This window comes from Armatimonadota bacterium (genome assembly GCA_036504095.1).
Taxonomy (GTDB): Bacteria; Armatimonadota; DTGP01; order JAKQQT01; family JAKQQT01; genus DASXUL01.
The window spans coordinates 288,358-372,965 of record DASXVS010000071.1 but is presented as its reverse complement, the minus strand read 5'-3'; the positions used below and the strand labels follow the sequence as shown (position 1 = coordinate 372,965).

The following is an 84,608-nucleotide window of genomic DNA, read 5'->3' as shown; positions in this document are numbered from 1 at the left end:
GTCGAGCGGCTTTTTGCCTGGCTCGGCAACTACCGACGGCTTCTTGTGCGTCACGAATACCACTGGGATAACTTTCTCGGCTTCCTGCATCTTGGCTGTATGCTTATCCTGCTACGGCAGGGTTTTTGAGATGGCTTCTAGCGCTGGTTGAGGTCGGTGCCGCCATTGTGCACCCGACGGGGGATGTCGCTTTAGCACGGTTCGGGGTCTCGGAACTGCGGAGCGTCCCGGTCATCGTCTTTGCGCCTCTGAACGCCGGCCGTGCCCACCGGGCCGCAGAACTGGCAATTTCCCTTCGGCTTCGCGGAGCCGACGCCGTCTACGCGCAGGTGGCGGAGGAATTCGACGGCGTCCTCATCACATGGGACACGGAGATGCTCCAGCGGACGGCCTCCACGGTCCCCGCGATGACGCCCTCGGAGTGGATGGCTTCCCAGACGTAGCCACACAATGCCGGCGGACTGATGACGCTCATTCCACGAATGGACAAGGATTCCACCGATGAACGCTCACGATGTGCATAAGCGGGTCCGGGATTTGGAGCAAGCGCTGAAACGAAATGCTTCGGAACTGGCGACAGCGGCTCCAGGCGGCATGCCGGAGATCTCGGTCGAGGCTTATCGCATCGTGGGTGAGGCTTGCCAACTCTGGTTCGAACATCATCGTGGCACAACAGGTCCCCATCTCCGGGATATTTGGGATCGGGCATTGGGGCAATGGCGTGCCGCTCTCAGCGAATGCTACCCGGACGGCTTTGACGAGGGGCTGAAGGCGCTGCGCAACGGCGATACGGACGGTGCAGAGCCAGTCATTGCACTTCTTGAAGCCGATCCGTGGTTCGCTGGGAGCGGGTACGCCAAGGAGGACGCGATCCGCTGTCTCAAACGCGTCAAACTGAGTCACGAGCAGGCCGAACGACTGAGAAGCGTTGTTCTTCGTGTCGTTCACGATCCCGGTTTCCGCCAGGAATTTGCGAAGTATGGGGTGCTAGCGAAATCGGTTGATACGCCGGACCTGCGGAAGAGCTTGAAAGCCATGACGGAAATGCCGGATGATGCCGTGCGGAGGCGCGCGCAATGGGTGCTCGACGCGCTCGACGGCATTGACCCGCGGCGGCGCCATCGGGCCTGGTACAAGAGCGAGACAGATAGAATGATGGAAGAATGGCGAACAAGGCATCCGTAGCGATTTGATTGCCTAATTCCGCGCCGTCTGCTATCATTGAGGCGTAGCGGGGTGTAGCGCAGTTTGGTAGCGCACTCGGATGGGGGCCGAGAGGCCGCTGGTTCAAATCCAGTCACCCCGACCAGTCAAACGAACCACAAAGGCACAAAGACACTAAGAACGGAGTGATGAGTTTCGATTGATGATTGATGAATGTCCGGAATCCGGCATCCATCACACATCATTCCGCATTCATCGCTCCCTTTGTGTCTTTGTGCCTTTGTGGTTTTTTTGTGCGATGGAGGACACGCCATGAAACCATTCCCAGCAAACCCTGAAGACTTCAACGACGAGATCGTTGAGAAGTATCGCAAATACGTAAATCCCGGCCTCGCCCAATTGATGAAATTCGGCGGGTACGGTTCCGTCGAGTGGACCGGCGACGGTGTCTACATCACGGACACGAAGGGCGAGAAATACCTCGATGCGCTCGCCGGTTACGGCGTGTTCAGCCTCGGCCACCGCCACCCGCGCATTCTGGAAGCCGTGAAGCGGCAGATGGACCAGATGCCGCTCTCCACGCGGCAGTTCTTTACGGCGCCAATGGCGGAACTGGCGGAGGAACTGGCCGCCATCGCTCCGGGCGATCTTCAGTATTCTTTCTTCTGCCATAGCGGGACGGAGGCCGTCGAAGGCGCCCTGAAGTGCGCGCGGATTTCCAGCGGCAAGTCAGACATCATCTTCACCACCAACGCGTTCCACGGCAAGACCATGGGCAGCCTCAGCGCCGGCGGCCGCGACGTGTATCGCACCAGGGTCGAGCCCCTCGTTCCCGGATTCCACAAAGTGCAGTGGGGGGATCTGGAACCGCTTGTCTCGACGATGAACGATCACACCGCCGCGGTCATCATTGAAGCCGTGCAGGGCGAAGGCGGGATCAACCCCGCGCCGGCGGGCTATATGGAGGGTGTGCGGAAGGCTTGCGACGAACACGGCGTTCTTATGATCGTCGATGAGGTCCAGACGGGCTTCGGCCGCACCGGGAAGATGTTCGCGATCGAGCACGCCGGCGTGGCGCCGGACATCATGTGCATGGCCAAAGCGCTGGGCGGTGGGATAACATCAACCGCGGCCTTCATGGGCACCCCAGCCGTGTGGGACGGTTTCTTCAAGGAGAATCCGACCATCCATACCACCAGCATCGTGAATCTCGCCGCCATGGCCGCCGGGTTAGAGACGCTGAAGGTCATCAAGGAAGACGGACTGGTCGCCAACGCGCAGGCGATGGGCAAGCGCTGCCTCGACGGAATGAAGGGCGTCATGGCGGAATTCCCGGACCTGGTGACCGAGGTCCGTGGATTGGGCCTGATGGTCGGCGTGCAGTTCGCGGAGAAGGACTTCGGATTGCTGACCATCGCGGGCCTGGCCAACCGCCACATCATCGCGGGGTACACCCTGGCGAACCCGAACGTGATCCGCGTGGAGCCGCCGCTCATCATCAATGCCGAGCAGATTGACCACCTTGTCGAGTCCTTCCGCGGCGCGCTGGTGGACTGCCGGCAGATGTTTGGCTGACCGGCCGGGCGCTACGTTTGCGAACTCCTGAGCGCGCAGGCGCGTCCCTAACGGTGGGAGGAAAACTATGCGCTTGAGATACACGCACGCCTTGTCGCTGTTCGCAGTGGTTCCGTTTGTGGGTGCCGTGTGGGGCCAGCAGCCTAGCACGGAAGCTCCTGCGCCGCCCGTGATCATCAAGGCTGCACCAAAGCCGGCGGCGGACGACTTCTACCTGCCCTTGCCGCCGCGCTTCGTGGCAGGCCCGATGGTGTCCGATGTGAGTTGGTCCCCCGATGGGCACTATGTGGCGGCCATAGCCGAGGACTTAGAGATATCCTCGCTGCCCATTGGCGGCGCAGAACCGGCACGCACGCTCAGCCTCACAATCTGGAACGCTTCCACGCACAGATCGGCTGTTGTCTGGTCCACCACCGACGTTCGCGCGGCGATACAGAAGGTATCTTGGTTTACGGGTTCACCGGTGGCTTTCGTCTCCGCGAGACTAGCCGCCGCGGTCGGGAGCGATGACGTGGGGCTCTGGCGCGTGGATGCCCGCCGTATGTCCGCGAGACGGATAGAGGGAGTCGGTGAAGGAGAGTTCGCATTCGTCTCGCCGAATCAGCCCTACGCATTTCTCGTCAGCGCCATCGGCAAGACGGCTGCCGTCAGACCCCTCGCCGCCAACGGGCTTATCGGCTCTCCGGTAGCCATGTCGCAGCCGGCCACGTACCCGACAGGCTGGACGCAGGATGGACGCGCGCTCGCCTTTCCTCCGCTCCTCCGCGCCGCGAAAGGAACCGCTACACCGACCTGGCAGGTTGTGGACGGACGCAGCGGCACAGTCTCGTTAACGGACAAGGCCCCGGCGCTGTATGCGGCCCCTGCGCGCGTGTATCCATACCGTGTGAACCTCGAGCCGGTGAAACTCACGGGCGCCTCGGCGATGAAGACACCGTGGGACGAATCCGAGGCCGCGCAGGCGTGGCTTGAGCAGGGGGTGAAACCGGCCGTTGAGCGCATGCTCATAGCCGCCGACGCCCGGCGACTCGAGATATCTCCGAGAGGCGACGCGATCGTCTACGTGAACGGTGAGGGCGCCTTCGTCGTTGGACTCCTGCGGATGCCGAAAGCGGTCATGGAAAACGCGCGAACGGCCGCCCAACGAACACAGATACTCAGTAACGGAAAGCAGATCGCGCTCGGGGTAATCATGTGGTCGCAGGACCACGGTGACAACCTGCCGGCCGCAGGCGGCAGCCTCAAGGAGACGCTAGGCCCGTACCTGAAGAACGACGCCGTGTTCGAACCGGTTGGCGGTGCAGGCAACACCTTCGTGTACACCCTCAACGGCGGCTCACTCAACGACATCAAGGACCCAGCCAACACCATGCTGGGTTACATCCCGGCTCCGGGCGGGTACGGTGTTGACTACGCCGACGGACACGTGCAGTGGCAGACAGAGCTGCCCAAACCTCCACCGCCGCAGTGAATCGTCTAGACTGAACGCAGCCAGAATACAAGGAGAATGCTCGATAATGCCAGTGGTTGAGAACAGCGTCTGGGTGAATGCCCCCGTGGACACGGTGATGACCGTCGCCAAGGACTATGAGAACTATCCCTCGTTCATGAAGGACGTCAAATCGGTCCAGGTCATCGAACGGGAAGGACCGCGCATTGTCTGCAAATGGACTGCACGCGTGGAAGAAGTGAAGATGGACATCAAGTGGGTCGAGGAAGACGTCTGGGATGACGTGGCCCGCACATCGCACTTTCACCAGGTGTCCGGCGACTACGAGAAAATGGTCGGCGACTGGAAGTTCACCGAAGAGAACGGCGGCACGCGGTTCGACAGCGTTGTGGAGATCGAGTTCACCATCCCACTCATCGGTGCCCTCCTGAAAAACCTCATCGCGAAAAAGGTGAAAGAGAACCTGGACAACATGCAGGGCGCCATCAAGGCCAGGGCCGAGGAGATCGCCGCGGGATAGCCACCCTCAAAGGGGTCGGAGCGATGCAGTTTCAATGTCCTCAGTGTAAGCGTGACCTGGAAGCCCCCGACGGTATATTCGCGAAAGAGGGGATTTGCCGGTTCTGCGGCGCGGAGATTGTGTCCCCCTCGGCGAAAGGTGTCAGGGCGGCGTTGAAGCAAAGCACTCCGCCGGACTCATTTGGAGCGCCGTCCTCCACCGGTCGCACCGGGGACACTATCGTTCCGGAGCCTGCCAACAGCCTCGCGAAAACCTCGCTCCTGCTGGGCATACTTGGCGTCCTGTCCTGTGGACTCACTGGCATCGCTGGGCTCGTGTGCGGCATCATCGCGATGCGCCAGACGCGCGGTAGGAAGGACCACAGCACCGCAATCGCGGGCACGGTCATTTCGGCCTTCACGGTGCTGGTTATTGGTCCGCCGCTTCTGGCCCCAGTCTTTCTAGCCGGTCCGAACAGGCCGACGACCCATACAACCGCGGAAGTATGCCTGAGCAACTGCAGCCAACTTGGGCGGGCGATGATCATGTACATGGATGACAACGACGGCCGCTACCCTCCCGCGGCCAAGTGGAATGCTCGCCTCAAACGCTACGCGGCCTCGCCGTTCATTTACTCGTGCCCCAGCATGCCGAGGGGAGCGTGGCCGTACAAGATGAACTCCGCGATGGGTTCGGCGGAATGGAGCCGAATGATGTACCCCATGAGCACCGTTATCCTTTTCGATGCCAGATCTGGAGGCAAGCCGTTCGGCGGTGCGAACGATGTGGTGGCCCGCCATGGCTCAACTGGACACGAGACCGCTACGTTCGCCTTCGCCGACGGGCACGCGAGCGTCCAGGAGCCGTCTCAACTGGCCGAATCCGCCTGGAAGCCGCGACTGCAAAGCCACAGACCGTTGAAGACTCCGAAATAGGCGCTCGGCGTTTGTGTCTTTGCTCGTTTGTGTTGAATAATTGGGGATAGTGGTACTTGCGGTGCTTACTCGGCGGCGCCAGATGCCGGCGAGCGTCATTTTCAGGGAGGTCACGATGCAGTTCAGTTGTCCCCACTGTACGCAGGTCCTGGAGGCACCCGACGGGGTCTTCTCCATGGAAGGCAAATGCAGGTTCTGCGGCACGGAAATCGTGTCGCCCGCGGCCGCCGGCGCAAGCGCAACGTTAAAGCAAGCCGCGGCGTCCGATTCATTCGGGGCGGCAGCGCCGCCACAGCCTCCCTACCAGGGAAGCCGGACCTATGCGACCTATCAACCGGGCCCATCCCGAGGCAGCGGGGTAGCGCTAGCATCGGTAATCCTCGGCGTTCTGGGGATTATCACCTGCGGATTGACCACATTGCCCGGCCTTATCTGCGGAATCATCGCCTTGATGCAGACCGGCCCTAACTCCGATCGCCGGGGCGGTCGCACTATGGCGGTTATTGGCACGGTGATCTCCGCAATCCTCTTCCTGATCATCCCGATTCAGGCTGCCATCCTCTTTCCCGTGTTTGCCCGAGCGAGGGAGCGTGCTAAGGACACGTCCTGCTTTAGCAACGCCAAACAACTGGGTATGGCCCTGACGATGTACGAAAGCGATAACGGCGACCGGTTGCCTCCCGCCGCCACGTGGGACGCCGGACTCGGGAAGTACGTCAAATCGCCGACCGTTTTCGTGTGCCCGTCCGGACCGGACGGGTTGGCGCGCTACAAGATGAACGGCTTCCTGGGGTCCGCGAATGCCCGTTTGATCGCATCGCCCGGTGGGACGGTGGCGTTGTTCGACGCCGCACCAGGCGGCACTCCGTTCGGCGGTCCGGGCGACGTGGTAGCACGACATAACCGCTTCCGGAACAATTTGAGCGCTGCCTTTGCGTTCGCCGACGGCCATGCCAGTTTCGGATCTCCGTCACGGCTGCCCGCAACCGCGTGGAAGCCGGAACTGTCTCAGCGCTGACGCGCAACGGCACTCAGGCGCCAGGGCAAAATGGCGCCTGAGTTTCCGAAGGGGGCCCGCGAGTCAGAATTCGGCCTACCGAATTTTGACCGTTGTTTCGTGATTCCTCTGTGTTCTCTGTGTCTCTACGGTGAAATCTGCGGGTTAGGAGAGTGGTTCGATGCCAAAAGCGCTTGTTACGGGCGGAGCGGGATTCCTTGGGTCCCACCTGTGCGACAAACTGCTGGCGGAGGGGTACGACGTGATCGTGATGGACAACCTCATCACGGGCAACGTAGCCAACATCGCGCACAACCTGGGCAACCCCCATTTCCAGTTCGTGCAGTACGATGTGACGAACTACCTGTTCGTGGACGGGCCGCTGGATATCATCTTCCACGCCGCATCGCCGGCCAGCCCGGTGGACTACCTCGAGAAACCGATACAGACGCTGAAAGTCGGCAGCCTTGGCACGCACAAGGCATTGGGACTGGCGTTTGCCAAGAAATGCCGGTTTCTGATGTTTTCCACTTCCGAGATTTACGGTGACCCCAATATCAGCCCTCAGCCCGAGGAATACTGGGGCAACGTGAACACCATCGGCGCGCGCGGGGTCTATGACGAAGCAAAGCGATTCAGCGAGGCGATGACGTTCGCGTACCGCCGCTACCACCACGTGGACGCGAAAATCGTCCGTATCTTCAACACCTACGGGCCGCGCATGCGCCTCGCAGACGGCCGTGTGGTTCCCAACTTCATCGCCCAGGCGCTGCGCGGCGAACCGCTGACAATCTATGGCTCGGGTGAACAAACACGTTCGTTCTGCTACGTGAGCGACCTCATCGATGGGATCTTCCGCCTGGCGACCAGCGAGGAGTCTGGCCCGATCAACATCGGGAACCCGTCGGAGATGACGATCTGGCAGTTCGCCGAACGCATCAAGGCCATCACCGGATCCCGGAGCGAGATCGTGTATGTTCCGCTGCCTACCGAAGATGATCCCAAGCAACGGTGCCCGGATATTACAAAGGCCCGCGCGCGGCTTGGGTACGAACCGAAGGTTGGTCTGGATGAGGGCCTGAGGCTGACGATTGAGTATTTCAGGGACAAAGTGTAGGTGAGGAGGCAGGAGGCAGGAGACAGTAGGCAGCAGACACTCGTCAGTAGACAGTAGACAGTAGACAGTAGGCAGTAGACAGTGGGCGGTAGACAGTAGTCAGTAGACGGTAGACAATAGACAGTAGACGGTAGACAGTGGGCGGTAGGCGGTCGGCTGTAGGCAGCAGACAGTCGTCAGTAGGCGGTAGGCGGTAGGCAGTAGGTGGTAGGCAGGAGTAGACGGTGGACAGTAGGCGGGCAGGGGCCGGTTCGCTTCGTATAATGCTCACTCAGCCGGACGATACGATGTTTCCAGTGCCGCCCACTGAATTCGATGAGCGGCGCGAGGTTGTTCGCCATCAGCCGGACACGGGCGTAGGCACCGGGCGCCGGACGGTGCTGGTGTGCCCGGATTCGTTCAAGGGCACGCTTACAGCTGTTGAGGCGACCGAGGCTATCGCGCGCGGCGTTCTGGCCGCGTGGCCCGAAGCGGAAGTGCTGAAATGCCCGCTCGCCGACGGTGGCGAAGGCACCCTGGACGCGATGCTCTCGCACGGCGGAGAACGCCGGTCACTGCTGGTTGAGGGACCCGACGGCAGCCGTGTCATGGCGTCATGGGGCGTCCTCCCCGGGAACATCGCTGTGATCGAGTCGGCGCAGGCGTCCGGGCTGACATTGGTGCCTCCGGATAAACGCGATCCCCGGACGGCAACGTCGCACGGGACCGGGCGGTTAATCCGGGAAGCCATCAAGTCCGGTTGCGATCCGATCTTTGTCGGTATCGGCGGCACCGCGACCAATGACGGCGGGATGGGCGCAATGCGGGCGCTGGGAGCGCGGTTTCTCGATGGGGAAGGAAACGAGCTTGAGCGAGGCGGCGCGGCCCTTATCCGTCTGGACCGGATTGACCTGTCGGATTTTGCCGTACCCGACATCGGGATCATCGTCGCTAGTGATGTCACCAACAAGTTGTGTGGTGAGGAGGGCGCCACGCGCGTTTTCGCGCCTCAGAAAGGCGCCACTCCAGAGATGGTGGAGGAGCTTGAGGCGGCAATGCAGAACTATGCCCAAGTCCTGCAGGAGACGTTCGGCGAGGACGTCGCCTCACGGCCCGGGGCCGGCGCGGCGGGCGGCCTCGGGGCTGCCCTTCTCTCGTTCCTGCACGGGACATTTCTGCCGGGTGCGGACGTTGTGATGATGCACGTTCGCTTTCTGGAGCTTGTGGAACGTGCCGACCTGATCATTACCGGCGAGGGCAAACTGGACTCGCAGTCGTTGGGTGGGAAGCTCATCAGCAGGGTGATTTCTCACGCGCAAGGAAAGCCGATCATTTTGCTCTGCGGCGCCCTCGATCTTGGCGACGCCGATTGCCTGCGCCTCGTCGCATCCAATGTGATCGGGATGCACTATGGAAACGAGTCGGGTCTGGACTCCCTGAAGCAACCGGCCGAGGCGCTGGAACGTTTGGCCGTCCTGGCGCTACAAAGGATGTAGAGGCCGCCCAACGTCCGAAGGGGTGACGATATGGTTGAGACAGAAAAGAGTGTCAAGGCCGCGATCACCGAGCGGTTGAACAATATGAACGTCGACGAGCTCAGCCGGGCACAGAAGTTCGTCGAGTCGGACAGCGATTTGCCGCGAGGCATGACCGGCGCCGAGATGATGCAACTCGCGGGTACATTATCGCACGAAGAGGCCGACGAAATGATGCGAATCATCGACGAGGAGTTCGAAACGGTGGACCTGAGTGCCTGGTAGGTTCCTCCTTGATACCAACGCTGTCATCGCCCTTCGCGATAGCGCACCCGGAGTCGTCTCCCTGGTCGCGAGCGCCGATTCCGTGTGGGATTCCGTTGTGAGCATCGGCGAAATGTTCTATGGGACTTGGAAATCTGCCCAACCGGAAAGGAATCGGCAACGCTTCGAGTCCGCGATTGCCGGGTGTGCCATCGCTCACTGCAGCGTTCTGACAGCCACGTCATGCGCCAGCGTCCGGGATGGTATCCGGCGCAAGGGACGCCCCATTCCGGACAACGATATCCGGATCGCGGCAACGGCAATTCAGCACGACCTTGTACTTGTTACCCGAGACGCTCATTTCGACCATATCGATGGTTTGTCCGTGCAAACCTGGTAGACAGCATCCGATTGGACTGACTTCTTTTGGCCAAAACACAGACCCGTTACATCTGCCAATCGTGTGGACACGTGGAACTCCAGTGGAAAGGGCAGTGCCCGGACTGCGGGGAGTGGGGGACCCTTCAGGAGGAGGTTTCCGTTAAGCCGTCGGCCGCCAAGGCCGCCGCGCGCGCCCGTTCGCCACTCGAATCCGCGGAACCGAGACGTATGTCCGAGATCGGCCTCGAGGATTTCGGCCGGTGGTCCACCGGAATCAACGAACTGGACCGCGTTCTGGGCGAAACGGCGTACGAAGGGAAGCGCCAGTCCGGCGTGGTGCCCGGCTCTGTGATCCTGCTGGGCGGCGACCCCGGCATCGGGAAGTCCACGCTGCTCACTCAGGTCGCGCATATCGTGAGCGGCTCCGTGGGACCGGTATTATACGCCAGCGGGGAAGAAAGCGCGCAACAGATCAAGATGCGTTCGCGGCGCCTGGGGCCGGCCGGAGCGGACCTCTTCCTCCTCGCGGAGACCGATCTGGATTCAATCGAGCGCGCGGTCACCCAAACACAGCCCGCGTGTGTTGTGGTAGACTCGATCCAAACGATGCGCCACCCGGAAGTGGAATCGGCGCCCGGCACTGTCTCTCAGGTGCGCGCTTGCACGGAAACACTGATGCGCCTCGCAAAGACGAGGGGCTGCGCGGTCTTTCTGGTGGGACACGTTACCAAGGAAGGCGCCATCGCCGGACCGCGAGTGCTGGAGCACATGGTCGATACGGTGCTATATTTCGAAGGCGAGCGGACGCAGACGTATCGAATATTGCGCGCAGTGAAGAACCGTTTCGGGTCAACGAACGAGATCGGCGTATTCGAGATGGGCGGGGAGGGGCTCCTCCAGGTGGAAAACCCATCCGAAATGCTGCTGAGCGAGCGCGACGCCAACGGTCCCGGCAGCGTGGTCACCGCCGCGATGGAAGGCACGCGCCCGCTGCTGGTGGAGGTCCAGGCTCTCTGCGCACCGAGCCACCTCGCGCAGCCGCGCCGCAGCGCCACGGGCCTCGACTACAACCGCACGACGATGGTTCTGGCCGTGCTGGAGAAGCGCGTCGGGATCCGTTTGGGCAATCAGGACGTCTTTACTAATGTGGCCGGCGGCGTGCGGCTTCTGGAACCGGGGGCGGACCTGGCGCTCGCAATCGCGGTGGCGAGCAGCCTTTCGGACCTTCCCGTGGATGCCGAAACTATCGCCGTGGGCGAAATCGGGTTGGCCGGGGAAGTGCGCGCTGTGCAAAACTTGGAGAAGCGGCTTCAGGAAGCGGCTCGCCTCGGTTTCCGTCGCGCCATTGTGCCGGCGCGTAACGCCCGCAAGTTTTCGGGGAAGATAGGGATAGAACTCGTGCCGGCCCACAACGTTCGACAGGCGGTGGACGCGGCTTTTGGCGGACGCACAGCTTCCGCCGGTTAGGTGATTTTGACGAGTGCGATCGATCGTGCGATATTTGACAGCAGTGTACCTTGCCTCCTCCGTCGCCGCCGCGCTGGCGGTGGAGCCGATCGCGGACGTTCCGTTCCGCTATGAGAAGAACACGGTGCTTGTGGAGCACGTCCGCATCAACGGCAAAGGCGATTATACCTTCCTCGTCGACACCGGTTCTACGGCGTGCACGGTGACGACCGAGGTTGCCGACGAACTGGGCCTTCCACGCGACGGCTGGTCCGATGTTTCCGCGATCGGAGCGACCCGCAAACTGCGTGTTGCGAAAGTGCAGAGCATCGCCATCGGCAACGCCCGCGTCAGCATGCCGCTTACGCTGATTGCCGATGACAACGGCCTCAGCAAGCACGTCGGGACGCCGGTTCACGGTGTCCTCGGCACGCCGTTCTTGTGGCGCTGGCCGGTACAAGTGGACTACCCGGCGAGGCGGCTACGTATCCTTCCGCGGGAATATGATCTGAGGACCGAGCCGATCGAATCCCCCTGGAGCAGCGTGGGCCCGCTTGCGATGAAGAAACGCGCCGCCTACGTGAAGGTCGCCATGAACGGGGCGCTGCCGCACGACATGATGCTGGATACCGGGGCCACGGGAATCGTGTTGAGCGAAGACCACGCCCGGGAAGCCAAAGCCAAGACGGCGCATTTCCAGAGTTCATCGATCGGCGCGTTCGGTCCCCGGCGCGAGAGCCAGTACTGGCGCCTCGATACCGTGCGCGTGGCCGGCCTCACCATCGAGAACGCTCAGGCTTTCACTCCGCAGCAACTCGGCGACTGGCAGAGCGATCAACTCGGCAACGATGCGCTGGACCAATTCCGCCTGACGGTTGATGCTTCACGCCGAATCTTCCGCCTGGAACGGGATCAGATGGCGGAGTATTTCGAGAATTCTCCATGGGGCGCGGGCGTGTCCGTCCGCCGAGATGTCGATGGGATCCGCATCGTCGCCACATGGCCCGGAGGAGAAGCCGCCGCAAAGGGAATCGCCAGCGGGGATGCGGTGGTGATGGTCAACGATCAGGATGCCGGCCACACTGAGATCGAGAGCCTGAAAGACCTGCTCAACCAGCCTCCGGGGTATACGGTATCGCTTTCGGTGAGGACCGGGGACGGCTCGCCGCGCACCGTTCTGCTAAGATCACAGCGCTACACCCGCAAACGGCCCACCGATTCCATCGCCACTTCGGTCAGCGTCGTGCAGCCAAAGTGAGCCGGCCGGAACGGACCCGGGACGCAGGGTTCAGGGGCCGGTTACGTCCCGGCCGCCTGAGCGCTCCAACGATACTCGGACGATCCGTCCAGGGGCAGCGACCAGCGCGCGCCGTGTTTGCTCACCCGGATGACGCCGTGAGAGGACCGGACCGAGGCGGGCGATCCAAACCTCCGACTATCCAGGCTAACCTGGAATTTCCGGTCCCGCGGCCACGTTCGTAGGACCCATTCCGCCCCCTCGCGCCGCAGAAGCACGCTGCCATCCGTGGCCACCGTGCCGAAATTCACCACCTTGCCCCGTGTGTTCACGTGCTTCAGGTAGACTGCGCCACTGCCCGCTTCACCGCGACTTTGCGGCGAAAGCGATATGGCCGATCCATTGTCGCGAACGTGGATCTGCCCCAGAATGATTCGCCCGCGCCCATCGTCCACACCGTCCAGGCTTACCCTGCCGCCCTGGGGTTCGTAAAGACCGATGGACCAGACATAGTCGCCATCCTTTACACCATCGGGGATTCTGACCGTGTACGGTCCGTCCAGGACGTCGGCGCCCGTGAGCCAGGTCGAGGTAGGCCGTTCCAGCGGATGGTCGCCCTGAAATGCTACGGATTCCCGGCTATCTTGGCCGGCATCCATCGCGCTGAAATGGACAAAGCACATAGAGTCCTGTTGGAGACGTTCCCCAACGCGCCAGCGGTACGTTGCGGCGAAAGTCCGCGGCCCGGTCTGCCGGAACGAGCCGACCGTGGGCTGAATACGCTTCACACCGGAGAGCGACCAGTCCTGCGCGTTGCGTGCGTTGGCGAAAACTGACGTTGCCGTTTCGCAGTAATCCACGACGGCGCCGCCACGCTCGGCCGTGTAAGCCTTAACGCCGGCGCCAGACGCGACCCAGCCGTACTGAGGCAGAACGACCCCGTCCACCATAAGCGGCCGCGCAGCGTTGTTCGCGGTGATGGTCAGGCCATTGGCGTATCGCACACGGACGCGGTCCCACACCCCGGCCCTGGCCGCTCCGCTGGAATCGAGCCACTTTCCGCCGATGAGGTAGCGAATATCCACAACCGTCGCCTCCGCATAGCGGCTCGCCACCGGAACGACCAGATTGCTTTCGAGCCAGGCGACAGGGACGTTATTCCACGTCGCGCCGCCCAGGAAGGCGGAGTGCCCGTACGCGAGTTCCTGCATTCGGTACTGGTCCAGGGCCACCATCGGCGGACTTCCGGCCCACGCAGGCTTCGTCCACCAACGTTCGTAATATCCCATTCCGTGGTTCATCTGGAGGGGATGGATGCGGAGGAGATCGAAATCCACGGCCAAAGGGGCCGTCATGCCCTGGCCGCCGTCCCAGCCGGCCCCGAACTGCGCCTCGACGCCGTCGAGGAGGCCGCTCCAGAACCAGTGGTTTGCGCCTTCGCCTGTCACCGGCCCGCCGTAGTTCTTCCGTTCCCAATCCCAGAGGCCGGCGTGAACCTTCCAGACGGAATCGAACTCTCCCGCGCCAGGCTCCCCGGCGCGGTCGTCCACGTGGAACCAGGGCGGCACCGCGGAGTGCACGTCGAGGTAGCAGGCATTGGAGCCGTAGCGTCGGCGGATCTCGGGAGACTGCGTTGCGGCCAGACGCAGGATAGCCGCCGGCTTGACCGCCAGCGACTGGATGCCGGTTCCCTCGTTGAACCAGGCCTTCTGCTTAGCTCCGCCGGAATCCAAGGCGATGTCGTCCACGTTGTACGAATCGTAGTTCGGGTAGTAGTCGACGTAGTTCTCGTGGAGCGCGACGCGATAGCCGAGCCGCTTCCCGGTTTCGACCAGCGTTTTCATATCGGCGTCGCCACCTTTGTCCACGGCGGCCGGCACGTGATTGGGCAGCGCGTTGTCGTATCCGCTGCGCTGCCAGTTGTGGATGATGGCGTAGCAGCTTCGAATGCCGCAGTCGGCCAGGCTCTGGAAACTCCGGGCGATATCGAGGTAACGGCCTCCCCAGATATCGAGCACCATTCTCTCTCCCATTTCCGCACGATAGGGAGACGGGGGATTGGGCACGTTCGGGAACGCCTCCGGGAGGTTCCACGCCGCCGTGTAAACGGCGCGCTCCCGGAGCGGCGCGCGCGTGCCGTCGGTGAGGGAATCATATCTCGCGCGGTTTCCGTCGTGAGCGGACGCGTTGGAATCCGTCCAATCGAGGAACGCGTTCACGAACAGGTCTTCGCGGGGAAGATAGTAGACTCTGCCGGAATAATACGGTGTGGTGACCGAGCGCCGCAACGCAACCGGCCCCCACGCACCGCTATCCATCGCCGCAACACCCGGCTTGTCCGTTGACACCTCCAGCACAAGGCTCTTGCGCACAAGGCGTCCGACAACGGTCAGCGTCACTGTGTACGAGCCCACACCGTATGGCCGCGTCATGACGGCCCTATCCCCGGACACGCGCAGATGCGTCGGCCCCATGGGCTTGGCGTCTCCAGCCCAGACCAACGAGGCCCCTCGCGCGAGGGGTATTGACGACTCAGAGCGGCCTGCCAATCGTGCACGCAGCGAGATGTCGCCAAACGGCGGGGCATCCGCCGTCGCCGGGGGGCGCCACACGTATATGAGGCGTTCCCGACCGGCGACGTATTGCAGCGTGACCGCATCGCCGCTCTTTGCCACGCTGTGGGTTCCCGCGGCACCTGCCAGGGGCGCAACTCCGGCCGAGGGGCGCGCCGACATCGATCGCAGGTTCAACGCCACGGGCGCGGCGCGCGGGGCGGGATGGTTCCGCATGCCGTCGATCTTCAACGTTCGGTCCGCCCACAGAGAGAAGTCAAAACTCGCGTCGTCCCGCGGCCCGGGATCGGTTTCAAAACGCACGTTGACCGTTCGTCCGGCGAAGGCCGTGAGTTCGATTGAGAACGGCTTCCAGACGCTCTCGGTCCGGGGCTCGTCCAGTACTTTGCGGCCATTCAGGTAGATACGGAACACCACTCCATCGGATTTTCCAATGGCGTCGGCCCGCAAAGCCGTCGCTCCCGTCAGACGGATGCGCCGCGCGGCGGGCAGCTTCAACGTGAAATCCTGGAACGCGCATCCCGTGCCGCCGCGCCATGGGCAATGGAGGAGCCACGCGGCACGGCCGTTCTGAATGCCCGCCGGCATGCATGCGACACCCGTCCGCTCTTCAAATGGGCCGGACCAGCCCTCAGGCATGAATTTGTCCCGCTGCCCGCGGTACCTGTATCCTACGTCGTAGTAACCCACTTCGTCGAGGTTCAGGGACGCGGCGTCCGGTACGACCGGATGAGGCGACGACCAACAGGGTACCGGGGGCAAAGCCGCAACACAACAGAGCAGGAGCCACGTGGCAGGCGTCAATCGCATCATTTACCCCCTCGTCACCGCATCTATATCCAGCCCTTGCGGCGGAACAACCCGGCCAGGGCTATGGCCACCCCGAACATCACCAGCATCACACTGACAAAGCCGTGCTGGCCGTGCCGAAACGGGATTCCCTCCACGTTCATGCCGTAAACGCCCGTAATCACGGCGCCGGATCCGATGATGATGCTCCAGGAGGTGAGCGTCTGCATCGTAACGTTCAATTTGTTGGAGTTTTCGGCTAGGAGGTTGCTTGTCACCGAGAGATAGGTCTCCATCGCGTTGCTCAGCAGGTCGCGATACGTGTCCACGCTGTCCGTGATGCGGACGATGTGATCATAAACGTCCTGCAGGAATATGAGATTGTCGCGGCCGAACACCTCGTCGCGGACGACCAGGCTGTTCACCGCGTCGCGGCCCGCGGAAGCAACCCTCCGGAATCGAAGCATGCTCTTCTTGAGCGCAAAGATGGCGGGAAGCGCGGTTGCGGAGTGAGAGGCGATGACCTGATCCTCGACGTCATCCACCTGATCCGCGAGGCGATCGATCACCGGGAAATACCCATCCACCAGTGTATCGAGAACGCAGTACATGGGGGCGCCGGCGTCCGATGGGAGGCGCTCGGCATTGTTCTTCCAGCGACCGTATGCCTCGTCGAGTTCCGGCATCTCCCCTGTAACGAGGCTCACGATGAACCGCCGGCCGGCAAACACGTTCACCGGCTGAAAATCGACATCGGCGTCGGCGCCATCGAGGCCGCGCACCGCGAAAAAGACCAGCGAGAGGATGTTGTCGTACTGGCGCAGCCGGGGCCTGTCTTCGTTGTGGTCCAGATCCTCCATCGTCATCGGATGAAGGTGCAGGACCGTTTCCAGTGCGGTCAGTTCCTCCGGGGTTGCGTCCTGGAGGGCGACCCAGACGACAGAACCCTCCCCCTCGGCATACTCAGCGAGTTTCCCGATGCCGGTTTCCTCGTGGAAACCTTCGCCGGTCTTGTAGATGCGCAGTTGCGTCATAGATGTGATTCCCCTGAACGGCGGCTATTTGCGGGCGAGAGCTTCACCAAGCCCGCGAAGGAACGCATCCGAATCGGTGACCAGGCCAACGGTCTGAAAACTGCCGCGATCGAGCAATTTGGTGACCACTGAGGGGTTGATATCCACGCAGACGGTACGGACCTCGGCGGGAAGCAGATTGCCCACGGCAATGCCGTGCAACATGGTGGCGACGATCAGGCAGACCTCCACTCCGTCAAGGAGGTTGCGCATGGCTTTCTGCGCTTCGACGACGTCCGAGATGACCTCGGGAAGGGGGCCGTCGTCGCGGATCGAGCCGGCCAGGACGTAATCGATCCCTTTCGACACGACGGCATGCATGATGCCGTGTGTGATGATCCCCTGTTCGACCGCCGCTTTGATTCCGCCCGCGAGGCGAATCCGGTTGATCGTGCGAAGGTGATGCTCGTGCCCGCGTTCGGCCGGCAGGCCCTGTTCCAGGTAGATGCCGAGGGAAGTCTTGTAAAGGGCGAATTCCAGGTCGTGAACGGCGAGGGCATTGCCGGCGAAGAGCACATCCACCCAGCCACCGGTTATCAGCCGGGCCAGGGCCGGCGCGCCGCCGGTGTGCACTATGGCCGGACCGCCGACGCAGAGAACCTTGCCTCCACGGGCTTTCACCTCACGGATGTACGCGGCGATTTCCTCAACCGCGAGAGTCTTGGGCTTTTCGGCCGAGACGGAACTCCCCATGAACTCGAAGGCCTGGCGGCGGCGCTCACGCTCCACGGGCTGCACTCTGACGCCGTCCCGGCCGACAACGATCACATCGCCTTTTCGCACCTCGTTCATGGGAATGGTTCGGGCCGCTCCGGCGCTCACCAGTATCCCGCAGTCCATTTCCGGCCCCGCAACGTCCAGCCAGGCGCCACCCAGGCGAATCTGGGTGCGCATGTTCGTGGTGCTGTAAAACCGTTCCGGAAACGCCCCGTCCACGCCTGCCGTCTCGGTGCGCGCATCGACCTCTTCCGGAATCTGCGCGCCAATCTGCTGCAGGGAGTCCAGGAGGTCTTCGAGTGCGGTGACATCGTCGCTGGACAGAAGGATGCGGACGTGGCTTGGCTCGTCGTTGCGCTTTCCAACGTCAAACTGCTCGAACTCGTATTCAACGCCGCGGTCGACGATTTCGTCGAGCACGCGCGGCAGAATCAGGGAGTCGATGACGTGACCGTGCAGTTCAATTCGGCGTTCCGGCATGAGAACCTCCAGGAAATCAGGAGACAGAATACAGGCGGCAGGAGTGTAGAAGCCGGGTGGGCATCTTTCCTCCTGCCTCCTTCATTCTGTTGCCTGCTCCCGGTATTCTCAATGCATCCGGCGAAGCAAGCCGACAACCTTGCCGACAATCTGGCAGTCCTTGACGATGATCGGCTCCATCGTTGAGTTGGCGGGCTGAAGGCGGAAGAAACCGTTTTCCCGATAGAACCGCTTGACCGTCGCCTCGTCCTCAACCATCACGACGACCGTCTCGCCGTTATTCGCGTTCTGTTGAGGGCGAACGACGACGATATCGCCGTCCAGAATGCCGTCGTCGATCATGGACGACCCGCGGACGGTTAGGGCGAAGGACCCTTCGCCGGCCGTGATGTCGCTGGGCAGCGGGAGCACTTCTTCCACGTTCTGCTGCGCGAGGATGGGCGTGCCCGCGGCGACATGACCGACAAGCGGGGTGTTCACCGCCCGGTGGGTGCTCTGATATATCGGCCCCTTGGGGACCATCCGGATCGCGCGGGTGAGCGACCCGTCGCGGCAGATTGCGCCGGCGGCCTCCAGTGCGCGCAGGTGGGCGTGAACGGTGCTGCTGCTGCTGAGGTTCACGGCCTCGCCGATTTCGCGGACGGTTGGGGGATATCCCTTATCTTCCGAATGCTGCAGGATGAAGTCGAGGATGCGGCGCTGTCGCGGACTTAATTCTCTGGGCATGGTGGCTCTCCTGTTGGCGCGAACATACTTTCGCGCTATTGGAGTAATGTTATCACATATTGCCACGCGTGTCAAACACTTGTTTGGTGAGATTGCATCGGGTTGCGGTCCGTCGGGGCTACGACTCAGTGCCTGCCGCGATTGCCTCTCCCGCTAGACCGTCCGGGCGATTTCGAACCACCTGTCCAGGCACTCCCGACTGGCCACCCAGCCGCCGGCGGAAAAGTCATCGCCTGAAGGAAGGCGAGTGAGTTCATGGCTCAGGGGCTCACGCCGGTAATGCGTCTCCAGTGAGACGTAGCCGGTGTACCCGCTCCCCGCAAGCGCCGCGAGCATCTCCCTTGCGTGAATATCGCCGTCGCCGATGGCGAGCGTGGTCACCGTGCCGTCCGCGTTCCGTTTGGGGTCCTTGAGGTGCATGTGGACCATCTTGCCGATCGCCAGGTTGTAGGAATCGGGCCAGGCGACCTCACCCTCTTCGTCGTGTACGTCGTTTCCCGGATCATAGAGGAGTTGGACGCTGTCGCTGCCTACGGCCTCGATGAGCTCCAGCGTCCGGGCGACGTTGCAGTTGTAAGTACTGTACTCGTTCTCCAAAGCCAGGATGGCGCCTTCGCCTTCTACGATTTCGGCGGCCGCCCTCAAGCAGGCGACGATGCGGTCCTTCACCGGGTCCATCGGCCCGCGGCGGAAGAACGCGAAACCGCGTACCAGGTTCGTATCCAACGCGTGCGCCGTCGCACAGGAACGGCGCAGGATTTCCAGGTGATCCGTCGCGGCCTGGGCATCGTCGAGGTCACATTTGAAGAATGGGGGGGCAACGCTGCAGACCGCCAGGCCTCGTGAGCCGGTGATATCCCTGATCTTCGAGATGTCGCCGGCGTCCAACTGGTGCGGGCCTTTGCCCCATGCGCCGCGGATCTCCAGGGCGTCGAGGTCGTATTCGCGCGCGGTATCCGCCGCGATGGTCACATCCTGCGCGATTTCGTCCGAGATGACCGCGGTCTTGTACGGGAGTTTCATATCCTGGTTCCTGTGTTTCGGGTTCTTACGGATGCTGTCGAAGGAGGTTCGACGTTGAGCGGGAGGCCGAACGCCGCGCCGTCACATTCACTGTACAGGGATGCAAGCATCGCGGACAAAGCGAAGTGCGCCGGCAACCTCGGCATCAAAATCGGCCCAGTCGGCTTCGATGGAAACCCTTGCATCGTAGCCGGAGCGGCGCAGTTCCGAAAGGAATTGAACAATGCCGCCCGTACCCGTGCCGGGCGCTCCACGCCCGGAATCAGCCAGATGCGCGTGCCCAAGGTACCTGCCGACATCAGACAGCACGGAAGCCGGTTCCGAAACCTCGTTCATGTGGTAGAGATCGGCGGTGCACTTCACGTACGGCAGGTTCAGGGTCCGAACGAACGCCGCAGCCTCCGCGACCGAATTGATCAAATTGGTCTCCCTGGTCCCGAGCGCTTCCACGGCAAAAACGATGCCGGCGTTCCCGGCGCAGGCCATGCTCAGGGCGCGCGCAAGGTCATCGAGGGCTCTGGAGTGCTCGTAGCCGGCGGGAACTGTCCGCGCGCCGCCGGATCCGAAGACAATGACCTCTGCGCCGGCCTCCCGCACACGGGGGATGGCAATATCGACATAGCGGCGGTAGCGGTCCCAGTCGGCGGCGGGGCCAACGATCTTGAGGTCGCCCGGAAGCCAGCAATTCCACGCTTCGGCCCGAAGGCCTGTATCGCGGATGCGGGCGAGGCACTCGGCCCATACTTTCTCACCGCCTTCCGGCCGGGCATCGCCGGCGACGGACGGTTCCAGATAGTCTGCGCCGGCCGCTCTGATCGCGTCGAACCGGCTGATCCCACCGCAGACTCCAAATCGCATTCCAGATCGCTCCTCTACGCAGATGGGCGCCGGACAAGCGCGCCGTTGATGATCCGCACCCGCGGCGCGGGGCGAGGGCTGATGAACGTTCCTGAGCAAACGGTCTTGACGATTGCCTGGCCGTCTTTTATTTCCACGTTCAGTTGACACCGTGAGAAGTCACCATCAAGATAGCGCCTGGAATGCCCGTCGTCTTCGTAAAGCGTTCCCTCGGCGCCATCACCCAGGTAAACCCGCCACTCGATCGGCACACCGGTACACTCGCCAGTGTGCTGGACGAATGGCTGTGTGGGGATGGCTGCGCCGGCCCGGACGAAAAGGGGGAGGCGATCAAGGGGAGCGCCCACGGTGATCTCCCGCCCGCCGTCAAGGGCCTCCTCCGTCCAGAAGTCGTACCAGAGGCCGGCGGGAAGATAGAGCGTCCGCGTGGTGTCACCTTCCGTCAGGACCGGCGCCACGAGGAGATCACGCCCGACCAGGTACTGGGTGTCACGGTTCCGACAATCCGGATCGTCCGGGTATTCCAGGAGCAGCGGCCGGATTACAGGGAAACCGGTGCGTGTCATTTCCTCGACAAGCGTGTACAAATAGGGGAGCAGGCGGTAGCGCAATCCGATGGATTCCCGGTTGATGTGCTCCCAATCCTCACCGAACGCCCAGGGTTCCTGGGGCGCTCCGCCCGGCGCATCCGGGTCCTCCCAGTTTGGTTTGGCGCTGTGCACCCGACAGAACGGGAAGAGGGCATTGGCCTGAAGCCAGCGGCCGAACAGCTCCGGCGTCGGCTCGCCGACGAAACCGCCGATATCCGGCCCGCTGATCCCGTGACCGCTGATCCCGAGATTCATGATCATCGGGAGGCTGATCGCCAGGCTCGGCCAATCGGACCGATTGTCGCCCGTCCAGGTGGCGGCGAAGCGATGGGCGCCGGCATAGCCGGCCCGTGTGAGCACAAACGATCGCTCCTCGGAACGGTATTTCGCGAGCGCCTCGCTCGTGGCGCGCACCATATCCATCGCGTAAACGTTGTGGTACCGAAGGTGCGTGTCCGGGAACCCGTCGCCATCGAAAACGACATCGTCCGGCATCGTATGGGTGTCCGAATCGAACACCGCCGGTTCATTCATATCGTTCCAGAAGCCGTCTATGCCATACGCAAGCAGGGAGGGAAACTGTTCGCCCCACCACGCGCGGGTCGCGGGATTCGTGAAATCCGGGAACAGGCACGGCCCGGGCCAGACAGAGCCGACGAACGGTGTGCCATCGGCGTTGCGCACGAAGAGCCCGGTTGCGAGGAGTGAATCGTAAACCGCGTACCCCCTCTGAACCTTGACGCCCGGATCGAGCATGACGACCGAACGGAATCCGTCCGCCTTCAGATCGGATAGAAGTTTCGCCGGGTCGGGGAATCGGGTCGGATGCCACGTGAAGTCCTTGTAGTCCTCCATGTAGTCGATATCGAACCAGATGACGTCACAGGGAATGTTGCGGGAGCGGAAATTCGCGGCCAATTCGCGGACGGCGCTCTCCGGGTAGTAACTCCATCGGGACTGGTGGTACCCGAGCGCCCAGAGCGGGGGCAGGGGACAGCGCCCCACCAGGTCGGTCCAGCGTGTGAGAACCGACTTCGGTTCGCCAGTGGCGATCAGATAGAGATCGAGCGCCCCACCTTCAACCTGAATGCTCGCCTGTGTGTCCCCCAGTTCGCCCAGACGCCAATCCTGCCGAAAGGTATTGTCCACGAATAAGCCATGGGCGAGGGGACCATCCATCGCCAGCGTGAACGGGATGCTGTGGTACATCGGGTCGAAGCCCGGCGCGTAGCCACATTCCTCGGCGTTCCAGAAGGCCATCGGCGCACCGCGTCGCTCCAACGGCCCGGACTTCTCGCCGCATCCGTAGTAATTGCGTTCGGCCGGCTGGGTCCAGCGAAGGACAGGCTTTCCAGACTCCCATGAAAATGCGGCCGCCTCGAGTAGAATGTGGACGCCGGAGGCCACGGTGACCGAGCCGCCGGAGCGCGCGATCCGAACCGACAGGAAGGAGGAGCGGACAGTCAGGGAGTCCGCGTCGTCCTCAACAAGCACTTTCGTCCCGGCCCCCTCGCGCGGGAGAATCGCCCAGGATGCGTCCGGCTCAGACTGCCCCTCACGGAGAACACGGATGCGCACGACATCATCCGATATGAATGTGACCGCGACCGTACCGTTCTTCGTGAAGACCGTCAGGCCGTCGGCGCCGGGCTCCGCCCGTATCGCCGCGCCAATCGGGAGACTATCCCCGTGCGTGCCCGGCATTACCCGTTCAACCCCGGCTGGACCGTCCGCACGACAAACGACGGGCGCGGGCTCACATAGTCTCCGATAGAGTGCGCCTCGATGACCTCACCGTCTTCGCCCTGGCGTATCTTCACAGAGGTCCGTCGAAAAGCGCCGTGAGCGTATTCCATCGATCTTCCATCGTCCTCATAGACCACGCCGTCCGCACAGCCATCGGCATCGGGCCAGGCAACCCACTCAATCGGGACGGAATCGCACTGGCCGGTATGCTGAACAATCGCCTGCATCGGAAGGGCCGCACCCGCCCGAATGTACATTGGCAGGTGTTCGACCGGCGCCTCGACCGTGATTTCGCGCCCGCCTTTCAAGCGTTCGTTGGTCCGGAAGTCATACCAGTCGCCTTCGGGCAGATACAGCGTCTTCGTGCGGGCGCCGTCCTCAACAACGGGGGCGCACATGATATCGCGGCCGACGAGGTACTGGTAGTCACGATTGCGGCACTGAGGATCGTCAGGATACTCGAAGAAGAGGGGCCGGACTATGGGCGCGCCGGTGCGGGTCATCTCCTCAAAGACCGTGTACAGGTATGGGAGCAGGCGATAGCGCAACTCGATATACCGCCGGTTGGTAGCCTCCCAGTCGCCGCCGAACGTCCACGGCTCCTGCGGATTCTTGCCTTCCGCCATCGGAGTGTCCGAGTCGGCCTTGGCGCTGTGGACGCGGCAGAAGGGGAAGAGGATATTCGCCTGGAGCCAGCGGCCGAACATCTCCGCGGACGCCTCGCTGGAAAACCCGCCGACGTCCGGGCCGCTGATCGCCTGGCCGCTCAATCCGAGGTTCAAGGTCATCGGGATTCCCAGCCGGAGGTGCTCCCAACTGGAGACGTTATCGCCCGTCCATGTGGCCGCATATCGCTGGCCGCCGGCGAATCCAGCGCGCGCGAGCACGAAGGCGCGTTCCTCGGGGCGAAGGGTTCGGAGGCCGTCGTACGTTGCGCGGCCCATCTGCATGCCATACACGTTGTGGTGACGCTTGTGCTCTCCCGGCACGATGCCATCTCCGGCCTGCCGAACGTCGAGGGGCATCGTATGCGAATCGGTATCCATAACCTCCGGTTCGTTCATGTCGTTCCACAAACCGGCGACGCCGTCGTCCGTGAGGCCCTTACACATGGTTCCCCACCACGCGCGGCATTGGGCATCGGTGAAATCGGGGAAAATGCACTCTCCCGGCCACTCCTTGCCCACAAATGGCGAGCCGTCCGGGTTCCTGGCGTAGAATCCGGCAGCGCGCAATTGCTCGAATGGTTCGTAACCCTCTTCCACCTTGACGCCGGGGTCCAGGATCACCACCGTCTGGAAACCATCCGCCTTGAGATCCGAGATCATCCTGCGAGGGTCCGGAAAGCGCGTCGCATCCCAGGTGAAGTTCTTGTAGCGATCCATATACAGCACATCGAGATACAGAACGTCGCAAGGGATGTTCCGACGCCTGAACTCCGCGGCCACCCCGAGCAGTTGTGATTCGGGGTAATAGGCGTAACGCGACTGTTGATACCCGACAACCCACAATGGGGGCAGCGGTACCCGTCCGGTGAGCTCCGTGTACCGCGAGAGCACTTCTGCCGGCGTGGGTCCCGCGAACACGTAGAAATCCGCCGCGCCGCCGTCACATTCGACGGACGCCTCCGTTTCGCCGGGGCACCCGAGATCCCATCTCTGCTCAAACGTGTTGTCAACAAAGAGGCCGTGCGCTTCGCCCCCATCGAGGGCGAGGCAGAAGGGGATGCAGTGGTAAAGAGGATCGGTGCCGGTTGAGAAGGCGTAACGGTCGGCGTTCCACATCCGCATTGGGGCGCCGCGGCGATCCAGCGGGCCGGCTTTCTCGCCACAGCCAAAGACCTCGCGATCTCCCGGTGTCCCCCACGCGAGGCGCACTACGTCGCCGTTCCAGGACACGTGCACTTCTTCGAGGAGGGCCATCCCGGAAGCCGAGCGCACGGTGATGGCGCCATCCGACTTGCGGATGCTGACAGAGAGAGCAGGGGACGAGATCCGGAGCACGGAATCTGAATCGCAGAACTCGAAGCCGGCCGGGGGCCAATCCGCTTTGACCACGGCGTACGAAAAGTCTGCTTCAGCCTGGCCGTTTCGCACGAATCGGACTCGGACGAGGCCGTCCGCTAAGACGAAGATGCGGCCGACGCCGTTCTCCACCTTGAGGGTGATGCCGAACGCGTCTCGCTGAAACTGCTCGACCGCTCCCAGAGCCAGCACTGCCGCGTGGGAATCCATACAGAGCGAACCTCCTCCAAACCAGGCGCCTCGATGCGCGCGAATACGTATTCAAGTCTATATAAGTTGAGTATCGGCAAACAAGGGAGGATTAATCGGGCAGAGTGTTGAGGGTTGAGGGATTAGGGCGGCATTTCAAGGATTTGGGGTGCGGATCACCACGAGGGCTGGTTAACGCCGCGCCCCGGGGCCAGGTTTTGCACTCACACACCGGCTTCATCCGCCGCCGACGTCTGGCACACTCGGCGCCGGACGCCGTTCATTTTGCGCCCAGCCGCACGTAGTCGACCGCGTTGTCATCGAGGTTTTCCTTCTGGCGGTGGTAACGCTCCGTGGTGCGGGGATCGGCGTGGCCGGCGGCGTACTGAACCTTGTGAAGAGGAGCCCCGCCCTCGAGGGCCAGTGTCACGAAGGTATGGCGCAGGCTGTGGGGGGTGATGTGGGCGGTCAGGCCGGCGTCATCCACGCGCCTCAGCACGATCTTCCAGATGGAGTCCACGGTCAACGGGGTGGTGGCCGCCGGCTTATAGCCGGCCGCCGTCTTGCGGAGGGCCACAAACAGCGGTTCTTTAGGAGTCCACGTTCGCCTTGACGCGGCGACCCATTCGCGGCACGTTCGCAACACGTCCGGGGCGACCTTGACCACCCGAACCTTGTTCCCCTTGCCCCGAACGGTCAGGGTTTCGTGCCCTTCGCGCTGGGCAAAATCGCCGAGCAGTATGCCGGACACCTCGGAGCGGCGTATGCCGGTACGCAGCATCAACAGGAGGAGGCAGTGGTCGCGACGTCCCCTGACGTCATCCGTGTCGATGCTGGCCAGAAGCTCCCGGGCCTGGCGCAGGGACAGGCCGGAAGTGGGCGACTCCATATCGGCCTTAAGACCCCGCACCCGCGTGGCGGGGTTTCGATCGGCCCAGCCCTCGCCGATCGCACGTTCAAACAGATGCCGAACCACGCTGAGTTTGCGGTTCACGGTCGCCTTCGCGGCGCCTTTCTTCATCAGGGCGTTGCGATAGTGCTCCACCTGGCCGACTGTCACGGATTTCAGGGCGTCCGGTTGAGTGACACGGGTGAATGCGAGGAAATCCAGGATATCCCGCTGGTAGGCCCTTCGCGTGTTCTCGCTCAACTGCCCGGCGACCAGTGTGTCCACCAGGAAGTCGACGTCTCGAAGCGGCGCCGAGGGAGACGCCGGCACAACTGCAGTGTGGTGCTGTTTCACAGTGCTATTATCGGGTATCCGGGGCGCGCCGGGTAGGTAATCCGGTGTGCGCCTCGTATTGCAATGCCCCCGGAGGGGTGGTATACTTAATTACAGTTCAATTATCGAGCGACTCCGGAGTGGGCCTCGGCTCACTCCGTGTCTTTTGGCATATGCACGATGCCGGCGGCCGGCATCACCATTCAAGAACGGAATAAAGGAGAACTCATATGGGCGGCGACTTTCTGGATGCCTTGAAGCAGTTGGAACGCGAGAAAGAGATTTCCGCAGACGCCTTGCTGGAGTTGGTCAAGATGGCCCTCGTCTCCGCCTATAAGAAGCACTACGGAGTGCAGGGAGAGATCGAGGTTGAGATCGACTCCCATCGCGCCGAGTTCCGTGTGTACGCCCGCCAGGAAGTGGTGGAAGCCGACCCCCAGCCGCACATTCAGATCAGCCTTGCGGAAGCGCAGAAGCTCGACCCCGAGCTGGAAGTTGGCGACTACGTTCAGTTCGAAGTCACTCCAGAGAACTTCGGCCGCATCGCCGCGCAGACCGCCAAACAGGTGGTAATGCAGCGCATCCGGGAAGCCGAGCGCGACAAGGTCCTTGAAGAGTATGTCGACAAAGTCAACAATGTCATCACCGGGACGGTCTCGCGCCGCGAGCAGCGTTCGGTGTACATTTCGCTAGGCAAAATCGAGGCTATCCTCCCGGCCAGCGAACAGGTGCACGGCGAGGCATACCGGTTCGGCGAACGGATCAAGGTGTATGTGCTGGAGGCCCGCAAGACCAACAAGGGGCCGCAGATCATCGTCAGCCGCAGCCATCCGAGCCTGATCCGCCGACTGTTTGAACTTGAAGTGCCGGAGATCGCAGACGGCGTTGTCGAGATCAAATCCGTCGCGCGTGAACCTGGCGCCAGGAGCAAGATCGCCGTTCACAGCAACGAGTCCAAGGTCGACCCTGTCGGCGCGTGCGTGGGGCACCGCGGATCGCGGGTGCAGAACGTGGTCTCGGAGCTCTACGGCGAAAAGATCGATATCGTTCGTTGGAGCGACGACGACGCCACGTACATCGCGGCCGCGCTCAGCCCGGCCAAGGCCGTTAACGTGCGCGTGAATGAGGATGCCAAGAGCGCCCTGGTCATCGCGCCGGACAATCAACTGAGCCTCGCGATTGGCAAAGAAGGCCAGAACGTGCGCCTCGCTGCCCGTTTGACAGGCTGGCGCATAGACATCCGCTCAGAAGCGCAGTTGGAGGAACTCCAGGCGCGCGAAAACGCGCAGGATGCCGGTGATACGGACGTGGTGGATGCCGTGTCCGACGTTGAACCCGATGGGGCGGAGGAGATCGCGGCGTCAATCGTTGAGAGCATTCTTCCGGCGTCGGCGGAAACGCTGGATGAAGCCCTGGTTGTATGAGATAAGATGCCCCGCGCCCAGCCCGTAAGAACCTGCGCGGGGTGCCGGAGGCGGCGTGCGAAGCAGGAATTGCTTCGCATCGCGCGCAATCCGGCAGGTGAAGTGTATGTGGACGCCACTGGCAGAGACGAAGGCCGTGGCGTTTACGTCTGCCATGATGCCGCATGCCTGGAAACAGCCGTGCGTCGAAAGGCGCTGGACAGAGGTCTGAAAGCGCCCGTGCCGACGGAATCCGTGGAAGCGGCACGTACGGCAATAGCAAACCGTCCACCGGATGCGATCTGATCGCGCCCTCGTGGCCCAGTATCAAGTAATACCAGACTGATTGGTGTATGACCGCAAACCGCGGAGGCCATCATGAGTTAAGCAGGAAAGCAGGTCACAGGATGCCCGGAACTGTACGAGTCTACGAACTCGCCAAGGAACTCGAAATAAGCAACACAGAGTTGCTTCATCTCCTCGCCGATCTCGGCGAAACCGTGAAGAGCCATTCCAGTACCCTTTCGGCGGAAACCGCCAAACAGGTGCGCGAAGTGGCCGCTCCCACAAAATCCAATGCCGCCGCCAAACCCGATGCCGCTCCGGCCGCCCCGGCCGCAACCAAGGCGGTGGAGGTTATCCCCGGTATGACGGTCCGGGAACTGGCCGAAGCCATGGGCATCGGCGCACCCGCCATCCAGAAGCGCCTCATGGGCATGAGGATCATGGCCAGCGTCTCCCAGACCCTGGACATCGACGTTGCCACCGAAGTCGCTCAGAAGATGGGCTACGTCGTAACGGAGGGTGTTCGGAAGGCGCCCAAGGTGGAGCGGCATGCCCCCGCGTCACGAAAGTCGAACCCGATTTCCAGGCCCCCGGTCGTGACCATCATGGGCCACGTTGACCACGGCAAGACCACGCTCCTTGATGCGATTCGCGAAACGCACGTCACGGACCAGGAGTTCGGAGGGATAACGCAACACATCGGCGCTTATCAAGTGGAATGGGACGGCAGGAGAATCACGTTCCTTGACACGCCGGGACACGCGGCGTTTACCGCGATGCGAGCGCGCGGCGCCCAGGTGACCGACATTGTCGTTTTGGTTGTGGCCGCGGACGACGGGATCATGCCCCAGACCGTTGAGGCGATCAACCACGCCAAGGCCGCCGGCGTACCGATTATCGTCGCCGTCAACAAGATTGACCGCGAGGACGCAAATCCGGACCGGGTGCTGACCCAACTGACGTCTTACGAACTGCTGGCGGAAGCCTACGGCGGTGACACGATGACCGTTAACGTGTCTGCAAAGAAGCGCCAGAACCTGGACGACCTTCTGACCGGCATCCTGGTTGTGGCCGAAGACCTGGACCTCACCGGCGACCCCGCCGCCACGCCCACCGGCGTGGTCATTGAATCACAGTTGGACCGCGGCCGCGGGCCGATCGCCACCGTCCTTGTCCAGCAGGGCATCCTGAAAGTCGGCGATTCCATCATCGCGGGCGAAGCGTACGGGCGTATCAAGGCAATGCTCGACGACAAGGGCCAGAACATCCAGAAGGCGGGCCCGTCGGTGCCGGCCGTTGTCCTGGGACTCAGCCAGGTTCCGAGCGCCGGCGACACGATGACGGTGGTGAAGGACGATCGCACCGCCCGACAGTTGGCGGCCGAGGCCGGAACGATTGCCCGTGCGGAGCGGATCTCCAAGCGGCAGCGCGTTACGCTTGCAGACCTGCGGCGCCAGTTGACCGAGGGCGAGACAAAGGTCCTCAACGCCATCATCAAGGCCGACGTCGATGGCTCTCTCGAAGCCGTGAAGCAATCGCTCGAGCAGCTCAGCGACGCCGAGGTGAAGATCGAGTTCGTGCATGGCGGCGTGGGCAACATCGGGCAGAACGACGTACTACTGGCGCGCGCTAGCGGCGCCGTGGTGATAGGTTTCAATGTCACCGTCGATCCGGACGCTCGCACGATGGCTCAGGATGAGAGTGTGGATGTCCGCGTTTACAACATCATCTACGAGCTCATCGAGGATGTCCGAAAGGCGATGCTTGGCCAACTGGAGCCGGTCTATGAAGAGATCAGCCTCGGAAAGGCAGAGTGCCGCCAGGTGTTCCGCACTCCGAGGGGGCCGGTCGCCGGTTCTTACGTCCTGGAGGGCAAGATCACCCGAAGCGCCGATGCCCGCGTTCTCCGGGGCAAGGCCGAAGTATGGAAGGGACGCCTGCAGAGTCTGCGTCACGTGAAGGACGATGTCCGCGAAGTGCTGACCGGCTACGAGTGCGGCATTTTGTGCGACGGCTTCAACGATATGCAGGTCGGCGACATCATCGAGAGTTACGAGATGAAGGAAGTGCCGCGGTTCTGAGAATTGAGATGTGAGAAGTGAGAATTGAGGATTCCCGTGTTCCGGCACCTCAATTCTCGATTCTCATTCTCAATTCCCGAGTGCATTCATGCTCATCGGCCTTCTTCAATTGGAACTCCGGATTGCGGCCAGCCATTCGCTGAAGGACAAGAGACAAGTCCTCCAGAGTACCATCGAGCAGATTCGGCGACAATTCAATGTGAGCGTCGCCGAAGTCGGCCACCAGGATGCCTGGCAGGCAGCGACACTGGGAATAGCCGCCGTGGCCAACGAGCGGCGGTTTCTGGATGAGGTTCTGTCGAAGGTTGAAGCGTTCGTTGAAAGTGATCCAAGGATAGAGGTCGTTGGCACGGAAACGGAAATCCTGTGAGGGCGGCCCAATTCGGCCGCCCCTCGCATCAAGCAGATAGAGAGCAAAATGTCCCGACGTACCGAACGAGTTGAAGAAATGCTCCGGGAGGAGATCAGCGTCTTGATGCTGCGCGAATTGAAGGACCCCCGGTTGGGCTTCGTCACCATCACCGGCGCGGATGTGACTCCGGACCTTCGCCACGCGAAGGTTTTCGCCAGCGTGATGGGAACCGACGAAGAGAAGGCTCACAGCCTGGAAGCGCTGAACCGGGCGCGCGGCTTTCTTCGCACCGAGCTTGGCAAGCGGGCACGACTCAAGACCGTGCCCGAACTGCGCTTCTTCGAAGACGAAACCACCCGGACCGGAAGCCGGATATTCCAATTGCTGGAGGAAGTGAAGGAGACGGGCGACGCCACGCCAGAGGGGACGGACACCGATGCCGAGTGATCCGACCCTCCTGCGTCAGGCCGCCGACGCGATCCTGGGAGCGGAGTGCATAACCCTGGCGTGCCATATCAACCCGGACGGCGATGCGTTCGGGAGCATGCTGGCGCTCGCGCTCGCTCTGGAAGGCATTGGCAAGAAGGTCGTGCGTTTGTGCCAGGATCCGGTGCCGATGAACTACCGGTTCATGGCAGGAGCCGAATCGGTCGCCAAGCACCCGCCGACCGGCTGGATGCCCCAGGTGTCAGTCGGGCTCGATTGCGACGCCGAGCACCGGCTCGGGACGATCGCGCCATTCGTTTTCGCCGCTCCGTGTGTTGTGGACCTCGACCACCATACCGGCTCGGGCCCGTTCGGCCATATCCGTGTCCTGGATTCGGGGGCGTCCTCCACTTCGCAGGTTGTCTACGAGTTGCTGCCGTTCCTGGGCGTCGGGCTCAACCGCGACATTGCGACGTGCCTTCTTGCCGGCATCATTTTCGATACCGGCGCGTTCCGGTTCAGCAACACCTCCCCGGCGACCTTCGAAGCAGCCGCCACCCTGGTGAACGCCGGCGCCGACCCCGATGCGATCCATCAGGCGATGTTCGACAACCGGCCCTTCAGCAACGTTAAGCTGTTGGGGCGTGCGCTCATCAACGCGCTGTCCGATGGAAGCGTGGCGTGGAGCGCGCTGACGCGCAAGGACTTTCGCGAAACAGGCGCCGAGGAGACCGAAACCGAGGGCGTGGTCAATAACCTCATGGCCATTCGCGATATCCGCGCGGCCGCCCTCTTCCGCGAGACGGCGCATGGCGTCAAGGTCAGCCTTCGCAGCCGCAACGGCATCGACGTAGCGGAAATCGCGCGTCACTTCGGCGGCGGGGGCCACGTGAAGGCGGCCGGTTGCACCGTTCAGAAACCGATGGCCGAGGCCATGGCCGAGGTTCTGGGCCTGATGAAGCTTGAGGCAGGGAAGGGCCAGACCGGCTAGCGGATAGAGGCCGTTGGCGCCCTCCCCGGATTCGCCCAAACCCTGATGGACGGTTTTCTGATCATAGACAAGCCCGCCGGCTGGACGTCGCACGATGTCGTCGCCCGCGTCCGGCGCCTCGCGGGCCAAAAGCGCGTGGGACACACTGGGACACTCGACCCGGATGCCACCGGCGTCCTTCTGGTGTGCCTCGGAGCGGCCACGCGCCTCATCGAGTACATCGACGACTTCCACAAGTCCTATCGCGCAACGATGGCGCTTGGCGTGGAGACGGATTCGGAGGACGCGTCCGGAGTCATAACCTGCGTGCGTAGCGCAGCAGATATCACCGCGGCCGCCCTGAACGCGGCGCTTCCGGCCTTTCGCGGCGAAATCGAGCAGATTCCGCCCATGGTTTCCGCGGTGCACCACGATGGCAAGCGCCTGTACGAGCTTGCCCGCGCTGGCGTGACCGTGGAACGCAAGCCCCGCCCGGTGACCATTTACCGCCTCGCAGCCTCGGATTTCGGTCCGGGCGAAATCGCGCGCGCGACGCTGTGTGTGGAGTGTTCTTCCGGGACGTATGTCCGTACGCTTTGCGCCGATATCGGCACGGCACTGGGCGTTGGCGGCCATATGGAAACGCTCCGCAGGACGGCCGTCGGCCCGTTCACCGAGGCTGATGCAATACCGTTGGACAGCCTCGACAACGCCAACATCGGCGCGGTCATCCGCCCCGCGATGGACCTCGTTCCCGGCGATTGGCCGGTGATCGAGTGCAGCGCCGAGTTGGAGACCGCGTTGCGACACGGCCGCCGCATCCCGGCGGCATCGGAAGCCGATTTCGCGATGGCGCTTGCCGATGGCAGCCTCCTGGCCGTCCTCCGCCGCGACGGCGACCAGTGGCAGCCTGCGAAAGTATTCCCTCGCAACGATCCCGACGCGAAGGGTGGGGGCGCTTGAACCGTGCGCATCATTGAGCCCGGCAAATCGACGTTTGATTCTCCCTCGGCGATCACCATCGGCAAGTTTGATGGCGTTCACCTGGGTCATCGCGCGCTTCTCTCCCGCACGCGCGACCTTGCCGCCGAAATCGGCGGCCAGGCCGGCGTCGTTACGTTCGATCGCCACCCGATGGAGGTCCTTCGTCCCGGTTCCGCGCCGCCGTACCTGACCCCGCTGATGGAACGCCTCTCGCTTCTGGATTCCGCCGGGATGGATTTCTGCGTCCTGTTGCGCCTGGAGGATGGAGTACTGGGTTGGCCGGCCGCTAAATTCGTCGAAGACGTTATCGTGCGGACGTCCCATGCAATCCACGTCATCACGGGCGAAGACTTCCGCTACGGTCACGACCGCACCGGCGACATTCCCTCGCTCACTGCCGCCGGAATTGCCGCGGGGTTCGCGGTCCACGTGGTGGACCCTGTGCAGGTTGAGGGCGCCCGCGTGTCGAGTTACGCCATCCGGAATGCGTTAACAGCCGGTAACCTTCCGCTCGCCGAGGCCATGCTCGGCCGCCGTTACGAGGTCGCCGGGGCGGTGGAGCAGGGGAAGCAAATCGGGCGGACCATCGGATTCCCGACCGCCAACGTCAAATACGATCCGCAGATCGTCGTCCCCAAAGAAGGCATCTATGCGGTGACCGTCGATTGGGGCGAGGGCGAACGGGCAGCCGCCGCGAGCCTGGGCCGGCGCCCAACGGTTGAGAAAGAGGATGCGCCGATCTGGCTCGAGGTGTTCGTGCTGGACTGGTCCGGTGATCTGTACGGAAAGTGGCTCCGTGTAACGTTCGTTCAGCGCCTCCGCGACGAACTGCGGTTTGATTCGCTGGACCACCTCCAGGCGCAGATCGAGCAGGACGTGGAAACGGTGCGCTCGGTCCTCGGTTAACCAAAGACAAAGGGCCGGGCCTTCCGGGGGGAAGGACCAGCCCCTTGTACAGAACGGGTGTCCGGCCTATGGAAGCGTGGTGTCTTTGCCGGTGACGTACCGCAGGATGCGGTCCACGTCGCGCAGGTCGATCTTTCCGTCCGGCGTCGCGGGCACGACATCACCGCTCGGGAAATTGACGGCAGGGTAGGCGCCGTTGGCCAGTCCGGCGGAAATCCGCAACGCCAGTTTGACGTCCTCAAAATCCACCTTGCCATCGTAGTTCAGATCGCCCGGCGTGCCCATTACCTGGACCAGCGTCGCGAGAAATCCGGCATTCACCCGATAGTTGTCGGTGGGCGCTGTGCCGATGAGGCCGATCACCGGTTCGCCAATCGACGCGATGAGGGTATAATTCGTGGAAGAAGCGATTCCGCCACCGGAATTGATCACCGAGGTTGGAATCCGGTAATTCGCGCTGCTCATCCCGATTTGAGCGTGGGCCGACGATATCACCACTATCATAAGGACCATCGCTGCAACCATCGCGAACAAATTCTTCATTGTTCAGTTCTCCCGGCCACGGGGGGCCACGCAACAGACGATCACGATACAATCACACTGAAACCGGCTAGCTTGCCGCTTAGCTGTTATCGTACCAGATTGTGCCACAATTGGCAAGGATCGGACCACAAATCGACTAAAGAGTTGATACCTGGAAACAGTATGCTCTTATGAATGCTCCTCACATACCAGTTCCTGCCGAGGTTAACGTTATCACTCGCGTTCCCGGCGGCAGCGAAACGACGGTCCGTGTGCCGCTCGATACAGATACACCGACAACCGCACAATTGATCCGGGGGAAAATCGCGGCGGAGTGGCGCGCCGGCATTCCGGTTGGGATCGAAAGCGTTTCGCCCGAAGCGCCTGCCGCCAGGTGGTCGTCGCCCGAGGATGCCGTTCGCCATGCGCTGGACGGCTATCGCGCGGGGTGGTACGTGGTTCAGGTCGATGGAGATCAGCCCGGCGGGCTTGACAGCCCGCTCCGCCTGAGCCCTTCGTCGCGCATCTGCTTCATACGGCTGTATCCTTTGGAGGAACCATAGGGTGGACGGCGCCCACCTCGCGGGGGGGCAGGATGCATTCGCCAGGGCGCGCCAACGCCTGGTGCAGTCCATGGTGCAACAAGGCATCATCCGGACCATCGCGGTGGAGCGGGCATTTCTGGCGACGCCGCGCGAAGCCTTCGTTCCCGGGCCGTCTCCCGGGGAGGTGTATGCCGACACAACCATCCCGATTTCCGGGCGTTTGGGCGAATGGCTGACCACCAGCAGCCAGCCCACGATGATGGCCATCATGCTCGAGCAGTTGGACATCAGGCCCGGCCACCGGGTCCTGGAGATCGGCTCTGGAACCGGATATAACGCGGCTCTTTTAGCGCATCTGTCCGGCGCCGAAGGGTCCGTGGATAGCGTGGAAATCGACGGTGAAGCGGCCGCGGCAGCCTCAACAGCGCTCGCCCGAATGGGCGCAAACGCGCGGGTCCACCATGCCGACGGCGCGGATGGCTGGCCCGCGGGCGCGCCCTACGATCGGATCATCGCGACGGTCAGCATTCCCGATATGCCCGACGCTTGGGCGGTTCAGGCCGCGACGGACGCCGTGATCGTCGCTCCGCTCAACATCCTCGGTTGCGACTATTCCTCCGCGCTTCACCGGGAGGGCGATGACTGGCTGAGTTCATCGATCGAGGCGTGCGCGTTCGTCCGGTTCCAGGGCAGGCTGGCCGAACGGGAGAGGCGACTCTCTGTCGGCGATCCGGATGCGCCCGCGCTGGCCCTTTACGCGGAAGCGGGCCAGCTCCCCCTCTCGGCGGATGTAGCGCAGTGGCTCGATGCCGGCGTGGGCGAAATGTTGGCGCGGCTCCGCGGACGCAGCGAATGGGAAGCGTTCGCATTATGGCTCGCAACCCGCTCACAAGGCTTGCGCGTGATCCGGGCGACGTCCGGCGGGCGCGGCCTGGGTTGGAGCGGCCCCGCAGTGGGCGTGTGGGATGAAGGGGGAATGGCCTTCATCACGCCGACCGGGCAGTTCGCACGATTTGGCGCGGGCAGTTCCGCCGAACGCCTGAGAGCGGTGTTCGCAGACTGGATGAATGCCGGCGCCCCGGACCTCAGCCGGTCGCGCCTCAGACTGCGCAGAGGGCAGATCGAAGGCGCCGGCTGGCTCAAGCGACGCTGCCACTCGATCTCCTTTGAGAAAGCTACCGAGCCGAAACACTGCTGAGCGGAATAGCCGCACATACGGGAATTGCCACACGGACGAGGGACATTCGGGACGTTCGCGGGGTTCCTGGCCGGTACGGGTGATGTGCGCACCCACTACGCCCTGACTTCGACGATCTCCCAGGAAAGCGGCGCCATCGGAACCGAGATGGTCACTTCGCCCGGCCCGCGAACGGCCGAAACACTTGTGCCGTACTTGATACGGGTGAAGGAAACGGTCGCAGTGTCCATCTTCAGGAAGTAGTCCTTCGGTCGGATCGGCACTTTGGCGGTTGCCGGCTTCTCGGACGGGTTCCACAGGCAAACGTAGCCATATCGTCCCCTGAGTGCGTTTCGAAGGTGCATGACTCCATCGAGCTTCGGCGCGCTCTTTTCGGCCATCGGGTCATATGGCTGGCCCAGAGAGACGATAGGCTGCGTCACCGCCAGCCAGTCGCGGTTCGCCCAGTTCCATTTCACCCATTTCCTGGTGACCTCGGCTTCGGCCGGCGTCATCTCCAGGATGCGACCGTGGAGTTCCAGGTTGCAGACATAGGCTCCGATGCTGGTGATATGGTACTCCAGCGCGTTGAGGTCCTCCGGCGTGGCCAGGATGTGGCAGGGCGCCTCCCAGGAGATAGTGAACGGCGGCCGGCTGAACGTTATGCCGTAGAGGAAGCGTCGGTACACGTCGGCGTTTCTGTACCACCACTTGATGTCCGCTTCACGTTCCGGGTGGAACGCCAGCACCCAGTCGCCATACCAACTGGTATCCTGTAAAGCCGTCAGCCCGGGTTCGCCTTCCCAGCCGCGATCGATGATGACGCCGGGAACGTCCTTGCGGAGCGTGGCGCAGAGGTCCTTCCACGCCGCGATCTGGGCGCCTTCGCTGTGAGCAACCGGGTGGGAGTGCGTTGGGCCGACGCAGCCGTCCTGGAAGAGGCCGCCATCGAGTTTCAGGAACTTGAGGTCGAGGTTCTTGCAGAGACCGAGGAGGGTCTTCTTGAAGTGCTCCGCGTAAGCGCCGGAGAAGCACTCCGCGGTCGTGCCGTCCCATAGCGGCATGCCGGATCCGTCCGCGTGGAGGATTTTCCATTCAGGGTGCTCGACGGAGACGCCGGACTGGTTGTGTACCATGATCGGGGCGGTCCACAGGCCGAATTTCATCCCGTTGGCTCGAACCTTCTCGCTGATTCGCTTCAGGCGGTTGGGGAAGAAGGTCTTGTTCTCGGTCCAGTCGCCGTAGCCGCGGAGCGCCGGATCGCCTTTGATGCCCTGCCACCCATCATCAACGGCAAAGTACTTCACGCCCAGTGATGCCGCCCTGGGAACGAGGCTCTCCACCAGGTCGCCGGTGATTGTGTTGTAATAGCCAAACCAGGTGCTGTAGAGGGGCGGCACGGTGGTCGGCGTGCCGTGGGAGACGTGTGCGCCAACGTAAAGCTGCAGCAGAAAGCCACCCTTATGCGTCGGACCGTCGTACAGGCCGAGCATCGTCTCGGGAGACGATTCTGGCTGATTCGCGGCGACCGGCGTATAAGGACGATACACCGTTTCGAGGCGCCTCCCCCCGCGATACGTTTCGCAGCCGCCCTGGAGAGACAACGCACTGGCGACGTAACCACCACCGGCCTTTGTCGCAATCGCGTAGCCGGAACCCGTGAAAGCCTGCGTGCCGGACACCGGGCCGGACGTCTCGAAGGAATCGATAACGACCTCTTTGAGGAGGTACTGCTGTGCGGCGGCGCTGTGGACGGTGATGCGTTTGGTGACCACCGGCTCGTCGCCCGGCATGGCGCGGTAGGTCAGGTCCACCCGGAAGCCCGTGTTGCTGCCGTTCCCGCTCAGGTGGAGGGTCGCGGTGCCTTCTGCTTCCGTGTGGCCCGTTAGCGCCCAGCCCCGGGAGAGATCGAGACGGCGCTCCGTGCCGGTTTCAACGATCGAGATGTTCTTGAGACCGTTGGGCCGGCCGCCACCGTCCAACCGGACCGAGACGACCTTCGCGCTCTTAGGCAGCATGAATTGGAACGTCTTTGTCCAGGGAAGCGACGTGGCCGGCATGGTCCCGAGGCTCACGCCATCCGCCCAAATCTCGGCCGCATCGTCCGCGGAATGATCCAGTACGACCGCGTACGAACGGTCCGCTCGCATGACCTCCGCCGGTATGCGGTACCGGAACCACCAAGACCGCTGCTCCGACTGGGTTACAAACGGCAGGGTGCAAGAATTCCAGCCCGAATCATCAAACGCCGCCTGCGTCCAGTCCGCGCCGGGTTTCGCTTCGGTGGATTTCCAGCCGGTGTTGATACCGGCGGGCGGCCCGGAGAGCGGCATCACGAGGGCGATCGAACCTTCCGAAAGGACACGCGCCGCGGCAGGCTTGCCGTTCAACAACAGAGCGCCAGGCGCCAGGCCGCCCGTTTTGGCATTGAACCGCACGGATCGGCTGACGGCGGCGTTGGAAATAGTCCATGTCATCGTTTTCGGGCTGAATGACGCACGGGCGCGGGCCTTTGAGGTAAACGTCTTGGTCTGGTACATACACAGGGCTTTCGGGGACAGGATGCTCAGGGCGGCGAGGGCCGCGAAGCAGCGAACGACATAGGGTCTCATGCGACCATGATAGCGGCGCCTGACGGCGGAACGGAAGGCATTGGGGACTTTGTTATAGAACAATTTGCCCGTCGTTCGCGCACCGGCAGCCCAACACAACGGTGTGGATCGCATCTATAATGGACACGTGCCCGAACCCCTGTACGGCTTTCAATCATGCCCGGTCTTTCCGAACATATCCAAGAAAAACTGAAGGCGCTGCCGGATAAGCCCGGCGTCTACTTCCACAAGGACGCCAAGGGCGAGATCCTGTATGTCGGCAAGGCCGTAAACCTGCGGAACCGCGTACGCTCCTACTTCCAGAGGGGGAGCACGAAGACCCCGAAAGTCCAGCGCATGGTCGGCCGCGTGCACGACCTGGAATGGATCGTCACCGATACCGAACTCGAGGCTCTCATCCTCGAGTGCAACATGATCAAGAAGCACCGGCCGGCTTTCAACGTCAGGCTGCGTGACGATAAGCACTACCCGTACCTGATGGTTACGATGGGGGAGGCATTTCCCCGCGTGCTCATCACCCGCAGAGTCAAACGCGATTCAAGCAAGTACTTCGGGCCGTACACGGACAGCAAGGCGGTCCATGAGACCACGCGCCTCATCCGCGACGTCTTCCAGATCCGGGCTTGCGACCTCAATTTCGACGGCGTCCACCTGATCCGTCCCTGCCTCTATTACCATCTGGGCCAGTGCACGGCGCCGTGCGCGGGAATCGTCTCGCAGGAAGAGTACCGGGAGCAGGCGGTGGAGGTCGCGGCGTTTCTGGACGGTAAGTCGAAGGAAGTCCTCAAGCGCCTGAAACAGCGTATGGCGGCCTCCGCCGAATCGATGGAATTCGAGAAGGCTGCCCGATTGCGCGACCAGATTGACGCCGTGGACAAGATATCCGAGCAGCAGAAGGTGCTTTCGACCAAACTTGAGGAACAGGACGTCATCGCCATCGCCGGCGACGACGGAACCGCATGCGTCCAGATGTTCTTCATCCGCGAGGGCAAACTCATCGGGCAGGAGCAGTTCTTCCTGGAAGGCACCGATAGCGAGTCCACCGAAGAGCAGATCGGAAGCTTCGTGGCGCAGTACTACCAGGACGCGCCGCACGTCCCGCGCGAGGTGCTCCTGCCAGTCGGGATGCCGGAAATGGAGATCGTGGAGTCTTTCCTGCGGCAGAAGCGCGGCAGCAAAGTCAGCATTATGACGCCTGAACGCGGAGACAAGAAGCGCCTCGTTGAGATGGCCGGGCGCAATGCCGCCCTCGCCCTCAAGGAACAGATGACGCGCCTGTCGGTCCGCCTTTCACGCGCGGAGGAGGCCATGGAGGCGCTCCAGGAAGCCCTCGACCTGCCGACACAGCCGATGCGCATCGAGTGCTACGACATCTCCAACACGCAGGGCGCCCAGAACATCGGCGCGATGGTCGTCTTCGAGGGCGGCGAGGCCAAGAAGGCCGACTACCGCAAGTTCAAGATCAAGACGGTCATCGGCGCCAACGACTATGCCTCGATCCAGGAAATGCTCGACCGCCGCCTCACCGCCGCGGAAGAAGGCCGCCCCGGGTTCAACGTGCTGCCCGACCTCTTCCTGATCGACGGCGGCAAGGGGCAGTTGAACGCGGCCAAGGAAACGCTGGACAAGCACGGCGTGTGGATCCCGGTCGCGGGCCTGGCGAAGCGCGAGGAGGAGTTGTTCCTGCCGGGGCAGCCTGTTCCCGTCGTCCTGCCGCGCGACAACAAAGGCCTGCAACTCTGCCAGCGCCTGCGCGACGAGGCGCACCGCTTCGGAATCACCTTCCACCGCAACCTGCGCGGCAAGGTCGCCTTCGCCAGCCTCCTGGACGAACTCCCCGGCATCGGCGTGAAGCGCCGCACGGCCCTGCTGCGCAAGTTCCCCGATTTGCCCGCCCTTTGCGCGGCGAGTGTAGAGGACCTGGCGAAAGTGATGGGCATGAACAGGTCGATGGCCGGCATCGTGTACCAGCACCTCCAGGACTACCAGGCAAACTGGGCAGGGCTAGGGGAAACGAGGAGCGATGAAGGATGAACGATGAATCCCGGAACAAGGCGCAGACGACCACCGCCAGCTCCTCGCCCCGTTATGGGCACGACGTGACCCTGGAGGTGACGGCACTGCGATATTCATCGGCCCTACATGACAGAGGGCGCCGGCCGGGAGTATTATGAATGGTGACAGTCTGCCCGGCCGGGTTTCTTGCAGCGAGGGAAAACCGGCCGCCTTCGTGCAGAACCGGATTCATCAGTCCTTTGGCCGCCGAGTCCGGCCCCGGGAAACTCAGAACGGACAAACGATGGAGAAGAGTGCGAAAGCGACCGGATTGCTGGTCTTTCTTGCGGGTGCGGCGATGATGATCGTTGTGTTCTCGACGGCGATGCATATGCTGAACGACACGCGCGCCGCGTCGATGGACATCAAGCGCCTGCCGCAGGAAGGCATCGTGCTCCTTGCGCGAATCGGGTTCCTGTTTGTACTGGGCTATCTGGCATCCGCCGTCGCCGGCCGCGGCATCCACTTATTTGAAGCCGCCGGGAAGACCGGCGAGGAACCACCCAAGGGCAAGTAACCGCGCCCAAGCAACTGGAAAGCGGTACGCCCGTTTTGGATGCGCGCCATCGATTTTCGGACCCCTCGGGTTCACTTACCGGGGCGAAATGCCTCACCACCGGCCTGCCAGGCCGCGCCTCACCGGCAACATGCACGCCTCAGGAAGCCACACCCGCACGCCTTTGGCATGGAACGTGCTCAACGGTAGTTGTTGAAACGGTTGGAGCATTTCTGGAGGCACGACGGATGCGCGCTAACAAGCACACCCTGGCGATCGCGGCGCTGATGGTTGCCGGGACCATCGGCCCTTGCCGGGCGCAGTACGGAGACGTTGACGGTGACGGCAGGGTAACCGTCGGTGACTCGCAGACGATCATCGCTTACGCGCGCGGCCGCCGGTATGGCGGAACGCGGGATTTGCGGATTCGGCGGTACGGGGATATCGATCCCGTCACCGCCGTGAATGCCTTTGGCGACAGTCTAATCACTCCGGCGGACGGTGTTCGCGCGCTCAAGCGGGCAGCCGGACTCGAAACGGATGCGCCGCAACCGGATTATTGGCCTCTGGACCTGCCGGGCCCGCGCATTTCACCGGTTATCCCGCCCGTCATCGACAAGTACACTTACCTCGACCAGTTCGGCAACTACACCACCGCGAGCATCCCCTCCACGTTCGTCTATGGCGCACAGACGGTCCGCATGCTGATACGCACGGACGGCACCGAGTACGACGTGTACAAGGACGCGAAAGGTGACGTGTATCTGGTCGGCGGCCAGATGATGCTCTATCCGGACGACCCTGCACCAAGCGCGATCACTTTCGCCACACCGGTACTTCTGCTGCGCAATCGGGAAGTGGCCGCGGGGCTGGCGTCCTGGGCAGGCGACACGGTTGGAAACACGGCGTCTTACGGCGCCCATCCGGTTCATTACGCCGTCACGATCCTGCGCCGCGAAAGCACCCTCGTTCCGGCGGCAGGCGGCCTGCCATTTGACGGCACCATCGTCCTGAAGTGCGCCGTCGCGTTCCAGGCCACTCCGTCGAACCGGATGGAGAGCCAGCAATCGTGGTTCTTCTGGCTGGCCCCGTACGTCGGAGTTATCAAGGAAGGCCGCGCGTCAACGCAGGATGCCACGGAGCCGAATCTGACGGCCAAACCACTCCTGCAGGCGCAAACGGCATCGATCCGCGGTTTCGGCTACCCGCAGTTCTAAGGCCCAACTCGCCATCCGTCGCAGCCCCTCCCTAGAATGGCTCTTGTGCGCGCCTTTGCCACCGCGCACGGGGGAAACCATGACCAGACGATTCCGAAATGCGTTGGAGGGCGCGGCCGGCTTGGCTGCGGGGGCGACGGCCTGTGCGGCCGCCGCAAACGCGGTGCTGAGCCGCCGGGCGGCGCCGCTTCCGCCGGCGATCGACGCAGAGCAAGGCCGGTATGACTGGGATGGCGGCGCCGTGTCGTACTCGGTCGCGGGCCGAGGAAAGCCGATCGTGCTCCTGCACAGCCACAACGCCGCCGCCTCAACGTACGAAATGAAACAGGCGTTCCAGAGGCTGAAGGACGGGTACAGGGTGTTCGCGCCGGATCTGCCCGGTTACGGCCGCAGCGAGCGCCGCCACAGAGAGTATTTCGCGCACACCTATATCCGCTTCCTTCACGATTTCGTGAGCGACGTAGTCGGAGCTCCGGCCATCGTGGTGGCCGCGTCGTTAAGCGCATCCCATGCGATCCTCGCAGCGGCGGAAGATCCTGGCGCGTTCTCGCACCTGGTGCTTGCGTCGCCCACCGGCATATCCGATGAGTCCGCGGACGCGCCGGAGGCGATGCGCCGCCTTTCGGCGATCGCCCGGGTCCCGGTATGGGGTCAAGCCGCTTTCAACGCGCTGGCCTCAAAGGCGTCGATCCGTTGGTTCTATGAGAACCGCGTTTACGACAACCCGTGGGCCGTTACGCATGAGATGGTGGATTACGCGTGGCTGTCCGCCCACCAGCCCCGCGCGCTGTACGCGCCGGCATCATTCCTGAACGGCAACCTCTGGGGCGACCCGCGCGCGGCGCTCGCGAGCATCACGGCGCCTGCCCTGCTGATCTGGGGGGCCGGCGACCGCCTGAACCCTTATGCCCAGGCAGCGTCTTCTTTGCCCGTGAGGGAAAGCCTGCGGGTTCACCTCATGCCTGAGTGCGGCGGCGCGGCCTATGATGAAAAGGCGGATGAATTCGCCGCCGTTGTCCGGGCATTCCTCGCGGAGCATGGAGCGCCCCCTGAGACCGAAGGGTGAGAGAATGAGATCGTTGTCGGCAGTCGCCAAATCCTTGCCGCCATCCGGCATTCGGAAATTTTTCGATCTGGTTGCCGCCACCAAGGGCGTGATCTCCCTCGGAGTGGGGGAGCCGGACTTCGTGACGCCTGACTGCATCCGCGAAGCCGGCATCAAGGCCATCAGGGACGGCCAGACCAGTTACACATCCAACGCCGGAACGCCGGAATGCCGTGACGCCATTTCGAAGTACCTTTCCGATCTGTACTGCATTGAGTACAACCCCGGCGACGAGATACTGGTGACCGTCGGCGTGAGCGAGGCGATGGACCTGGCTCTGCGAGCCCTCATCAACCCGGGCGACGAAGTCCTCGTGCCGGAACCCTGCTTCGTCTCGTACAAACCGATTGCCAAGCTCGCGGGCGGCGTACCCGTGGCGGTGGATCTGCGCGCCGAGAACGATTTCCGGATCAGCGTCGAGGACCTGGAAGCCAGGGTCACCCCCAGGTCGCGGGCCATTATCATCTCGTATCCCAGCAACCCTACCGGCGCCGTGATGAGCCGCGAGGAATTGACCGCCGTCGCGGAGTTCTGCGAGAAACACGACCTGTGGGTCATCAGCGACGAGATCTACGACCGGCTGACATATATCGGCGAGCCTACCTGCTTCGCGACGCTCCCCGGCATGCGGGAGCGGACCATCACGCTGAACGGTTTCAGCAAAGCGTTCGCGATGACCGGATGGCGCCTCGGTTACGCCTGCGGGCCGAAAGAGGTCCTCGCCGTCATGCACCGTATTCACCAGTACGGCATGATGTCCGCTCCCACAATCAGCCAGATCGCCGCCATGGAGGCGTTGACCAACGCGGACGCCGACGTCCGCCGGATGGTCTCGAGTTACAACCAGCGCCGCCGGATCATCGTGGACGGCTTCCGTTCGCTTGGCCTGGACTGTTTTGAGCCGGGCGGGGCGTTCTACTGCTTCCCGAGCATCGAATCCCTCGGCATGGATGACGAGACGTTCGCGCAGGCGCTCCTGGATGAGCAGCAGGTGGCCCTTGTGCCCGGAGTAGCCTTCGGCGAAAGCGGCAAGGGGCACGTCCGTTGCTGTTACGCAGTCTCTCTGGACAATATCCAGGAGGCCCTGAACCGCATCGGCCGTTTCGTGGAGAAGCACCGGCAATAGGCGGTTGATTGCCAAACCCTGGCGGCAGGGGCCAAATTGATAGGGTTATATGGCCGGTGCGGCGTTCTAGCGCCCGGCCATTTTGCCGTTTGACGATTAGGAGGCACTGAACATATGGGCAGACAAGCAGCGTGGGGGAAGGCGGACCTGGAGCAGGTGGATCCCGAGATCTACCAGGCGATCAGGGCGGAGGAACGGCGCGAGGAACTGACTCTGGAGTTGATCGCGTCCGAGAATTTCACCAGCCCCGAGGTCCTGGAGTGCCAGGGCAGCGTGATGACGAACAAGTACGCCGAAGGGTACCCCGGCAAGCGGTACTACGGCGGCTGCGAATTCGTGGACGTTGCGGAAAACCTGGCCCGGGATCGCGCGAAAGAGCTTTTCGGCGCCGAACACGCCAACGTCCAACCGCACAGTGGCAGCCAGGCGAATATGGCGGTCTACCTCGCGATGCTTCAGCCCGGCGACACCGTGATGGGGATGGACCTTTCCATGGGCGGCCACCTCACGCACGGACACCCCCTCAACTTCTCGGGCAAGCTCTTCAACATCGTCAGCTACGGCCTCACGCGCGAGACGGAGTACATCGACTATAACGACGTGCGCACAAAGGCGATCGAGCACAAGCCAAAGATGATCATCGCGGGCGCCAGCGCGTACTCCCGCATCATCGACTTCCCGAAATTCCGGGCGATCGCCGATGAAGTTGGGGCGCTGTTTATGGTCGATATGGCGCACATCGCCGGCCTGGTCGCGGCGGGGCTCCACCCGTCACCGGTGCCCTACGCGGACTTTGTGACGAGCACGACGCACAAGACCTTGCGCGGGCCGCGCGCAGGCCTCATCCTGTGCAAGGAGAAGTACGCCACGGATATCGACCGAATGGTGCTGCCCGGCATCCAGGGCGGTCCGTTGATGCACGTCATCGCCGCCAAGGCCGTCTGTTTCAAGCAGGCGATGGCTCCCGAGTTCAAGGCGTACCAGCAGGGCATCATCGACAACATGAAATCGCTGGCGATCGGGCTTCAGGAGATCGGCATCCGCCTGGTGAGCGGAGGGACGGACAACCACCTCGTTCTGTGCGACATGACCCCTCGGGGCATCAGTGGCAAGAAGGCGGAAAACCTGCTCGACGCCACTGGCATCACGGTCAACAAGAACATGATCCCGTTCGACACGCGGAAAGCGCTCGTCACCAGCGGTATCCGCGTTGGAACGGCCGCCGTCACAACCCGGGGGATGGGCGAGGACGAGATGGGCGAGATCGCCTGCCTCATAGGCCGCACGCTGGACGCCGGCGACGATGACGCCGCGAAGGCGGAAATCCGCGCGGACGTACGGGCGCTCTGCGAGCGATTCCCGCTCTACACTCGCCAGTGAGTTCCGGAGGACAGCACGAATGAGGCGCTTGACACTTCGATTGGCCCTGGCCGGCTCGGGACTCCTGACCGCCGGCATTACCGGGGCGGCCGCTCAGCGGGCGCCCGCCGCGGTCCTCAGCGGCAAACCGAATAACCTCGTCTGGAAAGCCGGGATGCCTCATGGTCCGGCGCCGCTTCGTCAGTCGAAACCTCCGGCGAAAACCCTCCTGGTGCTTGACATCGAGCATCTTTCCGCGGATTGGCAGCGCGCGGCGTTGTCGCTCCAAGGCATCGTGAACCGGACCAAGCCGGAGATCTACTGCATCCAGAGCGATATGGATGAAGTCTGGCTCAAGCGGATGGTGGGGCGCGGTTGGGTGAAGGGGACGCAGCGCGTCAACGCGCCCGCGGACCTGGTGAAGCGATTTCAATCGCGCCTGCGGGGTGTTATCGTCACCGATCCGGGCCTTCCCGCTTCGGTGAACGTTGCCTTCACGGCCGCCAGCGTGGAAAATGCCCTCGTTGTATCGCCTTCCATCGCCGAGACTCTGGGCATGAAGACCGTGCTGGACACCCGCGGAAAATGGGCCACAAACGCCGAAGCCTACTCGTGGGCCTTCGATACGTACTGGCCGCGCCTCAACCACGAGCTTCTCGCGGTGCTCGATCCGCGGACGTTGTCTCCCCGCGACTATATGGTCGAGAACAAGGGCTTCTGTTTCTGGATCACCGGTCCGGTGGATGGCGCGGACGAACACGCGTCTCCGACCGCGGAAGCAGTTCTCATGGAACGTCTGCTTGCCAGGATGCCGGTGAACATCCCGGTCCTCGGGTACCCGTATGCAGGCGAAGGAGTTGGCATCGCCGAAACGTCCGGCGTATCGCTGTTTGCGAAGTTCGGGAAGTACCTTATTGCGACCGATTTCGACGCCAACATGAGCGTTCACTCCGGCATCCCGGTCACGTCGTTCCGGCAGGCGCACCCGCCGGCGCCGAAATTGGACCAGAAGAATGTCTACGTGTCTTTCATCGTGTCGGATGGAGACAACCTTCAGGTCTACCAGCAGCACAGTTTCCCGGATATGTGGCGCAGCAGCGAGCGGGGCACCATCCCCATCGGGTGGAGCCTTTCACCGTCCGCCGCGAGACTGGTTCCGGGGATCGCGGACTGGTTCTATCGCGCCGCGACGCCCAACGACGAGTTTGTCGGCGCCGTCTCCGGGGTGGGGTACACCTACCCGGATGACTATGCCGAGCGATACGAGCCCGCCAGCCGCCGCCGCGTCTGGGAGGGTTTCCTGTCGCAGACGGCCGCCTCCATGAAGCAAATGGATATGCGTGACCTGTGGATCATGGGAGCGACGCGCGCGGCACTGTATAAGGACTACGCGGAGGCGATCCCCGGCCTGAACGCGTTGTACCCCGATTACGGCCGCCAGGTGACCGAATACGCCGACGCTACGTTTCCGACGGCGAAGGGCGTTCCCGTTTTCCGCGCCTCCACCAACTGGACCGGCGCCACGCAGGCGGAGCGCGTTCGGAACGCCGTGCAGGAGATTCGCGCCATCGTCCCCACCACCCGGCCGGCCTTCCTCCATGTGTTCGCGCAGAACTGGCAGGTGGACGTCCCGACGCTGAAGGCGCTTGCGAAGGCCCTAGGTCCGGATTATGTGCCGGTGAGGCCTGACCACCTCGGAGCCCTGTACCGGCAGTATCTGAAGAGCCAGCAGATCATTCTAACCGGTCCTAAAGAGCTCAACGCCATCGAAGGGCACCGGATCCGTATGTCGCTCAGCGCGTGCAATGTGACGTCGACCGGATTTTCCGCGAAAGCGTCGGCAACGGGTCCACTCCGGCCGGCTACCGATCGATGGGCTTTGGCGCCGTATCAACCGAACGCCATCACCCTGCAAGGTCTCCCCGGACTCACGAATTCGGTTTCGGTGTTCACGCTCAAATACCCCGGCGGCGCTCTCCGGCACAAGTCATCTATCCGCGTCACTCCCAAATCCGAGATTGTGGGGGAGATCCCTCCGGGAGCCCTTCGGGCGGCCGGAAGGTGGGACGCCATTGCGCTCCCGCATCGCTCCGGAACCGCCGTTCCGGACAAAGGAGCGACGAGCGGGATGGCGTGGGCTGTTGACCCGGCGATGACGGCCGCCAGCGGACCGGGCCACGTTGTCTACGGTCCGTACACCGTCTGCCCGCCCGGGCGTTACATCGCGCTGTTCCGAATCAAGCGAACCGGACCGGGGCAGGGGCCCATCGCGCATCTCGACGCGTCGGTCGCCGGGGGCGAGCAACCGCTCGTTCAGCGTCCCGTAACGGCAGAGGAAGCGCCGGTGGGGAAATACATTTCCGTTGCGCTGCCGTTCGAATACCCTGGCGGTAAACTCGAAACCCGGGTGGAATCGCTGGGCACGGCCGCCATAGCGATCGACTGCATTTCGCTCTATCAGATACAGTAGATTTCAGGACAGCCTATGGTTCTGCAATTGTCACTTGCTCTTTGGGCGGTTAGTGTTATATAACAATGGTATGGCCACGCGACGTTTAGGAATTCTTGTTGCGGCATCCCTCCTTCTGACGGCACTGTTCGCGTCAGGCTGCGGCGGTCCCAAACGGGGCGGCCCGGTCGAGGTCGTCTATTGGACGGGTTGGAGCGGGTTCGAACTCGACCTCATCCAGAAGATGGTCGACGAGTTCAACGCCGGGAACCCCGGCATCCACGTTCGCGTGCTCAGCGTCTTCGGTTCGTACGAGAAGGTGCGTATCGCGTTCGCGGGTGGAGATGTCCCGGATGTGTGCTCGGCGGTGTGGTCGGACGAACTGGCCGGCTATGCGATGCGCGGCGCCCTCACGCCGTTGGACGAGTACTTCAAAGCCAGCGGCCGGCGGCCGGACGAATGGGTGCCCGGCGCGTGGAAGATGCAGCAGTACCACAACCACACCTGGGGGCTCCTGGGCACGCTCACGGCGAATTTCATCGTATACAACAAGGCCGGATTTGAGGCGAAGGGCCTGAAACCGCCGACCAACCTTGCGGAGTGGGCGAAGGTCAATTCTGCGCTGATGATCCGGAACTCCAGGGGCGGATACAAGCAGTACGGGATGCGCCCGTCGAGCCTCCTCGATTGGGCCTACATTTTCGGCGGACACTGGTTTGAACCCGAGACGGGGAAGGTGACGGCTACGGACCCGCGAAATGTGGCGGCGCTTCGGTTTCTCCAGGATTTCGCAGAGAAGAACGATATCCGACGCATGGAGGTGTTCGAAAGCACTTTCGGCAGCCAGCAGACCCCGTCCGGCCCCTTTTTCACCGGAAAGCAGCAGATGATGCCGACCGGACCGTGGATCGCCCAATTCATCGACCGGTACGCGCCGAAGGGTTTCCGCTACGATGCTTTCGCCTATCCCGCGCCAGCGGGCGGACGGCCGGACTGCACTACCCTGAACGCCAGCGTTTTCGTCATCCCGGCGGCTTCGCGCCACAAGCAAGAAGCGTGGACGTTCCTCAACTGGTTCCTGAGCCCGAAGCAAAACAAACGATTCTGCGTGGGAATCAGCAACGGCTCTCCGCTGAAGGTTGTGGCAGCATCGCCCGAAATCCAGAGCCAGAAACTGCTGCGCTTCTCGGCGGAGATCGCGGGCGGCCCCAACGCGTTCGGGCCGCCGCAGATGCCAATCTGGCAGATGTACATCGCCGAGATTCAGCGCGCTGAGGACAAAGCCGTGCACGGGGGAGGCGATCCGGCGACGCTGCTGAAGGCGGTACAGGTGAAGATCGAGAAAGAACTCAAGCGCGCTCAGTTGGAGGCGGTCTATTGAGGCAGGAGACAGGAGTCAGGAGGCAGGACGCTGTCCGGAAACGAACCGGCACCCAGGAGCGGCGCAATCTGCGCAACGGCCTCCTGTTTGCGTCGCCGTGGATCATCGGTTTCCTCGTGTTCACCGCCTATCCGCTCCTGGCGTCACTGTATTACAGTTTCTGCAGTTACAGCGGGTTATGCGCACCGCACTGGATCGGCCTGGACAACTACCGCCAGATGTTCTTCGAGGACGACGTCTTCTGGAAATCGCTCTGGAACACGATGTACATGGTCGTCTTCGCGCTTCCGCTGGGCCTTATCGCTGCCCTGGGGCTTGCGTTGCTTCTCAACCAGAAGGTTCGGGGGATCACGATCTACCGGACCATCTACTACCTTCCGAGCCTCGTTCCGGCCGTGGCGTCCGCCATCCTCTGGCTGTGGTTGTTCAACCCCGAGATCGGCCTGATCAACACGGTACTTGGCAAGTTCGGCATCCCGGGGCCGGCGTGGCTTGGCGACCCGATCTGGGCGAAGCCCGCGATGGTGTTGATGGGCGTGTGGGGCGCCGGCGGCGGCGTCATCATCTACCTTGCCGGCCTGCAGGACGTCCCCACGTCGCTCTATGAGGCCGCCGCGCTGGACGGGGCCGGCGTCTGGAGCAAATTCTGGCACGTAACGCTGCCCATGATCTCGCCGATCATCTTCTTCAACCTCATCATGGGCATCATCGGAATGTTCCAGTACTTCACGCAAGCCTACGTGATGACCAAGGGAGGCCCGCAGGACTCGACGATGTTCTACGCCCTTCACCTGTTCATGGGCGCCTTCGTGGACTGGAAGATGGGCTATGCCAGCGCGATGGCCTGGGTGCTGTTCGCGATTACGCTGGTCTGCTCGCTTGTGGTGATGAAGAGCAGCGCGCGGTGGGTCTATTACGGAGGGGGCGACTGATGCAGGATTCCTCAAGGATTCAGGAACCAGTCCTCCGGCCGCGGAAGAGGCCCCGCACGCGCCCGTCCACCGTCGTTGCGCACATCGTGCTCCTGTCACTCGCCGTCATCTTCGTGGCGCCGTTTTATTGGCTCGTCGTGACTTCGCTGAAGACGGACCGGCAGATATTCGAGGTGGACAAGTGGTTCCCGCAGCCCGTGATGTGGAGCAACTACGTTCGGGCGGTTCACTATATCCCGTTCGCCCAATATACCTTCAACACGCTCATCATCTGTTTCGCCAGCATCTTCGGCACCGTTCTTTCGTGTTCACTCGTCGCCTACAGCTTCGCGCGAATCCCCTGGAAGGGACGCGACACCCTTTTCATCATCGTCCTCGCAACGCTTATGCTGCCCGGCCAGGTGACGATGATCCCGGTGTTTATGATCTTCAAATGGCTTCACTGGATCGGCACGTATAAGCCGCTCATCGTGCCAACCTTCTTCGGAAGCGCCTTTTTCGTCTTTCTGCTGCGCCAGTTTTTCCGGTCCATCCCCGCGGAACTCAGCGAGTCCGCGCGCATGGATGGAGCAACGGAACTGGGGATTTACAGCCGGATCATCATGCCGCTCAGCAAGCCGGCGCTTGCTACCGTGGCCCTCTTCACCTTTATCGGGGCGTGGACCGACTTCATGGGCCCGCTCATGTATCTGAACGACCCGAACAAGTATACACTCAGCATCGGCCTCCAGCAGTTCGTGAGTCAGCACGGCGCTGAGTGGAGCATGCTCATGGCCGCCAGCACGATTATGGCAATGCCCATCCTCGTGCTTTACTTCCTTGCACAGAAGACCTTCGTGGAAGGCATTACGCTTACCGGAATTAAGGGCTGAGGGGGGAGGGATGAGGGCCGAGAGGTGGACACTTACCTCAGCCCCCAACCCTCGGCCTTCAGCCCTGGAGACGAATATGAAAACACTCGCAAGACGTTCCCGGCGCGGAGCCGGTTTCACACTCATCGAATTGCTGGTAGTGATCGCGATCATCGCGATCCTGGCGGCGATCCTCTTCCCGGTATTCGCGAAGGCCCGCGAACGCGCCAAAATGATCGCCTGCCTTTCCAACACGAAACAGCTGGCCAATGCCCTTCATATGTACCTGGATGATAACGACGGACGGCTGATGTATAATCCGTATGCCCCGACGGACAACCCCGGCGGAAGGCAGGCGAATTTTATCGTTTGCCTTGAACCATACGTGAAATCCACCGACGTGTGGGCCTGCCCGAGCATCACCCTGAAAACCTCCAATGCGTATGTACCACACAAGACCTACTGGATCCCGACAGACTACCCGGTCGACCTGACCAAGTACAAGAACGTGGGCTACTCTTACAACGAGCCCATGATAGGATGGGGCGGCCGCAGCCAGACGCCTGGAGCCGGCAAAGGCTCGCCCGCGCTCATCACCAAGGTGAGATCTCCGTCCGATGTTGGCATCTTTGGCGACGGCGAGTTCCCTTATTCCTACGGTATCTGGGTCAACAACAACGGCGGCTTCAAAGACGAAGTCGGGAAATATGACGGCGTGACCGGTTATGTCTACTGGCCCTGGTCCACACCTCCGCCCAATGATGGCGGGTGGTTCTACGGCCTGACGCGCCACATGGGCGGAAACAATTTCGTGTATCTGGATGGCCACGCCGGCTACAGCAAACCGGTGAAATGCAACCCAAGCGGAAGCCAGCCGTACCAGTACGGCTATTACCCGAAGGTCCGCGTGCTGTAGCGGACAAACCAGAACGGGACTCCGGCGAGGCGCCGGAGTCCCGTTTCTGAAACAGCCTCGATGCTTTCCGCTACGGCTCCAGCCCCGCCGCCTTCCTGGCAACGCGCACCGCGTCGAGAATATCGACGACACTGAACGAACTCCCCGTGGTTACCACATTCAGCCGCGTCAACTGAGCGCCCGTCAGCACATCCAGTCCGCCAGCGGCGCGAAGGGTACCCAATTTGTCCCCCGTTGTGAACGGCGGAGCGGCGAAAAGAGCGCTTCGCACGAAGACATCGCCCGCGCCGTTGGTGTCCGCCGCGACGAGGTTGGACGCCCATGACTCGAACGCCACCGAGCTCCCGTCACCGCTGAGGGATGGGGGGTACATCGGCCCCGACCAGCCGTTCCCCTGCGCGGAGGCGGAATCGAGCGACGCCAGGGCCGTGCGTCCAAGCCAGAGGTCACGGATGAACAGGTCCGCGGCGCCGTTGACATCGCCGGCCGTCAGATTGGAAGCGAGCGATGCAAAGGCGACGTACCGGGCGTCCGCGCTGAGGCAAGGCGAGAAGGACGCATCATTCCCGATGGTCCCGCTGCTGTCCGCCGAGGCCAGAACCGTCCACCCGGACTGCATGTCGTGTACGAAAACGTCGGCGGATCCGTTGGTGTCGGCGGCCACGAGGTTGGAGGCGTTCGACAGGAACGCTACGTAGCGCCCATCCGCACTCAGCGACGGAGTATAGTCCGACCAATCGTTGCCTGGCGTGCCGTCTGAAGCCGTGGATGCCAGCGAGACGCTTCCCGACTGAAGGTCGCAGACGAAAATGTCCGCGGCGTCGTTCGCGTCATTCGGCGACAGGTTGGATGCGGCGCTTGCGAAGGCTACAAACTTGGCGTTGGCGCTGATGCAGGGGTACCCCGACGGGCCGTTGCCCTCCGTGCCGTCCGGCGCGACGGAAACGCGACGCGTGACGCCCGTCTGCGTATCGCGCACGAACACGTCCGAAGCGGCGTTCGTGTCCCCTGATACAAGATTCGACGCGTTGGACGCAAAGGCCACGTAGCGGCCGTCCGCACTGATGGAAGGCGCGAAACTGTTATCGTTCCCGGGAGCGCCGCCGGAATCCAACGAAACGCACGTAGTGACGCCGGCGGCCAGATCGCGAACGAAAACATTGGTGACACCGTTGGCGACGCCCGGAACCAGATTGGACGCGTTCGAAGTGAAGGCCACATAACGGCCGTCAGCGCTTATGGATGGCGCATCCCATTCGTCGGAGCCGCTGTTCGCCTCTGAGCCGTCCGAAGCGATGGACACGCGCGCCGTTGTGCGGGCTGCGGTGTCCCGGACGAAGACGTCGTTGGACCCGTTCGTGTCACCGGTCACAAGATTGGGCGCGTCCGAAATGAACGCCGCGTATCGGCCGTTCGCGCTCAGGGCGGGACTGCCGGAACGGGCGGTGCCCTGCGCGCCTGCCGGGCCGACGGATGCGCGGTCGGTAACAGGGGATGCCGCCACGTGGACTGTAGCGAGGCAGAGTGCTGCCGCAAGTGACGGACCAAGTCTGGGCGAGGTATGCATACAGGCGCTCCATTCCAGCTGAATGAGACGGTGGGCGGGTCCGATGATAGATGACCCTGGATTATTATATCACCCGAAGGAGCACAGATTTTTGATGCAGTCGGTGAAATTGGGACACCATATCTTGATAACGCGGCGCCTCTCGCGCATTCCGGCCCCACCTTGGGGCCGGCCATTTCGCCTCTACAGGCAGGTATTCATGAAAAAGGCCATTCTTGTTTTGATGCTTGGTGTTCTGCCCGGCACGCTCTGCCATGCCGCGCCGCCGCCCGACTGGAAACCGCCCGCACGCAGCGCCTACGACATCACGAAGGACAAAGTCCTTTACGAAGTGGGCTATGCGCATCTGGACACTCAATGGCGGTGGACATATCTGGACACGATTCGGGATTACATCCCGAGGACGTTGAACGATAATTTCACGCTGTTCGACAAGTACCCGGACTACACCTTCTCATTCACCGGTTCCAACCGATACCAGATGATGAAGGAATATTACCCGGCCAGTTACGCGCGGCTGAAGCAGTACATCGATCTGGGACGCTGGCACGTCGCCGGTTCTTCGGTCGAGGAAAACGACGTCAACACACCTTCGGCCGAATCGATTATCCGTCAGATCCTCTACGGCAATCACTACTTCCGCCGGGAGTTTGGTACCGAGAGCGTTGACTACCAGCTCCCCGACTGCTTCGGTTTCCCCTGGTCGTTGCCATCCATCCTGGCGCATTGCGGCCTGAAGGGGTTTGCGACTCAGAAGCTGACCTGGGGCTCCGCGGTGGGCATTCCGTTCGCGGTCGGCCGATGGTACGGCCCGGACGGCCGGTACATTACGTCCGCGCTTGACCCGGGCGGCTACGGCTCGACGATAACGTCGGATCAGAGCAATTCTTCCTCAGAGCTCACGCGGATCAATAATCTGGGCGCATCATCCGGCATCTTCGTGGACTATCGCTACTTCGGAACCGGAGACGTGGGGGGCGCGCCGACGGACGGATCGGCGCAGTACGAGCAAACGTCGGTCCGGGGAACGGGGCCCGTCACGGTAGTGTCCGCGCCTTCCGACTGGATGTTCAGGGATCTGTCGCCCGCTCAGACCGCCGCGATGCCGAGTTACACGGGGGATCTGCTCCTCACGCAGCATTCCGCCGGTTCCATCACGTCGCAGGCGTACATGAAGCGCTGGAACCGCAAGAACGAACTGCTGGCCGATGCGGCGGAACGCGCCGCTGTCACAGCGGACTGGCTGGGCGGAGCGACCTACCCGCTGGGGTTCATGAACGAGACCTGGCGGCTCATCCTTGGCGCTCAGTTCCACGACATCCTGCCCGGCACGAGCCTACCGAAGGCGTACGAATACTCATGGAACGACGAGACCGTCGCGTTGAACCGGTCCGCGGGAGTGCTTACCGATTCAGTGGGAGCCATCACCCGCGCGCTGGACACGACGGCGACCGGCGTACCGGTGGTTGTCTACAACCCGCTGTCCATCGCGCGTGAAGACGTAGTGCAGGCAACGGTTCAGTTTCCAGCGACACCGGCCGCCGTCCGGGTTTACGGCCCCAACGGTGTCGAGGCGCCCTCGCAACTGGTCAGCGCAGCGGACGGCAAGGTCACCGTGCTGTTTCTCGCCCGGGTACCGAGCGTTGGCGCCGCGACGTACGACGTGCGCCCGGCCGACCTGCCAACGGCCATCTCCACAGGGTTGAGCGTGACATCCAACACGCTTGAGAATCAGCGTTACCGGGTAACCCTCGACACAAATGGAGACGTCTCGTCCATCCTCGACAAACCGAACAACCGGCAGATGCTGTCCGGCCCAGCGCGCCTCGCGCTCAAATACGAGCAGCCCGCGGATTGGCCCGCGTGGAATATCGATTGGGCCGACCAAAGCGCTCCACCGATCGGATATGTGACCGGCCCCGCAACCGTTCGCATCGTAGAAAACGGCCCTGTGCGCGTTGCCCTTGAAGTAACGCGACAGACGGGCAGTTCGAAATTCGTCCAGGTGATCCGCCTGGCCGCGAGCGCCGCGGGAAACCGGGTGGAGTTCGACAACACCATCAATTGGAACGAGCGCAAAACCACGTTGAAGACCGAGTTCTCGCTGGCGGTCTCCAACTTGAACGCCACGTACAATATGGGTCTCGGCACCGTCCAGCGGTCGACCAACAACTCGGTGAAATACGAGGTGCCCTCGCACGAGTGGTTCGATCTCACCAACACGACCGGCGACTACGGTGTCTCCGTGCTGGAAGACTGCAAAATCGGCTCTGACAAGCCGGACGATCACACACTGCGGCTGACGCTGATCAGGACTCCCGGCGCCAATTCCTATACCGATGAGGCCACACAGGACGTGGGCCGGCACCGGGTCCTCTATGCCCTGGAGGGACACTCGGGCGATTGGCGCAACGGAAATACCCAGTGGGAAGCGGCCCGGCTCAACCAGCCCCTGATGGCATTCCAGGCCGATCCGCATGCGGGCAGCGCAGGCCGGTCCTTCTCGCTCCTGAGCGTCAATTCCTCCCAAGTCAGGATCGTGGCCGTAAAGAGGGCGGAAGACAGCGATGAGATCATCGTCCGTCTTCAGGAGATGAGCGGATCGCCCGCCAACGTGACGCTTTCCGCTGCTGCGCCAATCGTCTCGGCGCGTGAAGTCACGGGACAGGAAGACGCGCTCGGTCCGATCGCGATCACGAACGGCGTATTCAGCGTCTCGTTGGGCGCTTACAGCCCCAGAGCGTTCGCGATCCGTCTTGGTGCTCCGACAACGAAACTGGTACCGCCCGCCAGCAGACCGCTGGCTCTGCCGTATGACATCCAGGCGCTGGGTTACGATGGAACCGCGGTCGCCAAGGGGATGGACGGCAACGGGTACACCTACCCCGCCGAACTATTCCCTTCGACAATCGACAGGGCAGGGGTCAAGTTCCGCCTGGCGCGGTCCGCGCCAGGCGCCCGGACCGCGCTTTCCTGTCAGGGACAGACCATCCCTCTGCCAACGGGCCGGTTCGGAAAGATATACCTCCTCGCCGCTTCCGCAAATGGGGACACCACGGGCACTTTCCGCGTCGGCGGAAAGGTGACGCCGCTCACGGTTCAGAACTGGAGCGGATACGTTGGCCAATGGGACAACCGTCTGTGGTCGCCGCCGGCCGGGTCGCCGAACCTGCCGCCGCTTGACGGCGGTATCTACGGCCTGCAGGCTGCCTACATCAAGCGCGATCCGATCGCTTACGCGGCCACACACCGGCATACCGCGGCCGGGGCGAATGACTACTACCAGTACGCCTACGTCTTCGAGTACGCATTGGACGTACCCGCGGGCGCGCACAGCATCACCCTCCCGAACGCCCCGAACATCGTGGTTTTCGCCATGACCGCGGCTTCGAACACCAACGATGGTTCCGTTCCGGCGCAGCCGCTGTATGACACATTCGATTACGCGGACTCTACACCCACCCTCAATCCCTCGTCCGGCACTTTCACCGACGCCGTGCAGGTGGCTGTGATCCCGTCCCTCTACGACACCACGGCAACCCTTCGATACACGACGGACGGCTCGACACCCGCGTCGTCATCCCCTGCTTACGCTTCGCCCATCTGGCTCACGCGGCAAACCACGCTGAGCGTACAGGCTTTCCATGGCTCCACGCCAGTCGGAAACGTTGTCTCTGGCGTCTACACGGTGAATGACACCACGGCGCCGCGAATCACCGGTGTGTCCGCGTTGGCGGGATCGACACTCATCCAGGTTGCGTTCTCCGAACCTGTCTCGGCTGCGACAGCCTCGGTGAAGACCAACTATCAGATACCCGGGCTCACGATTCAGAGCGCCACCCCGTCATCCGATGGACTCACCGTTGACCTGGCCGTGACTCCCGCTCCGGTGGGGGGCTCGAACTATGCGCTGAAGATCAACAACGTGAAGGACCAGTCCGCCGCCGGAAACACGCTCAATATGACCACCGGGTACCCGTTCACGGCCGCCTCACCGGTCATCAGTGTCTCCGGAGGCTCCAGTGCGAGCGCTCCGAGCGTTCAGCCGTCCGGATTCACGGTCACGGTCACCGGCGCCCCCGCTCCGACGGCGGGTCCCCACGGCACCGCGCTCTCGTTCAACGGTTCCAACGACGCGATCACCGTCAACGACCAGTCTTCGCTCAACCCGACCGCGGCGATCACGCTTTCGGCGTGGATCAATGCGACCAACTGGGCCGGGAACCGGCGCGTGCTCCAGAAGGGCTCATCGGACAACCAGTATCGGTTCCTCGCCGAGACCGGGCTGTTCAAATTCGACCTGACCGGCGTGGGCACCGTAACGTGTGCGTTGCCATCAACCGGCGCCTGGCACTACATGGCCGGAACCTGGGACGGCAAGACCATGCGCCTCTACGTCGATGGTGTCGTTACGGCGCAGGCTTCCGCGACCGGATCGATCGCCGTAACCAACAACTCCCTGAACTTCGGGACGAAGACTACTTCGGCCCCGGGCGGCGATCATTTCCTCGGGCTTCTCGCCGACGTGCGAGTGTATAACCAGGCCGTCTCGGCAAGCCATATCCGGACCCTCGCCGGACTCTGAGCACGGACAACAGCCATGGGAGATCGGCCGCGCGAGGCCGGTCTCCCATGGACATCTCCCGGGCGATTGACCCCCTCCGTCAGCCTCCGCTAAGTTTACGGTATGGATAACTCAATCGTTCTTCAGACTGACCTCCCATTTTCGGTCTTTCGGCGCGGCAAGGTGCGCGATGTGTACGACCTCGGCGACGAACTCCTTCTGATCGCCTCGGACCGCATCTCGGCGTTTGACTGCGTGATGCCCAACGGCATACCGGACAAAGGCCGCGTCCTCACTCAGACTTCGCTTTTCTGGTTCAGAACGCTGGACGCCGCGAAGCCGAACCACGTTGTGGGCGAATGGAACGACGTTTGCGGCCGATACGGCGCAAAGCCGGACCCGTCGCTCGCCGGGCGCGCGATCGTGGGCGTCAAGACCCAGGGCCTCCCCATCGAGTGCGTTGTCCGCGGATACATCAGCGGCAGCCTGTGGAAGGAATACTCCACGGCGGTCAAAGCCGCGCCCGGCAAGCCCGTGCTGCTCCACGGCTATGAGCTTCCGCCGGACCTTCGCGAGAGTGACCGGCTGCCGGAGCCCATTTTCACCCCCGCGACAAAGGCCGAGGAAGGTCACGACATCAACATCAGCTACGCGCAGGCGGCCGAAATCGTCGGAGAAGACGTTGCCGCCGAGGTCCGCGCGCGCAGCCTCGGATTGTACAACGCCGCCGCCGACTACGCCCGGACCCGGGGGATCATCATCGCCGACACCAAATTCGAATTCGGGACGAAGGACGGCGCAATCATCCTCATCGACGAGATACTCACGCCGGATTCGTCGCGATTCTGGCCGGCGGATTCGTACGAGCCCGGCCATGGCCAGCCAAGTTACGACAAACAATTCACACGGGACTACCTGGAGACGCTGGACTGGGACAAAACGCCGCCCGCCCCTGAACTGCCGGCCGAAATTGTGGAGAAGACCGCCGCGAAATACCGCGAGGCGTACGAACGCCTGACGGGAAGGCCGCTTTCGTGAAGAAGATCATCCTCCAGATGGACGGGTGTTCCGACCTGCCGATCGAGGAACTGGACGGCAAGACGCCCATGGAGGTCGCCCGCACGCCGAACCTGGACCAACTGGCGGCCCGGGGCCGCGTTGGCCGAACGACGCCGGCGCCGTACGACATGGAACTGGGCAGCGATATCGCTAACATGTCGCTCCTCGGCTACGATCCGCACAGGTATTACACAGGCCGCGCGCCGATTGAAGCCGCAAGCATGGGAGTCCCTGTCGAGGGCCGCGACGTTGCCTTCCGCGTGAACCTCGTGAGCGTGGACGGCGAGAAGATGCTGGACCATTCCGGGGGCAACCTCACCACGGAAGAGGGCAGGGAACTGATCGAGTTCCTCTCGCGGAAGGTGTTCTACAACAACGACACGCGCCATCTCTATCCGGGCGTGGGCTACCGGCACCTGATGGTGTGGACGGACGGGCCTGACGATCTCCGCTGCACGCCGCCGCACAACATCGTGGGGCAGCATTTCGTGCGTGCCATGCCGGAAGGCGAAAAGGACCAGTCGATCCGCCGCAAGATGTGGGACTCGTACGAGGTCCTTCTGGATCACCCGGTCAACCAGAAACGTGTCGATGCGGGAAAACTGCCCGCCAATATGATCTGGCCGTGGGGGCCGGGACGGACGCCGACCCTGCCGCTCTTCAGCACCCAGCACGGCTGCCAGGGCGTCATGATCGCCGCTGTGGACCTGATGAAGGGTCTGGGCAAACTCGTCGGGCTGTATACGCCCAACGTCCCCGGCGCCACCGGCTACGTGGACACCAATTACACCGGCAAAGCGGAGTACGCATTGAGCGCCCTCCGGGAGGGCCGCGATTTCGCGTTCATCCATCTCGAGGGTCCCGATGAGGCCGGCCATAGCGGAAACCTCGAAGAGAAAATCCTGGCCATCGAACGCATCGACAAGGAGACGCTCGGTCCGCTGTTGAGCGGCATGGGCGAGATGGGCGATTTCCGATTCCTGTGCCTCCCTGACCACAGCACTCCGATAAAGCTTCGCAAGCACGACGCCTACGATGTTCCGTTCCTCTTATTCGACACTCAGGCCGAACGTTCCAACAGCCTGCCCTTTGATGAGCGCGGCATGCGCGACACGAACTTCGTGGTGCCCGAAGGCCACCACCTCATTGACCTTCTTTTCCAGTGAGGACGTCAACACTCTTAGGCTCACTGACCCGCTCGCGCATCGGATAGCCCTTTATGCCAGATATTCAACCCTTCGCCGCTGTGCGCTACAACCCGGACGTCGTCCCGCTCAAGAGCGTGGTCGTGCCGCCCTATGACGTGATCAAGGAGGCGGAGCGTGCCCGCCTGGCCGCGGAGCCGTTCAGCGGTGTCCAGTTGACCCTGGCGCCCTCGAGAGAAGGCGATACCGGCGCCGACAACCGCTACACCCGCGCGCGCGACCGTTTCGAGCAGTGGCGCCGCGAGGGCGTTTTGATCCAGGACGACCGGCCTTGCCTGTATGTGCTCGCGCAGGACTTCGAATGGCGTGGCAAGGCGTACCGCCGCAGTCATCTGGTGTGCGCGTGCCGGCTGCATGAGTGGGACGAGGCGGTCATCCTCCCGCACGAGCAGATACTCCAGGGGCCGAAGGATGACCGCCAGCGCCTGATCGAGACGACCAGGGCTAACTTCGAGCCGCTGTTCGGCCTTACCCTCGGCAACGGCGAGACCTTCCGCGCCGCGTTGAGGGAAAATTCACAGGGCGAGCCCATCGCGGACGTAACCCTGCCGACCGGGGAGCGCAATCGCGTCTGGCGGATAGACCATCCCGCGGCCATCGCCGCGATCCAGGCCGACCTCAAAGAACGGCAGGTTATCATCGCGGATGGCCATCACCGATACACGGCATCGCTGGGGGTGAAGAGGGATCTGAACGCAACTGCGGGGCCCGGCCCGTGGGATTACGCGATGATGACCCTGGCGGCGATGGACGATCCGGAGCTGCTGGTCTTGCCGACGCACCGAATCGTGACCGGCATCTCAACCGAGTTCGACGCCGTCATCGAGTCGCTGGACGAGTTCTTCGCCATCGAGACATTCGATTCACCTCGCGAGGTCGAGGAAGCGATGGAAGCGAGCGAAGGCATCGCGATCGGGATGCTGGCGGCAGGTCAGGGGAATTACCTGCTTACGCCGTGGCGTCCGGAGGAAATCGGCGACCGTATCGAGGGCAAACACAGCAAAGCGTGGCGGTCCCTGGATGTGTCGATCCTGCACGGCATCGTTATGGCCCGTGTGCTGGGGCTGGGTTCCGGCGAGAGCCCGCATATCAGTTACACGCGCGATCCGGCCGAGGCGATTCAATCCGTCGCGAACGGCGCCGCTTTCGCGTTCCTCCTGAAGCACACGCCAACCGACGCGGTGAGGGTGATCGCCCTCGGCGGCGAGACGATGCCTCAGAAATCCACGTTCTTTTATCCGAAACTCCTCACGGGCCTGCTGATGCGCGTCTGGTGACGGTCGCACGAGGCAGCGCCACCGCCCTCATTCGCCCCGATATGCGTTTGAACCGGCGTGCGTCGCGTAGCAGCTTCTAACGGCCGGCCACCATTTCCATTAGCCGCAGCGCTTTGTACACAATACGCATGGCCCCTTAAATCTATGATAATGGGCCACGCCGGGCTTCCCCGTTGGGGACGTGCGGACGAACCCGCCGGCCCGGCATCCAGAAGCAGCCAGTAGTCAGTAGTCAGCAGTCAGTAGAACGTAGCGGTGCCCGCATCGCTTCGTCTCCTGTCTTCTGCCTCGCGTCTTCCGACTGCTCCTCCTCAGGAGGCACAATGGCAACAGTTACACTGAAGGAACTCACCAAGTCCTTCAAGACCATCACCGCCGTCAACAAGATGAACCTCGACATCAAGGACGGCGAATTCATGGTCTTCGTTGGTCCCTCGGGTTGCGGAAAAACCACCGCGCTCCGCATGATTGCCGGCCTGGAAGAGCCCACGGACGGCGAGATCTACATCGGCGAACGCCTCGTCAATGACGTATCCCCGAAAGACCGCGACATCGCGATGGTCTTCCAGAATTACGCCCTCTATCCGCACATGACCGTGTTTGACAACATGGCCTTCGGCCTCAAGCTCCGCAAGGTGCCGCGGCAGGAGATCAAGACCCGCGTTGATGAAGTCGCCCGCATGCTCGGGTTGGAGCAGTTGCTGGACCGCAAGCCCAAGGCGCTTTCCGGCGGCCAGCGCCAACGCGTCGCCCTGGGCCGCGCCATCGTCCGCCAGCCGCTCGTCTTCCTGATGGACGAACCGCTCTCCAACCTCGACGCCAAACTTCGCGTGCAGACCCGGTCCGAGATTATCAAGCTGCACCGACGTCTCGGCGTGACCACCATCTATGTGACGCACGACCAGGTGGAAGCCATGACGATGGGTGACCGCATCACGGTCATGAAGGACGGCGTGATCCAGCAGGTTGACTCGCCGTTGAGCCTTTACAACCAGCCAGTCAACATGTTTGTCGCCGGATTTATCGGCAGCCCCGCCATGAACTTCGTCTACGGCAAGGTTGAGGACGAGGGCGGCGCCGCGGTTTTCAATGCCGGCGCCATCAAGGTGAAGCCGGTAGGCAGGCTCGCCGAAAGCCTCAAGGCTTACGTGGGCAAGGAGATCGTGTGGGGCGTTCGCCCAAGCGATATCTTTGCGAAAGTCACGCGACCGGATCTGGTGAATGGCACGGGCAACGAGTTCACCGCCCTCGTTGATGTCCGTGAAATTATGGGCGACCGCGCGTACCTTTACCTGATGGCGGGCAACCACCCGATCGTCGCGGACGTCGATTCAGAGACCCCGCTCAAGGAACAGGCAAACACCGACTTCGTTGTGGACATCGACCGCACTCACGCGTTCGACCGCGAAACAGAGCAGGCGATCTTCTAGGGCGGAATTGGGATATGAGAATTGAGGCTTGAGAACGGCGATGCCGTTCTCAAGCCTCTTTCTTCCTGCCGCCGGCCGTGTTCGGGGCCGCTGCCCAGGCTGCGCGCGGTGCTACGGCGCAGTGCGGGTGTACTGGATGCCTCTGGAGGTGATCTCGTTGACAACGAGGTCCGGGCGGTCCGTTGCTGCGGCTAGGCTGCCACGGTACGGCGACTGCGCGCGCTCGACCACCCCGATGAACGGCGCAAACTCATAGAAGAACGCCTGCTGCATGTCCATCGTGCCCCAGTCACCGCGCAACAGCGCGATGTCGAGGCGCGCGCGCACCGCCTTTGACCAGGTCGAACCGGGCGCGACGATCGTAAAGTCCCCTGCCGCGGGCGTATAGTGGTCAGCGCGGTCCAGAACCGTTCCCGTTGCGATCACGGACTGCGAAGGAATGCCGGAAAATGCCCCCGTGGTGCTTGCCGCCCAGGGCGCTGCGGGCCCGCGAGCGGCGGACGCGTCCAGGAGTTTCAATGGGGACATGAATTCGAGGCGGTGGTCACCGAACGCCTGCGGATAATCCACGTAGAGGGCGTAAATGCTGCCGTCGATCCCCTTGAATGCGGCGAGAACGCTGCCGTCGCTTCCGGCAATCCTCGTCACGGTGTAGCCGCGACGCTCTTCCACGGCATCCGTGACAAAGCGCACCTGATGGTTAGCGTCACCGGTGAGGCCCGAGATGTCCGTTGCCACCACGAGGTCGGGTTTGATCAGCGGTGCGGCCGGATCGGCGACGTGCAGCGGCCAATAGTCCACGTAGGCCGGCGGGTTGGCATCGTTGCCGGCCGCCCGCGCCGTGAGGACCGTGAGATCCTTCGAGTCGATTGTACCGTCTCCGAAGGTCACGGACGGCACCGTTGGCGAGACGTCACCAAGGCCGCGCGTGTGGATTCGTTCGAGGATGGCCGGGTCCGTCACCAGCCCGGCCATGGATCGGCTGACGAGGAGGGCATCGACGATGTCTACGTGGCCGTCGCCATTCACATCGCCATAGTCCTGACGAACAGGCCCGGCGGTGCCGGCGTCGATCTGTCCGCCGGAGAGCAGCAGCAGCCTCATCGTGTCGTTTGAGTCGACGACCCCGTTGCCGATGGTTGTCTGGTTCACGACATTGGCTACGTCACCATACCGACGAATGCGATCCTGCTGCGCCGCGGTGAGCTGCGTCGGATCGGCCAGGTACCTGGTCATCAGGGCGACATCGGCGTCGGTAACCGCTCCATCTCCGTCCAGGTCGCCATAGGGATCGTTCACCGCCGTGGTTGTGGTTCGTGCGAGCAGTTCCGGTATGCCCGCCGCGATGACGCGGCGGTACAGAACGTCGTGCCCGGCATTGTTCAAATGAATGCCATCTCCACTGTCATAGCCCGAGGCGATAGTGCCGTCGGGCCGCGCGACGGTTGTCCAGAAATCGACCGACCGCTGACCGTAAATCATGCGAATCCAATCGCGCACTTCCTTCTGGGTGTTTCGCATAATCAGCGTCATATTGCGGGGCTGGGATGTGGCGATCCAGATCGGAACGTTCGCCTCACCCGCCACCCGGGCAATGGTTCTGTAGTTGGCCTCCTGCTCGGCGGCCGAAAACCCCATCGACGTATCGTTGGAAGGAAGATTCACGATCACCGCGTCCGGGTGGAGGGCCAGGGCTGCAGTGATATTGTGCTGTGGATCGGGAGAGGGCCGCCCTGTGAGAGGCGGGGTTCCAGTCGGCAGAACGTGGTAGGTGGTGTAGCCCGACACGGCGAGGTTGATAAATCGATTGCTAGGATCGAGCCCCTGAAGATAGGCCCCGTACCGGTAGGACCACGCCTGAGTGATCGGCGTCGCCCCAGCACCCCAGGCCGTTGACGATCCCAATACGACAACGATCAAACCGGACGTCTTCGCCGCATCCGCGACGGACGGGGCGCCGGCTAACAGAACACAGGCCAGAATGTAACACAGTCTTACGCGAAATATCGAACTCAATGGATGATACCTTTCCCCGAGAAAAATGCGGGGCATGCTGCGAGGCGCGCGAACCCGCGACCACGCTGTCAAGGCGTGGGCGCTCCGCACTGCCGACAGAACACACCTGTGCTTCCCAAAGAGCACCAAGTGGCCAGTTCTGATTTTAGACCAGGCAAGACCGAAAGACCACCTTCCCACGCGGCGACCGCGCGATCGCTTTCGACGCGGCCCCCCGCAAACCAACCTCACACCCAAAGCATCAGACTTGTCCCACGGTGCTTTGCAAGGGCCCCCCGTGTTGTGTTATAAGTAATGAACAGCACTCGCAAGACGGGATGTACAGTGAACTGTAGATATAAAACACAGATGATGGTGAGGGTTCCGGCGCTGATGACTCTGAGTCGTCGCGCCGAGGGTATTGGCGCGTCCGACCACTGAAAAGACCGTCGGCGCAGATACTCCGACGGCAGCGCGCCCCGGCCTCTCATCCCGAGGCCCACTACCGAGAAAGGACACCTGACCATGCAAGAATCTACCGGCTTCTCACTCGTTCGAGTGTATGATACTACCCTTCGCGACGGTTCCCAGGGCGAAGGGATCTCGTTTTCGATCGAAGACAAGATCAAGATCGCCCGCCGGCTCGACGCCTTCGGCATCCCCTATATTGAAGGCGGCTGGCCCGGGAGCAACCCGAAGGATATCGAGTTCTTCCGTCGCATCAAGGACATCCCCTTCCGGCAGGCGCGACTCGCGGCCTTCGGCAGCACACGCCGCGCCACCACCCACGCAGAGGATGACGCCATCCTCCGGCAGTTGCTGGAGGCGGAAACGCCGGTCATCACCATCTTCGGCAAGTCGTGGCGGCTCCACGTTTCCGATGTGCTCCGTGTGACGCCCGAGCAGAACCTCGAGATGATCCGGGATTCCGTGGCGTGGCTCAAGGCTAACGGGCGGGAGGTCATCTACGACGCCGAGCACTTCTTCGATGGCTATAAAGATGACCCTGGATATGCCGTGGCCGCGCTCAATGCCGCCGAAGAGGGCGGCGCGGACAGCCTGGTGCTCTGCGACACCAACGGCGGGTCGCTGCCTTGGCAGGTCGAAGAGATCGTGTGCGACGTTCTGGGAAAGGTGAAGGCGCCCATCGGGATCCACCCGCACAACGATGCCGAAGTGGGCGTCGCCAATGCCGTTGCCGCCGTTCGCGCGGGAGCGACCCAGGTGCAGGGCACAATGAACGGCATCGGCGAGCGCACCGGGAATGCCAACCTTACCTCCATCATCGCCATTCTTCAGCTGAAGATGGGAGTCCCGTGCATTCCGGAGGAGAGCCTGCGGGAGCTGACCCTTTTGTCGAACGCGGTTGACGAGATAGCCAACATCATCCCCAACGAGCGCCAGCCGTTTGTGGGGCGCAATGCTTTCGCGCACAAAGCCGGCGTGCACGTAGACGCCGTCGTCAAGAACGCGCTGTCCTACGAACACATCGCACCCGAGGCTGTGGGCAACGCGCGCCGGGTCCTCCTGTCGGAACTCAGCGGCGGCGCAACGCTGCAGCTTAAGGCGATGGAGTGGGGGGTCGACCTGAAAAAGAGCTCGCCAGAGACGAAAGCCCTCCTGACGCGGCTGGCGGAAATGGAACATGAAGGCTACGTGTTCGAAGACGCCGAAGCGTCGTTCGAGCTCCTTGTACGCCGCTCCGTCGGGAAAGTGCGGCCTCTGTTCGACCTGGACACCTTTCGGGTCATCGTTGAGCGGCGCGAAGGCCAGCCCACTACCGAAGCCACAGTGAAGATTCGCGCCTCAGGCCAACAGATTCTCACCGTGGCGGAGGGAGACGGACCTGTGAACGCGCTGGACGGGGCGCTGCGGAAGGCCCTGCTGCCCCTCTATCCGGAACTCGATCGTATCCGTCTCACCGACTACAAAGTCCGCGTGATCAACGGCGCCGCCGGTACGGCAGCCAAGGTGCGCGTCCACATCGAGACGGCCGAGGGCGCCGTATCGTGGAGCACGATCGGCGTTTCGGAGAATATCGTCGAAGCGTCGTGGCAGGCCCTCGTGGACGCTGTGATCTACGGGCTCCTGCGCCACGACTGGTCGGCTTAGTCGGAGTTAACCGCAGAGGACGCAGAGTGCGCGGAGGAACGCAGAGGATAATCGCATCTGCCCTGCGCCCCTCTGCGTCCTCTGCGGTAGAAAACAGTAAGGCAAAGTGATAATCGAAGATAATACACAGGCGCTTGTGATTGGCGGAGGGTTTGCAGGTGTTGAGGCGGCCTGGGCGCTCGCCGAGGCGGGCGTTCGCGTCTCCCTGGCCGAAATGCGCCCAGTAAAGATGACGCCGGCGCACAAGACCGGAGACCTCGCGGAACTCGTCTGCAGCAACTCCTTCAAGTCCGATGCTCCCGCGGCGGCATCCCACCTCCTGAAGGAGGAGATGCGCCGGATGGGTTCGATTACGATGCGCGGCGCGGAGACCTCAAAGGTGCCGGCCGGCGCAGCGCTGGCGGTCGATCGGGACACGTTCGCCCATTTCATCACGGACGCGATTGAAGGGCATCCTAACATCACGCTGATCCGCGGAGAAATCACCGAGCCTCCCGCCGGCCTGCCGACAATCATCGCCACCGGCCCGCTCACATCGGACGCCCTGAGCGCATACATCGCCACCCGGATCGGGACCGACTACCTCTACTTTCACGACGCAATCGCCCCCACCATCGAGGCGGACAGCATCGACCTGGATCGCGTCTATCACGCTTCCCGATACGACAAAGGCGACGGTGGATACCTGAACTGCGCGATGACCCAGGACGAGTATTACACCTTCCTCGACGCGCTGCTGGCCGCGGAGCGGGTAGAAGGGCACGATTTTGAGAACATGCACGTGTTCGAGGGCTGCATGCCGATCGAGGAGATGGCCTCACGCGGACGCGAAACGCTGACCTTTGGCCCTCTGAAACCGGTGGGGCTGAACGATCCCCGTACCGGGAAGCGGGCCTATGCGGTGGCGCAACTGCGCCAGGAGAACCTCGCCGCCACGCTCTACGGCCTCGTGGGGTTTCAAACGCGCCTGAAATTCCCGGAACAGAAGCGCGTGTTCCGAATGCTGCCGGGGCTCGAGAATGCCGAGTTCGCCCAATACGGCGCGATGCACCGAAACACGTACGTCAATTCCCCGCGCGTCCTGGATGCCACCCTGCGGTTCGTGGGTCCTCACGAGCGGGAAGGCGGCAATGGCGATCTGTCTGGGATCCTGAGCCCCCGGCCCTCAGTCCCCGGGCCTCAGGCCCCGGCCGTCAGCCAACAGCCCTCGGTCCTCTACTTCGCCGGGCAGATCGTGGGTGTGGAAGGCTATGTAGAGTCCGCCGCCACCGGCATCGTCGCGGGCCGGGCGCTTGCCGCTCAACTCAAAGGGGAGTCCTTCCGTCCTCTGCCGCCCCAGACCATCCTCGGAGCGCTGTGCCGTTACGTCGCGTTCTCGGATCCGGAGAACTTTCAACCCATGAACGCCTGCTTCGGCATCCTGCCGCCAAGCGGCCTCAAGGCGAAGAAACTTGTCCGCCACGCCGCGATGGTAGAGCGCGGCATCGCGGCGATGGAGCGGTATCTGAGGGGCCGGGAGTAGAACTGAGCGCGCAAAAGGAAGGCAACGCGGAACCGGGTTCATCGATTCCGCATCCTTCGGTGAGGTTCCCCAGCGGCTATCCGGGTTCGAGCACGCCGGCGCTGCCGTCGGAACGGCCGACAACGACTTTCGTTGCCAGGCCGATGAACAGGCCCGTTTCGACGACGCCCAGCGTGCCTTTCAGCGCCGCGTGAAGGCCGTCCGGGTTGTGGATGGGCGCCGTGTGCATATCCACGATGTATAGCCCGTCGTCGCTCACGAACGGGCGGCCACCGGCCTCCCGCAGGGCCAGGCCCCGCGCGTGGATGGACAGCCGCTTCAAAGTCGTCTCGCAGCCGAACGGTACGATGGCGACCGGCAGCGGGAAGGCGCCGAGACACGGCACAATTTTGCTCTCGTCGGCCACGACGATCATCTCCCGGCTTGACGAAGCGACCAGTTTCTCCCTCAACAGCGCGCCTCCGCCGCCCTTGATGAGGCTGTAGTGGGGGTCAACCTCGTCGGCGCCGTCGATTGTGACATCGATATACGGCACATCGCCCAGGCCCACAAGCGGTATGCCGAGTTCGGTCGCCAGGCGCCGGCTGGCCTCGGAGGTGGGAATGCCGCGGATGCTCAGTCCCTTCGCAACGCGCTCGCCGAGGGCGCGGATCGCGTGAAGGGCCGTTGAGCCGGTGCCCAGCCCAACGACCATCCCTTCGCTCACGAACTCCGCCGCGCGGCGTCCCGCCGCTTCCTTAGCGTCCAATTAGAGATACTCCGGATGGCCCGCGTCGCGGATAGTCTGGTGCAGATCCTTCAGTCGTTCAGCGTCTTCCTTGCGAGCGACGAGGATGGCGTCGCCGGCGTCTACGATCACGAGATCCGAGACGCCGAGCGTCCCGATCAACCGATCCTGGCCGAAGATCAGACAGTTTTCCGTATCGACGGCGATGACCGGCCCGCGTGTCACATTTCCGCCCTCGGGTGCGAGAACGTCGAACAGTGACGCCCACGATCCGACGTCGCTCCAACCCAGGTCCACAGCGACGGTCGCAAGGTTGCTGGCTTTTTCGAAGATCGCCGTGTCGATAGCGTCTTTGTCCAAGGGGCGCAATACGCGCTCCATGACCTCCTGCTCTTGAGGGGTCCCGAGGACTGCCGACACCTCCATAAGCGCCTCATAGTGGTCCGTCTTGCAGTGCTTCATCAGGTCCAGCAGGGCGGACGCTTTCCACACGCTGATGCCCGGATTCCATAGATAGCGTCCGCTCTGCAGGAACTCTTCCGCCGTCTCCTGGTCGGGCTTCTCGAGGAACTGGGCGATACGACACGCGCCTTCGCATCCTGAGAGCGGCCGGCCGATCTCGATGTACCCGTATCCGGTGGCGGCGTACGTGGGCCGGACGCCGAGGACCACGCCGTCGCACTCCCTGGCAGCCTTTTCCGCGAGGCTCAGGGCGGCCAGGAAGGCATCGCCGTTCTCGATGTACGAGTCCGCCCACCCGACGAACATAATCGCATCCGGGTCCTGCTTTGCCACATGGATAGCGGCCAGTCCCACGGCCAGGTTGGTGCCCAGCGCAAACGGTTCACCGATCACATGGTCGCGCGGGACACCCGGCGCGTGTTCGGCGATGCGGTCAACGTAGCGGGCATTCGTGACAATCCAGACGTCTTCGGCGGAAACCAGGGGCAAGACCCGCGTGACCGTTTGTGTCATCAGACTATCTTCGCCGATGAGCGCGTGCAGCTGCTTCGGGTTATCCTCCCGCGACAACGGCCACAGCCTCGTTCCACTGCCACCTGCCATAAACACAGCAACCATGCGATCTCCTTAGTGATGAATGCGCCATCGCGCGCGATCTCCCGCGCGGTAGGGCCTTACCGGACAGAAATGCGATTCGCTCGCACAAACACAGGATAGTCTACCGTTTCACCGGATTCGACCGAGGCCGACACCGCCAGTGCAATAGCCAGGCTCTTCGAATTGTCTTCCAGAGGGCAGAACCCCTCGCGAGGCGGCTGTTCGCCCGACTCGACGCCGTCCACCGCCTTTTTGAATTCGTGCCACACCCGGTCCAGGCTTTGGGCCGTATCCGATTCCGTGTCTGGACCGGCGTCGGCCGCCACCACGCTGCCCGACGCATCGAAGGCTCGCCACGAGCGACCCGGGTTGCCCAGTGAGATGGAACCGTCCCGAAGCGAGATGTCCCAGTCGCCGGGCCAGTCTGTCGCGTCGGTGGAATAACTCCAGTCTGCGTCCAATGCTACGTGAACCCCATCGGGGAACTCCATATGAATGTCCAGCGCATCGCACCCCGCGCCACGAGACCACGCGTTGCGCCAACCATCCGCCTTGACCGTCAGCGGCTCGGAACGAAGCAGGAAGCGGAGGAGGTCAAATTGGTGGATCAGCATCTCCAAACCCAGCGGCGCCGCGCCCTCAAGCGCGCTCAGGAATCCCTTTCCCCCCATGGGCGAGCGGCGCAGGAAACGCACATGGATGCCGCCCGGGGGGCCGAACCTGCCGCCCTCCAGCCACTGACGCGCAATGACAAGGCCCAGGAAGAACCGGTAGTTCTGAGCCACCATAAACACGGATCTGCGGGCGGCGGCCTTCTGGAGGAGGGCGCTCAGGTCGCCTGTAGTGTGAACCAGCGGCTTATCGACGAGGATGTGCCGCCCCTCCTCCAGCGCGCGAAACAGGATGGGCACCCGCGCCGGGTTAGGAATGGTGACCGTTACCGCGTCGGTCCGCGTCGCGTCCAGCGCCGTTTGGGCATCGAGAAAAAGCCGGTCGCGAGGAACACCCCGGTCCGCAATGCGGTCGAGAGTCGCCGGGTTCGAGTCCACGTATGCGAGGGTATCAAAACCAGGATCGCGCAGCGATCGCTCCGTCCAGTTCCACCCCCAACCGCCGGCGCCGAAGATGGCAAGGGTTCGTTTCATGGAAGATGCCTCGACAGGTCTGTCACAGTGATTACCCGTAGTGTGGCCAAGCGCGCGCGCGCAAGGCAACACCGCCGCGGGATGAAGGTTGGGAGCCGGGAATCTGGAGGCGCGACGGTGTCTCCCCGTCCCCTAACGCCTGACCTTCGCTTCCTTCACGGCACGCATGCCCTCATGCAGCCCGAAGAACGATGCCACGAGCGTCAACCCCAGAATGATGCCGCTGACCTGGAACGGAGCGCCGTGCCCCTTGTCGCCGTACAGCCACGTTCCAAGCGACGGCCCCATCACCGCGCCCAATCCCTGCGCAGTGGCCACGTAGCCGTAGATTCGTCCGCGCCATGCGATCGGCGCCAGTTCCGTGAGAATGGCGAGCCACGCCGGGATGCTCAGCAGGAAGCCGATGATCATCGGGACCGCGACCAGCAGCCACCAGATGATCGTCGGCTTCATCGGCAGCAGGAACATACCGACGGCCGCGAACATAAGGCCCAGCCTCACGGATTTCACACGCCCCCAGCGTCCGCCCCACGTGCCGACCGGAATCGCGAGAGCCGCCACTATGATCGCGAGCGCGATGAACGGGGTGCCGATGTGCTTGGGGTCCAGGTGCAGATCCTGGTTCAGGTAGAACACCAGCGGCCCGTTCATCAGCTGAAGGCCAAGGGTTTGCGTGAATGACATCGCCATAAAGAAGAACAGCACCGGCAGGATCACGCGGTGTTCCGGATCCGGTTTGCCCCCCGCGTGGGGTGTATGCCCGTGGACCCGCGGTATCAGAAACGCCGCGCTGAGCAGCGCCACCGCGAACAGTCCCGCCGTGACTACGAAAATGCGGCTTGGCGTATCGGTGATGCGCGCGACCAGGCTTCCGAGCGGCGCGCTGCCACCCAGGCCGATCATGTACATCATATTGAAGACGCTCATGGCGCCCACGCGTTCTTCGTCGGTGGTGACGTCGCCGACAGACGCAAACACGTTAGGCCACAGCGCCGCGCCGCCGACGCCGTTCAGCGCGGAGAGGCCGAGGAACGCCAGATGCGATGCCGGAATGCTAGGATTCTCGAGGGGCAGGTGGAGCGCACCGATCAGCCACCCAAGCGCCGAGGATAAACCCGACGCGGCGGGTCCCAGGGCGCCGGTCATCCACGGGGAATTGGCCGCCGTCATCGCAACCACTGCCGACGCCGAAATAAGAATCCCGACAATGATCAGCGGCTTGCGCCCGAATCTGTCGCTCAGAACTCCCCAGCCGGGCTTGGCGACCGTTTCGGCGAGAAGGAAAGCCGAGAGAACCGGGCCAACCTGCTTCTCAAGCCACCCCAGGGAGTTATGCAGATAGAGCGGAAGCGCGAAGGTTGTGACCAACGCATAGGATATTTCGCAGAAAAGCGACACGCCTATCAGGCCGATGAGACGCCGGGAGAGGGAGCGGCGCATGTACGCGTCGGGTGCGTGTCGAGTTGGGCTCTGTGTTTCCAATTAGGTCATCACCACGGCGATTTCGTTTACAGGCCGGGTGTCCGACGCGTGACCGGACACCCGGAGCCGGAGTCGTCTCATCCGATTATGACTTCCCGGCCAAGTTCGCTCGACTCATAGATGCCGTCAATGATCCTGCTCACCACTACGCCGTTCTCGGCCGGGATCGGCACCGGAGTGCCATTTGCAACGGCTTCCACGAACGCGCTGATTTCGAGTTCGAAGCCCTTGGTAGGGGGTACATGCGCCGGCGTGAGGTCCGTCAGGACTCCGTGCCTCTCGGCAAAGATGGCGACGGGCTCGATGGTCGCCCCGCCCTGGTCCCCAAAGAGCTCAATCTGGCGAAAGCTAGCCGGCTTCATGTTCAGACAGAACGAGGATTCCAGCAGCAGTACAGATCCGTTTTCGAAGCGGATAAAGCCCGCTCCGAAGTCTTCAACGGTGAACGTGCTGACATCCCACTGGCCCATCAGGCCGACGACGCCCTCGCGGGTGCCGAACTTGGCCACGGAGATGCCGCTCACAGTTACCGGCTTCGGGTAGCCCATCAGCCAGAGCGCCAGGTCCAGCGCGTGCACACCGATGTCAATGAGACCGCCGCCACCCTGCTTCTCTTTCTGGCCGAACACGCCCCAACCGGGGATGCCGCGGCGACGCAAGTACTGAGCGCGCCCGTAGTAGATATCGCCGAGTTCGCCGGCATCGATGAAGCGCTTGAGCGTCTGGGCATCCGCGCCGAAGCGCGAAACGAACCCAACCATGCACTGCTTGCCCGTTTCTTTGGAAACGGCAACGATCTCCTCGCCCTCCGCGGCGTTCATCGCCAGCGGCTTCTCACAGAGCACGTGTTTGCCGGCGCGCATCGCGGCGATGGCAGGCTCCTTATGCATGAAGTTCGGGGTGCAAACGGAAACCGCGTCGATGTCTTCCATCGCCAGCATTTCGCGGTAGTCGGTGAATCCGTGAGGGATATCAAAGTCCGTCCTGGCCTTCTCCAGGGCCGTTTCGTTAATGTCGGCGATCGCCACCACATTGGCAGCTTCGCACTTCCGGTAAGCGGGAAGATGGGCGTTCGTGGCAATGCCACCGGCGCCGATGACGCCGATGTTCACGGTCTTCAAAGCGTGGTCTCCTTCTGTTGAGCGTGGTATGAAATCATTATGCAGGCTCAAATCGGGGTTTTGGAACTCAGTCATAGCGCTTGGTCCGACTAATGAAGGACAATTACGAAACAACTCGACCGTCACGGGGCGTGAGGCTTCGAACATACGCCGCAACGACGGCCTCCAGTCCATCGCGGTCCACGTCATCGAAGCGCGCCGCCGTGGGGCTGTCCAGGTCCAGAACGCCAAGCAGGAAGTCTCCGACGATCACCGGAACGACGATCTCCGAGCGGGAGGCCGAGTCGCACGCGATATGTCCCGGGAACGCATGAACGTCGGGGACAACGATGGTCCTCCGGCCGGCGGCGGCGGCGCCGCAGACGCCCCGCCCGATGCCGATGCGAACGCACGCCGGTTTGCCCTGAAACGGCCCCAACACGAGTTCATCTCCCTGGAGGCGGTAGAATCCCGCCCAATTCAGGTCGGGCAGCGTCGCATAGAGGAGCGCGGACAGATTGGCGGCGTTGGCGATTGCGTCGCTCTCGCCCTCCAGCAACGCGGTCGTTTGAGCCGCCAGCAAACGGTAGGCTTGTGCCTTGTCATCTGCCTCGCCGCCAATGTGGAGTTCCGCTGCGTCGTTCACATTCCCACCCTCCAGACGCGCGGACGCATCTGCCAGAAACATATGATCATCAAGCCCATTATAGGCGTATGCGTCTGACCGGCATTTCATGTCGCATCCTGTCCACGCTTCCGTTTTACCTCTCCGGGCCCGCGTGGTAGAATTATCCATTAGAGGGGACGTGTATATGCGAACTGCTATCGGCGTAACATTTGAGCCGTCTGGGCCCATTCAGTTTTTTCTCCCGGGCGATGTGGAGGCGGAAATCGGCGATTCGGTTCTCGTCGACACCGCCGCGGGTCCGCGCGTCGCCAAAGTCACCCTTGCGGCCCGGGAGACCCCGGATGACGCGCTCCCTTCGCACTTGCACTCGGTTATGCGCGTGGCGACACCCGAGGACATGGCCCGCAACGAAGCCAATCACAGGTTGGAGGAGCGCGCGCGAGGACTCGTTCCCCAGAAGATCGCCGCGCTCGACCTGCCGATGAAACTCATCGACGTCGATGCGGACTGGGATGGCGCGCGCATCACCGTATTCTTCGCCGCCGAGGGCCGCGTAGACTTCCGGGAACTGGTTCGCGTGCTCGCGAGCGCCATGGGCGTTCGCGTGCAGATGCACCAGCTGGGCGCGCGAGACCACGCCAAGATGATCGGAGGCCTGGCATCGTGCGGCCGCGAAATCTGCTGTTCCTCGTGGATGCAGATTTTCGAGCCTGTTTCCATGCGTATGGCCAAGGAACAGAGCCTGTTCCTGAACCCGTCCAAGTTTTCCGGCAATTGCGGCAAGCTAAAGTGCTGCCTCCGCTACGAGTACGAGTTCTATTCCGAAGCGCACGACGGCCCCCCAATCATCGGCGAGGAGTTCGAGACGGCTCTCGGGAGCGGCCGGGTGGTGGAGATCGACGCCGCGCAGAGCGTCGCGCGCGTCGAGGTGCCGGAGCATGGACTGGTTGAGGTGAAGCTCAAAGTCCGCGTGGAGCCCTCCGTTGAAGGCATGCATGAGCATGCGTGTGAGAACCTGGCCGATTGAGCAAGCCGGGTGCGCACCGCCTTCCCCGCTTCCGGCGCCGTCCCCCGGTGCCGAAGAGGCAGGCCCCGTCGAAATCCCCCGCGTGACCTCGGGTGGCCCATTGCACGCCCCTCGGGGTATGATTAGACCAGACGAGGCCGCAGAGTATCAGCCCATTCAGCCACTTCGGCCGGGAACGCGGAAAGCCATTGGAACCTATCGGGGAACTCGCGCTGGCAATGAGAGCATCGGAAGGCGATTCCAAATGCGCTACCGAACTCCGTCGCCGTGTGGTCCGATGCGCCGTGGCCATCGCTCAGAAGGCCCGATGGATCGACGCCCTGGACAGGGCGGAACTGGAAGAGGACGTTCCCAACGAGGTTTTGCTCCGCCTCATCGCCCGCGTCCGGCAGGGCTTCACGGGCGAGGCCGGTCAGTTCCGCTCCTACCTTTACCGGGTTGTGACCAGCGTCACCGCGGACAGCGTCCGAAGGAACCTCGATCGCCGATTTGCCATTTCACTGGACATGGCATTCGAAACCGCCGAAGGCACGGAGTCTACGCTCCGCGATTTTGTGGAGAACTCGGCGCGCATCGGGAGGATGGCCGACTACGACAAGGGACCGGAAGAGTCCTCGATGGGAGCGGAGCGCACCGCGGAACTCGCCTACGCTATCAACAGCCTGGATTCCTGGTGCCGTAACGTGGTCTGCGAGGCGGTTCTAGGCGGCCGCCCGCACGCGCAGATAGCCGCGGAGCAGGGGGTTACCGTCCAGATGCTGGATGTCTCCCTGAAGCGGTGCACGGAACGCCTGTACCGAAATCTCCTTTCGGCGTACGCCACCGGGACTGACCGCGCGAGGCGGCGCCAGATCGCCGAAGTCGCCCGGCGGCTCCCCGAGGACCTGCGAGAGGTGTTTTTACCCTGGTGGAACAGCAATCTCTCGGTTAAGCAGATCGCCGCGGACAGCGGCTTGCCCGTGGGTACGGCTAAGCGGCGCCTCGCGCGCGCCAAGGCAACGATGTGGACGCTCGTCGGCTCATAATGAAGCGTCATCCTTCACTCTTCGCACGTAAGATTGCTTACTGAGGAGCGTTTCTTATTTGCGGGAGAACAGATTCGATATACTGAGGGCTGCCGCCAATGAACGAAGAACTCCATATCAGTAAAGAACAACTCGTATCGCTTTCGACGGGTGAACTGACTTCCGATGACGAGGCTGGTTTGAGACAACACCTCGAAGTGTGTGAAGAGTGCAGGGCCGGATTAATCGCGCTTGGGCGCTTTACGGACGCTTTGGACGCCGGCTGGAACGCCGAACGGCTGGCATCTCTGGGGCTTGCGCACCCGACGGCAATGGATCTCGAGTCCTACTGTTTCGGCGAGGCTCCGAAGGCCATTTCGACGGCCATACATGACCATCTGGAAAACTGCGAGGTGTGTACCAAACATATGGAACGACTTAATGAAGGCCTGAACCATCTCACTTCTCTGGACCCCCTTTCCCAGCCGGCGTGGTCAGAAGCCATCGGCCGGAAATTCGCCGCGGGCATCGAGATGATCGTGGAAGCCGCCCACGGCGCCTATACGTCGGCCAGCGGCCTGGTCCGGGACGCCATGACGCCCCAGACGACTGCCCGGCTCACTCCATCACCGGCCGTCGCGATGGGGCAGCCCCAAAACATTACGGCCCCTTCGGCGTTCTGGCACAACGCAGCATTCGTGACCGATGAGGTGAGCGGCGAGGTTTCCGGCTCATCGGATCGCACGACCGGTCGCGGAATCATCACCGTGGTGATCCACAAGAGCGGCGAGTATGTGGCCGCGGCTCCTATCGTGGACCTGGTGAGCGACCGCGGCGCGGGCGTGATGACACAGTCCGGGCTTGACATGGGCGACCGCTACACCGCGACCTTCCCAAACCTCGACGAAGGCCGATATCTGGTGGGCATCCGCGGGTACAAGGCTGACGCCGGCTAGCCGGCGAAACGCGACCGGACGATCCTTGCAGCACGCCGCACTGATAAGCGGCCGCGTGTCGCCCAATATGGATCGCGGTTCACTCCCCACCTTTTGATTCGCGAAAGGGCCTCGCCGGATCCGGGCACATCCCGCGGGGGAAGCCCTTCCAGGCATCAGACCGGTCCACCGCAACGCCGGCGCCTCCCTTTCACACGGCCCGAATACCCCTCCCAGCCGCCTTGCGAGAAGAGGGCGAATTCCCCACGGCGCGGTGCGTGTCAGCCTGTCAGCGCGCGCGCAAGATCACGGGAGGCTTCCGGGGCCATGCTATACTTCAAGCGTAAGGCAATGTGCCTGAGCCCGTACGCGAACCGAGAATCCCTTTCCTGATGAAACCTAGAACTTCAAACGAAATCCGCCAGGCATTCCTGGACTTCTTCGCCGCCAGGGGGCATTACGTCCACCCCGGCATCTCACTCGTGCCAACCGATCCAAGCATCTTCCTGACATCCGCAGGAGTGGTCATCTTCCGCGATGTCATCGAAGGCCGCGAAAAGGCGGACCACGCAAGGGTGGCCGGCTGCCAGCGCTGCGCCCGCACGACCGATATCGAGAACGTTGGCCGCTACGGCCGTTACCATACGTTCTTCGAGATGCTGGGTAACTTCTCGTTCGGCGACTACTACAAGCGCGAGTCGCTGATTTGGGGCGTCGAGTTCATCCGCGATGTTCTCGGGATGGACATGGACCGCGTCTGGGCGACGATCTACCCGGATGATGAGGAAGCGTACCGCATCTGGACGGAGGAGATCGGCCTGCGCCCCGATCACGTGGTTCGCCTCGCCGACAACTGGTGGGGCCCGCTGGCCATTCCCGGCGCGTGCGGCCCGGACAGCGAGTTGTATTACGACCTGGGACCGGATTACGAGGGCGACGCTCCCGGCGACGAAGGCGACCGCTATCTTGAGTTCTGGAACCACGTGTTCACGGAATTCCAGAAGCAGCCGGACGGATCGTTTGTGCCGCTGCCTACGAAGAACATCGACACCGGGATGGGGCTGGAGCGCCTGACACGCATTGTGCAGGGCGTGAACAGCGTTTATGACACAGATTTGTTTGCCCCGATCATGGCGAAGGTATCGGAACTGGTGGAGGCTTCCGGCGGCAAGATCGAAGGAGACGACCTCTTCCGGCAGCGGATCATCGCGGACCATGCGCGCGCGGCGACGTTCATGATCATGGACGGCATCCTTCCCGAGAATTCCGGCCGCGAGTACATCCTCCGCCGCCTCATCCGCCGCGCCGACCGCGAGGGCGTGATGCTGGGCATTGAGGGGCCGTTCCTCCATACCATCGTCCCCATTGTCGTGGAGCAGATGAAACCCGGCTACCCGCAACTTGTCGAGAAACAGGCGTTCATCACCAAAGCGCTCTTGCTTGAAGAAGAGCGCTTCTTCCAGTTGCTCCCGCAAGGCATCAATGCGCTGGAGACCATGCTTCGCGAGGAAGGCCGAACCGCTTTGACCGGCGCCGAGGCGTTCCAGTTGTGGAGTTCCTACGGATTCCCGATTGAGATGACGCAGGAGATCCTCGCCGAACGCGGATTTCCGCCGGTCGATATCGATGAGTACACCGCCGCCGAAGCGGAGCATTCCGACCTGTCCGGCAAACACGGCAGCGCGAAGAACGGCCCGGATGTCGACCTTGGCAAGTACCCAGCCACGGAGTTCGTGGGCTACGACACGACCGAAGCGGAAGTCACGGTCTTTGATATCGTGGACGGCAACAAGGCAATCCTTGACCGTTCACCGTTCTACGCCGAATCGGGCGGACAGACCGGCGACACGGGGACCATCGGCAATGCCCGCGTCCTGAACACGACCAAGGTCGGCGGCATATTCATCCACGAGATCGACGGCTCTCTCAATCCGGGCGACAACGTAGTGGCGCGGGTTGATACGTCGCGCCGGCGCGCCATCACGCGCGCCCACACGGCCACCCACCTGCTTCATTGGGCGCTCCACCAGGTGGTGGGGGTTCACGCGACGCAGAAGGGCTCCCTCGTCGAACCGGACCGCCTGCGATTCGATTTCGCAAGCCTGGCGGCTCTCACCGCCGCTGAGGTGGAACAGATCGAGCGCCTGGTGAATGAGCGGGTACTGGAGAACGCTCCTGTCTGCTCGGAGTCGATGCCGATCTCAGAGGCGCGCAAAATGGGCGCGATGATGCTGTTCGGCGAAAAGTACGGCAGCGAAGTGCGGGTTGTCTCGGTCGGCGATTACAGCAAGGAGCTTTGCGGCGGCACCCACGCCCAACGGGCGGGCGATATCGGGTTGTTCAAGATTTCGTCGGAATCAGGCATCGCGTCCGGCACGCGGCGCATAGAGGCGGTGACCGGCCTGAAATCCTGGGAATACGCCCGGGAGCGTGACACAATCCTCCAGAACGCCGTTGAACAAGTGGGCGGAACTCCTGCCGACGTTCCCGCCAAGGTGGCCGGGCTGCTCTCGCAGATCGCCGCGTTGAAGAAGGATGTTTCACGCTTGCGGAAGTCGGGCGGCGCGGGCGCGGTCCGAGAGCTGGCGAACACCGCGGTTGTAGTTTGCGGCGTGAAGTTGGTCTCCAGCGTGCTCGACGACGCGGATGCCGAACAGCTCAAATCGGCGGCGGACGAGATCGCGGACACCTTAAAATCCGGCGTTGTCGTTCTCGGCGCGGCGGCCGCGGATGGTAAAGCGATGTTTGTGGCGAAGGTGACCAAGGATTTGACGAAGCAAGCGCACGCCGGCAACCTGGTCCGCGAGGTGGCGAAGGTCGCGGGCGGAGGGGGCGGCGGCCGTCCGGATTTCGCCCAGGCCGGCGGCAAGGACGCATCCAAGGTCGCCGACGCGGTCGCGGCGGCGGAACCCGCATTGCGGGCACAACTGGGACGTTCGTAGTCGCGTACCGGAAATGAACTACAGAGCCACAGAGGGCGCGGAGATACACCGAGGTCGATGGGCGAGGGCCCGGAGCCTCGGTGTGCTTCTGTGTGCGCTGTTTGCCGGCTTGAGCTTTCCAGCGCGCTGCACTCCGAAAGTCATTCTGTTTCTGAGTTCGGCGCCTACCGTTCGTGACGTTTTCGAGGCTGACGCGCCTGCACTGCAATCTCTGATTACGCACGGCGGCGTGGCGTTTATGACGACCGGGCCGCCGGATGTACTGGCGGTGGAGACCTGCGGAGCCAACGGTTACGTGACCTACCGCCAGCGCTATGATCGCGACACGGGCGTCGTTACCGACGAAGCACGTGTGAATGGCGCTCTCCTTTTGAACAGTGAACCAGTGCGCCTCGGGTATTTGGCGGCCGAGGTTGCTCCATTTGGAAAGATCGTTCCAGTTGGTGGACCTGGCGCCATTGCCTTTGTATCCACTGCCAGCCTGTTCATGCCAGGAGGGCCGACTGACACCGGATTGTGGCAGGGGAACTTGTCGGCAGCGGTGCCCAGCCGGTTCGCCAGGTGCGTACATGCGGCGGCACAACACGCGTCTGTTGTCGTCGTAGACCCGATTGACCCGTTCAACCCCAGCGTCCTCAGTCCAACCGAAATGCTAAAGCGTCTTTCCGAGGAAGATAGCGTTCTAGCGACATTACGTAAGGAGAGCCCCGGAGCATCCATTGTCGCTATCGGCGTAGGAGAATGGATGTGGATCGCCGTTTCCAATCTGCACGGACGCCTCACCAGCGATACGACGCGGACTCCGGGCGTAGTGAGCAACCTGGACGTGGCGCCCACCCTGATCGCCATGGTCACGGGCAAAGCGCCGGCGGATGCGGTGGGACGGGTGATCCGGTCCGGCGCCCCTGAGGGCTTGAGGCACGGCATGCCGAAACCGGTCGAGGAAACGATCCGCCTTCAGGACGCCCTGGGCGTCATTGAAAACGCGACGGACACGGTGAACTACGCCATCGCCTTCGGAGCGATCGCCCTGATACTCGCGGGTTCACTGCTGAGCGGGGCGAAGGGTTTGCCCACACTGAAACGTTGGCTCCAATATGCGATGCTGTTGGCTGTCGCAGCGCCGTTGGGTGTTGCTGTGTCGGCGTGGCGGCAGCCCGAGGCGGTTCGCGTATTCTATGCGCTCGCGGTAGCGGCCACGGTCGCGCTCCTGGCGGCATTCATCCTGCTCGGGCGCGCACTGGCCGCATCGCGGGAGGACCGCATCCTCGCGACGATCCAGGTCGCCGCGGGGGCGTTCTGCGCTTTCGTCATTGCGGATGTGGCGCGACATGGGATGCCGTTGCGCCTTTCCCCGCTCTCCAATTTCTACCAGACGGGCATACGCTTCTACGGACTGGGAAACGAATACGGCGCCCTGTTCATCGCCGCCTTCACGTTCCTGGGGCTTGTTACGCTTCAGCGCTCCGCCCTTGAGAAAGCGTCAACGGCGGCAATCGCGGTCCTCGGCGCCTGGTATGCGGGGTGCGCCCTCTTCATCGGCTGGCCCACGTTCGGCGCCAATATGGGAGGACTCATCGTCGCGTTGGTCACCGGAGGCGTGACGTGGTATTTCGTCGCCCGGCGCTCGGGTGTGCGTCATCCCTGGCTCTGGCCGCTGCTGATCGGAGGTTTCTGTTTTGCCGCGATCGTCATTTCGGACGCCCATGCCGTGCACGCGACCCACATCGGCCGGTTTTTCAGTTCGTCAGATGACCACCACCGCGCAGCGATCGTATTGAACAAGGTGGAGATGAACGCGCGGCTGTTCGTTACCCCGGTCGCGTGGGCCCTCTACACGCTCGGAGCGGGCTTCGCCTGGTACTGGTGGCGCAGGCTGGGCGTGCTGCGTCGGCGAGCAACCCAGGCCTACCCCTGGATGGCGCTTGGCGTTCGGTCCGTTCTGTACGGCGGCGTCCTGGCGCTGTTTTCCAAGGATACCGGCGTGGTGATGCTGGGCCTGATGGCGGCCGTTGCGATAGGGATCGGCGTCATGCTCGCATTGGAGCCGCCGGCGCTCAAGATCATCCAGGATGGGTCCCGGAACGGATAAGACAGTGATCACGAATACTTACATCGGACTGGACGTTGGGGACCGGCGCATCGGCGTGGCCGTGAGCCACTTGGGGACAATGGCGCTGCCGCTGGAGGTTATCACGAGAGACGGCCGCGAACTGAATCGCATTGCAGACCTGGCGCGCGACCTCGATGCAGCGGCCATTATCGCGGGGATGCCATACAGCCTCGACGGAACGCTCAAGCCACAGGCGGAGAAGGTGCAGGCGTTTCTGGAGGATCTTGCTAAGCGGGTTGACACACCGATCGAAACCATAGACGAACGCCTCACAACCGCTCAGGCGAACCGTATGCTGATCAGCGCCGACCGCAAATCGAAGGAGCGAAAACAGGTGGTGGACAAAGTCGCGGCAACCCTTATCCTTCAGGCTTATCTGGACCGTCCGGGCTCCGGAGAAGCGCGATGAGACGACGACACCAGCCACGACCGCTGTTCTGGATCGCGCTCACGGTGTTCATCCTGTTGGCGGGCATGCTCGGCATCACGCTGTTCGGCCCGGCTTCCGGCTCCAGGCGAAGCGTGGATGTCACCATCCCGCCCGGCTCCACCACCGCCCGCATCGCGCGGATCCTTCAACGGCGCGGCCTCATCAACAACGCGTTGGCCTTCCGCGCGCTCGCGCGCCTCGACGGAGAGCCCACTATTGAGGCAGGGGTATACCGGCTCGCGCCATCCATGTCGACCGCGCGCATCCTGCATGAACTAAGGCTGGGGGCGAGTGTTCGCGTAGTGCGCATCACGATTCCGGAAGGCTTCACGATTGACCAGATCGGCGCACGCGCCGCCGAGGTTCCGGGTGTGAGCGCCGCTGATTGGGTTTTCCTGGCGTCCCGGCGCGGCTCGTCATTCGCCACGACGTTCGGAGCGCCGCCCAACCTGGAGGGCTACCTTTTTCCTGATTCGTATGACTTCGCCCGAGGGACAACGGACCGGGAGATTATTCAGACGATGCTGGACAACTTCGGGAAGAAAGTCCTCGAGCCGTTGGCGGACGATCTACGCGCGAGCGAGAAGAGGGGATACAGCCTCGGGC

At 62.7% G+C, this 84,608-nt stretch carries 67 protein-coding genes and 1 tRNA gene (1 of these 68 running past the window's edge); 49 read left to right on the top strand and 19 right to left on the bottom strand.

From position 1 onward, the window contains the following. The first annotated feature begins 125 nt into the window (after nucleotides 1-125). The 14 genes from VGM51_17165 (at nucleotide 126) to VGM51_17100 (ending at nucleotide 12,540) form a co-directional block, all read left to right on the top strand. A complete protein-coding gene (locus tag VGM51_17165; GenBank protein ID HEY3414771.1) occupies nucleotides 126-443 on the top strand; it encodes a hypothetical protein in 318 nt (105 codons plus the stop codon). Nucleotides 444-501: 58 nt separating this feature from the next. Beyond that, on the top strand, nucleotides 502-1,185 hold the full coding sequence (locus VGM51_17160) for a hypothetical protein (protein ID HEY3414770.1): 684 nt from the start codon (nucleotides 502-504) through the stop codon (nucleotides 1,183-1,185). Between the two features lie 47 nt (nucleotides 1,186-1,232). Further along, nucleotides 1,233-1,309: transfer RNA gene (locus tag VGM51_17155), tRNA-Pro, on the top strand. A 167-nt stretch (nucleotides 1,310-1,476) separates the two neighbouring features. Beyond that, nucleotides 1,477-2,739 carry an aminotransferase class III-fold pyridoxal phosphate-dependent enzyme gene (locus tag VGM51_17150; protein ID HEY3414769.1) on the top strand — a complete coding sequence of 421 codons (1,263 nt, stop codon included), beginning with the start codon at nucleotides 1,477-1,479 and terminating at the stop codon, nucleotides 2,737-2,739. Between the two features lie 67 nt (nucleotides 2,740-2,806). Then, complete coding sequence (locus tag VGM51_17145; protein ID HEY3414768.1) at nucleotides 2,807-4,210, top strand: hypothetical protein; 1,404 nt, start codon at nucleotides 2,807-2,809, stop codon at nucleotides 4,208-4,210. Between the two features lie 46 nt (nucleotides 4,211-4,256). Continuing rightward, nucleotides 4,257-4,709: an SRPBCC family protein gene (locus VGM51_17140; protein ID HEY3414767.1), complete on the top strand. Its 453-nt coding sequence runs from the start codon at nucleotides 4,257-4,259 to the stop codon at nucleotides 4,707-4,709. A 23-nt stretch (nucleotides 4,710-4,732) separates the two neighbouring features. Further along, on the top strand, nucleotides 4,733-5,623 hold the full coding sequence (locus VGM51_17135) for a DUF4190 domain-containing protein (GenBank protein ID HEY3414766.1): 891 nt from the start codon (nucleotides 4,733-4,735) through the stop codon (nucleotides 5,621-5,623). A gap of 115 nt (nucleotides 5,624-5,738) precedes the next feature. Next, entirely contained in the window at nucleotides 5,739-6,641 is a 903-nt protein-coding gene (locus VGM51_17130) for a DUF4190 domain-containing protein (GenBank protein ID HEY3414765.1), read from the top strand. Between the two features lie 160 nt (nucleotides 6,642-6,801). After that, nucleotides 6,802-7,737 carry a UDP-glucuronic acid decarboxylase family protein gene (locus tag VGM51_17125; protein HEY3414764.1) on the top strand — a complete coding sequence of 312 codons (936 nt, stop codon included), beginning with the start codon at nucleotides 6,802-6,804 and terminating at the stop codon, nucleotides 7,735-7,737. Between the two features lie 296 nt (nucleotides 7,738-8,033). Then, entirely contained in the window at nucleotides 8,034-9,212 is a 1,179-nt protein-coding gene (locus tag VGM51_17120; GenBank protein ID HEY3414763.1) for a glycerate kinase, read from the top strand. 30 nt (nucleotides 9,213-9,242) lie between these two features. Beyond that, nucleotides 9,243-9,476 (top strand): hypothetical protein, encoded by a 234-nt coding sequence (locus tag VGM51_17115; protein HEY3414762.1) that lies wholly within the window; start codon nucleotides 9,243-9,245, stop codon nucleotides 9,474-9,476. After that, a complete protein-coding gene (locus tag VGM51_17110; protein ID HEY3414761.1) occupies nucleotides 9,466-9,855 on the top strand; it encodes a type II toxin-antitoxin system VapC family toxin in 390 nt (129 codons plus the stop codon). Before VGM51_17115 ends, VGM51_17110 begins: the two co-directional genes overlap by 11 nt. Before the next feature lie 26 nt (nucleotides 9,856-9,881). Further along, the gene (radA, locus tag VGM51_17105; GenBank protein HEY3414760.1) at nucleotides 9,882-11,303 is read left to right on the top strand and encodes a DNA repair protein RadA; all 1,422 of its coding nucleotides are present in this window, start codon (nucleotides 9,882-9,884) and stop codon (nucleotides 11,301-11,303) included. 25 nt (nucleotides 11,304-11,328) lie between these two features. Beyond that, complete coding sequence (locus VGM51_17100; protein HEY3414759.1) at nucleotides 11,329-12,540, top strand: aspartyl protease family protein; 1,212 nt, start codon at nucleotides 11,329-11,331, stop codon at nucleotides 12,538-12,540. A 41-nt stretch (nucleotides 12,541-12,581) separates the two neighbouring features. On the opposite strand, the gene VGM51_17095 is transcribed toward VGM51_17100, so the two are convergent. The 9 genes from VGM51_17095 to VGM51_17055 form a co-directional block, all read right to left on the bottom strand. Continuing rightward, complete coding sequence (locus VGM51_17095; protein HEY3414758.1) at nucleotides 12,582-15,905, bottom strand: DUF5696 domain-containing protein; 3,324 nt, start codon at nucleotides 15,903-15,905, stop codon at nucleotides 12,582-12,584. A gap of 20 nt (nucleotides 15,906-15,925) precedes the next feature. Further along, the gene (locus VGM51_17090; protein ID HEY3414757.1) at nucleotides 15,926-16,915 is read right to left on the bottom strand and encodes a magnesium transporter CorA family protein; all 990 of its coding nucleotides are present in this window, start codon (nucleotides 16,913-16,915) and stop codon (nucleotides 15,926-15,928) included. Between the two features lie 24 nt (nucleotides 16,916-16,939). Further along, on the bottom strand, nucleotides 16,940-18,151 hold the full coding sequence (locus tag VGM51_17085) for a TIGR00300 family protein (GenBank protein ID HEY3414756.1): 1,212 nt from the start codon (nucleotides 18,149-18,151) through the stop codon (nucleotides 16,940-16,942). 108 nt (nucleotides 18,152-18,259) lie between these two features. Continuing rightward, nucleotides 18,260-18,877, bottom strand: coding sequence for a transcriptional repressor LexA (lexA, locus tag VGM51_17080; protein HEY3414755.1), 618 nt, complete (start codon nucleotides 18,875-18,877; stop codon nucleotides 18,260-18,262). 153 nt (nucleotides 18,878-19,030) lie between these two features. Further along, nucleotides 19,031-19,900: a sugar phosphate isomerase/epimerase gene (locus tag VGM51_17075; GenBank protein ID HEY3414754.1), complete on the bottom strand. Its 870-nt coding sequence runs from the start codon at nucleotides 19,898-19,900 to the stop codon at nucleotides 19,031-19,033. 87 nt (nucleotides 19,901-19,987) lie between these two features. Then, nucleotides 19,988-20,758: a sugar phosphate isomerase/epimerase family protein gene (locus VGM51_17070; GenBank protein ID HEY3414753.1), complete on the bottom strand. Its 771-nt coding sequence runs from the start codon at nucleotides 20,756-20,758 to the stop codon at nucleotides 19,988-19,990. 14 nt (nucleotides 20,759-20,772) lie between these two features. Continuing rightward, nucleotides 20,773-23,052, bottom strand: a complete 2,280-nt coding sequence (locus tag VGM51_17065; protein HEY3414752.1) for a glycoside hydrolase family 31 protein — start codon at nucleotides 23,050-23,052, stop codon at nucleotides 20,773-20,775. Then, the gene (locus tag VGM51_17060; protein ID HEY3414751.1) at nucleotides 23,052-25,328 is read right to left on the bottom strand and encodes a glycoside hydrolase family 31 protein; all 2,277 of its coding nucleotides are present in this window, start codon (nucleotides 25,326-25,328) and stop codon (nucleotides 23,052-23,054) included. Before VGM51_17060 ends, VGM51_17065 begins: the two co-directional genes overlap by 1 nt. 259 nt (nucleotides 25,329-25,587) lie before the next feature. Then, a complete protein-coding gene (locus tag VGM51_17055; GenBank protein ID HEY3414750.1) occupies nucleotides 25,588-26,550 on the bottom strand; it encodes a tyrosine-type recombinase/integrase in 963 nt (320 codons plus the stop codon). Between the two features lie 209 nt (nucleotides 26,551-26,759). Here VGM51_17055 and nusA point away from each other — a divergent pair, with 209 nt between their 5' ends. From nusA to VGM51_17015, 8 genes are all read left to right on the top strand, one after another. Beyond that, nucleotides 26,760-27,953 (top strand): transcription termination factor NusA, encoded by a 1,194-nt coding sequence (nusA, locus tag VGM51_17050; protein HEY3414749.1) that lies wholly within the window; start codon nucleotides 26,760-26,762, stop codon nucleotides 27,951-27,953. Between the two features lie 6 nt (nucleotides 27,954-27,959). Next, nucleotides 27,960-28,238 (top strand): YlxR family protein, encoded by a 279-nt coding sequence (locus VGM51_17045; GenBank protein ID HEY3414748.1) that lies wholly within the window; start codon nucleotides 27,960-27,962, stop codon nucleotides 28,236-28,238. 101 nt (nucleotides 28,239-28,339) lie between these two features. Beyond that, complete coding sequence (infB, locus tag VGM51_17040; protein ID HEY3414747.1) at nucleotides 28,340-30,298, top strand: translation initiation factor IF-2; 1,959 nt, start codon at nucleotides 28,340-28,342, stop codon at nucleotides 30,296-30,298. A gap of 88 nt (nucleotides 30,299-30,386) precedes the next feature. Continuing rightward, the gene (locus tag VGM51_17035) at nucleotides 30,387-30,668 is read left to right on the top strand and encodes a DUF503 domain-containing protein (GenBank protein HEY3414746.1); all 282 of its coding nucleotides are present in this window, start codon (nucleotides 30,387-30,389) and stop codon (nucleotides 30,666-30,668) included. 48 nt (nucleotides 30,669-30,716) lie between these two features. Continuing rightward, the gene (rbfA, locus tag VGM51_17030; protein HEY3414745.1) at nucleotides 30,717-31,097 is read left to right on the top strand and encodes a 30S ribosome-binding factor RbfA; all 381 of its coding nucleotides are present in this window, start codon (nucleotides 30,717-30,719) and stop codon (nucleotides 31,095-31,097) included. Then, on the top strand, nucleotides 31,087-32,067 hold the full coding sequence (locus VGM51_17025; GenBank protein HEY3414744.1) for a bifunctional oligoribonuclease/PAP phosphatase NrnA: 981 nt from the start codon (nucleotides 31,087-31,089) through the stop codon (nucleotides 32,065-32,067). Before rbfA ends, VGM51_17025 begins: the two co-directional genes overlap by 11 nt. A 45-nt stretch (nucleotides 32,068-32,112) precedes the next feature. Further along, entirely contained in the window at nucleotides 32,113-33,009 is an 897-nt protein-coding gene (gene truB, locus VGM51_17020; protein HEY3414743.1) for a tRNA pseudouridine(55) synthase TruB, read from the top strand. A 3-nt stretch (nucleotides 33,010-33,012) separates the two neighbouring features. After that, on the top strand, nucleotides 33,013-33,936 hold the full coding sequence (locus VGM51_17015) for a bifunctional riboflavin kinase/FAD synthetase (GenBank protein ID HEY3414742.1): 924 nt from the start codon (nucleotides 33,013-33,015) through the stop codon (nucleotides 33,934-33,936). 66 nt (nucleotides 33,937-34,002) lie between these two features. Here the strand turns inward: VGM51_17015 and VGM51_17010 are convergent, their stop codons facing one another. Beyond that, a complete protein-coding gene (locus VGM51_17010) occupies nucleotides 34,003-34,479 on the bottom strand; it encodes a hypothetical protein (GenBank protein HEY3414741.1) in 477 nt (158 codons plus the stop codon). A 170-nt stretch (nucleotides 34,480-34,649) separates the two neighbouring features. Between VGM51_17010 and VGM51_17005 the strand changes: the two genes are divergently transcribed. Then, complete coding sequence (locus VGM51_17005) at nucleotides 34,650-35,021, top strand: hypothetical protein (GenBank protein ID HEY3414740.1); 372 nt, start codon at nucleotides 34,650-34,652, stop codon at nucleotides 35,019-35,021. A gap of 1 nt (nucleotide 35,022) precedes the next feature. Beyond that, nucleotides 35,023-36,201 carry a methyltransferase domain-containing protein gene (locus VGM51_17000; protein ID HEY3414739.1) on the top strand — a complete coding sequence of 393 codons (1,179 nt, stop codon included), beginning with the start codon at nucleotides 35,023-35,025 and terminating at the stop codon, nucleotides 36,199-36,201. A gap of 95 nt (nucleotides 36,202-36,296) precedes the next feature. Here the strand turns inward: VGM51_17000 and VGM51_16995 are convergent, their stop codons facing one another. Next, nucleotides 36,297-38,792 (bottom strand): glycoside hydrolase family 36 protein, encoded by a 2,496-nt coding sequence (locus tag VGM51_16995; GenBank protein HEY3414738.1) that lies wholly within the window; start codon nucleotides 38,790-38,792, stop codon nucleotides 36,297-36,299. A 156-nt stretch (nucleotides 38,793-38,948) separates the two neighbouring features. Here VGM51_16995 and uvrC point away from each other — a divergent pair, with 156 nt between their 5' ends. The 11 genes from uvrC to VGM51_16940 all read left to right on the top strand — a co-directional run bounded on the left by uvrC (nucleotide 38,949) and on the right by VGM51_16940 (nucleotide 52,679). Next, complete coding sequence (uvrC, locus tag VGM51_16990) at nucleotides 38,949-40,826, top strand: excinuclease ABC subunit UvrC (GenBank protein ID HEY3414737.1); 1,878 nt, start codon at nucleotides 38,949-38,951, stop codon at nucleotides 40,824-40,826. A 265-nt stretch (nucleotides 40,827-41,091) separates the two neighbouring features. Beyond that, on the top strand, nucleotides 41,092-41,364 hold the full coding sequence (locus VGM51_16985; GenBank protein HEY3414736.1) for a hypothetical protein: 273 nt from the start codon (nucleotides 41,092-41,094) through the stop codon (nucleotides 41,362-41,364). Nucleotides 41,365-41,591: 227 nt separating this feature from the next. Then, nucleotides 41,592-42,560: a hypothetical protein gene (locus VGM51_16980; GenBank protein ID HEY3414735.1), complete on the top strand. Its 969-nt coding sequence runs from the start codon at nucleotides 41,592-41,594 to the stop codon at nucleotides 42,558-42,560. Between the two features lie 79 nt (nucleotides 42,561-42,639). Continuing rightward, nucleotides 42,640-43,626 carry an alpha/beta hydrolase gene (locus tag VGM51_16975; protein ID HEY3414734.1) on the top strand — a complete coding sequence of 329 codons (987 nt, stop codon included), beginning with the start codon at nucleotides 42,640-42,642 and terminating at the stop codon, nucleotides 43,624-43,626. A gap of 4 nt (nucleotides 43,627-43,630) precedes the next feature. Next, nucleotides 43,631-44,791 (top strand): aminotransferase class I/II-fold pyridoxal phosphate-dependent enzyme, encoded by a 1,161-nt coding sequence (locus VGM51_16970; protein HEY3414733.1) that lies wholly within the window; start codon nucleotides 43,631-43,633, stop codon nucleotides 44,789-44,791. Nucleotides 44,792-44,905: 114 nt separating this feature from the next. Next, nucleotides 44,906-46,171, top strand: coding sequence for a serine hydroxymethyltransferase (gene glyA / locus VGM51_16965; protein ID HEY3414732.1), 1,266 nt, complete (start codon nucleotides 44,906-44,908; stop codon nucleotides 46,169-46,171). Between the two features lie 19 nt (nucleotides 46,172-46,190). Further along, nucleotides 46,191-48,620 carry a GxGYxYP domain-containing protein gene (locus VGM51_16960; GenBank protein ID HEY3414731.1) on the top strand — a complete coding sequence of 810 codons (2,430 nt, stop codon included), beginning with the start codon at nucleotides 46,191-46,193 and terminating at the stop codon, nucleotides 48,618-48,620. 70 nt (nucleotides 48,621-48,690) lie between these two features. Then, nucleotides 48,691-49,980 (top strand): extracellular solute-binding protein, encoded by a 1,290-nt coding sequence (locus VGM51_16955; GenBank protein ID HEY3414730.1) that lies wholly within the window; start codon nucleotides 48,691-48,693, stop codon nucleotides 49,978-49,980. Beyond that, nucleotides 49,977-50,912 (top strand): sugar ABC transporter permease, encoded by a 936-nt coding sequence (locus VGM51_16950; GenBank protein HEY3414729.1) that lies wholly within the window; start codon nucleotides 49,977-49,979, stop codon nucleotides 50,910-50,912. The genes VGM51_16955 and VGM51_16950 overlap by 4 nt, the downstream gene beginning before the upstream one ends. Beyond that, entirely contained in the window at nucleotides 50,912-51,784 is an 873-nt protein-coding gene (locus VGM51_16945; GenBank protein HEY3414728.1) for a carbohydrate ABC transporter permease, read from the top strand. The genes VGM51_16950 and VGM51_16945 overlap by 1 nt, the downstream gene beginning before the upstream one ends. A gap of 76 nt (nucleotides 51,785-51,860) precedes the next feature. Beyond that, entirely contained in the window at nucleotides 51,861-52,679 is an 819-nt protein-coding gene (locus VGM51_16940) for a prepilin-type N-terminal cleavage/methylation domain-containing protein (protein ID HEY3414727.1), read from the top strand. A 70-nt stretch (nucleotides 52,680-52,749) separates the two neighbouring features. On the opposite strand, the gene VGM51_16935 is transcribed toward VGM51_16940, so the two are convergent. Continuing rightward, nucleotides 52,750-54,246: a hypothetical protein gene (locus VGM51_16935; GenBank protein ID HEY3414726.1), complete on the bottom strand. Its 1,497-nt coding sequence runs from the start codon at nucleotides 54,244-54,246 to the stop codon at nucleotides 52,750-52,752. A gap of 199 nt (nucleotides 54,247-54,445) precedes the next feature. On the opposite strand from VGM51_16935, the gene VGM51_16930 reads away from it, so the two are divergent. The 5 genes from VGM51_16930 to ugpC all read left to right on the top strand — a co-directional run bounded on the left by VGM51_16930 (nucleotide 54,446) and on the right by ugpC (nucleotide 63,781). Then, a complete protein-coding gene (locus VGM51_16930; GenBank protein ID HEY3414725.1) occupies nucleotides 54,446-58,831 on the top strand; it encodes a glycoside hydrolase family 38 C-terminal domain-containing protein in 4,386 nt (1,461 codons plus the stop codon). Between the two features lie 102 nt (nucleotides 58,832-58,933). Further along, entirely contained in the window at nucleotides 58,934-59,848 is a 915-nt protein-coding gene (locus VGM51_16925; protein HEY3414724.1) for a phosphoribosylaminoimidazolesuccinocarboxamide synthase, read from the top strand. Beyond that, entirely contained in the window at nucleotides 59,845-61,035 is a 1,191-nt protein-coding gene (locus VGM51_16920; GenBank protein ID HEY3414723.1) for a cofactor-independent phosphoglycerate mutase, read from the top strand. The genes VGM51_16925 and VGM51_16920 overlap by 4 nt, the downstream gene beginning before the upstream one ends. A 53-nt stretch (nucleotides 61,036-61,088) precedes the next feature. After that, nucleotides 61,089-62,351: a DUF1015 domain-containing protein gene (locus tag VGM51_16915; GenBank protein HEY3414722.1), complete on the top strand. Its 1,263-nt coding sequence runs from the start codon at nucleotides 61,089-61,091 to the stop codon at nucleotides 62,349-62,351. A gap of 323 nt (nucleotides 62,352-62,674) precedes the next feature. Beyond that, nucleotides 62,675-63,781, top strand: a complete 1,107-nt coding sequence (gene ugpC, locus VGM51_16910) for a sn-glycerol-3-phosphate ABC transporter ATP-binding protein UgpC (protein HEY3414721.1) — start codon at nucleotides 62,675-62,677, stop codon at nucleotides 63,779-63,781. 111 nt (nucleotides 63,782-63,892) lie between these two features. Here ugpC and VGM51_16905 read toward each other — a convergent pair whose 3' ends face one another. Beyond that, nucleotides 63,893-65,797, bottom strand: a complete 1,905-nt coding sequence (locus VGM51_16905; GenBank protein ID HEY3414720.1) for a GDSL-type esterase/lipase family protein — start codon at nucleotides 65,795-65,797, stop codon at nucleotides 63,893-63,895. Between the two features lie 504 nt (nucleotides 65,798-66,301). Here VGM51_16905 and cimA point away from each other — a divergent pair. Together cimA and trmFO are read left to right on the top strand one after the other, a co-directional pair. Then, complete coding sequence (cimA, locus tag VGM51_16900; GenBank protein HEY3414719.1) at nucleotides 66,302-67,888, top strand: citramalate synthase; 1,587 nt, start codon at nucleotides 66,302-66,304, stop codon at nucleotides 67,886-67,888. Between the two features lie 106 nt (nucleotides 67,889-67,994). Further along, nucleotides 67,995-69,410 carry a methylenetetrahydrofolate--tRNA-(uracil(54)-C(5))-methyltransferase (FADH(2)-oxidizing) TrmFO gene (gene trmFO, locus VGM51_16895; protein HEY3414718.1) on the top strand — a complete coding sequence of 472 codons (1,416 nt, stop codon included), beginning with the start codon at nucleotides 67,995-67,997 and terminating at the stop codon, nucleotides 69,408-69,410. 76 nt (nucleotides 69,411-69,486) lie between these two features. Here the strand turns inward: trmFO and rpiA are convergent, their stop codons facing one another. The 6 genes from rpiA to VGM51_16865 form a co-directional block, all read right to left on the bottom strand. Next, on the bottom strand, nucleotides 69,487-70,158 hold the full coding sequence (gene rpiA, locus VGM51_16890; GenBank protein ID HEY3414717.1) for a ribose-5-phosphate isomerase RpiA: 672 nt from the start codon (nucleotides 70,156-70,158) through the stop codon (nucleotides 69,487-69,489). Further along, complete coding sequence (locus tag VGM51_16885; GenBank protein HEY3414716.1) at nucleotides 70,159-71,217, bottom strand: sugar phosphate nucleotidyltransferase; 1,059 nt, start codon at nucleotides 71,215-71,217, stop codon at nucleotides 70,159-70,161. It lies immediately after the preceding gene. Between the two features lie 56 nt (nucleotides 71,218-71,273). Beyond that, nucleotides 71,274-72,341: a Gfo/Idh/MocA family oxidoreductase gene (locus tag VGM51_16880; protein HEY3414715.1), complete on the bottom strand. Its 1,068-nt coding sequence runs from the start codon at nucleotides 72,339-72,341 to the stop codon at nucleotides 71,274-71,276. 132 nt (nucleotides 72,342-72,473) lie between these two features. Next, nucleotides 72,474-73,781 carry an MFS transporter gene (locus VGM51_16875; GenBank protein HEY3414714.1) on the bottom strand — a complete coding sequence of 436 codons (1,308 nt, stop codon included), beginning with the start codon at nucleotides 73,779-73,781 and terminating at the stop codon, nucleotides 72,474-72,476. A gap of 119 nt (nucleotides 73,782-73,900) precedes the next feature. Then, entirely contained in the window at nucleotides 73,901-74,935 is a 1,035-nt protein-coding gene (locus VGM51_16870) for a Gfo/Idh/MocA family oxidoreductase (GenBank protein HEY3414713.1), read from the bottom strand. A 112-nt stretch (nucleotides 74,936-75,047) separates the two neighbouring features. Further along, a complete protein-coding gene (locus tag VGM51_16865) occupies nucleotides 75,048-75,611 on the bottom strand; it encodes a GAF domain-containing protein (protein HEY3414712.1) in 564 nt (187 codons plus the stop codon). Nucleotides 75,612-75,735: 124 nt separating this feature from the next. Between VGM51_16865 and ricT the strand changes: the two genes are divergently transcribed. The 7 genes from ricT to mltG form a co-directional block, all read left to right on the top strand. After that, nucleotides 75,736-76,578 (top strand): regulatory iron-sulfur-containing complex subunit RicT, encoded by an 843-nt coding sequence (gene ricT / locus VGM51_16860; GenBank protein ID HEY3414711.1) that lies wholly within the window; start codon nucleotides 75,736-75,738, stop codon nucleotides 76,576-76,578. 188 nt (nucleotides 76,579-76,766) lie between these two features. Beyond that, nucleotides 76,767-77,603, top strand: a complete 837-nt coding sequence (locus VGM51_16855) for a sigma-70 family RNA polymerase sigma factor (protein ID HEY3414710.1) — start codon at nucleotides 76,767-76,769, stop codon at nucleotides 77,601-77,603. Between the two features lie 98 nt (nucleotides 77,604-77,701). Beyond that, a complete protein-coding gene (locus tag VGM51_16850) occupies nucleotides 77,702-78,538 on the top strand; it encodes a zf-HC2 domain-containing protein (protein HEY3414709.1) in 837 nt (278 codons plus the stop codon). A 371-nt stretch (nucleotides 78,539-78,909) separates the two neighbouring features. After that, nucleotides 78,910-81,459 (top strand): alanine--tRNA ligase, encoded by a 2,550-nt coding sequence (gene alaS, locus VGM51_16845; protein ID HEY3414708.1) that lies wholly within the window; start codon nucleotides 78,910-78,912, stop codon nucleotides 81,457-81,459. Between the two features lie 82 nt (nucleotides 81,460-81,541). After that, nucleotides 81,542-83,551 carry a hypothetical protein gene (locus VGM51_16840; protein HEY3414707.1) on the top strand — a complete coding sequence of 670 codons (2,010 nt, stop codon included), beginning with the start codon at nucleotides 81,542-81,544 and terminating at the stop codon, nucleotides 83,549-83,551. 4 nt (nucleotides 83,552-83,555) lie between these two features. After that, nucleotides 83,556-83,981: a Holliday junction resolvase RuvX gene (gene ruvX / locus VGM51_16835; protein ID HEY3414706.1), complete on the top strand. Its 426-nt coding sequence runs from the start codon at nucleotides 83,556-83,558 to the stop codon at nucleotides 83,979-83,981. After that, on the top strand, nucleotides 83,978-84,608 hold the 5' portion of the coding sequence (mltG, locus tag VGM51_16830; protein ID HEY3414705.1) for an endolytic transglycosylase MltG. The gene runs 389 nt beyond the window's last position; 631 of the gene's 1,020 nt are visible here — the first part of the coding sequence; its start codon is at nucleotides 83,978-83,980; its stop codon lies beyond the right edge, outside the window. The genes ruvX and mltG overlap by 4 nt, the downstream gene beginning before the upstream one ends.

Excerpts from the sequence above, each read along its gene's own strand:
- VGM51_16975 (HEY3414734.1), top strand. The coding sequence starts at position 42,640 with ATGACCAGACGATTCCGAAATGCGTTGGAGGGCGCGGCCGGCTTGGCT.
- VGM51_16935 (HEY3414726.1), bottom strand. The coding sequence starts at position 54,246 with ATGCATACCTCGCCCAGACTTGGTCCGTCACTTGCGGCAGCACTCTGC.
- nusA (HEY3414749.1), top strand. The coding sequence starts at position 26,760 with ATGGGCGGCGACTTTCTGGATGCCTTGAAGCAGTTGGAACGCGAGAAA.
- VGM51_16980 (HEY3414735.1), top strand. The coding sequence starts at position 41,592 with ATGCGCGCTAACAAGCACACCCTGGCGATCGCGGCGCTGATGGTTGCC.
- VGM51_17115 (HEY3414762.1), top strand. The coding sequence starts at position 9,243 with ATGGTTGAGACAGAAAAGAGTGTCAAGGCCGCGATCACCGAGCGGTTG.
- VGM51_17160 (HEY3414770.1), top strand. The coding sequence starts at position 502 with ATGAACGCTCACGATGTGCATAAGCGGGTCCGGGATTTGGAGCAAGCG.
- VGM51_17150 (HEY3414769.1), top strand. The coding sequence starts at position 1,477 with ATGAAACCATTCCCAGCAAACCCTGAAGACTTCAACGACGAGATCGTT.
- truB (HEY3414743.1), top strand. The coding sequence starts at position 32,113 with ATGGACGGTTTTCTGATCATAGACAAGCCCGCCGGCTGGACGTCGCAC.
- cimA (HEY3414719.1), top strand. The coding sequence starts at position 66,302 with ATGCAAGAATCTACCGGCTTCTCACTCGTTCGAGTGTATGATACTACC.
- alaS (HEY3414708.1), top strand. The coding sequence starts at position 78,910 with ATGAAACCTAGAACTTCAAACGAAATCCGCCAGGCATTCCTGGACTTC.
- infB (HEY3414747.1), top strand. The coding sequence starts at position 28,340 with ATGCCCGGAACTGTACGAGTCTACGAACTCGCCAAGGAACTCGAAATA.
- VGM51_16955 (HEY3414730.1), top strand. The coding sequence starts at position 48,691 with ATGGCCACGCGACGTTTAGGAATTCTTGTTGCGGCATCCCTCCTTCTG.
- VGM51_17025 (HEY3414744.1), top strand. The coding sequence starts at position 31,087 with ATGCCGAGTGATCCGACCCTCCTGCGTCAGGCCGCCGACGCGATCCTG.
- VGM51_17095 (HEY3414758.1), bottom strand. The coding sequence starts at position 15,905 with ATGATGCGATTGACGCCTGCCACGTGGCTCCTGCTCTGTTGTGTTGCG.
- ugpC (HEY3414721.1), top strand. The coding sequence starts at position 62,675 with ATGGCAACAGTTACACTGAAGGAACTCACCAAGTCCTTCAAGACCATC.
- VGM51_17045 (HEY3414748.1), top strand. The coding sequence starts at position 27,960 with ATGCCCCGCGCCCAGCCCGTAAGAACCTGCGCGGGGTGCCGGAGGCGG.
- VGM51_16875 (HEY3414714.1), bottom strand. The coding sequence starts at position 73,781 with ATGCGCCGCTCCCTCTCCCGGCGTCTCATCGGCCTGATAGGCGTGTCG.
- VGM51_16960 (HEY3414731.1), top strand. The coding sequence starts at position 46,191 with ATGAGGCGCTTGACACTTCGATTGGCCCTGGCCGGCTCGGGACTCCTG.
- glyA (HEY3414732.1), top strand. The coding sequence starts at position 44,906 with ATGGGCAGACAAGCAGCGTGGGGGAAGGCGGACCTGGAGCAGGTGGAT.
- lexA (HEY3414755.1), bottom strand. The coding sequence starts at position 18,877 with ATGCCCAGAGAATTAAGTCCGCGACAGCGCCGCATCCTCGACTTCATC.
- VGM51_16970 (HEY3414733.1), top strand. The coding sequence starts at position 43,631 with ATGAGATCGTTGTCGGCAGTCGCCAAATCCTTGCCGCCATCCGGCATT.
- VGM51_17130 (HEY3414765.1), top strand. The coding sequence starts at position 5,739 with ATGCAGTTCAGTTGTCCCCACTGTACGCAGGTCCTGGAGGCACCCGAC.
- VGM51_17125 (HEY3414764.1), top strand. The coding sequence starts at position 6,802 with ATGCCAAAAGCGCTTGTTACGGGCGGAGCGGGATTCCTTGGGTCCCAC.
- VGM51_17010 (HEY3414741.1), bottom strand. The coding sequence starts at position 34,479 with ATGAAGAATTTGTTCGCGATGGTTGCAGCGATGGTCCTTATGATAGTG.
- VGM51_16885 (HEY3414716.1), bottom strand. The coding sequence starts at position 71,217 with ATGGTTGCTGTGTTTATGGCAGGTGGCAGTGGAACGAGGCTGTGGCCG.
- VGM51_17135 (HEY3414766.1), top strand. The coding sequence starts at position 4,733 with ATGCAGTTTCAATGTCCTCAGTGTAAGCGTGACCTGGAAGCCCCCGAC.
- VGM51_16880 (HEY3414715.1), bottom strand. The coding sequence starts at position 72,341 with ATGAAACGAACCCTTGCCATCTTCGGCGCCGGCGGTTGGGGGTGGAAC.
- VGM51_16915 (HEY3414722.1), top strand. The coding sequence starts at position 61,089 with ATGCCAGATATTCAACCCTTCGCCGCTGTGCGCTACAACCCGGACGTC.
- VGM51_17060 (HEY3414751.1), bottom strand. The coding sequence starts at position 25,328 with ATGGATTCCCACGCGGCAGTGCTGGCTCTGGGAGCGGTCGAGCAGTTT.
- VGM51_17145 (HEY3414768.1), top strand. The coding sequence starts at position 2,807 with ATGCGCTTGAGATACACGCACGCCTTGTCGCTGTTCGCAGTGGTTCCG.
- VGM51_16930 (HEY3414725.1), top strand. The coding sequence starts at position 54,446 with ATGAAAAAGGCCATTCTTGTTTTGATGCTTGGTGTTCTGCCCGGCACG.
- VGM51_17090 (HEY3414757.1), bottom strand. The coding sequence starts at position 16,915 with ATGACGCAACTGCGCATCTACAAGACCGGCGAAGGTTTCCACGAGGAA.
- VGM51_16945 (HEY3414728.1), top strand. The coding sequence starts at position 50,912 with ATGCAGGATTCCTCAAGGATTCAGGAACCAGTCCTCCGGCCGCGGAAG.
- VGM51_16865 (HEY3414712.1), bottom strand. The coding sequence starts at position 75,611 with ATGTTTCTGGCAGATGCGTCCGCGCGTCTGGAGGGTGGGAATGTGAAC.
- VGM51_17070 (HEY3414753.1), bottom strand. The coding sequence starts at position 20,758 with ATGCGATTTGGAGTCTGCGGTGGGATCAGCCGGTTCGACGCGATCAGA.
- uvrC (HEY3414737.1), top strand. The coding sequence starts at position 38,949 with ATGCCCGGTCTTTCCGAACATATCCAAGAAAAACTGAAGGCGCTGCCG.
- VGM51_16940 (HEY3414727.1), top strand. The coding sequence starts at position 51,861 with ATGAAAACACTCGCAAGACGTTCCCGGCGCGGAGCCGGTTTCACACTC.
- VGM51_16850 (HEY3414709.1), top strand. The coding sequence starts at position 77,702 with ATGAACGAAGAACTCCATATCAGTAAAGAACAACTCGTATCGCTTTCG.
- VGM51_17075 (HEY3414754.1), bottom strand. The coding sequence starts at position 19,900 with ATGAAACTCCCGTACAAGACCGCGGTCATCTCGGACGAAATCGCGCAG.
- ricT (HEY3414711.1), top strand. The coding sequence starts at position 75,736 with ATGCGAACTGCTATCGGCGTAACATTTGAGCCGTCTGGGCCCATTCAG.
- VGM51_17065 (HEY3414752.1), bottom strand. The coding sequence starts at position 23,052 with ATGCCGGGCACGCACGGGGATAGTCTCCCGATTGGCGCGGCGATACGG.
- VGM51_17085 (HEY3414756.1), bottom strand. The coding sequence starts at position 18,151 with ATGCCGGAACGCCGAATTGAACTGCACGGTCACGTCATCGACTCCCTG.
- VGM51_17035 (HEY3414746.1), top strand. The coding sequence starts at position 30,387 with ATGCTCATCGGCCTTCTTCAATTGGAACTCCGGATTGCGGCCAGCCAT.
- VGM51_17140 (HEY3414767.1), top strand. The coding sequence starts at position 4,257 with ATGCCAGTGGTTGAGAACAGCGTCTGGGTGAATGCCCCCGTGGACACG.
- VGM51_16995 (HEY3414738.1), bottom strand. The coding sequence starts at position 38,792 with ATGAGACCCTATGTCGTTCGCTGCTTCGCGGCCCTCGCCGCCCTGAGC.
- VGM51_17005 (HEY3414740.1), top strand. The coding sequence starts at position 34,650 with ATGAATGCTCCTCACATACCAGTTCCTGCCGAGGTTAACGTTATCACT.
- VGM51_16985 (HEY3414736.1), top strand. The coding sequence starts at position 41,092 with ATGGAGAAGAGTGCGAAAGCGACCGGATTGCTGGTCTTTCTTGCGGGT.
- VGM51_16925 (HEY3414724.1), top strand. The coding sequence starts at position 58,934 with ATGGATAACTCAATCGTTCTTCAGACTGACCTCCCATTTTCGGTCTTT.
- rbfA (HEY3414745.1), top strand. The coding sequence starts at position 30,717 with ATGTCCCGACGTACCGAACGAGTTGAAGAAATGCTCCGGGAGGAGATC.